The sequence below is a fragment of the Microlunatus sagamiharensis genome (assembly GCF_900105785.1).
GTDB classification, from domain to species: Bacteria; Actinomycetota; Actinomycetes; order Propionibacteriales; family Propionibacteriaceae; genus Microlunatus; species Microlunatus sagamiharensis.
On sequence record NZ_LT629799.1, the window covers coordinates 113,616 to 228,958 of the forward strand.

General features: G+C 74.4%; 105 protein-coding genes (2 of these 105 cut by a window edge). 66 read left to right on the forward strand and 39 right to left on the reverse strand.

Translation table 11 applies throughout. The features are described from left to right. The 4 genes in view from BLU42_RS00515 to BLU42_RS00530 are tightly spaced (at most 1 nt apart) and all read left to right on the forward strand, a layout consistent with a single transcriptional unit that may run on beyond the window. Positions 1-208, forward strand: the final stretch of a protein-coding gene (locus BLU42_RS00515) for a carbohydrate ABC transporter permease (protein ID WP_091072202.1). Its footprint begins 683 nt before the window's first position; the window shows 208 of its 891 coding nt (coding positions 684-891); the start codon falls outside the window, past its left edge; its stop codon occupies positions 206-208. Further along, a complete protein-coding gene (locus BLU42_RS00520) occupies positions 205-1,659 on the forward strand; it encodes a family 4 glycosyl hydrolase (protein ID WP_091072206.1) in 1,455 nt (484 codons plus the stop codon). The genes BLU42_RS00515 and BLU42_RS00520 overlap by 4 nt, the downstream gene beginning before the upstream one ends. After that, complete coding sequence (locus tag BLU42_RS00525) at positions 1,656-2,834, forward strand: SIS domain-containing protein (protein WP_091072210.1); 1,179 nt, start codon at positions 1,656-1,658, stop codon at positions 2,832-2,834. Before BLU42_RS00520 ends, BLU42_RS00525 begins: the two co-directional genes overlap by 4 nt. A gap of 1 nt (position 2,835) precedes the next feature. Then, positions 2,836-3,846, forward strand: coding sequence for an N-acetylglucosamine kinase (locus tag BLU42_RS00530; RefSeq protein ID WP_091072215.1), 1,011 nt, complete (start codon positions 2,836-2,838; stop codon positions 3,844-3,846). A gap of 4 nt (positions 3,847-3,850) precedes the next feature. On the opposite strand, the gene BLU42_RS00535 is transcribed toward BLU42_RS00530, so the two are convergent. Further along, positions 3,851-5,188 carry a hypothetical protein gene (locus BLU42_RS00535; RefSeq protein ID WP_091072217.1) on the reverse strand — a complete coding sequence of 446 codons (1,338 nt, stop codon included), beginning with the start codon at positions 5,186-5,188 and terminating at the stop codon, positions 3,851-3,853. 113 nt (positions 5,189-5,301) lie between these two features. Here BLU42_RS00535 and BLU42_RS00540 point away from each other — a divergent pair, with 113 nt between their 5' ends. From BLU42_RS00540 to BLU42_RS00570, 7 genes are all read left to right on the forward strand, one after another. Continuing rightward, positions 5,302-6,447, forward strand: coding sequence for a dipeptidase (locus tag BLU42_RS00540; RefSeq protein ID WP_231918368.1), 1,146 nt, complete (start codon positions 5,302-5,304; stop codon positions 6,445-6,447). Next, positions 6,444-7,163, forward strand: coding sequence for a copper homeostasis protein CutC (locus BLU42_RS00545; RefSeq protein ID WP_091072226.1), 720 nt, complete (start codon positions 6,444-6,446; stop codon positions 7,161-7,163). The genes BLU42_RS00540 and BLU42_RS00545 overlap by 4 nt, the downstream gene beginning before the upstream one ends. A gap of 2 nt (positions 7,164-7,165) precedes the next feature. Beyond that, a complete protein-coding gene (locus BLU42_RS00550; RefSeq protein WP_091078955.1) occupies positions 7,166-7,429 on the forward strand; it encodes a DUF4031 domain-containing protein in 264 nt (87 codons plus the stop codon). Positions 7,430-7,550: 121 nt separating this feature from the next. Continuing rightward, positions 7,551-7,826 carry a UBP-type zinc finger domain-containing protein gene (locus BLU42_RS00555; RefSeq protein WP_091072229.1) on the forward strand — a complete coding sequence of 92 codons (276 nt, stop codon included), beginning with the start codon at positions 7,551-7,553 and terminating at the stop codon, positions 7,824-7,826. Between the two features lie 13 nt (positions 7,827-7,839). Continuing rightward, on the forward strand, positions 7,840-9,609 hold the full coding sequence (locus BLU42_RS00560) for an FAD-dependent oxidoreductase (RefSeq protein ID WP_231918369.1): 1,770 nt from the start codon (positions 7,840-7,842) through the stop codon (positions 9,607-9,609). 61 nt (positions 9,610-9,670) lie between these two features. Further along, on the forward strand, positions 9,671-11,167 hold the full coding sequence (locus tag BLU42_RS00565; protein ID WP_091072233.1) for an ATP-binding protein: 1,497 nt from the start codon (positions 9,671-9,673) through the stop codon (positions 11,165-11,167). A gap of 129 nt (positions 11,168-11,296) precedes the next feature. Further along, positions 11,297-11,761, forward strand: coding sequence for a MarR family winged helix-turn-helix transcriptional regulator (locus tag BLU42_RS00570; RefSeq protein WP_231918370.1), 465 nt, complete (start codon positions 11,297-11,299; stop codon positions 11,759-11,761). Between the two features lie 193 nt (positions 11,762-11,954). Here BLU42_RS00570 and BLU42_RS00575 read toward each other — a convergent pair whose 3' ends face one another. Further along, a complete protein-coding gene (locus BLU42_RS00575; RefSeq protein ID WP_091072240.1) occupies positions 11,955-14,027 on the reverse strand; it encodes a HelD family protein in 2,073 nt (690 codons plus the stop codon). Positions 14,028-14,329: 302 nt separating this feature from the next. Here BLU42_RS00575 and BLU42_RS00580 point away from each other — a divergent pair, with 302 nt between their 5' ends. The 3 genes from BLU42_RS00580 to BLU42_RS00590 are packed head-to-tail and all read left to right on the forward strand — an operon-like array spanning position 14,330 to position 17,023. Continuing rightward, the gene (locus tag BLU42_RS00580) at positions 14,330-14,905 is read left to right on the forward strand and encodes an NUDIX hydrolase (RefSeq protein WP_269458006.1); all 576 of its coding nucleotides are present in this window, start codon (positions 14,330-14,332) and stop codon (positions 14,903-14,905) included. Positions 14,906-14,963: 58 nt separating this feature from the next. Further along, a complete protein-coding gene (locus BLU42_RS00585) occupies positions 14,964-16,361 on the forward strand; it encodes an alcohol acetyltransferase (protein ID WP_091072248.1) in 1,398 nt (465 codons plus the stop codon). Then, on the forward strand, positions 16,358-17,023 hold the full coding sequence (locus BLU42_RS00590) for a DUF6320 domain-containing protein (protein ID WP_091072250.1): 666 nt from the start codon (positions 16,358-16,360) through the stop codon (positions 17,021-17,023). The genes BLU42_RS00585 and BLU42_RS00590 overlap by 4 nt, the downstream gene beginning before the upstream one ends. A gap of 12 nt (positions 17,024-17,035) precedes the next feature. Here BLU42_RS00590 and BLU42_RS00595 read toward each other — a convergent pair whose 3' ends face one another. Genes BLU42_RS00595 through BLU42_RS00605 form a run of 3 tightly spaced genes read right to left on the reverse strand, consistent with a single transcriptional unit; the run spans position 17,036 to position 21,797 of the window. After that, positions 17,036-18,691, reverse strand: a complete 1,656-nt coding sequence (locus BLU42_RS00595; protein WP_091072251.1) for a DNA repair helicase XPB — start codon at positions 18,689-18,691, stop codon at positions 17,036-17,038. Positions 18,692-18,751: 60 nt separating this feature from the next. Then, complete coding sequence (locus BLU42_RS00600) at positions 18,752-20,941, reverse strand: helicase-associated domain-containing protein (protein ID WP_091072254.1); 2,190 nt, start codon at positions 20,939-20,941, stop codon at positions 18,752-18,754. A gap of 4 nt (positions 20,942-20,945) precedes the next feature. After that, a complete protein-coding gene (locus tag BLU42_RS00605) occupies positions 20,946-21,797 on the reverse strand; it encodes a hypothetical protein (protein WP_091072257.1) in 852 nt (283 codons plus the stop codon). Between the two features lie 331 nt (positions 21,798-22,128). Between BLU42_RS00605 and BLU42_RS00610 the strand changes: the two genes are divergently transcribed. From BLU42_RS00610 to BLU42_RS00620, 3 genes are all read left to right on the forward strand, one after another. Then, positions 22,129-22,512, forward strand: coding sequence for a cold-shock protein (locus tag BLU42_RS00610; protein ID WP_091072259.1), 384 nt, complete (start codon positions 22,129-22,131; stop codon positions 22,510-22,512). Continuing rightward, on the forward strand, positions 22,512-23,315 hold the full coding sequence (locus BLU42_RS00615) for a DUF3027 domain-containing protein (RefSeq protein WP_091072261.1): 804 nt from the start codon (positions 22,512-22,514) through the stop codon (positions 23,313-23,315). Before BLU42_RS00610 ends, BLU42_RS00615 begins: the two co-directional genes overlap by 1 nt. A 125-nt stretch (positions 23,316-23,440) precedes the next feature. After that, positions 23,441-23,968 (forward strand): MarR family winged helix-turn-helix transcriptional regulator, encoded by a 528-nt coding sequence (locus BLU42_RS00620; protein ID WP_091072264.1) that lies wholly within the window; start codon positions 23,441-23,443, stop codon positions 23,966-23,968. A gap of 18 nt (positions 23,969-23,986) precedes the next feature. On the opposite strand, the gene BLU42_RS00625 is transcribed toward BLU42_RS00620, so the two are convergent. Continuing rightward, entirely contained in the window at positions 23,987-24,469 is a 483-nt protein-coding gene (locus tag BLU42_RS00625) for a hypothetical protein (RefSeq protein ID WP_091072266.1), read from the reverse strand. 70 nt (positions 24,470-24,539) lie between these two features. Continuing rightward, complete coding sequence (locus tag BLU42_RS00630) at positions 24,540-25,673, reverse strand: DUF3048 domain-containing protein (protein ID WP_157719703.1); 1,134 nt, start codon at positions 25,671-25,673, stop codon at positions 24,540-24,542. 197 nt (positions 25,674-25,870) lie between these two features. On the opposite strand from BLU42_RS00630, the gene BLU42_RS00635 reads away from it, so the two are divergent. The 5 genes from BLU42_RS00635 to BLU42_RS00655 all read left to right on the forward strand — a co-directional run bounded on the left by BLU42_RS00635 (position 25,871) and on the right by BLU42_RS00655 (position 32,735). After that, positions 25,871-26,335 carry a MarR family winged helix-turn-helix transcriptional regulator gene (locus tag BLU42_RS00635; protein WP_091072271.1) on the forward strand — a complete coding sequence of 155 codons (465 nt, stop codon included), beginning with the start codon at positions 25,871-25,873 and terminating at the stop codon, positions 26,333-26,335. Then, positions 26,332-27,690, forward strand: coding sequence for an MFS transporter (locus tag BLU42_RS00640; RefSeq protein ID WP_231918371.1), 1,359 nt, complete (start codon positions 26,332-26,334; stop codon positions 27,688-27,690). Before BLU42_RS00635 ends, BLU42_RS00640 begins: the two co-directional genes overlap by 4 nt. A 181-nt stretch (positions 27,691-27,871) precedes the next feature. Next, on the forward strand, positions 27,872-28,525 hold the full coding sequence (locus tag BLU42_RS00645; protein ID WP_091072274.1) for an SIMPL domain-containing protein: 654 nt from the start codon (positions 27,872-27,874) through the stop codon (positions 28,523-28,525). 219 nt (positions 28,526-28,744) lie between these two features. Next, the gene (locus tag BLU42_RS00650) at positions 28,745-32,152 is read left to right on the forward strand and encodes a pyruvate carboxylase (RefSeq protein ID WP_091072277.1); all 3,408 of its coding nucleotides are present in this window, start codon (positions 28,745-28,747) and stop codon (positions 32,150-32,152) included. A 16-nt stretch (positions 32,153-32,168) separates the two neighbouring features. After that, entirely contained in the window at positions 32,169-32,735 is a 567-nt protein-coding gene (locus BLU42_RS00655) for a manganese efflux pump MntP (protein WP_091072281.1), read from the forward strand. A gap of 242 nt (positions 32,736-32,977) precedes the next feature. On the opposite strand, the gene BLU42_RS00660 is transcribed toward BLU42_RS00655, so the two are convergent. Both BLU42_RS00660 and BLU42_RS00665 read right to left on the reverse strand, forming a co-directional pair. Then, positions 32,978-33,166 carry a hypothetical protein gene (locus tag BLU42_RS00660; protein ID WP_091072285.1) on the reverse strand — a complete coding sequence of 63 codons (189 nt, stop codon included), beginning with the start codon at positions 33,164-33,166 and terminating at the stop codon, positions 32,978-32,980. Positions 33,167-33,258: 92 nt separating this feature from the next. After that, a complete protein-coding gene (locus BLU42_RS00665) occupies positions 33,259-34,026 on the reverse strand; it encodes a GAF domain-containing protein (protein WP_157719704.1) in 768 nt (255 codons plus the stop codon). Positions 34,027-34,178: 152 nt separating this feature from the next. Between BLU42_RS00665 and BLU42_RS00670 the strand changes: the two genes are divergently transcribed. After that, positions 34,179-36,215, forward strand: a complete 2,037-nt coding sequence (locus BLU42_RS00670) for a PhoX family protein (RefSeq protein ID WP_091072292.1) — start codon at positions 34,179-34,181, stop codon at positions 36,213-36,215. A gap of 24 nt (positions 36,216-36,239) precedes the next feature. On the opposite strand, the gene BLU42_RS00675 is transcribed toward BLU42_RS00670, so the two are convergent. Further along, positions 36,240-36,737: a hypothetical protein gene (locus BLU42_RS00675; protein WP_157719705.1), complete on the reverse strand. Its 498-nt coding sequence runs from the start codon at positions 36,735-36,737 to the stop codon at positions 36,240-36,242. Between the two features lie 278 nt (positions 36,738-37,015). Between BLU42_RS00675 and BLU42_RS00680 the strand changes: the two genes are divergently transcribed. Continuing rightward, positions 37,016-37,990 (forward strand): hypothetical protein, encoded by a 975-nt coding sequence (locus BLU42_RS00680; protein WP_091072299.1) that lies wholly within the window; start codon positions 37,016-37,018, stop codon positions 37,988-37,990. A 13-nt stretch (positions 37,991-38,003) separates the two neighbouring features. Here BLU42_RS00680 and serC read toward each other — a convergent pair whose 3' ends face one another. After that, positions 38,004-39,125, reverse strand: a complete 1,122-nt coding sequence (gene serC / locus BLU42_RS00685) for a phosphoserine transaminase (RefSeq protein WP_091072302.1) — start codon at positions 39,123-39,125, stop codon at positions 38,004-38,006. A gap of 68 nt (positions 39,126-39,193) precedes the next feature. On the opposite strand from serC, the gene pdxH reads away from it, so the two are divergent. Continuing rightward, a complete protein-coding gene (gene pdxH, locus BLU42_RS00690) occupies positions 39,194-39,841 on the forward strand; it encodes a pyridoxamine 5'-phosphate oxidase (RefSeq protein ID WP_231918372.1) in 648 nt (215 codons plus the stop codon). A 38-nt stretch (positions 39,842-39,879) separates the two neighbouring features. Here the strand turns inward: pdxH and BLU42_RS00695 are convergent, their stop codons facing one another. The 10 genes from BLU42_RS00695 to BLU42_RS00740 all read right to left on the reverse strand — a co-directional run bounded on the left by BLU42_RS00695 (position 39,880) and on the right by BLU42_RS00740 (position 47,863). Further along, positions 39,880-40,845, reverse strand: a complete 966-nt coding sequence (locus BLU42_RS00695; protein WP_091072307.1) for a type IV toxin-antitoxin system AbiEi family antitoxin domain-containing protein — start codon at positions 40,843-40,845, stop codon at positions 39,880-39,882. 117 nt (positions 40,846-40,962) lie between these two features. Next, positions 40,963-41,577: a superoxide dismutase gene (locus tag BLU42_RS00700; RefSeq protein WP_091072310.1), complete on the reverse strand. Its 615-nt coding sequence runs from the start codon at positions 41,575-41,577 to the stop codon at positions 40,963-40,965. 53 nt (positions 41,578-41,630) lie between these two features. Beyond that, positions 41,631-42,239, reverse strand: a complete 609-nt coding sequence (locus tag BLU42_RS00705; RefSeq protein ID WP_091072313.1) for a class I SAM-dependent methyltransferase — start codon at positions 42,237-42,239, stop codon at positions 41,631-41,633. Beyond that, the gene (gene truA, locus BLU42_RS00710; RefSeq protein WP_091072317.1) at positions 42,236-43,090 is read right to left on the reverse strand and encodes a tRNA pseudouridine(38-40) synthase TruA; all 855 of its coding nucleotides are present in this window, start codon (positions 43,088-43,090) and stop codon (positions 42,236-42,238) included. Before truA ends, BLU42_RS00705 begins: the two co-directional genes overlap by 4 nt. Further along, entirely contained in the window at positions 43,083-43,769 is a 687-nt protein-coding gene (gene trmB, locus BLU42_RS00715) for a tRNA (guanosine(46)-N7)-methyltransferase TrmB (protein ID WP_231918373.1), read from the reverse strand. The genes truA and trmB overlap by 8 nt, the downstream gene beginning before the upstream one ends. Before the next feature lie 246 nt (positions 43,770-44,015). Continuing rightward, the gene (locus BLU42_RS00720; RefSeq protein ID WP_157719706.1) at positions 44,016-44,819 is read right to left on the reverse strand and encodes a hypothetical protein; all 804 of its coding nucleotides are present in this window, start codon (positions 44,817-44,819) and stop codon (positions 44,016-44,018) included. A gap of 39 nt (positions 44,820-44,858) precedes the next feature. Next, positions 44,859-45,758, reverse strand: coding sequence for an ABC transporter permease (locus BLU42_RS00725; protein ID WP_091072325.1), 900 nt, complete (start codon positions 45,756-45,758; stop codon positions 44,859-44,861). Then, positions 45,745-46,719: an ABC transporter ATP-binding protein gene (locus BLU42_RS00730; RefSeq protein ID WP_091072328.1), complete on the reverse strand. Its 975-nt coding sequence runs from the start codon at positions 46,717-46,719 to the stop codon at positions 45,745-45,747. Before BLU42_RS00730 ends, BLU42_RS00725 begins: the two co-directional genes overlap by 14 nt. Positions 46,720-46,760: 41 nt before the next feature. Next, positions 46,761-47,312, reverse strand: a complete 552-nt coding sequence (locus BLU42_RS00735; RefSeq protein ID WP_091072330.1) for a LolA family protein — start codon at positions 47,310-47,312, stop codon at positions 46,761-46,763. A gap of 38 nt (positions 47,313-47,350) precedes the next feature. Continuing rightward, on the reverse strand, positions 47,351-47,863 hold the full coding sequence (locus BLU42_RS00740) for a LolA family protein (RefSeq protein WP_091072333.1): 513 nt from the start codon (positions 47,861-47,863) through the stop codon (positions 47,351-47,353). Between the two features lie 96 nt (positions 47,864-47,959). Between BLU42_RS00740 and BLU42_RS00745 the strand changes: the two genes are divergently transcribed. The 3 genes from BLU42_RS00745 to BLU42_RS00755 all read left to right on the forward strand — a co-directional run bounded on the left by BLU42_RS00745 (position 47,960) and on the right by BLU42_RS00755 (position 50,773). Next, on the forward strand, positions 47,960-48,616 hold the full coding sequence (locus tag BLU42_RS00745; protein ID WP_091072335.1) for a response regulator transcription factor: 657 nt from the start codon (positions 47,960-47,962) through the stop codon (positions 48,614-48,616). A 4-nt stretch (positions 48,617-48,620) separates the two neighbouring features. Beyond that, positions 48,621-50,018: a sensor histidine kinase gene (locus BLU42_RS00750; RefSeq protein ID WP_231918374.1), complete on the forward strand. Its 1,398-nt coding sequence runs from the start codon at positions 48,621-48,623 to the stop codon at positions 50,016-50,018. A 215-nt stretch (positions 50,019-50,233) separates the two neighbouring features. After that, on the forward strand, positions 50,234-50,773 hold the full coding sequence (locus BLU42_RS00755) for a peptidase (RefSeq protein ID WP_091072337.1): 540 nt from the start codon (positions 50,234-50,236) through the stop codon (positions 50,771-50,773). A gap of 4 nt (positions 50,774-50,777) precedes the next feature. On the opposite strand, the gene BLU42_RS00760 is transcribed toward BLU42_RS00755, so the two are convergent. Continuing rightward, entirely contained in the window at positions 50,778-51,497 is a 720-nt protein-coding gene (locus BLU42_RS00760) for a hypothetical protein (RefSeq protein WP_091072340.1), read from the reverse strand. Between the two features lie 83 nt (positions 51,498-51,580). On the opposite strand from BLU42_RS00760, the gene BLU42_RS00765 reads away from it, so the two are divergent. Further along, positions 51,581-53,263 (forward strand): ABC-F family ATP-binding cassette domain-containing protein, encoded by a 1,683-nt coding sequence (locus tag BLU42_RS00765; RefSeq protein ID WP_091072344.1) that lies wholly within the window; start codon positions 51,581-51,583, stop codon positions 53,261-53,263. A gap of 19 nt (positions 53,264-53,282) precedes the next feature. On the opposite strand, the gene BLU42_RS00770 is transcribed toward BLU42_RS00765, so the two are convergent. The 7 genes from BLU42_RS00770 to BLU42_RS00795 form a co-directional block, all read right to left on the reverse strand. Continuing rightward, a complete protein-coding gene (locus BLU42_RS00770; RefSeq protein WP_091072348.1) occupies positions 53,283-55,238 on the reverse strand; it encodes an HlyD family efflux transporter periplasmic adaptor subunit in 1,956 nt (651 codons plus the stop codon). Beyond that, positions 55,231-56,151: a DUF5666 domain-containing protein gene (locus BLU42_RS00775; RefSeq protein ID WP_091072351.1), complete on the reverse strand. Its 921-nt coding sequence runs from the start codon at positions 56,149-56,151 to the stop codon at positions 55,231-55,233. Before BLU42_RS00775 ends, BLU42_RS00770 begins: the two co-directional genes overlap by 8 nt. Before the next feature lie 49 nt (positions 56,152-56,200). Next, on the reverse strand, positions 56,201-56,578 hold the full coding sequence (locus tag BLU42_RS21225) for an ABC transporter permease (RefSeq protein ID WP_231918375.1): 378 nt from the start codon (positions 56,576-56,578) through the stop codon (positions 56,201-56,203). After that, positions 56,521-57,477, reverse strand: a complete 957-nt coding sequence (locus tag BLU42_RS00780; protein WP_231918376.1) for an ABC transporter permease — start codon at positions 57,475-57,477, stop codon at positions 56,521-56,523. Before BLU42_RS00780 ends, BLU42_RS21225 begins: the two co-directional genes overlap by 58 nt. Then, positions 57,474-58,202 carry an ABC transporter ATP-binding protein gene (locus tag BLU42_RS00785; RefSeq protein ID WP_269458024.1) on the reverse strand — a complete coding sequence of 243 codons (729 nt, stop codon included), beginning with the start codon at positions 58,200-58,202 and terminating at the stop codon, positions 57,474-57,476. The genes BLU42_RS00780 and BLU42_RS00785 overlap by 4 nt, the downstream gene beginning before the upstream one ends. A gap of 77 nt (positions 58,203-58,279) precedes the next feature. Beyond that, positions 58,280-59,614 carry an efflux RND transporter periplasmic adaptor subunit gene (locus tag BLU42_RS00790; RefSeq protein WP_091072357.1) on the reverse strand — a complete coding sequence of 445 codons (1,335 nt, stop codon included), beginning with the start codon at positions 59,612-59,614 and terminating at the stop codon, positions 58,280-58,282. Between the two features lie 224 nt (positions 59,615-59,838). Beyond that, a complete protein-coding gene (locus BLU42_RS00795) occupies positions 59,839-61,194 on the reverse strand; it encodes a citrate synthase (RefSeq protein ID WP_091072359.1) in 1,356 nt (451 codons plus the stop codon). A gap of 262 nt (positions 61,195-61,456) precedes the next feature. Here BLU42_RS00795 and rplM point away from each other — a divergent pair, with 262 nt between their 5' ends. Genes rplM through BLU42_RS00815 form a run of 4 tightly spaced genes read left to right on the forward strand, consistent with a single transcriptional unit; the run spans position 61,457 to position 65,308 of the window. Then, positions 61,457-61,918 carry a 50S ribosomal protein L13 gene (gene rplM, locus BLU42_RS00800; protein WP_091072362.1) on the forward strand — a complete coding sequence of 154 codons (462 nt, stop codon included), beginning with the start codon at positions 61,457-61,459 and terminating at the stop codon, positions 61,916-61,918. A gap of 41 nt (positions 61,919-61,959) precedes the next feature. Further along, entirely contained in the window at positions 61,960-62,457 is a 498-nt protein-coding gene (rpsI, locus tag BLU42_RS00805; RefSeq protein WP_091072365.1) for a 30S ribosomal protein S9, read from the forward strand. A 45-nt stretch (positions 62,458-62,502) separates the two neighbouring features. Continuing rightward, positions 62,503-63,855, forward strand: coding sequence for a phosphoglucosamine mutase (gene glmM / locus BLU42_RS00810; RefSeq protein WP_091072369.1), 1,353 nt, complete (start codon positions 62,503-62,505; stop codon positions 63,853-63,855). 28 nt (positions 63,856-63,883) lie between these two features. Then, positions 63,884-65,308 carry a sensor histidine kinase gene (locus BLU42_RS00815; RefSeq protein ID WP_091072372.1) on the forward strand — a complete coding sequence of 475 codons (1,425 nt, stop codon included), beginning with the start codon at positions 63,884-63,886 and terminating at the stop codon, positions 65,306-65,308. 187 nt (positions 65,309-65,495) lie between these two features. Here BLU42_RS00815 and BLU42_RS00820 read toward each other — a convergent pair whose 3' ends face one another. Together BLU42_RS00820 and coaA are read right to left on the reverse strand one after the other, a co-directional pair. Then, positions 65,496-65,699 carry a hypothetical protein gene (locus BLU42_RS00820; RefSeq protein ID WP_091072377.1) on the reverse strand — a complete coding sequence of 68 codons (204 nt, stop codon included), beginning with the start codon at positions 65,697-65,699 and terminating at the stop codon, positions 65,496-65,498. Between the two features lie 114 nt (positions 65,700-65,813). Beyond that, positions 65,814-66,788, reverse strand: a complete 975-nt coding sequence (coaA, locus tag BLU42_RS00825; protein ID WP_231918377.1) for a type I pantothenate kinase — start codon at positions 66,786-66,788, stop codon at positions 65,814-65,816. 118 nt (positions 66,789-66,906) lie between these two features. On the opposite strand from coaA, the gene glmS reads away from it, so the two are divergent. The 19 genes from glmS to BLU42_RS00920 all read left to right on the forward strand — a co-directional run bounded on the left by glmS (position 66,907) and on the right by BLU42_RS00920 (position 89,531). Then, positions 66,907-68,799 carry a glutamine--fructose-6-phosphate transaminase (isomerizing) gene (gene glmS / locus BLU42_RS00830; RefSeq protein ID WP_091072384.1) on the forward strand — a complete coding sequence of 631 codons (1,893 nt, stop codon included), beginning with the start codon at positions 66,907-66,909 and terminating at the stop codon, positions 68,797-68,799. Further along, positions 68,796-69,146 carry a holo-ACP synthase gene (locus BLU42_RS00835; protein WP_091072388.1) on the forward strand — a complete coding sequence of 117 codons (351 nt, stop codon included), beginning with the start codon at positions 68,796-68,798 and terminating at the stop codon, positions 69,144-69,146. The genes glmS and BLU42_RS00835 overlap by 4 nt, the downstream gene beginning before the upstream one ends. A gap of 40 nt (positions 69,147-69,186) precedes the next feature. Continuing rightward, on the forward strand, positions 69,187-70,614 hold the full coding sequence (locus BLU42_RS00840; RefSeq protein WP_231918378.1) for an NAD(P)H-hydrate epimerase: 1,428 nt from the start codon (positions 69,187-69,189) through the stop codon (positions 70,612-70,614). Beyond that, positions 70,611-71,825, forward strand: a complete 1,215-nt coding sequence (alr, locus tag BLU42_RS00845; RefSeq protein ID WP_231918379.1) for an alanine racemase — start codon at positions 70,611-70,613, stop codon at positions 71,823-71,825. Before BLU42_RS00840 ends, alr begins: the two co-directional genes overlap by 4 nt. Continuing rightward, positions 71,825-73,066 (forward strand): alpha/beta fold hydrolase, encoded by a 1,242-nt coding sequence (locus BLU42_RS00850; RefSeq protein WP_091072391.1) that lies wholly within the window; start codon positions 71,825-71,827, stop codon positions 73,064-73,066. Before alr ends, BLU42_RS00850 begins: the two co-directional genes overlap by 1 nt. Continuing rightward, entirely contained in the window at positions 73,059-73,697 is a 639-nt protein-coding gene (locus BLU42_RS00855; protein ID WP_091072394.1) for a nucleoside/nucleotide kinase family protein, read from the forward strand. Before BLU42_RS00850 ends, BLU42_RS00855 begins: the two co-directional genes overlap by 8 nt. A 257-nt stretch (positions 73,698-73,954) precedes the next feature. Then, entirely contained in the window at positions 73,955-76,315 is a 2,361-nt protein-coding gene (locus BLU42_RS00860) for a DEAD/DEAH box helicase (RefSeq protein WP_231918380.1), read from the forward strand. Positions 76,316-76,429: 114 nt separating this feature from the next. After that, positions 76,430-77,386 carry a tRNA (adenosine(37)-N6)-threonylcarbamoyltransferase complex ATPase subunit type 1 TsaE gene (gene tsaE, locus BLU42_RS00865; RefSeq protein ID WP_231918381.1) on the forward strand — a complete coding sequence of 319 codons (957 nt, stop codon included), beginning with the start codon at positions 76,430-76,432 and terminating at the stop codon, positions 77,384-77,386. Continuing rightward, the gene (gene tsaB, locus BLU42_RS00870) at positions 77,379-78,053 is read left to right on the forward strand and encodes a tRNA (adenosine(37)-N6)-threonylcarbamoyltransferase complex dimerization subunit type 1 TsaB (RefSeq protein WP_231918382.1); all 675 of its coding nucleotides are present in this window, start codon (positions 77,379-77,381) and stop codon (positions 78,051-78,053) included. Before tsaE ends, tsaB begins: the two co-directional genes overlap by 8 nt. After that, the gene (locus tag BLU42_RS00875; protein WP_091072396.1) at positions 78,050-78,658 is read left to right on the forward strand and encodes a GNAT family N-acetyltransferase; all 609 of its coding nucleotides are present in this window, start codon (positions 78,050-78,052) and stop codon (positions 78,656-78,658) included. The genes tsaB and BLU42_RS00875 overlap by 4 nt, the downstream gene beginning before the upstream one ends. Beyond that, positions 78,655-79,722: a tRNA (adenosine(37)-N6)-threonylcarbamoyltransferase complex transferase subunit TsaD gene (gene tsaD, locus BLU42_RS00880; protein WP_091072399.1), complete on the forward strand. Its 1,068-nt coding sequence runs from the start codon at positions 78,655-78,657 to the stop codon at positions 79,720-79,722. The genes BLU42_RS00875 and tsaD overlap by 4 nt, the downstream gene beginning before the upstream one ends. Positions 79,723-79,729: 7 nt before the next feature. Next, a complete protein-coding gene (locus tag BLU42_RS00885) occupies positions 79,730-80,932 on the forward strand; it encodes a class I SAM-dependent methyltransferase (protein ID WP_091072404.1) in 1,203 nt (400 codons plus the stop codon). Positions 80,933-81,057: 125 nt separating this feature from the next. Next, positions 81,058-82,491: a metallophosphoesterase gene (locus tag BLU42_RS00890; protein WP_157719707.1), complete on the forward strand. Its 1,434-nt coding sequence runs from the start codon at positions 81,058-81,060 to the stop codon at positions 82,489-82,491. Between the two features lie 327 nt (positions 82,492-82,818). Further along, positions 82,819-83,115 (forward strand): co-chaperone GroES, encoded by a 297-nt coding sequence (gene groES / locus BLU42_RS00895; protein WP_091072411.1) that lies wholly within the window; start codon positions 82,819-82,821, stop codon positions 83,113-83,115. A 35-nt stretch (positions 83,116-83,150) separates the two neighbouring features. Further along, positions 83,151-84,767 (forward strand): chaperonin GroEL, encoded by a 1,617-nt coding sequence (groL, locus tag BLU42_RS00900; RefSeq protein WP_091072415.1) that lies wholly within the window; start codon positions 83,151-83,153, stop codon positions 84,765-84,767. Positions 84,768-85,173: 406 nt separating this feature from the next. Beyond that, positions 85,174-85,791, forward strand: a complete 618-nt coding sequence (locus BLU42_RS00905) for a sigma-70 family RNA polymerase sigma factor (protein WP_091072418.1) — start codon at positions 85,174-85,176, stop codon at positions 85,789-85,791. Between the two features lie 105 nt (positions 85,792-85,896). Further along, positions 85,897-87,477 carry an IMP dehydrogenase gene (guaB, locus tag BLU42_RS00910; protein ID WP_091078987.1) on the forward strand — a complete coding sequence of 527 codons (1,581 nt, stop codon included), beginning with the start codon at positions 85,897-85,899 and terminating at the stop codon, positions 87,475-87,477. Between the two features lie 22 nt (positions 87,478-87,499). Then, the gene (locus BLU42_RS00915) at positions 87,500-88,381 is read left to right on the forward strand and encodes a cytochrome c oxidase assembly protein (RefSeq protein WP_197680563.1); all 882 of its coding nucleotides are present in this window, start codon (positions 87,500-87,502) and stop codon (positions 88,379-88,381) included. A gap of 46 nt (positions 88,382-88,427) precedes the next feature. After that, positions 88,428-89,531: a GuaB3 family IMP dehydrogenase-related protein gene (locus BLU42_RS00920; protein ID WP_197680709.1), complete on the forward strand. Its 1,104-nt coding sequence runs from the start codon at positions 88,428-88,430 to the stop codon at positions 89,529-89,531. 30 nt (positions 89,532-89,561) lie between these two features. On the opposite strand, the gene BLU42_RS00925 is transcribed toward BLU42_RS00920, so the two are convergent. Continuing rightward, a complete protein-coding gene (locus tag BLU42_RS00925) occupies positions 89,562-90,011 on the reverse strand; it encodes an SSI family serine proteinase inhibitor (RefSeq protein ID WP_091072425.1) in 450 nt (149 codons plus the stop codon). Positions 90,012-90,138: 127 nt separating this feature from the next. On the opposite strand from BLU42_RS00925, the gene BLU42_RS00930 reads away from it, so the two are divergent. From BLU42_RS00930 to guaA, 4 genes are all read left to right on the forward strand, one after another. Beyond that, positions 90,139-93,138 carry a S8 family serine peptidase gene (locus BLU42_RS00930; RefSeq protein ID WP_197680564.1) on the forward strand — a complete coding sequence of 1,000 codons (3,000 nt, stop codon included), beginning with the start codon at positions 90,139-90,141 and terminating at the stop codon, positions 93,136-93,138. A gap of 94 nt (positions 93,139-93,232) precedes the next feature. Beyond that, a complete protein-coding gene (locus BLU42_RS00935) occupies positions 93,233-93,535 on the forward strand; it encodes a chorismate mutase (RefSeq protein ID WP_197680565.1) in 303 nt (100 codons plus the stop codon). Further along, positions 93,532-95,055 carry an ArnT family glycosyltransferase gene (locus BLU42_RS00940; RefSeq protein WP_091072431.1) on the forward strand — a complete coding sequence of 508 codons (1,524 nt, stop codon included), beginning with the start codon at positions 93,532-93,534 and terminating at the stop codon, positions 95,053-95,055. Before BLU42_RS00935 ends, BLU42_RS00940 begins: the two co-directional genes overlap by 4 nt. Before the next feature lie 55 nt (positions 95,056-95,110). Continuing rightward, positions 95,111-96,736, forward strand: coding sequence for a glutamine-hydrolyzing GMP synthase (guaA, locus tag BLU42_RS00945; protein ID WP_091072433.1), 1,626 nt, complete (start codon positions 95,111-95,113; stop codon positions 96,734-96,736). A 25-nt stretch (positions 96,737-96,761) separates the two neighbouring features. On the opposite strand, the gene BLU42_RS00950 is transcribed toward guaA, so the two are convergent. Continuing rightward, positions 96,762-97,472, reverse strand: coding sequence for a YoaK family protein (locus BLU42_RS00950; protein ID WP_091072437.1), 711 nt, complete (start codon positions 97,470-97,472; stop codon positions 96,762-96,764). Positions 97,473-97,605: 133 nt separating this feature from the next. Between BLU42_RS00950 and BLU42_RS00955 the strand changes: the two genes are divergently transcribed. Genes BLU42_RS00955 through BLU42_RS00975 form a run of 5 tightly spaced genes read left to right on the forward strand, consistent with a single transcriptional unit; the run spans position 97,606 to position 104,763 of the window. After that, positions 97,606-99,354: an ABC transporter substrate-binding protein gene (locus tag BLU42_RS00955; RefSeq protein WP_197680566.1), complete on the forward strand. Its 1,749-nt coding sequence runs from the start codon at positions 97,606-97,608 to the stop codon at positions 99,352-99,354. A 10-nt stretch (positions 99,355-99,364) separates the two neighbouring features. Further along, entirely contained in the window at positions 99,365-100,318 is a 954-nt protein-coding gene (locus BLU42_RS00960; RefSeq protein ID WP_091072440.1) for an ABC transporter permease, read from the forward strand. Then, positions 100,318-101,232, forward strand: coding sequence for an ABC transporter permease (locus BLU42_RS00965; RefSeq protein ID WP_231918383.1), 915 nt, complete (start codon positions 100,318-100,320; stop codon positions 101,230-101,232). The genes BLU42_RS00960 and BLU42_RS00965 overlap by 1 nt, the downstream gene beginning before the upstream one ends. A 13-nt stretch (positions 101,233-101,245) precedes the next feature. After that, positions 101,246-103,063: a gamma-glutamyltransferase family protein gene (locus BLU42_RS00970; RefSeq protein ID WP_091072443.1), complete on the forward strand. Its 1,818-nt coding sequence runs from the start codon at positions 101,246-101,248 to the stop codon at positions 103,061-103,063. After that, the gene (locus tag BLU42_RS00975; protein ID WP_091072445.1) at positions 103,060-104,763 is read left to right on the forward strand and encodes a dipeptide ABC transporter ATP-binding protein; all 1,704 of its coding nucleotides are present in this window, start codon (positions 103,060-103,062) and stop codon (positions 104,761-104,763) included. Before BLU42_RS00970 ends, BLU42_RS00975 begins: the two co-directional genes overlap by 4 nt. Before the next feature lie 128 nt (positions 104,764-104,891). Here BLU42_RS00975 and BLU42_RS00980 read toward each other — a convergent pair whose 3' ends face one another. From BLU42_RS00980 to BLU42_RS00985, 3 genes are read right to left on the reverse strand one after another with little or no spacing between them, the layout of a single operon-like run. Further along, a complete protein-coding gene (locus tag BLU42_RS00980; protein ID WP_091072448.1) occupies positions 104,892-105,251 on the reverse strand; it encodes a PspC domain-containing protein in 360 nt (119 codons plus the stop codon). Positions 105,252-105,264: 13 nt separating this feature from the next. Further along, positions 105,265-105,441, reverse strand: a complete 177-nt coding sequence (locus tag BLU42_RS20420) for a hypothetical protein (protein WP_157719708.1) — start codon at positions 105,439-105,441, stop codon at positions 105,265-105,267. Beyond that, a complete protein-coding gene (locus BLU42_RS00985; protein ID WP_172825723.1) occupies positions 105,438-106,847 on the reverse strand; it encodes a PspC domain-containing protein in 1,410 nt (469 codons plus the stop codon). The genes BLU42_RS20420 and BLU42_RS00985 overlap by 4 nt, the downstream gene beginning before the upstream one ends. A gap of 161 nt (positions 106,848-107,008) precedes the next feature. Between BLU42_RS00985 and BLU42_RS00990 the strand changes: the two genes are divergently transcribed. Further along, a complete protein-coding gene (locus tag BLU42_RS00990; RefSeq protein ID WP_091072455.1) occupies positions 107,009-108,394 on the forward strand; it encodes a PspC domain-containing protein in 1,386 nt (461 codons plus the stop codon). Beyond that, entirely contained in the window at positions 108,391-109,107 is a 717-nt protein-coding gene (locus BLU42_RS00995) for a response regulator (RefSeq protein ID WP_091072459.1), read from the forward strand. Before BLU42_RS00990 ends, BLU42_RS00995 begins: the two co-directional genes overlap by 4 nt. Positions 109,108-109,206: 99 nt before the next feature. On the opposite strand, the gene BLU42_RS01000 is transcribed toward BLU42_RS00995, so the two are convergent. Beyond that, positions 109,207-109,476 carry a GlsB/YeaQ/YmgE family stress response membrane protein gene (locus BLU42_RS01000; RefSeq protein ID WP_091072463.1) on the reverse strand — a complete coding sequence of 90 codons (270 nt, stop codon included), beginning with the start codon at positions 109,474-109,476 and terminating at the stop codon, positions 109,207-109,209. A gap of 155 nt (positions 109,477-109,631) precedes the next feature. Between BLU42_RS01000 and BLU42_RS01005 the strand changes: the two genes are divergently transcribed. Both BLU42_RS01005 and BLU42_RS01010 read left to right on the forward strand, forming a co-directional pair. After that, positions 109,632-109,973, forward strand: coding sequence for a hypothetical protein (locus BLU42_RS01005; protein ID WP_091072467.1), 342 nt, complete (start codon positions 109,632-109,634; stop codon positions 109,971-109,973). A gap of 118 nt (positions 109,974-110,091) precedes the next feature. Continuing rightward, complete coding sequence (locus tag BLU42_RS01010; protein ID WP_091072471.1) at positions 110,092-110,538, forward strand: RrF2 family transcriptional regulator; 447 nt, start codon at positions 110,092-110,094, stop codon at positions 110,536-110,538. Positions 110,539-110,566: 28 nt separating this feature from the next. Here BLU42_RS01010 and BLU42_RS01015 read toward each other — a convergent pair whose 3' ends face one another. Both BLU42_RS01015 and BLU42_RS01020 read right to left on the reverse strand, forming a co-directional pair. Then, positions 110,567-111,472, reverse strand: a complete 906-nt coding sequence (locus BLU42_RS01015) for a sulfite exporter TauE/SafE family protein (RefSeq protein WP_091072474.1) — start codon at positions 111,470-111,472, stop codon at positions 110,567-110,569. 333 nt (positions 111,473-111,805) lie between these two features. After that, positions 111,806-113,038, reverse strand: a complete 1,233-nt coding sequence (locus BLU42_RS01020) for a phospholipase D-like domain-containing protein (RefSeq protein WP_091079004.1) — start codon at positions 113,036-113,038, stop codon at positions 111,806-111,808. 60 nt (positions 113,039-113,098) lie between these two features. On the opposite strand from BLU42_RS01020, the gene BLU42_RS01025 reads away from it, so the two are divergent. Next, positions 113,099-115,343, forward strand: the 5' portion of a protein-coding gene (locus BLU42_RS01025) for a UvrD-helicase domain-containing protein (protein ID WP_091072477.1). It continues 299 nt past the right edge of the window; only the first 2,245 of its 2,544 coding nucleotides appear in the window; it begins with the start codon at positions 113,099-113,101; its stop codon lies beyond the right edge, outside the window.

The window sequence follows — 115,343 nt, forward strand, 5'->3', positions numbered from 1 at the left end:
GGGCCAGTTCCTCTTCCCGCTGGTGCTGTCGAGCGACCTGTCGACGCAGCCGCTGACCGTGGTCATCGCCGCGCTGCAGGGCCGCCACGTCGTGCCCTCGACGCTGCTCAACGCGGCCGGCGTGCTGGCGATCATCGTCCCGGCGGCGCTCGCGCTGGTCTTCAACCGCTACATCGTCAACGGGCTGCTGGCCGGGAGCGCCAAGTGAGCGCCGACGCCGGGAGCAGCCGGTCGATCGTCCTGATCGGGGCCGGGAGCACCGTCTTCACCCCAGGCCTGATGGCCGACCTCGTCAGCAACCGCACCTTCGACGGCTGGACGGTGCACCTGGTCGACCTCAACGCCGAGGCGGCCGAGGTGATGGCCCGCGTGGGGCGGCGCCTGGCCGAGGCCCGCGGCGCGGACGTCACGTTCGTCCCGCACACCGACCGGCGCGAGGCGCTGCCCGGCGCGCGCATCGTCACCACGACGATCGCGGTCGGCGCGGCGGAGGGCTGGGGGCTCGACCTGGAGGTCCCCGGCGCGTACGGGGTCGTCCAGACGGTGGGGGACAGCGTCGGCCCGGGCGGGGTGCTGCGCGCGCTGCGGCACGTGCCCGAGCTGGTCGCCATCGCCCGCGACGTGGCCGACCTCGCGCCGCGGGCGCAGCTGGTCAACTACTCCAACCCGCTCACGGCCAACGTGCGCGGGGTGACCGCGGAGACCGGCGTGCCGACGATCGGGCTCTGCCACGGGACGATGCACACCCTGGCCAAGCTCAACGCCGACCTCGGGCTGGCCGACCGCGCGGACGAGGTGCACGCGACCTTCGCGGGGCTCAACCACCTGTGCTGGCTGCTGGACTACCGCCTCGGCACCGAGGACCTCTACCCGCGCCTCGCCGCGCTGGTCCAGGAGCGCGCAGGCGGCCACGACACGCCGACCTCGGGCGAGGAGGGCGTCCACCTGCCCGTGTCGGCCGACCTCTACCGCACGTTCGGCCGCTACCCGGCGCCGGGCGACCGGCACGTGGCCGAGTTCTTCGGCTGGTACCTGCGCTCCAGCGACGGCAGCGCCGTCGAGGAGGACCACCTGCCCTGGGGCCTGCAGCAGGGCCGCGACGACACGATCCGCTACATCGGGCAGAAGGCCGACCTCTGGGAGCGGCTGCACGACCAGGCCGACGGCCGCGTCCCCGTCGACGGGGCCCGACGCGACCAGGAGGCCGAGCGGCTCGTGTCGATCGCCGAGGCCCTGGTCACCGGCCGGGAGCACGTCGAGCTCGCCGTGAACGTGCCCAACCGCGGCGCGATCGCGAACCTGCCCGACGACGCCGTCGTCGAGGTCCCCGCCGTGGTGGGCGCCGCCGGCGTCGTGCCGCTGCGCGTCGGCCCGCTGCCGCCGGCGATCGCCGCGGTGCTGACCGCCCGGGCCCAGCAGCAGGAGCTCACCGTGCAGGCGGCGCTGCGCGGGGACCGGGAGCTCGCCCTGCAGGCGCTCGCCCTCGACCCCCTGGTGCCGGGCCCCGACGTCGCCCGCAGGATCCTGGACGACGCGGTCGGCGCCCACGGCCCGACGCTCGCCGCCTTCTCCAGCCCTGACGACGCCGCCAGGCCTGACACCGCCGCCGGGTCCCCGGCGCGACCCCACGCAAGCCCCGCACGGACGGAGAACGCATGACCAGCTCGACGACCGAGGCCGACCAGGTGGCCCTGCCCGGGATCGACCCCGGCGGTTCGGCGACCTCGGCCGAGATCGCCCAGCAGCCCCGGGTCTGGCGCGAGCTCGGCGACCTGCTCGCCGGCGCGTCGGAGGAGATCGACGCCTTCCTGCGCCCGCTGCTCGCCCGGCCCGAGCTGCGGGTCGTGCTGACCGGCGCGGGGTCGTCGGCGTTCGCCGGCGAGCTGCTCGCGCCGTCGCTGTCGCTGGCCCTGGGGCGCCGGGTCGACCCGGTGGCGACCACGACGATCGTCAGCAGCCCGGCGGCGGTGTTCGTGGGGGACGCCCCGACGCTGCTGGTCTCCTTCGCCCGCTCCGGCGACAGCCCCGAGAGCGTCGCCGCGGTCCGCCTCGCCGACGCGCAGCTGGGCGAGGTCTGGCACCTCCTGGTCAGCTGCAACAGCGAGGGCGAGCTGGCGCGCACCTTCGCCGACGACGACCGCGCCCTGGTGCTGCCGCTGCCCGCGGCGACGCACGACGCCGGCTTCGCGATGACCTCGAGCTTCACCTCGATGGTCCTGGCCTGCTGGGCCGCGCTCACCGGGACCGCCGGCGCGCGCGACGCCCACGAGCGGCTGGCGAGCGCCGCGGAGGACCTGCTGTCCGCAGCGCCCGACGTCGCGGAGCTGGCCGATCGCCGGCCGCGGCGCGTGGTCTACCTCGGCAGCGGCTCGCTCACCGGGATGGCCCGCGAGTCGGCGCTCAAGCTGCTCGAGCTGACCGCCGGCGACGTCCTCGCCTACCACGAGAGCCCGCTCGGCTTCCGGCACGGGCCCAAGGCGCTGCTGAGCGACGACACGCTCGTCGTCGTGCTCCGCTCCGGCGACGCCTACACCGCGCAGTACGACGACGACATCGTCACCGAGCTCACCCGTGAGCTCGGCCGCGAGCAGGTCGTCGTGCTCGGCGCGCGCGAGCTGCCCTCCGCGCTGGCCGGCGCCGTCGGCTGGTCCTGGGTCGCGAAGGGCCTCGACGGGCTCGACGACGCGCAGGCAGCCGTCGTCCACGCGGTCTTCGCGCAGCTGCTCGCGCTGCGCAGCTCCGTCGTCCGCGGGCTGACGCCGGACAACCCGTTCCCCTCCGGCGAGGTCAACCGGGTCGTGCAGGGCGTGACCCTGCACCCCTTCCCCGCCTGAGGTGGCGACGAACGGGGCGAACGGGGCGACCGGGGCGACCGGGACCTTTCTCGGCGTCGACTCGGGCGGCACCAAGACCGCGCTCTGCGTGGTGTCGGCCGACGGCCGCGTGCTCGCGCAGCGCGAGGCGCCCAGCGCGTACTACCTCGGGGCCGGCCAGGCGAGCGGCCCCGAGCTGGTCCGGCGGGTGCTCGCCGAGGCCGTGCCCGGCGTGTGCGCGGACGCCGGTGTCGAGCCGTCGGCCCTGGGCGGCGCCTTCTTCGGCCTGCCCGCGTACGGGGAGGCGAGCGCGGACACCCCGGCGCTCGACGCGATCCCGCGCACGGTGCTCGGACACGACCGCTACGGCTGCGACAACGACATGGTGTGCGGCTGGGCGGGTTCGCTGGGGCTCGAGGCCGGCGTCAACGTGGTCAGCGGCACCGGCTCGATCGCGTACGGCGAGCACGAGGGCCGCCACGCCCGCGTCGGCGGCTGGGGCGAGCTCATGGGCGACGAGGGCTCGGCCTACTGGATCGGCCTGCGCGGGCTGCAGGCCTGGACGCGGATGACCGATGGCCGCGCCCCGGTCGGGCCGCTGCACGCGCTCCTCGGCGCCCGCCTCGACCTCGCCGAGCCGCTCGACCTCGTGAGCCTGGTGCACGACACCTGGGGCGGCGACCGCAGCACGATCGCGGGCCTCGCGCCCGTGGTCGTCGAGGCGGCCGAGGCCGGTGACGCGGTCGCCGGGGCGGTCGTCGAGGAGGGCGCGGCCGAGCTGGTCGCGCTGGTGCGGGCGACCACCGCGCGGCTGGGGTTCGGCGTCGACGAGGCGGTCCCGGTGTCGTGCTCGGGCGGGGTGTTCCGCTCGGCGACCGTGCGGGCGCGGTTCGCTGAGGGGCTCGCGGCCGCCGGCCGCTTCGACCTGCGGCCGGCCCGCTTCAGCCCCGTCGTCGGCGCCGCCCTCTACGCCGCGCGCGAGGCCGGCACCCCGCTCGGCCCCGACGCGCTCGCGCGCCTCGAGGCGGCCTAGCCGTTCAGGAGCGGGGGAGCGCGGCGACGACGCGGCCGGGCTCGCTGGCGAAGCCCCCGCCCTGCACCTCGGCCGGCAGCGGCGTCGGCCACGCGGAGGTCGTCCAGCCCGACGGCGGTGTGCTCGGGTCGTAGGTCCAGGTGGCGGCGGGCCCGTCGACGGTGGGCAGCACGGCCGCGTCCGCGACGCGCTCCACGGGGACGTCGGTGAACGGCTCCAGGTCGGGGAGGGCGACGTCCACCCGCTCCGTCCCCGCGGGCAGCGGGCCGACCTGCGTGGTCAGCCGCGCCGACCCGCCGGCCTCGCGCAGCCCGCGCGACCACAGGCCGAGCCCCGAGCACAGGCACTCGTACGCCGTCCGGCCCGCGACGCGCGTGGTGGTCCACAGCACCCCGGTGCTCGTCGGCGGACGTCCGCGGACCTCCAGACGGGGCCCGCTCGCCGGGATCGCCGTGGTCACCCGGACGCCGCCCGGCGTGGGGCGGGACAGCGGGGCGACCGCACGGGTGCGGGTGTCCTGGTCGTCGACGGAGGTGAGGGTCCACTCGACCGACGTCAGCCCGCCCGAGGCGACCACCCGGTCGACGACCACGCTCTGCAGGTCCCCGGTGGTGCCGGTCAGGGCGTGGAGACGGGCCCCGGTGGCGGCGGTGCGCTCGGGAGCGGGCCGGGTCAGGTCGGTCGGGGTCCGCGCGACCGGGGCCTGCCCCACGGGCGTGACGGGGACGCCGGGCACGACGGCAAGGTTCGGCAGGGCGACGTCGACCCGCGTCGTCGCCGCGGGCAGCACGGGGAAGGCCAACTGCAGCAGCCGGGTCTCGCCGAAGCGGAGCCGCGGCAGGACGGCGATCAGCGGCGTGCACAGGCAGCGGCTCGGCCGGTCCGGCGAGACGCCCGCGAGCGGCCGGTAGACCCGCTCGGCCCCCGGGTCGAGCAGCGCCAGGTCCTGCTGGCCGGGCAGGCTGCGGTCGAGCGCGAGGTCCGTGCCGCTCGGCAGCGGCTCGCCGGCCCGGGCCCCCGGCCCGACGAGCGGCGTGACCGACCAGTCGAGCACCGTCGCCGTGCCGGTGCGGCGCACGGCGTGCACGGCGAAGCGGACGGTCACGTCGAGGCCGTCCGCGGTCGTCCACACGGCCTCGCCGACCACGGGCAGCCGCGGGTCGGTGGCCTCGGGGGCGGCCACCGGCGTCGGGTCCACGGTCGGGCCGGTCGAGGGCGACGTCGGGGTGGGGACGGGGGTGGAGAACAGGCCCGGCTCCTCGGCGCCCCAGCTGCAGGCCGGGAGCGCCACGACCAGCGCCAGGCCGAGCGCGACGGCCGCCCTCCGCGCCCCGGTCGCCACGACGAGAGCGTAGGCGGGGTGTCGGGCCCGGCGGGTGGCGAGGCGGCGCCGTCCCGTGTCCTAGGGTCGTCGCAGCCGGCGGGTCCGACCCGGCCGGAGAGCCGGGAGGTCTGGTGCCGCAACCGCTGGTGGTCGACGGCCACAACGACCTGCCCTGGGCGCTGCGGGAGACCGGCTACGACTTCGACGCGGTCGACGTGGCCAAGTCCCAGCCGCAGCTGCACACCGACCTGCCGCGCCTGCGCGCCGGCGGGGTCGGCGCGCAGTTCTGGTCGGTCTTCGTGCCCTGCAGCCTGCGCGGCGGCGACGCCGTCACCGCGACGCTGGAGCAGGTCGACGCCGTCCGGACGATGGTCGCGCGCTACCCCGACGACCTGGTGCTCGTCACCGATGCCGACGGGCTCGAGGCCGCGCTGGCGTCCGGACGCATCGGCAGCCTGATGGGGGCCGAGGGCGGCCACAGCATCGACGGCTCGCTCGGGGCGCTGCGGGCGCTGCACGCGCTCGGTGTGCGCTACCTGACGCTGACCCACAACGAGAACACGGACTGGGCCGACTCAGCCACCGACGTGCCCCGCCACGGCGGGCTGACGCGCTTCGGGCGCGAGGTCGTCGCCGAGCTCAACCGGCTGGGCATGCTCGTCGACCTCTCCCACGTCGCCGCCACGACGATGCACGACGCACTCGACGTCACCGCCGCGCCGGTGGTCTTCAGCCACTCGAGCGCCCGGGCCGTCGCCGACCACCCGCGCAACGTGCCCGACGACGTCCTCGCCCGCCTGGCCGACAACGGCGGGGTCTGCATGGTCACCTTCGTGCCGCGCTTCGTCAGCCCGGCCGCCGCGGCGTGGTCGGCCGAGGTCCACGACGCCGCGCTCGCCGCGGGCGTCGACGCCCGGGACCTGGGCGCGCTCGACGCGTTCTCGGAGGCGTACGAGCCCGCCTGCCCGCCCGCCACGCTCGCCGACGTCGTCGCGCACGTCGAACACGTGCGCGAGGTCGCCGGCGTCGAGCACGTCGGGCTGGGCGGCGACTACGACGGCACGCCGACGACGCCGCAGGGGCTGGAGGACGTCTCGCGCTACCCGGCGCTGCTCGACGCCCTGCGGCAGCGCGGCTGGACCGAGCCCGAGCTCGTCGCCCTGGCCCACGGCAACGTCGTCCGCGTGCTGCGCGAGGCGGGTTCGGTGGCCGCCGGGCTGCAGGCGGTGCGCGGCCCGTCGACCGCCACTGTCGAGGCCCTGGACGGACCCGGGTGAGCGCGCTGCTCGAGGTCGTCGTCACCCACGCGGCCGACGCGCAGCGCGCCGAGGCGGGCGGGGCCGACCGGGTCAGCCTCATCGGTGAACCCCTGCCGGGCACCGAGCGCGAGGCCGGGGCGCTGTCACCCGCGCCCGACCTCGTCGAGCAGGTCCGCGCGGCGACGAGCCTGCCCGTCCGCCCGCTGCTGCGGCTGCGCGACGGCTACGGCACCGACGGCGGCGAGGTCGTCCGCCTGCGCGGGCTGCTGTCGGCATACGCGTCGGCCGGCGCGGACGGCGTCGTGCTCGGCTTCCTCAACGGCCTGACCGAGATCGACCTCGAGGTGCTCGCCGAGCTGATCGGCGACGGCGACCTCCGCTGGACCCACTCCCGCGCCGTCGACGCCTGCATCTCCACCGACCGCGCCTGGCGCGAGCTGCCGCACCTGCCCGGGCTCGACGCCGTCGCCACCGCCGGCTCCGCGCGCGGGGTCGCCGAGGGCCTCGACGAGCTCGTCGCCCGCGCCGAGGACGACCCGGCGACGCGCCGGCTGATCATGGCCGCGGGCGGGCTCGCGCCGGAGCACGTGCCGTGGCTCGTGCGGGCCGGGGTGTCGATGTTCCAGGTGTCGGGCCAGGTCCGCCCGCTCGGCTCCTGGAAGGCCTACGTCGACGCCGACCTCGTCGGCACCTGGCGCGCGCTGCTGGACAGCGAGGCGGGGACCCGCTCGTGATCATGGTCGACGACCCGACCTGGCCCGCGCACGGCCGGCTCTGGTCGCACCTGGCCAGCGACACCTCGTACGAGGAGCTGCACGCCTTCGCCGAGCGCCTCGGGCTGCCGCCCCGGGCGTTCGACGGCGACCACTACGACCTGGTGCAGGACCGCTACGCCGACGCCGTCGCCGCCGGTGCGGTCCCCTCGAGCTCGCGCGCCATCGTCGCCGCCCTCCACGCCGCGGGCCTGCGGCGCCGCAAGCGCTCCCGCCTCGCCCCCTGACTCGCCCCTCCCGAGCGCCGACGAGTCGTCGTCAGGCCCGGAGCGGGCGCGAGGAGGAGGAGTTGCGCCTGGTGCGAACGTGTCACCCTCCGTTCGCCGTCGGGGGGCAGGATGGTCCGCGATGAACCTGCACCCTTCCGTCTGCGCCCACCTCGAGGCGCAGCCGCTGACGCCCCGCCCGGCCGGCTTCGAGCCGTACTGCGCCGACTGCGCCTTCACCGGAGACCAGTGGACGCACCTGCGCCGCTGCCTGACCTGCGACCACGTCGCCTGCTGCGACGACTCGGTCAACCAGCACGCCAGCCGCCACCACGAGCAGACCGGGCACCCGGTGATGACCTCGGAGGAACCAGGCGAGAGCTGGCGCTGGTGCTTCGTCGACCAGCAGACGGCGTGAGGGACGAGCACCGATGAGCACCATGCAGAACCCGGCCGACCTGACCGCCGGCCCGACCCGCGGCGTCGGCGAGCCCGGCGACCGCCCGGCGACGCGGACCCGGCGCGACGGCGACGCCCCGCGCGAGGCCAAGCCGCTGATCCTCACCGTCGACGACGACCCGAGCGTCTCGCGGGCGGTCGCGCGCGACCTGCGCCGCCGCTACGCCGAGGACTACCGCATCGTGCGCGCCGAGGCCGGCTCCGTCGCCCTCGACGTGATCAAGGAGGTCGTGCTGCGCGGCGAGCAGGTGGCCGTGCTGCTGGCCGACTACCGGATGCCGCAGATGAACGGCGTCGAGTTCCTCGAGGCGGCCATGGACCTCGTGCCGCAGGCCCGCCGGGCGCTCCTGACCGCGTACGCCGACACCGACGCCGCCATCGCGGCGATCAACGTCGTCGACGTCGACCACTACCTGCTCAAGCCGTGGGAGCCGCCGGAGGAGAAGCTCTACCCGGTCGTCGACGAGATGCTGGCCAGCTGGCGGCGGGAGGGCCGCGCGCCGGAGCGCAAGATCAAGATCCTCGGCCACCCGTGGTCGCCGCCGTCGTACGAGGTCCGCGACTTCCTGGCGCGCAACCTCGTGCCCTACAAGTGGTACAACGTCGAGGAGCCCGACGGCTCGCGGCTGCTCGCTGCGGCCGGGCTCGGGCCGGGCGACGTGCCCGTGGTCGTCACGACCGGTGGCGAGGCGCTCTCCAAGCCGAGCCTGACCGCGCTGGCCGACGCGGTCGGTCTGGACACGACCCCGCGCGGCGACTTCTACGACGTCGTCATCGTCGGCGGCGGGCCGGCCGGTCTGGGCGCTGCGGTCTACGCGGCCTCGGAGGGGCTCAAGACCGTGGTCCTCGAGCGCTCCGCGGCGGGCGGCCAGGCGGGGCAGAGCTCGCGGATCGAGAACTACCTCGGCTTCCCCGACGGGGTGGCCGGCTCCCAGCTGACCGACCGGGCGCGGCGCCAGGCGCTCCGCCTCGGCGCGGAGCTGCTCACGGCGCGGACGGTCTCCGGGCTCAAGGCCAAGGGCCCGGCGCGCGAGATCACCTTCGACGACGGCCAGACGCTGCTGGCCCACACGGTGGTGCTCGCGACGGGCGTCTCCTACCGCCAGCTCGACGCGACCGGGGCCGACGAGCTGCTCGGCCGAGGCATCTACTACGGCTCCGCGTCGACCGAGGCGAGCGCGTGCGCCGGCGAGCACGTCGTGATTGTCGGCGGCGCCAACTCCGCGGGCCAGGCCGCGGTGTTCTTCTCCAACCACGCCGCCAAGGTGACCCTCGTCGTGCGCGGCGACTCCCTCGAGCGCTCGATGTCGGCCTACCTCGTCGAGCAGGTGCGCGCCCGCGACAACATCGAGGTGCGCACGGGCACCGTCGTGGAGGACTGCCAGGGCGGGGACCACCTGCGCTGCGTGACCCTGCACGACCGCACCACCGGCACCCGCGAGGTCGTCGACGTCGGGCACCTGTTCGTCTTCATTGGCGCGGCCCCGCTGACCGACTGGCTCGACGGCGAGGTCGTGCGCGACCGCGCCGGCTTCGTGCTCACCGGGCCCGAGCTGGTCGTCGAGGGCCGCCGGCCCGACGGCTGGGACCTCGACCGCGACCCGTACCTGCTCGAGTCGAGCCTGCCCGGCGTCTTCGTGGCCGGCGACGTCCGCTCGGCTTCGGTCAAGCGGGTCGCCTCCGCGGTCGGGGAGGGTGCGTTGGCGGTCACACTCGTGCACCGCTACCTCGCCGAGCAGTGAGCGGGCGCACCATGGGAAGAGAGCACGTCCCGGCCACGTTGGACGGGGTGGAGGAGACACGGTGACGCAGCAGGCGCAGGGCCACGACGAGCAGGTCCGGCACGAGGGTGCCGACCCGGGCGGGCGGCTCACACCCGACGAGCTGAGGACGCTGTTCCTCTTCGAGGCCCTCGACGCCGACCAGCTGGCCTGGCTGAGCGAGCAGGGGGCGGTCGAGACCCGTACGGCGGGCGAGACCGTCTACGCCGAGGGCGACCCGGCGACCTGCTTCTTCGTGCTCGTCGAGGGTTGCGTCGCCATGCGCCGCTGGGTCGAGGGCACCAACGTCGAGGTCAACCGCACCGACCAGCGCGGCGTCTACTCGGGCGCGACGACCGCCTTCGTCCGTGACAGCGACAAGCGCTACGCCAACAGCCTCGTGGCCGTGCACGACTCCCGCTTCTGGGTGATCGACGCGGCCGACTTCGGCGAGAAGATCCGGGCCTGGTTCCCGATGGCCATGCACATGCTCGAGGGCCTGGCGACGGGGATGCGCAACAGCCAGCTCGTCGTCGGCCAGCGCGAGCGCCTGCTCTCCCTCGGCCGGCTGGCCGCGGGCCTCACCCACGAGCTGAACAACCCGGCCTCGGCCGCCGTCCGCGCCACCGCGAGCCTGCGCGAGCGTGTCAGCAAGATGCGCGGCAAGCTCAGCCACCTGGCCTCGGCCGACATCGACGGCCACGAGTTCGCGGCCATGGTCGACCTGCAGGAGGCGGCGGTCGAGCGGATGGCCAAGATCACCCGCGAGCTCAGCCCGCTGGAGACCTCGCAGGCCGAGGACGAGCTGGGCGACTGGCTCGACGACCACGACGTGCAGGGCAGCTGGGACGTGGCACCGGTCTTCGTCGCCGCCGGCGCCGACGTCGAGTGGCTCGAGGAGCTCGCCGACAACGTCTCGGCCGAGGTCCTCTCCGACGCCGTGCACTGGATCGCGTACGCGCTCGACACCGAGCAGCTGATGAACGAGATCGAGGACGCGACCACGCGCATCTCGACGCTGGTCGGGGCGGCGAAGCAGTACTCCCAGCTCGACCGCGCGGCGCACGCCGACATCGACGTGCACGAGGGCCTCAAGAGCACGATCATGATGCTCAAGCACAAGATCATGGCGAGCGGCAAGATCACGCTGGTCAAGGACCTCGCCGACGACCTGCCGCGCGTCCCCGCCTTCCCCGCCGAGCTCAACCAGGTGTGGACCAACCTCATCGACAACGCCGTCCAGGCGATGCCGGACGGCGGCACGCTGACCGTCCGGACGCGGCTCGAGCGCGACGCCGTCCTCGTCGAGGTCGGCGACACCGGCACCGGGATCCCGCCGGAGATCCAGGAGCGCATCTTCGAGCCGTTCTTCACCACCAAGCCGGTGGGCGAGGGGACCGGGCTCGGGCTCGACATCTCCTACCGGGTCATCGCCCAGCGTCACGGCGGTGACCTGCGCGTGCAGTCGGTGCCCGGCGACACCCGTTTCCAGGTCCGCCTCCCGCTCGTGACGCCCGAGCGGCTGCGCACGAGCGAGTGAGCGAGCCGCCCGTGCGGCGCGAGCGGCACGGGTGTGGACCGATCAACGCTGTAAACGACGAGAGCGGTTAGCCTGCGGGACATGGATGCGGCGACGGGAGACGGTGGGCGCCCCGACCCAGCCCCCCTCGTGACGGCCGAGGAGGCCGACGCGCTGAGCCTGGACGACCGGCTCTGCCTCGCCCTCTACACCGCGTCGCGCTCGATGACCGCCCGCTACCGCGTCGCTCTCGAGGACCTCGGCCTGACCTACCCGCAGTACCTCGTCATGGTGCTGCTGTGGGAGGAGGGCTCCGTCCCGGTCGGACGGCTCGGCGAGCGCCTGTCGCTCGAGTCGAGCACGCTGTCGCCGCTGCTCAAGCGCCTCGAGTCGATGGGCCTGATCAGCCGTACGCGCGACCGCGCCGACGAGCGCCTCGTGATCATCAGCCTGACCAAGGCCGGGCTCCGCATGCAGGAGCAGGCCGGCGCGGTGACCCTCGAGGTCTGCCGCGCCTCGGGCCTGACCATGGGCGACGCCGCCGAGCTCGTCGGCGAGCTCCGCGCCCTCGACGGGCGGCTGCGGGAGTCGACGCGCCAGGCGCGCTCCGCGTGATCTGAGTCTTCTGTCCTCGCTCGGACGCGGACCGGGCTGAGTCGTCTGTCCTCGCTCCGCTCGGACGCGGATCAGGCTCTGGTCCGACGTCTTCCTCCCTGCCGAGCAGGACGAAGAGCGTGTCCTGCTCCTCCGGTCGTCCAGGCACCGGCGCCCGGTCCGGCGTCGGTCGGGTCTGGGCTGGCTCCCGCGTCTAGTCGAGGGCTCCCGGCAGGTCGTGGGTGTGGACGACGACCAGGCTCGTGACCGCCCTGGTGAGGCAGACGTAGAGGCGCCTGAGGCCGGTGACCTCGTCGGCCTCGGCGGCGACGAGCTCGGCGGGCTCGAGGAGGACGACGTGGTCGAACTCCAGGCCCTTGACCAGGGTCGCCGGGACCAGGTCGACCCGGGGCGCCGCGTCGGTGCCGAAGTCGCCGGCCTCGCCGAGCAGGTCGTACGCCACCCCTGACGTCCCGAGGGCCGCGGCGACCTCAGCGATGCGGGCGTCGGGGACGACGACGCCGACCGTCCCCTCCTGCGCCAGGTCGGCCTGCACGGCCGCCAGGAGCCCGGCGAGGGGGTCGTCGGTGCGGCGCAGGTCGAGCTCGCCGGCCGAGTGGCGCACCGAGCGCGGTGGCGTCAGCGTCGGGGCGATGACCGGCAGCAGCCGGGCGGCGTAGTCGATGACCAGCCCCGGCACCCGGAACCCCTCCACGAGCTCGGTGACGACCGCCTCCGGCTGGCCGAGGTGGGCGAGGGCGTCGTCCCACGCACCCACCGCCCAGGGCGTGGTCGCCTGCGCGAGGTCGCCCAGGACGGTCATCGAGCCGGTGCTCGCGCGCCGGCCGACGGCCCGCAGCATCATCGGCGAGAGGTCCTGCGCCTCGTCGAGGACGACGTGGCCGAGGCTCGGCGTCCGGCTCAGCACGTCGGTCACCTCGTCGACCAGCGCGAGGTCCGCCAGCGTCCAGCGGGCGGTCCGCGGCGTCTTCCCCGGGCGGCTCGCCAGCAGCTCCGCCTGCTCCTCGGCGCTCAGCAGGCCGTCGGCGGCCGCGGCCAGGAGGTCCGCGTCGGTCAGCAGCCGCAGCACCAGCTTCGCGGGGTCCAGCGCGGGCCAGAGGGAGGAGACGTACGCCTTCACCTCCCGGCTGCGGGCCACGGCGCCCTGGACGCGGTCGTCGGGGGAGTCGCCGGCGGCCTCCATGCGCAGCAGGACCTGGTGGGCGAGGCGCTGGGCGAGCATGGCGCGGCCGGCCTCGTAGCGCACCCCGCGGGCGCGCAGCTCGGCCACGACCTCGTCGGCGAGGTACGCCGGCACCCGCCACTGGTGGATGCCCCGGGGCAGGACGAGGGTCCCGCTCGCGGGCGCGAGGTGGCCCCAGGCCGCGCGGCGGACGACCTCGGCCAGCCGGGCGTCGCCCTTGAGCCGGGCGCGCGCCGCGGATTCGGTCGCCCGGACAACCAGCCCGGTCGCGTCGGCGAGCATGGACTCGACGGTGGCCTGGGCGGCGTCGATCTCGCCGAGGGCTGGCAGGACGTCGCCGATGTAGGACAGGAAGCTCGCGTTGGGCCCGACGACGAGCACTCCCGAGCGACCCAGCTGCTCGCGGTAGGCGTAGAGGAGGAAGGCCGCGCGGTGCAGCCCCACCGCCGTCTTGCCGGTGCCGGGCGCTCCCTGCACGCAGACCGAGGAGTCCAGCCCGGCGCGCACGATGACGTCCTGCTCGGGCTGGATGGTGGCGACGATGTCGCGCATGGGTCCGGTGCGCGGCCGCTCGATCTCGGCCTGGAGGATCGCCGAACCGGTGCCGCTCGCGCCGGCGCCGCCGGCGAGGTCCTCGTCCTCGTACGCGGTCAGCGCGCCGGTCGAGAAGCCGAAGCGCCGCCGGCGGCGCACGTGCATCGGGTCGGCCGGACGGGCGCGGTAGAAGGGCAGCGCCATGCCCGCGCGCCAGTCGATGACCAGTGGTTCGCCGCCGGCCTCGCCGGTGATGTGGCGCCGGCCGACGTAGAGCGTCTCGTCGTGCTCCGCACCGAGGTCGGCGGCGTAGTCGAGCCGGCCGAAGAACAGCGGCACCGCGGGGTCGTCCTGCAGCGAGAGCATCCGGCGGTGCAGGACCTGCTTGAGGTGCTCGGTGGCCAGCCGGTCGGCGCCCTGGGCGGTCAGCCCCGCGGTCGTCGTCCGCATCCGGCCGAGCGCGGCGCGCGACTCGAGGAGGTGGTCCTGCTCGGCGCGGAGCACCGGATCAGGAGGGTGGTCGGTGGGGGCGGTCTGGCCTGCGGGCATGCGTGGGCTCCGATCCTCGATCGGTGGGCGTGGAAGGGCCTGCCTCCCGATGTCGACGGGTGCTGACACGGCCCCGCATCCCGACCGGCGGCGTTGGAGTCGCTCGGCGCAGCCCGCTGCGCTCTCGCTCCTCCGCCTTGCCGGACCAGGCGCGGATGCCGCGCCATCACCGGCCGAGCACCGGGAGGCACGCCCTGGGGCGAGAGGACACCGTAGGCCCCGGCACCGCGCCCGTCCAGCGTTCTGCCTGCGGACCCGCCCCCGGCGACACCGGGCTGGGAGGCCTTCCTAGGGTGGGTCGCGTGACCGACGCAGCCCAGCCGCCCGCCCGGACCCGTTCCTACACGGTCGTCGAGAACCCGGCCGCACGCCCGCGCGTCTCGCGGAAGACCGTCCGCGTCCTGCTGCTCAACCCCGAGGGCGCGACGCTGCTGTTCGAGGACAGCGACCCCGGGCTGGTCGACGCCCGCTGGTGGGTCACCCCCGGCGGTGGCATCGACCCCGGCGAGTCCGAGACCGAGGCCGCCGTGCGCGAGGTGCGCGAGGAGACCGGCTTCGACCTCGACCCGTCGGCGCTCCTCGGTCCCGTCGCCCGGCGCCACGTGGTGCACGGCTACTCCGACCAGGTCATCGAGCAGGACGAGACCTTCTACGCGGCGCGGGTCGACACCTTCGACGTCGACGTCTCCGGCCACACGCTCGAGGAGCAGACGACCTTCAAGGGCCACCGCTGGTGGTCCACCGAGGACCTGCGCGCCAGCGACGACTGGGTCTGGCCGCGCGAGCTCGAGGAGATCCTGCTGCTCGTCGACCAGGCCGACCGCTGGCCCGTCGAGCTGGGGTTCCAGGAGGAGTCGACGGTCCCCGACGTGGGGTGACCATCGGAGCCGCGATGCTCACCAGACCCGGCGCCGTCCGGCACCGAGGCGGGAGGGCGTGACGCGCCGGACCTGGGTGCGGCTCGACAACACCTCGAACATCTTCCTCGCGGCCCGGACCGACACCGACCCCAAGGTGTTCCGGGTCGGGGCCGAGCTCGACCACGTGGTCGACCCGGCCACCCTGCAGCGTGCCCTCGACGCGACGTACGACCGCTACCCGCTCTACCACGCGGTGCTGCGCAGCGGCGTCTTCTGGTACTACCTCCAGGACAGCGACCTGCGTCCCCTCGTGAGCGCGGAGGACCAGCACACCTGCGCCCCGCTCTACGTCGCGGACCGGCGCACGCTGCTCTTCCGCGTGGTGCACCACGGCCCGCGGGTCTCGCTGGAGGTGTTCCACGCCCTCACCGACGGCACCGGAGCCCTGTGGTTCCTCGTCGACCTGCTGGCCGCGTACGTCGGCCTGCGGGCCGAGGGGCGCGTGGCCGGGCAGGACGCCGGCGAGGCGCCGGACGCCGCCCGCGGGCTGACCGGCGACAGCTTCGCGCACTACTTCCGCGGCCGGGACCCCGAGGACGGGGCCACCGAGGCGGACCCGGCCGGCGCCGCCTTCGTGCGCGCGGCCTCGACCGCCCCGGTCGCCGAGGCACCGCCGGTCCCGCGGGCGGAGAGGCACCGGGAGCGCCCCTCGCGGGTGCACCGCGTCCGCGGCACCCGGACGCCCGACCACCGCACCCGGGTCGTCGAGCTCACCGTCCCCGCCCCGGAGGTCATCGCCCTGGCCAAGGCCGAGGGGGTCGCGGTCACCGTCTACCTGACGGCGCTCCTCTTCGAGGCGGTCCGGCGCTCGGCGCCGCGGCTCGCCCCGACCCGCACCCTCGGGGCGTCCCTGCCCGTGAACCTGCGCCAGTTCTTCCCCTCGACCTCGGCCCGGAACTTCTTCGCCACCGTGCGCCTCGAGCACACGTACGGGAACGACGACCAGGAGGTCCTCGGCGAGGTCTGCCGCGACCTCGACGCGCAGTTCCGGCGGGCGGCCACCCCCGAGGCGCTGGAGGACAAGCTGCGGGGGTTCATCCGCCTCGAGCGGGCGCCGCTGCTGCGGGTCGTGCCGCGGCCGCTGAAGGACGTGCTGCTCGGCCTCGTCAACGCCTCCAGCAACCGCGGGCTGACCGTGGCCGTGTCGAACCTCGGCCGGGTGGCCCTGCCCGAGGAGGTGGCCGCGCACGTCGGGCGGATGCAGTTCCACGTCTCGGCCGCGCGCCCGCAGCTCAGCGTCCTCTCCCACGCCGGCCTGCTGACGCTGAGCTTCACCTCGCCCTTCGTCGAGACCGCGCACGTCGAGGAGGTGGCCCGCTTCCTCACCGCCCGCGGCGTCGAGGTCCGGGTCGCCGCGGGCCGGGTCACCGAGGCGGAGCTGGCCGAGGGCGAGCCGGTGGAGGTGGGGCGGTGACGCGCTGCCCGGCCTGCCGGGTGGAGGTCGAGGGCGCCTGGTCGCGGTGCCCGCTGTGCGGGACCCCCGTGTCGGGGACACCGGGCCCGAGCCCGCTGCCCGCCGTGCCGCTGCGCTTCTCGCGCCGACGCCTGCTGCGGGTCGTGTTCCTGGCCTCGCTGGCGGTGATCGCCGCGTCCTTCGGCGTGCAGCTGCTGCTCGGGGCCGGGCAGGCCGGGATCGGCGCCCTCCGCTCGGTGTGGCTGGGGCTCGTCACGATGTGGCTCGTCGTCCTGATGGCGGTCCGCAAGCGGCGCAACGTCGCCAAGGGCGCGCTCTACCTCGTCGTCGTGGTCGGCGGGGCCAGCGTCTACTGGGACTACCTCACCGGTTACCGCGGCTGGGCCCTCACCTACGCGGTCCCGCTCGTCGACGCCTGCTCGGTCGTCGCGCTGCTCATCTCCGTGCACGTGATGCGCACCGAGGTGGGGGACCACATCCTCTACAGCGCGGTCACCGTGGTGCTCGGGCTGGCGCCGCTCGTCTTCCTCGGCCTGGGCTGGGTCGGCAACCCGGTGCCCTCGACCGTCTGCGGCGCGCTGAGCCTCGCCGTGCTCCTCGTGCTGCAGGGGGAGCGGCGGGCCGACGTGCGCCACGAGCTGGCCAAGCGGCTCAACCTCTGAGGCGCGCCCGGCTCACTCGCCCGCGAGCGCGTCCTCGGCGTCCATGATCGTGTACGCGTAGCCCTGCTCGGCGAGGAAGCGCTGCCGGTGCGCGGCGAACTCCGCGTCGACGGTGTCGCGGCTGACGACGGCGTAGAAGCGCGCGGTGAGCCCGTCCGCCTTCGGCCGCAGCAGCCGGCCGAGGCGCTGGGCCTCCTCCTGCCGCGAGCCGAAGGCCCCCGAGACCTGGATCGCCACCTGGGCGCTCGGCAGGTCGATGGAGAAGTTCGCGACCTTGCTGACCACGAGCAGGTCGATCTCGCCGGACCGGAACGCCTCGTACAGGCGCTCGCGCTGGCGCACGGTCGTGTCGCCGGTGATCAGGTCGGCGCCGAGGCGGGAGGCGAGGTCCTCGAGCTGGTCGACGTACTGCCCGATCACCAGCGTCGGCTGCCCGGCGTGCTTGCGCACGAGGTCGACGACGACGTCGGTCTTGGAGTCGGCGGTCGAGGCGAGGCGGTAGCGCACGTCGGGCTCGGCGACGGCGTACGTCATCCGCTCGGGCTCGCTGAGGGTCACCCGGACCTCGACGCAGTCGGCCGGCGCGATGTAGCCCTGCGCCTCGATGTCCTTCCACGGCGCGTCGTAGCGCTTGGGCCCGATGAGGGAGAACACGTCGCCCTCGCGGCCGTCCTCGCGGACCAGCGTGGCGGTGAGCCCGAGGCGGCGCCGGGCCTGCAGGTCGGCGGTCATCCGGAAGACCGGTGCGGGCAGCAGGTGCACCTCGTCGTACATGACCAGGCCCCAGTCGCGGGCGCCGAAGAGCTCGAGGTGCGGGTGCACGCCGCCGCGCTTGGTGGTGATCACCTGGTACGTCGCGATGGTGACCGGCCGGATCTCCTTCTTGGAGCCCGAGTACTCGCCGATCTCCTCCGGCGTGAGGCTCGTCCGGCGCACGAGCTCGTCGCGCCACTGCCGCGCGGAGACGGTGTTGGTCACGAGGATCAGCGTGGTCGTCTTGGCCGTGGCCATGGCGGCCGCGCCGACGATGGTCTTGCCCGCGCCGCAGGGGAGCACGACGACGCCGGAGCCGCCGTGGAAGAACGACTCGGCGGCCTGCGCCTGGTAGGGCCGTAACTCCCACCCGTCCTGGTCGAGCTCGATCGCGTGCGCCTCGCCGTTCACGTAGCCGGCGAGGTCCTCGGCGGGCCAGCCGAGCTTGAGCAGCACCTGCTTGAGGTGGCCGCGCTCGGACGCGTGGACGACGACCGTGTCGTCGTCCACGCGGTTGCCCACGAGGCCCTTGACCTTGGCGCTCTTGAGCACCTCGGCCAGCACCGGGCGGTCGGTGGTGACGAGCACCAGGCCGTGCGTCGGGTGCTTCTCGATGCGCAGCCGGCCGTAGCGGTCCATGGTGTCGGCGACGTCGACCAGCAGGCCGTTCGGGACGGGGTAGCGGCTGTAGGTGAGCAGGGTGTCGACCACCTGCTCGGCGTCGTGGCCCGCCGCGCGCGCGTTCCACAGGCCCAGCGGCGTCAGCCGGTAGGTGTGGATGTGCTCGGGCGCGCGCTCGAGCTCGGCGAAGGGCGCGATCGCGATCCGGCAGGCCTCGGCCTGGGGATGGTCGACCTCGAGGAGGAGGGTCTTGTCGGACTGGACGACGAGGGGTCCAGGAGCGTCAGCAGACATCCCGGCAAGCGTAGGCGCGGGGGTGGAAGGGCGCGGGCGCCTCGGGGTGGAGGGAGACCGTCAGCTCAGCTCGACGGCGGCGATCCGGCTCAGGGCGATCGTGACGATCTCGGCGTTCGTCCGGTCGACGGCGCGGACGAGACCGGCGGAGAGGTCGAGCGGGGCGAGGTCGCGCGAGGTGGAGCGGCCGTCGTCCTTCACCCAGGTGACGCGGACCGGGAGGCCGTCGCGCGTCGCGGCGCGGAGGTCGTCGAGGGCCGCCGCGGCGGTGGAGGCGGTCGCGGCGCGCTGGTCGGCCGCGACGATCGCGGACGCCACGTCCGTGGTGCGCGGGGCGGCGGACGTGGGGGCCAGGCGTACGGCCGGCGCGCGGGGGACCGGCGGGGCGGGCAGCCCCCGCCCGTGGACGTCCTCGGCCACCGGGCTCAGGCCGACCTCGCGCAGCGCCTCGAGCAGCTCGTCCGGCTCGGCCGCGGCGATGACGACGCCGGCGCCCAGGCGGCGCAGCCCGAGGGCGGCGGCCTGCGGGTGGCGCAGCAGCACGCTGAGCTGGGCGTCGTCCTCGCTCGTCACGAAGCTGAGCGCCGGGCCGACGCGGACGGCGCCGTGGCGTCGCGCGACGTCGCCGAGCAGGTACTCCAGCGGCTGCGGGACCGGCGTGGTCGCGTGCGCGCGCAGCCACTCCAGCGACTGCTCGGTGGTCCACCCGGCGTCGAACGCCCGGCGTACGGAGTCGGCGCTGAAGCGGAAGACCGCGCCCGCGCCGCGCGACTCCTGCGCGGCGAGGAGCCGGAGGTCGGCGGCGACGTCGTGACGGAGCGGTCCCGGGGCCACCGCGGTCAGGTCGGCCTGGAGGACGAGGTGCGTGACCGGGTCGGGGAACAGCGCGGCGAGGTCGGCGGGCAGGCCCTCACCGGCCAGGAGCCCGGGGGCGAACCCCGACACCGCGTCCAGCGCGACGAACCCCAGCCAGGACGCCTCGCGCCACAGGTCGCGGCTCAGCTCGACCGCCGCCTCGGGGGTGCGGGCCAGGCGCGGGCGCTCCCAGGCGAGCGCGTCCCCCAGCGCGGCCGGGTCGAGCACGGTCCCCGGACCGGCGGCGACGGCCAGCCCCAGCGCGGTGCGGCGCAGCGCCGGCGCGGAGGGCGACTCGGCCTCGGGCCCGAGCGCGTGTCCGCCGTTGACCGCTGAGCGCGCGAACCAGCGCGTCGCCCCGAGCCAGGCCTGCGCGACGACCGTCCAGCGCTCGGCCGCCGGCCGGGGGACCCAGCGGTCGTACGCGGGCGTGGGCAGGACCCCGTGGCTGCTGCCCGGGGCGACGAGCCCCGCGGCGGCGGCCAGCTCCACGAGGAAGGTCGCGTGACCGACGTCGGTGCCCAGCGCCCGCACCAGGCCGGCCAGGTCGCGGGTGGCGAGCCCGCCCGTGCGCAGCGGTCGGAACGGCTGGTCCTCCAGCGCCCGGGCCACCAGGTCCAGGTCGTCGAGCAGGGCGAGGACGGCGCCGGCCGCGGCGCGGTCGACGAGGGTGGCCGAGCGGCTGCGGCCGGTCAGCTCCGGCCCCCGGGCGGGGACCGGGTCCGGGGTCAGGCGACCTCCGCGGAGGCGCAGCGCGACCTCGCGGGGCAGCACGACGGTGTCCCCGTCGAGCGTGCGCAGCAGGCGCAGGGCGAGCAGGGCGCCGACCGGCGAGCGGGCGGGGTCGGCCCCGGCCCGGTCGGCCTGGCGCGAGACGCCGGTCGGCGACCAGAGGAGACGCTCCAGCAGCGCGGTCATCGCCGGGGTGCAGGCGGCGAGGCCCGCCTCGACCTCGGCGTCGGCCAGGGGCTGGCGCGAGGGCGCGGCCAGCCCGAGCGGGTGCGGCTCGAACGCCTCGCGGACCGTGCGCACGAGGTGCAGGGCGTCGTCGTCGCCCCAGGCGAGGGCCCGGTGGCGCAGCACCTCGATCGTGGCCCGGACCTCGGCGTCGGCGCCGTCCGTCCCGTCGCCACGGACGAGCGCCTCGAGGTCGGTCATCGTCGTGGGGTCGGGCAGCGCGGCCAGGGCCTCGGCGACCAGCCGCTGCCAGGCGTCGAGGTCGTCGAGGGCGCGGGCCGTGGAGGCGGAGGTCGTCGCGCGGGAGGCGAGCTCGGAGAGGTCGCGCGGCATCGGCACCGTGAGGTCGGGCCGGGAGCGCAGGAGGGCCTCGACCGCGTCGACCGGCCAGCGGCGCAGGCTCTCGGTCAGGGTGCGGGGGCGGGCAGGGGCAGCCACCCGCTCAGCCCCAGGGGTTCGCCGGCGGCGGGGCGCTCGGCCGCTTGAGCGCCTGCCAGACCACGAGCAGCACGACGACGAGCGAGACCCAGCAGATGGCGACCGACCACGACGACACGAACCCCCACCAGGGGTCCCCGGTCGCGACCGAGCGGACCAGGCCGACCACGGCGAAGAAGGCCACCGCGCCGGCCGCGACCCGCAGGGTCATCCGGACGGCGGCCTGCGCCACCTGGACGCGCATCGACAGGAAGACGGCCACGACGACCATCACGGGCGCGAGCGGGTAGATGACCCCGCCGAGGGCGAGGCCGATGCACAGGCCGGGCGTCGCCGCGTCGACCACCGCCCGGGCGGAGAGCCGGCCGGGCTGACGCTGGTCGCCGTACGTGGTGGGCGGCGGCGAGAACCAGCCGGGCGTGCCGGGCTCGGGGTAGCCGTGCGTGCCCTGCTGCAGCGCCTGCGGCGGACCCTGCTGCGCGGCGTGCGGGAACGGCGCGACCTGGCTCTGCGGCGGCGTCTCGAGCAGCGGCCACGGCGCACCGGGCACGGGTGCGGCGAGGGGGGCGTGGCCGAGCGGCTGGGTGGGCGCGCCCCAGGCCGACTCCGACGTCAGCGTCGCCGTGACGACGTCGAAGGGCCGGTTCGGGTCGCGCTCGTCGCGCGGCGTGGGGACCAGCGTCGCCAGCGGGGCGACCGGGGCGGAGGGCTCGTCGAACCGCGGCCGTACGGCGGGCAGGCCCTCCGCGGGCCGCTCGGGCGGCGGCGCCTGCTCCAGCGGGGGCAGGGGCGCGTCGGCGAAGTACTGCGGCCGCTCGCGCGGTGCGTACTCCGGTCCGTCCTCCCACGTCGCCACCGCTTGAGTCTAGTGAGGGCCGGGAGCGCGGCGGGGCCGTCCGGGCCGCCCGACGCAGGCGTCGACCCGGCCGCTGGGCCCGCCGATCTCGGTTGGGGCGCTCAGGGCGTTCCGGCTAGTCTTGACGGGTTGCCCGGTGCGGCGACCTGCACGCGCCGCTGCGCTGCCCGTGGCGTCCTCGAGGACCTGCGCGGCCGGTCGCAGCAGCCGACGTGCACGGTCCGGCACCGGACGACGACGAGCCATGCACCACCCGCGGGCCGGGCGCCCGCGAACCCTGATCATCCCGACACCGTTCTGGCCGACAGAACACGAGCAAGCGAGGTCCGGCGTGCCGACTGGCAAGGTCCGTTTCTACGACGCCGACAAGGGCTTCGGCTTCCTGACCAAGGACGACGGCGGCGACGTCTACGTGCGCTCCAACGCGCTGCCCGCCGGCGTCACCAGCCTCAAGGCCGGGCAGAAGGTCGAGTTCGGCATCGTCGAGGGCCGCCGCGGGGAGCAGGCGCTCTCGCTGCGCGTCCTCGAGGCGCCGCCGTCGCTGTCCAAGGCCCAGCGCAAGCCCACGGAGCAGATGACCATGATCGTCGAGGACCTGATCAAGACCCTCGACGGCGTGGGCAACGGCTATCGCCGCGGCCGCTACCCCGACGCCCGCACCTCGCAGAAGCTCGCCTCCGTGCTGCGGGCCGTCGCCGACGAGCTGGAGCTCTAGTGCCGACCGCCCAGACCGCGACCCGTACGCCGCGCGCGCCCAAGGCCGACCAGGCCTGCCTCGACGCGGTGGACCTCGCCCGCGCCGCGGCCGAGGAGACCGCCGGCGTCGTGGGCGTCGGCGAGCACCTCGCCGCGGTGCCCGAGGCCGAGCGCGTCCTCACCCACGTCTTCGCCTGCACGCACCCGGGCTACGCGGGCTGGCACTGGTCGGTGACCGTCGTCCGCGCCTCGCGCGCCAAGGTCGTCACGGTCGACGAGGTCGTCCTGCTGCCGGGTGACGGTTCGCTGCTGGCGCCGCGGTGGATCCCCTGGGCCGAGCGCGTCGGCCCCGGCGACGTGACCGCCGGGCTGCTCCACGCCGCCCCGGCCGACGACGCCCGCCTCGAGCCCGGCTACACCGGCGGCGAGCACGCGGCCGACACGGACCCCGCCGAGGCCTCGGCCGCGCGGGTCGTCGTGGCCGAGCTCGGCCTCGGCCGCGAGCGCGTGCTCACCCGCACGGGACGCGACGAGGCGACGCAGCGCTGGCTCGCCGGCCCGCCCGGGCCCGACAACAACCTGACGCGCCAGGCGCCCGGCGTGTGCGAGACGTGCGGCTTCTTCACCCGGCTGCAGGGTGGCCTGGGCGTGCTGTTCGGCGCCTGCACCAACGCGTTCTCCGCCTCCGACGGCCAGGTCGTCAGCGTCGACCACGGCTGCGGCGCGCACTCCGGCGTCGTCGAGGAGGACCACTCCGAGGAGCTGCCCTCCCCGGTCTGGGAGACCATCGACTGGGAGCAGTCCGGCTCGCTGTTCGACTAGGGCTGCTGCGTCGCGCGCCCGACGCTCGCGCCTTCCTCCTCGTACGCGCCTCCTCGTACGCGCCACCTCGTGCGCGGGGAGCACACCCCGCGTCCACGTCGAGCCGGATCGGACAGACTGTGCCCATGACGAACGAGGCGACCGAGGCGGTCCTGAGACCGCAGAGCGACGCCGCCGAGCTGCGCCAGGCGGTGGCGACCTTCGTCGAGGCCGGCGCCGACGAGTCGGTCCAGCGCGTGACGACCGCGGTGCACCGGCTGTCGCGTCGGCTCAACCAGTGGTACGACCGGCAGCTGGTCGACCTCGACATCTCCACCAACGAGTACCTGGTGATCAGCGAGCTCGCGCGGAGCCCCGGCCACGCGCCGCTGACGCCCTCGCAGCTCGCCGCCGCGACGAACATCGCGCCGTCGTCGATGACGCACCGCCTCGACCGCCTCGTCGAGCGCGGACTCATCACCCGCGAGCAGGACCCGGACAACCGCACGCGCGTGCTGATCCGTCTGAGCGACGCGGGCTACGCGCTCTTCGTCGAGGTGATCCGGCAGTCGGACACGCTGGAGCAGGACGTGCTTGGCGGGCTCACCGACGACGAGATCGAGACGATGGCCTCGCTGCTCGAGAAGGTCATCGCCGGCCTCGAGGACATCTAGCCCGCGAGCAGCGCCCGGTCAGAGCGTGGCCGCCGCGACGCTCGCGTGCACCCGGGTGAGGCGGACGACCTGGTCGGCCGCCCGGCGGGCCAGGTCGTCGAGGTCGACCTCGGTAGGGGGCGTGCGGGCGGCGCGCAGCGCCTCCCACCCGGCGGCCTTCGCGTGCACGGCGTCGAGGCCGGCCTCGACCTCGAGCAGGTCGGACAGCGGGGAGCGGCGCAGGATGCGGCCGTTCGGCTTCAGCCGCCCGACCCGCTCGCCCAGCCGGACCGCGAGCGTCGTCCACGGGTCGGGCGCGACGTCCCAGTCGTGCATGAGGCGCCGCAGCGAGCGCAGGTCCTCCAGCACCTCCGCGTCGAGGCTCTCGAGCTCCCGACCCCACGGCCGTCGGCCCTGGGACCGGCGCATGCGCTGGAACAGGTCGGCCCCGCCCCGTGCGGCGGCCGCGTGGTCGCGCAGGTAGATCGCGAGCATCCGCGACTCGGTGGCCGAGCCGGTCATGGGCGTGCCCGGTGCGCTGGGTGCATGCCCGGGGACTACCCGCGGACGGCGGGCCCAGACCAGGGCGGGGTCAGCCGACGCGCAGCTTGGCCTTCGTGTCCGGCAGCTCGACGAACGTCCGCCCGGCGGCCATCTTCAACGGCTGGCCGTTGGTCAGCGTGAAGGTGAAGGGCTTGGCGATCCCGGCCTTGCGCCAGGTCCCCGTCACGTGCCGGCCGCCGTGGAAGTAGAGGAACGTCCCCTTCGCGTCGATGATGTCGTGGAAGGGCTCGTGGTGCTCGAAGTGCTGGTGCGCCTTGATCACGAGCACGTTGTCCGTCCAGACGCGCTGCCCGTCGGCCAGGACGTGCGGCCCCCACGGCATGCTGCGCAGGTAGCGCCCCGTCTTCTTGTCGTAGGTGTAGCCCATCAGGTAGCCGTTGCCCTTGTAGGGGACCCCGAGCGTGCGGCCCTTCTTGCCCTTGACGGTGCTCACCTCGCCCTTGCTCGAGGCGATCGGGAAGTAGAGCTGCGGCGGACCGTCGCGGAACCGCTTGGTCTGCTTCGCCAGCACCTTCGGGTGGCAGGTCGTCGCGCGGTCGTAGTAGGTCTGGCCCTGGTAGGTGTACACCCGCGACTGGTCGGTGCCGTAGGAGCCGGTGCCCCGGGTGGCGAGGTAGGACAGCATCGCCTCGAGGTGCTCGTCGTGCTTCTCGACGTACTTGATCGTCCACTTCGCCGCGCCGGTGTTGCCGATGATGGCGTCCATGGGGCTGAGCAGCGGCACGTCGACGGGCCGGATGGAGCGGACCGGCTCCACCGTCTCGGGCATCGTGGAGTGGAACACGGGGACGAGCCGGGTGGAGCTGTAGCCGTCGGCGTCGAGGTAGCCCTCGAGCTGGACGAAGACGACGTCGGCGTCGTTGATCCCGCGCTGCGGGTGCTCCTGGCGGTTGTCGGGCACCTTCACCGCGACGGCCGCGTGGCGGGCGTCCTTGCGGTCCTTGAGCAGCTCGCCGGTCAGCGGCCAGCGCGGGCGCGTGTCGACCGGGACGGTCGGCGTGGGCGACGGGGTCGGCGACGGCGCGGTGGTCGTCGCGGGGCCGGCCGGGGCGGGTGCCGGTGCCGGGTCGTCGGAGCACGCCGCGAGGGTGGCGGCGAGCGCGCCGACCACCAGCGTGCGGCGGGTGACCTGCGCCGCTCCGTACGCGTCCGTCCGCCCCATGCCCGGGTCCTCCCCGCTCGACGCCGGGATCCCGGCGCGCACATCGTACGGAGCCCGGGCGGCGCTGCGGTCCATCTCGCCGGCGACACCCGGCGGCGGTGCGGGGTGCATCGGCCGGTGGAGCGCGCGTCGCAACGCACGACACCCGAGACCCTTAGCCATTGTATTTAACAGTGCTAAAGAGTACGGTGGCTTGCATGAGTACCCCGACGATCGCCCGGAGCGTCCGCAGCGACCTGCGGAGCGTGGCCGGGCTGTCGGACGCGCTGCGTCCGGCGGTCATGCAGCTCGCCCGCCGGCTGCGCCAGGTGCGCGCCGACGCCGTCGAGCTGACGCCGACCCAGCTGTCGGCGATGGGCGTGCTCGCCCGCAACGACGACCAGCCGATCGGCGCGCTCGCCGCGGCCGAGAAGGTCGCGGCCCCGTCGATGACGCGGACCGTGAACGCGCTGGAGGAGCGCGGGCTCGTCGTCCGCGCCCCCGACCCGAACGACCGCCGCCAGTCGCGCGTCTCCCTGACGCCCGCGGGGCGCGAGCTGCTGCTGGCCAACCGTCGCCGGCGCAGCGAGTGGCTCGCCCAGCGCATCGCCGAGCTCGACCCCGAGGACAAGGAGGTGCTCCGCCGCGCGGTGGGCATCTTCGAGAGGATCACCGACAAGTGAGCGCCCCCGTGAAGGCGGACCCCGAGACCCCCCTGCCCGAGACCCCCCTGCCCGAGACGCCCGTGCGCGAGGCCCACGACCCGGCCGAGGCTGCGAGAGCCAACCGCATGTTCGCCGCGCTGGCCGAGCCGAACTACCGCATCTACTTCGCCGGCGCCTTCGTCTCCAACATCGGCACGTGGATGCAGCGCGTCGCCCAGGACTGGCTCGTGCTCGAGCTGTCGCACGGCTCGGCGCTCGCGGTCGGCGTGACGACCGGGCTGCAGTTCCTGCCGATGCTGCTCCTGTCGCCGTACGGCGGCCTGGTCGCCGACCGCTTCGACAAGCGCCGCATCCTGCGCGTCACGCAGGGCTGGCTGGCCGTCTGCGCCGCCGTCCTCGGCGTGCTCGCCGTCACCGGTGTCGCGCAGACCTGGCACGTCTTCGTGGTCGCGCTCGCCTTCGGCCTCGGCACCGCCTTCGACAACCCGGCCCGGCAGGCCTTCGTCTCCGAGGTCGCGGGTAAGGCGCACATCGCCAACGCGATCGGGCTCAACTCCGCGAACTTCAACGTCGGCCGCATCATCGGCCCGGCCATCGCCGGCCTGGTCATCGCCGCCTTCGGCTCCGGCTGGGCGATCCTGTCCAACGCCGTCACCTACGGCGCGATGATCCTCGCGCTCACGCTGATGAACGCCCGGCTGCTCAACCGCGCCGAGCGCCCGCCGCGGGCCAAGCACCAGATCCGCGAGGGCATGTCGTACGTCTGGCACCGCACCGACCTGCTGCTGATCCTCTGCGTCGCGTTCTTCGTCGGCACCTTCGGCATGAACTTCCAGATGACGTCCGCGCTGATGGCCCAGCAGGAGTTCCACAAGGGCGCGGCCGAGTACGGGATCCTCGGCACGTTCATGGCGGTGGGTTCGCTGACCGGCGCGCTGCTCGCCGCGAAGCGCCGCGTGCGGCCGCGGGGACGGTTCGTGGTGGTGATGGCGCTCGCCTTCGCCGCGGTCGAGATCGTGGCCGGGCTGATGCCGACGTACGCCACGTACGCCGCGATCCTCCCGCTGCTCGGCCTCGTCGCCCTCTCCACGCTGACCGCCGCGAACGCCTCGGTCCAGCTCGGGGCGGCCCCGCACCTGCGTGGTCGGGTGATGGCGCTCTACATGATGGTGCTGATGGGCGGCACCCCGATCGGCGCGCCGCTGCTCGGGTGGGTCGGCGAGGTCCTCGGCCCGCGCTGGACGCTGATCGGCGGTGGCGGCCTCACCGCCCTCGGCGTGATCGCCACGGTCGCGTTCGTGATGCACCGCGAGCACCTGCGCATCACCCCGCACCTGCAGCCGCGCCCGAACCTCGAGGTCCACGCCCTGTGATCTGCCTCCGCTCCGCTCCGGCGCTCCGAGCGCTCCGATCCGCTGCCTTCCTCCCTCCCCGCGACGCCGCCAGCTCGCCGTGATCCCTCGAGTGGTGCGCGGGGCGTCGTCGCGGTCCGGTCGTCCAGGCAGCGGCGCGCTCGTCGGCGGGGGTCGAGCGCGTGCTCGCTAGGGTCCGGTCATGAGCAAGAAGCCGACCGTCACCGTCCGGGGCGAGGGTCAGGTCGAGGGGCCGCCGGAGCTGGCGACCGTCGCGGCCGTCCTCCACACCTCGGGGCGTACGGCGGCTGACGTCACCCGTGCGCTCGCGGAGACGTCGAAGCGCGTCGACGCCGCCCTGCCCGACCTGGTCTACGACTCGGTGCGCACGGACCCGCTCTCGGTGACGCCCGTCTTCGACCGGCGCTCCGGCGTGAGGATCACCGGCTACTCCGGCCGCTACTCCACCCGTCTCACCCTCGCCGACTTCAGCGGCCTGTCCGACCTCGTCGTCGCCCTCACCGGTCTGCCGGGTGCGCAGGTCGACGGGTCCTGGTGGTCGCTGCGCCCGGGCTCCCCGCTCGAGCGCGACGCCCGCCGCGCCGCCGTGGCGGCCGCGATCGCCCGCGCCCGCGACTACGCCGACGCCCTGGGCGCCACCCTCGGCGACCTCCTCGAGCTCTCCGACACCGACGGAGGGTTCGGTGGGGCGATGCCCCGCGTGCTCGCCCTGGCCGCCGCCGGCGGCGAGCCCCCCGAGCTCGACCTGGAGCCGCAGCCCCAGACCGTGTCCGCCTCGGTGACCGCCCGCTTCGCGCTCGCGGACGTGCCGTCGTCCAGCGCGCTGCCGACGTAGGGAGAGGTGCTCCGCACGAGGCCCCGAACGTGGATGGGTCTGGCGGGAGCCCGGCCGCAGCCGGCCCAAGCTGACCGCTCGACGGGACGGCGGCCGGGCGGATGGTTGTGAGCGGCCTCGTGCGGAGCACCTCTCCCGGGCGTCGCGCAGAGCCGCGTGCACGACCACGCAGCGAACGACGTAGCGGACCGGTAACAGAAGGCCCGGTAAGTTGCGGCCATGTTCAGCAAGGTGCTCGTCGCCAACCGGGGTGAGATCGCAGTCCGCGCGTTCCGGGCCGCGTACGAGCTCGGTGCCCAGACGGTCGCGGTGTACCCGCACGAGGACCGCAACGCCGTCCACCGCATCAAGGCCGACGAGGCGTACGAGATCGGCGAGCGCGGGCACCCGGTGCGGGCCTACCTCGACATCGACGAGATCATCCGCGCCGCGCAGGAGTCCGGTGCGGACGCGATCTACCCCGGCTACGGGTTCCTGTCGGAGAACCCGGACCTCGCGCGGGCCTGCGAGGCGAACGGCATCACCTTCATCGGCCCGCCCGCCGACGTGCTCGAGCTGGCCGGCAACAAGGTCCGCGCCCTCGCCGCGGCCAAGGCCGCCGGCGTCCCGACGCTGCGCTCCACGCCGCCGTCGGCCGACGTCGACGAGCTGGTCGCGGGGGCTCAGGAGATCGGCTTCCCGGTCTTCGTCAAGGCCGTGGCCGGAGGCGGCGGCCGCGGCATGCGGCGCGTCGACGACCCGGCCCGGCTGCGCGAGTCGGTCGAGGCCGCGATGCGCGAGGCGGAGGGGGCCTTCGGCGACCCGACCGCGTTCATCGAGCAGGCCGTGGGCCGGCCCCGCCACATCGAGGTCCAGATCCTCGCCGACGGCTCCGGCCACATCATGCACCTGTTCGAGCGCGACTGCTCGCTGCAGCGGCGCCACCAGAAGGTCATCGAGATCGCGCCGGCGCCGCACCTCGACCCGGCGCTCCGCGAGGCCCTGTGCGCCGACGCCGTGAAGTTCGCGACCTCCATCGGCTACTCCTGCGCCGGCACCGTCGAGTTCCTCGTCGAGACCGAGGGCGAGCGGGCCGGGGAGCACGTGTTCATCGAGATGAACCCGCGCATCCAGGTCGAGCACACGGTGACCGAGGAGATCACCGATGTCGACCTCGTCCAGTCGCAGATGCGCATCGCCAGCGGCGAGTCGCTGGCCGACCTCGGGCTGTCGCAGGACACCGTCCGCATCAACGGCGCGGCCCTGCAGTGCCGTATCACGACCGAGGACCCGGCGAACGGGTTCCGCCCGGACACCGGCACCATCACCGCCTACCGCAGCGCCGGTGGCGCCGGGGTCCGCCTCGACGGCGGCACCGTCGACGTCGGCGTCGAGATCAGCGCCCACTTCGACTCGATGCTGGTCAAGCTCATCTGCCGCGGGCGGAACTACGAGCTGGCCGTGGCCCGGGCGCGGCGTGCGCTGGCCGAGTTCCGGATCCGCGGCGTGGCGACGAACATCCCGTTCCTCCAGGCCGTGCTCGAGGACCCCGAGTTCAACGCGGGCGACATCTCGACCGCGTTCATCGAGGAGCGACCCGAGCTCCTGACGACCCACACGCCGGCCGACCGCGGCACGAAGCTGCTGCGCTGGCTGGCCGAGGTCACGGTCAACAAGCCCTGGGGTGCTGCGCCGACGCACCTCGACCCGGGGGTCAAGCGCCCGACCGGGGTCGACCTGAGCAAGCCCTCGCCGCAGGGCTCGCGCCAGCGGCTCCTGGAGCTGGGGCCGGAGGGCTTCGCCGCCGACCTGCGCTCCCGGACGCGCACCGAGGTCACGGACACGACGTTCCGTGACGCGCACCAGTCGCTGCTCGCCACCCGCGTCCGGACCAAGGACCTGCTGCGCATCGCGCCGTACGTCGGGCGGATGACGCCGGAGCTGTTCAGCGTCGAGTGCTGGGGAGGGGCGACGTACGACGTCGCGCTCCGCTTCCTGGCCGAGGACCCGTGGGAGCGGCTCGCCGCGCTGCGCTACAACATGCCCGGCGTCGCCCTGCAGATGCTGCTGCGCGGGCGGAACACGGTCGGCTACACGCCCTACCCGACCAAGGTCACGACCTCGTTCGTGGCCGAGGCCGCGGCCACCGGCATCGACATCTTCCGCATCTTCGACGCCCTCAACGACATCGAGCAGATGCGCCCGGCGATCGAGGCCGTGCGCGAGACCGGGACGACGGTCGCGGAGGTCGCGCTCTGCTACACCGCCGACCTGACGAACCCGCGCGAGACGCTCTACACCCTCGACTACTACCTCGGCCTCGCCGAGCAGGCCGTCGAGGCCGGCGCGCACATCCTGGCGATCAAGGACATGGCCGGGCTGCTGCGCCCGCCGGCCGCGAAGACCCTGGTCACCGCGCTGCGCGAGCGCTTCGACCTGCCGGTCCACCTGCACACCCACGACACCGCGGGCGGCCAGCTCGCGACGCTGATGGCCGCCGTGGACGCGGGCGTCGACGCCGTCGACGTGGCCAGCGCGCCGATGGCGGGCACGACGTCGCAGGTGCCCGCGTCCGCGCTCGTCGCCGCGCTGGAGAACACCGAGCGTGCGACGAACCTCGACCTGCGTGCCGTCATGGACCTCGAGCCGTACTGGGAGGCCGTGCGCCGCGTCTACGCGCCCTTCGAGTCCGGGCTCGACAGCCCGACCGGGCGCGTCTACGACCACGAGATCCCCGGTGGGCAGCTCTCCAACCTGCGCCAGCAGGCCGTCGCGCTCGGCCTGGGGGAGAAGTTCGAGCAGATCGAGGCCATGTACACCGCGGCCAACCGGATCCTCGGGCGGCCGACCAAGGTCACGCCGAGCTCCAAGGTCGTCGGCGACCTGGCCCTGCACCTCGTGGCCGTCGGGGCCGACCCGGCGGAGTTCGAGGACAACCCGCAGGCGTACGACATCCCCGACTCCGTGATCGGCTTCCTCGGCGGCGAGCTGGGTGACCCGCCCGGCGGCTGGCCCGAGCCGTTCCGGACGAAGGCGCTCGCCGGTCGCGCGGTGCCGCTGCGCGAGACCGAGCTGGCCGACGAGGACTCCGCGGCGCTCGACGTGCCCGGCGCGACGCGGCAGGCCACGCTCAACCGGCTGCTCTTCCCGGCGCCCACGCGCGAGTACACCTCCTACCGGGAGACGTACGGCAACGTCAGCCGGCTCGACACCCTCGACTACCTCTACGGGCTGCAGCCGGGTGAGGAGCACACGGCGCGCATCGGCCGCGGCGTGAGCCTGATCCTCGGGCTGCAGGCGATCGGCGACCCCGACGAGCGCGGCATGCGGACCGTCATGTGCACCATCAACGGCCAGCTGCGCCCGATCCGCGTGCGGGACAAGTCGGTCAAGGTCGACGTCAAGACCGCGGAGAAGGCCGACACCACGCGGCCGGGTCACGTGGCGGCGCCGTTCGCCGGCGTGGTCACCGTGACGGTCGCCGAGGGCGACGAGGTCGAGGCCGGCGGCACGGTGGCCACGATCGAGGCCATGAAGATGGAGGCCGCGATCACCTCGCCGGTGGCCGGACGGGTCGAGCGCCTCGCGCTCAGCGCCATCCAGCAGGTCGAGGGCGGTGACCTCGTGCTGGTGGTCTCGCCGGCGTGAGCCGGGGGACCTCCTGATGTCGTTCCTCGGCCTGCTGGCCATCGCCCTCGGGGTGTCCGCGGACGCCTTCGCCGTGGCCCTCGGCAAGGGCCTGCACATGTCGCGCTTCGACCTGCGGCACGCCGTCGCGATCGCGCTGACCTTCGGCGGGTTCCAGGCGCTGATGCCCCTGGTCGGCTGGGTGCTGGCGAGCCAGTTCGCCCGCTACATCACCGGCGTCGACCACTGGATCGCCTTCGGCCTGCTGCTGCTCATCGGCCTCAAGATGATCTGGGAGGCCGTCCGCGGGGGCGAGGACACCGACGAGGACAGCGACGCGCTGCCCGTCCGCGAGCTGCTCGTGCTGGCCGTCGCGACGAGCATCGACGCGCTGGCCGTCGGCATCTCGTTCGCGTTCCTGGACGTCGCCGTCGGCTGGGCCGTGCTGCTGATCGGGGTGTGCACCGCGGTGCTCAGCTTCGTCGGGGTGCTGCTGGGGCGTCGCGTCGGGCGCAGGTTCGGCGGGCCGGCCGAGATCGCCGGCGGCGTGATCCTGATCCTCATCGGCACGCGGGTGCTGCTGCAGCACACCGGGGTGCTGTGACACCGGCCGCTCGCGGCGGGCGCCCCTGACGTCCCGCCTTCCTCCTCTCGGATCACGACGGGAAGGCGTGTCGTGATCCGCTCGTCGTCCAGGCGGGACGGGCGCCCGGTCTTCGACGCTCGCGGCGATGCGGCCCGGACAGCACGAACCCGTCCCGCGAGCACGAGGCGAGCGCCTCGTCGAGGGACGGGTGGAAGAACGGGTGGGTCCGGGCGGGGGAGCCTGGCGGCAGCCCGGGTGGGTCAGGCCGTACGCGTGTCGGGCTTGGAGCTGCGCTCCTGCTCCATCTCGCGGCGCACCTTGGCCTCCGCGCGGCGTCGGGCGCGCTCGAAGTACCCCTTGGGGTCGGTCAGGATCGCCTCGATCCGCCGGTCGTGGTGGTCACCGTCGATCGTCATCGCCACGTGCGTCACCTCCTCGGTCGCCTCCATTCTCGCACCTGTGTCCAACGCCGACCAGCACCCGGCGGCTCGTCGCGCCAGGTGCTGCACCAGGAGGGGACCGGCCCTCCCCGGAGGGCCGGTCACCGGATGCTCAACGCCGTGCCGAGCAGCCCGGCCATCAGCCAGAGCAGGGCCATGTCGTCGTCGTCGAACGCCCCCGGCTCGAGCGCGTCGAGGGTGATGACCCCGAAGGCCACGTTGGCCACGGTCACGGGGACCACGAGCAGGCTCTGGTAGCCCATCGCCTCGTCCAGGCGCCACAGCCCCTGGTCGGCCTCGGCGAGGTCGTCGAGGCGCAGCGGCACGTTGGACGTCACCAGCGCGAGGGCCGCGTCGCCCTCCGGGGTGCCCGCCGTGAAGACCGTGGTGACGGGCCCGGCCCGTCCGAGCGACTCCTGCGGCTCGAGGCGCTGCGGCGGGCCCGGCTCGAGCGCGAACCAGCACGCACGTACGCGGTCCTCGCCCGTCAGCTGCGCGGCCGTGGTGAGCACCAGCGGCACCGCCTGGGCCCGGAGCTGGTCGCGCGGGCCCCGCTTGGGCTCCTGCGCCACCTCGCCGAGGAGCCGGACGATCGGCTCGAGGGCGTCGTTGAGGGCGAGCTTGACCTCCACGCGGGTGTCGAACTCGCGCTCCTCGGCCTTGGACTGCCGCTGCTCCGAGCGGATCTGGCGCAGCTGCGGGATGAGGAAGGCCGCCGCGGTGGCCAGCGCCTGGACGACCGCCCAGCCGACGACGGTGCGTCCGGTGGAGTCGCGGGTGAGCATCGAGGCGACCGGCGAGAGCACGACGAAGACCAGCGCGACGGCCACCCACGGCCACGCCCTCACCTCGTCCGTCGTTCTCACCACGTCCTCGACACTAGGGCCCGGCACTGACAGTTCGGCCCCCGCTCCGGGCGCGGGCCGGGCCCGAGTTCACCGGTGGTTCACCCGCCTGGAGGTGACGGTTCACCCTCGCCCTGAACCCTCCCGCGTACGCCCCCCACGACCTCGGAGGACCAATGCCCGACCTGCTGCCCATGCTCGGCCGGACCCACGGCAACCGGAGCGCCGTCACCTGCGCGCTCAAGTGCGACAGCGCCTGCGCGCGTCCCGTGCCCAACCTCAGCACCGAACCGACCTTCGCCGCCGTGGCGAGCCAGGCCCTCGTGAGCCGGCGCGCCGTGCTCGTCGGCGGTGCCGTCGCGGCGGCCGCCGTCGCCGGTCCGCAGCTCCTCGGGCTGCCCGAGGCCGCCGCCGTCGAGGGCCGCCCGGCCCCGGGCGAGCGCGCCGTCCGCGGCGGCTTCTCCTTCACGCCCATCGCGGCCGTCTCCGACGACGTCGACGCGATGACGGTCCCGCGGGGCTTCTCCTGGCACCCGATCATCCGCTGGGGCGACCCGCTGTTCCACGACTCGCCGCGCTTCGACCCGACCCAGCCCGACGCGGACGCGGCCGAGCGGCAGTTCGGCTACAACAACGACTACACCGACGTCATCGTGACCGACCGTCGCGGCCGCAAGGCCCTGCTGTGCTGCAACCACGAGTACACCAACCGGCAGATCATGTTCCCGCCCACCACGACCCCCGAGGCCGAGGCCGACGTGCTGCGCGCGCTCATGGCCGCCCACGGCTTCAGCGTGGTCGAGCTCGAGCGCCGCGGGACCCGGCGGCCGTGGCGCTACGTCCAGGGCGCCCGGCTCAACCGCCGCATCACCGCCACGACCCCCTTCCTCCTGGACGGGCCCGCCGCCGGCTCCGCCCTGGTGCAGACCGCCGCCGACCCGACCGGCACCCGCGTCCACGGCACCTTAGGCAACTGCTCGGGCGGGACGACCCCGTGGGGCACGGTGCTGTCGGGCGAGGAGAACTTCAACGGCTACTTCGTGGCCGACCCGGCCGCACCGGGCAGCGCCCGCTACGGCCTCACGGACAAGCCGAGCTCGTACGGCTGGGAGCAGGTCGACGACCGCTTCGACGCCACCAAGGCCGGCTACGCCAACGAGCCGCACCGCTTCGGCTGGATCGTCGAGATCGATCCGACCGACCCACGCTCCACGCCGCGCAAGCACACGGCGATGGGCCGCTTCAAGCACGAGGGCGCCAACGTCCGCGTGGACGACGAGGGCACCGTGGTCGCGTACATGGGCGACGACGAGCGCTTCGACTACCTCTACAAGTTCGTGGCCAGCAAGAAGTTCCGGTCCGGGAAGTCGGCCGCCGCGCGCCGTCACAACCTCGGCCTGCTGAGCGAGGGCGACCTGTACGTCGCGAGGTTCACCGGCGAGCAGCGCCCCGACAACGCCAACCTCGGCACCGGGCGGTGGCTGCCGCTGGTGCGCGACGGCCGCTCGCAGGTCGAGGGCATGAGCGTGGAGGAGGTGCTCGTCCTCACCCGGCTCGCCGCCGACAAGGTCGGTGCGACCCCGATGGACCGCTGCGAGGACGTCGAGCCGAGCCTGAAGACCGGCAAGGTCTACGTCGTCTGCACCAACAACACCGACCGCGGCGTCAAGGCGGGCAAGCCGGGCCCCGACGCGGCCAACCCGCGTGCGGCCAACAAGAACGGCCACATCATCGAGCTCACCGAGGCCGGCGGGCGCGGCGACGCCGAGACCTTCGAGTGGGACCTCTTCATGGTGTGCGGCGACGAGGGCCAGGCGGGCACCTACTTCGCCGGCTGGGAGGGTCCGGTCGCCCCGATCTCGTGCCCCGACAACATCGCCTTCGACAGCCGGGACAACCTCTGGATCTCCACCGACGGCCAGCCCGGCTCGATCGCCAAGAACGACGGCCTCTTCCGGGTGCCGCTCGCCGGGCGTGAGCGCGGCCACCTGGTGCAGTTCCTCGCGGTGCCGGTCGAGGCCGAGACCTGCGGGCCGGTGATCCACGACCAGGACGGCTCGGTCTTCGTCGCGGTGCAGCACCCCGGCGAGGACGGCACCTGGGCGGAGCAGAACTCGTTCTTCCCCGACTACGTCAGCGCGGGCGAGCGTCCGCGGCGCGGGGAGTGGCGCGGACCGCGGCCGTCGGTCGTGCAGGTCGTCGCCGACCGCTGAGGTCGCGGGCAGCGGCCCGGCGGCTCACCCCGTCGGGCCGCGGCCCTCGTCGGCCGTCCAGAACACGACCAGCCCGTCCGGGACGGCCTGCTCGGCGATCGCGGCCAGCCCGGGCACGTCCGACGTCCGGGCCGAGGTCCAGGTGCCGGCCGTCACGGCGTCGGTGACGGGCAGCGGCAGCCCCAGGGGCCGGAGGTCCGTCGGCCGTGCGGAGGGCACCCGGGCTGCCGCCGTCGCGAGCCCGGCCGCCACCGCCTCCACGAGCCGCCAGGTCGCCGGCAGCCGACCGGCCGGGACCGGCTCACCCCCGAGGAGCCGGTCCAGGTCGGCCGGTGTCGGTTCGTCGTGGGGCACGGGACGGGTGCCGGGCACGCGGGCGAAGAGCGGGCCGAGCGGGGCCGGCGCCGAGGCGGGCGGCAGCACGCGGCGCACCAGTCCGAGGACCCGCTCGCGCCGCTCGGTGCCGGTCAGGAGGTACCGCAGCGTCGCGACGGGCACGACGTACGCGCGCAGCTCGCCCACGGCGTCCACGGTAGGGGGAGGGTGACCGGGCCGCTCCTATCCTTCCCCTCGTGAACCCCCGGACGCGCCGCACGATCGTCTCCGGCGTGCTCGTCGGGCTCCTCGTCCTCGTCCTGGTGGCCGCGCTGCTGCGCACCTACGGCTGACCAGGGTCTTTCCCGGGTCCCCGCGCGTGGCGTGCGGGGCGAGCACGACTCGTCGCCGGACACTGGTCGGACGTACGCTGCCGCCTGGTCGCATGATCAGGTGCGGCCCAGACCTCAGAGCGGGAGCACGGGATGCGAAGGCGCGCGGCGCTGCGAGGGACGGCCGCGGCAGCGGTCGCGCTGGGCCTGGCCGTGGTGTTCCCGGTCACCGCGGGGGCGGCGGGCAAGGTCGCGTTCACGATCAAGGACAGCCGGATCACCGAGAACTCCGGCATGGCCCGCGACACGACGAACAAGGTCTACTGGACCGTCAACGACTCGGGCGCGCCCGGTGTCGTCTACGGCGTCGACTCCTCCGGCAAGGTCAAGGGGACGCTGCGGTTCAACGCCTTCCCTGTCGACGCCGAGGCGGTCGCCTGGCGCAAGGACCGGCTCTACGTCGGTGACATCGGCGACAACGACGAGAAGCGCAAGACGATCCGCGTCTACTACTTCGACGACCCCAAGCCGGACAACCAGGTCCGGACCTATCGGGCGTACGACTTCCGCTACCCCGACGGGGCGCACGACGCGGAGACGCTGCTCGTCACCCCGGCCGGCGTCCTCTACGTCGCGACCAAGGAGGCGCAGGGCGGGCTCTACCGCGCGCCGGAGAAGCCGAGCCGCGACGGCGTCAACAAGCTCACGCGGATCAAGGACGTCCCCGCCACGCTCACCGACGGCGTGATCCTGCCCGGCGGCAAGGAGATCGCCTACCTCACCTACGGCAAGCTCCTGGTCGTCAACGGGACGTCGGGGCAGGTCGTGGCGTCGGAGGACATCACCGACGTCGCGCAGGCCGAGGCCCTCACCCTGTCGCTCGACGGCAGGTCGCTGCTCGTCGGGGGCGAGGGCAAGAACACCAAGGTCGTCTCCATGGCCGTCCCCGGCGCGGCCGCGTCGCCGAGCCCGTCGGCCTCGTCCGACCCCGGGTCCGACGAGGACCCCGAGGACACCGCCGCGGTCCCCGTGGCCCGGCAGCGCGGGACCTACCTCGCGGTCGGCCTCGCCGGCGTCGTGGCCGTGGTCGCCGGCGTCGTCGTCGCGGTGGTGCGCCGACCGGGCTGAGCCCGGTTCGTGCTCAGCCCTCGAGGTGCGCCACCAGCCAGTCGACGCAGGCGCAGAGCGCGCTGACGTCGTCGGGGTCGACGTTCGGGAACATGCCGACGCGCAGCTGGTTGCGGCCGAGCTTGCGGTAGGGCTCGGTGTCGACCACGCCGTTGGCGCGCAGCGCCGCGGCCAGCCGAGGAGCGTCCACGCCCTCGAAGTCGATCGTGGCGACCACCGGCGAGCGGTGCGCCGGGTCGGCGACGAACGGGACGGCGTACGGGCTCTCGGCGGCCCAGCCGTAGATCCGGCGCGCGGAGTCCGCGGTGCGGGCGGCCGCGGCGGGCAGTCCGCCGCGGTCGAGGAGCCAGCGCACCTGCTCGCGCATCAGGAACAGCGTGGCGATGGCCGGGGTGTTCAGGGTCTGGTCGAGCCGTGAGTTCGTGAGCGCCACCGCCAGGCTGAGGCTCTCGGGGACCCAGCGGCCGCTCGCGGCGATGCGCCCCACGCGCTCGACCGCGGCGGGGGACAGCAGCGCGAACCACAGCCCTCCCTCGGAGCCGAACCCCTTCTGCGGCGCGAAGTAGTAGACGTCGGTCTGGCTGACGTCGAGCTCCACACCGCCCGCGGCCGAGGTCCCGTCGACGACGACGAGGGCGCCCTCGTCGGCGCCCGGCACGCGGCGCACGGGCGCGAGGGCGCCGGTCGAGGTCTCGTTGTGCGCCCAGGCGTAGGTGTCGACGCCGGGCACGGCGCTCGGCACGGCGACGGAACCGACCGGCGCGGTCACGACCTCCGGCGCCTCGAGGTGCGGCGCGGCGGCGGCCGCGGCGGCGAACTTGGCCGAGAACTCCCCGAAGCTCGCGTGGGCGCTGCGGCGCTCGACCAGCGAGCTGACGGCGACGTCCCAGAAGGTGGTGGAGCCGCCGTTGCCGAGCACGACCTCGTAGCCGTCGGGCAGGGCGAAGAGCTCTGCGAGGCCGGCGCGGACGTCGCCGACCAGGCTCTTGACCGGCTTCTGGCGGTGCGAGGTGCCGAGCAGCCGGGCACCCTCGTCGGCCAGGGCGGCGACCGCCTCCGGCCTGATCTTGGCGGGACCGCAGCCGAAGCGGCCGTCGGCGGGCAGCAGGTCGGCGGGGATCCGGAGGTCCGTCACGGTCGCTCATCCTCCCACCCGGCCGACCGAGCGGTCCGGACGTCCCGCGTTCCTGCCAGGATGGGAACGTGCCCGACCTCGCCTCAGAACGGATGGACTACGACTCCGGGACCCTGCGGGAGGAGTCGGCGCCGACCGAGCCGTACGCCCTCTTCGACGCCTGGCTCGCCGATGCGTTCGAGGCCAAGGCGCAGGGCCGGCTCCCCGAGCCGACGGCGATGGTCGTCGCCACCTCGCTGGGGGACCGGCCGAGCTCGCGCACGGTGCTGCTCAAGGCCGTCGAGGACGGCACGTTCGTGTTCTTCAGCAACTACGACTCGGCCAAGGGCCACGACCTCGTCGTCAACCCGTACGTGGCGCTGCACTTCGGCTGGTACCCGCTGCAGCGCCAGGTCCGGGTCGAGGGGCTCGTCCGGCGGGTACCGCGCGAGGAGTCGGAGGCGTACTTCGCCACGCGCCCGCGCGGCTCGCAGCTCGGGGCCTGGGCCTCGGCGCAGTCGAGCGAGGTGAGCGGGGTTGAGGAGCTCGAGGCGGCGTACGCGCGGGTCGAGCGGCGCTTCGATGGCGTCGAGGTCCCGTGCCCGCCGCACTGGGGCGGGTTCCGGGTGGTGCCCTCGATGATCGAGTTCTGGCAGGGCCAGCCGAGCCGCATGCACGACCGCCTGCGCTACGACCGCGTCGAGGACGCCTGGAGACGCACGCGCCTCGCTCCCTGACGGGAACGGGGATGATTCGACACCTGTCAGGTGCGCGATCATCCCCAGTGGGTAGCGGGGAGAGAACGGCAGCGGTGGCACCGGGTCGGAAGCCCGCTCCACCCGCGCTGCCTGAGTGCCAGCGCGACCTTCGCGGCCACTGCGCACGGCCTCCCGTGGAGGTCCGTGGCCCCGAAACGAAGGGTGAGCAAGCCGTCGAGGCTGGCGTCGTTGTCGCGGTCCATGTCGCGGAACCGCCCGAGCTCGGTGTGCCCGAGCCGCCCGTCCAGCTCGACCACGACCCCGAACTCGACGTAGCAGACGTCGCGGACCGCCTTGTGCAGGCGCGAGGGGACCTGACGGCTGACCAGCGCGTCCAGCCCGTGCGCGCGCTCGACGTCGCGGAGGTAGGTCATCTCGAGCGGGGAGCGGACGCCCACGGCGACGTCGGCGAGAAGCCCCTCCAGAAGATCGCGGCGAGGATGTCGACCTCGACCCTCGAGTGCCCTGAGGAGACGGCGCGACGTCGTCCTGCGCCGCTCCACGGCCAGGGTGACCCAGCCGACGACGTCCTCCGGCCGAGCCGTGGCTGACAGGTCGAGCACGGTGTCCTCGACGGTCGTCCGCGGCGGAGCCCCCACGGACCGCCCACGGACTCCCGGTCGCTCCCGGACGAACTCGTAGCCGCTTCGCGCGGCGGGCCGCCGGCCGTGGGGCACCAGGACGGTGATCCGAGGGGGATCCTCGTCGGCCAAGCCGTGGAGCCGGGCGGCGGCGAGGTCTGCGGCGCGGGCGACGTCACCGCCCAGCAGCGTTCCCGCCCACACCCGCGCCACGAAGGAGGGCTCCACGTCGGCCGTGAGGAAGACGCCGCGCTCCAAGCGACGCCACAGGCCCTCGTCGATGAGTCGTGAGACGACCCTCGGCGAGACCCCGTGCGCCTGCGCCTGCTCGCGCGTCACGACGCCGGCCTGCAGGTTGGCCAGCGGCTTGAGGGCGCGCAGCACCTCGGCCGACCCGGTCACCCCAAGATCCTGCTGCGCGTCCGGCCCCGCTCACCCCCTCATCCACAGGGGAGAAGCAGAACGGGGATGATTCGACACCTCCACGGTGTCGAACCATCCCCGTTCTTCGGACTCAGGTCAGATGAGGCCGGGCGTCTGCGCCTTCGCCTTGAGGAAGCGCTCCTGGGCGTCGGCCCAGTTGACGACGTTCCACCACGCCTTGGCGTAGTCGGCCTTCACGTTGCGGTACTGCAGGTAGAACGCGTGCTCCCACATGTCGAGGAGCAGCACGGGGATCTGCGCGAGCGGCAGGTTGCCCTGCTGGTCGTAGAGCTGGACGACGTTCAGCCGCTGGCCGAGCGCGTCCCAGACCAGCATCGACCAGCCGGAGCCCTGGATCGCGTTGGCGTTGGCCTCGAACTGCGCCCGGAAGCCGTCGAAGCTCCCGAAGAACTCGTCGATGGCCGCGGCCAGCTCGCCGGTCGGCTTGTCGCCGCCGTCCGGGGACATGTTCGGCCAGAAGACCGAGTGGTTGATGTGTCCACCGAGGTGGAAGGCGAGCGTCTTCTCCAGGCCGTTGATGGGGCCGAAGGCGTTCTTGTCACGGGCCTCCGCCAGCTGGTCGATGACCGTGTTGATGCCGGCGACGTAGGTCGCGTGGTGCTTGTCGTGGTGAAGCTGCATGATCTCGCCCGAGATGTGCGGCTCGAGAGCGCTGTAGTCGTACGGGAGATCAGGGAGTGTGTACGCCATGCCCACCACCTTACGAAGGGGTGGTGGGCCGCGGTGGTGGGGGTCGGCCCGGCTCAGGCGGCGACGCGAGGCGTCACGACGAGCACCCGGAACCCCTTGCTGCTCGCGGCGCGCGTGCAGCCGTACCCCTGCTCGACGAGCCAGCGCTGCAGCGTGTCGGCGCCGAGGTTCTTTGACACCACGAGCCGCGCCGTGCCGCCCGGCGCGAGCCGCGGCAGCCACGTCAGCAGCAGCGCGTGCAGCGCCTCCTTGCCGATGCGGATCGGCGGGTTGGACCAGATCTCGTCGTACGTCCGGCCGGGCTCGACCTGCTCGGGGCGCAGGGCCCGGACCCGCTTGCGCACGCCCAGCGCGACCGCGTTGTCACGGCACAGCGCGAGGGCCCGCTCGTTGACGTCGACGGCGTCGACCCGCGCGTCCGGGCAGGCCAGCGCGATGCCCAGCGCGACCGGGCCGTAGCCGCACCCGAGGTCGAGCACGGTCGGGTTGCCCGTGGGCGGCGCCGACTCGCGCAGCAGCACCTCGGTGCCACGGTCGAGCCCGTCGCCGGCGAAGACGCCGTTCGCCGTGGTCAGGGTGAAGGGCCGCCCCCACACCTCCACCTCGACCTGCTTGCGGTGCTCCGGGCCGGTCGGGGTCTCGGAGAAGTAGTGCGTCGTCACGCGAGCACCCGCACGGAGCGCGCCTCGGTGGCCCGGGCCGCGAGCTCGCTGTCGGCGGGGTAGCCGACCTCCTCCAGCGTCAGCCCGCGCGCCGGCAGCACCGGCACCGACGAGACCCGCGCGGGTGCGTCGAGCAGCCCGACGAGCCAGCCGGTGTCGCGGCGGCCGTCCATGACGGCCACGAGGGCGCCGACCAGCGAGCGCACCATCGAGTGGCAGAACGCGTCCGCCCGCACCGTCACCTCCACCACGCCCTCCAGCGGTCCCGACCCGACCCGTTCGAGCCCGAGGTCCAGCAGCGTACGGATGGTCGTCGCGCCCTCGCGGCGCTTGCAGAAGGCGGCGAAGTCGTGCAGCCCGAGCAGGGCGGGCAGCGCGGGGGACAGCCGGTCGAGGTCGAGGGTGCCGGGTACGTCCTGCACGAAGCCGCGCAGCAGCGGGTCGCGCACGGTCCGCTCGTCGGCGAGCCGGTAGACGTAGCGCCGCCACACCGCGGCGAACCGCGCGTCGAAGCCCTCCGGCGCGACGTGAGCCGAGCGGACCACCAGGTCGGGCGGCAGGACCCGCGCCAGGCGGCGGGCGAGCTCCTCCGGCGTGGAGCCGAGGTCGGCGGGCACGTCGACGTGGACGACCTGGCCGCGCGCGTGCACGCCGGCGTCGGTGCGGCCGGCGCAGACCAGGGTCGGCGCGGGGTCGAGGCGCAGCACGGTCCCGGTCCAGCGCTCGAGCTCGCCGGCGACGGTGCGCAGCCCCGGCTGGGTGGCCCAGCCTGCGAACCCGGCCCCGTCGTACGCGACGTCGAGGCGCCAGCGCTCAGTCGCCCCCGCGTCGTCCTCGTGCGGCTCAGGCACGGCGGAACACCAGGTCGGTGATCGCGCGGCCCTCGGCGAGGCCACGGCGCTCGAAGCGGGTGACCGGGCGGTCGCCGCGGTCCTCGGGCTCGGCGACGAGGAGGGGCTGCGCGGCGAGCACCTCGCGCATCTGCTCGGCGTAGCCGTCCCAGTCCGTCGCCAGGCGCCACCGCCCGCCCGGAGTGAGCCGCGAGGCGACGAGGTCGGCGAAGGCCCGGTCGACGAGCCGGCGCTTGTGGTGCTTGGCCTTGGGCCACGGGTCGGGGAAGAAGGTCCAGACCTCGCTGAGCGAACCCTCGCCCAGCAGCCGGTCGAGGCCGGCGACCGCGTCGACCGGCGCCACCCGGACGTTGCCGACGTCCTCGCGGACGAGCCGGGCGACGAGGGCCGCGACCGCGGGTTCGTAGACCTCGAAGGCGAGCACGTCGACCTCGGGCCGAGCCGCGGCCATCGGCACCAGGGAGTCGCCGGGCCCGCAGCCGATCTCGACCACGACGGGGGCCTCCCGACCGAACAGCGCGGGCAGGTCGAGCGGGGTAGCGTCGGCCGCGACCGAGGTCCGGAGCTCGCCCTGCGGCACGTCCACGACGAGCCCGCCGAGCTGGGCGTCGTACGTCCGCCGCAGGGACTCGCGCATGCGCGCGGAGCGGCGCACGAACGACGTCACCTCGCGGTGCACGCGCGCTCTCGTGTCGGTGGGCAAGGTTCGGTCTTCCGGGTCGGTGGTCGGGATCGCCGGAGGAGTCCGGGCCCGGTCCGGCGAACCTGCCCCTCGCCGCGCTGCCTTGGTGCGGTCGTCGGGGTGGTCAGGACTCAAGCATCTTAGGTTCGCCGAACCGGGCCCGGACCCCTCCGGCTCGTGCCCACCGGACGTCGTCCCTCGCGTTCCCGCTGGGGAGCGCTCCGCACCGACTCGTCTCTCGCTTCAACCGAGGTTGTCGAAGACGGCGCGGAGGTCCTCGGCCTCGGTGTCGGCGCGCCACGGGACGCCCTCCGCCGGACGGCCGGTCAGCAGGAACGCCTCCAGGGCGGCGAGGGCGGGGCCGAGCGTCGTGGTCGAGCGCGTCGGCAGAAAGGCGTCGATCCCGGCGACCCGGACGGACACCTCGGCGTCGGGCGGGTGGGCCGCCTCGGAGGCGACGACCGACCAGACGGGGCGCTTCACCGTCGTGTCCTCGCAGAGGGCCACGAGGAGGGGGCCGCGGGCGTCCCCGCCGACGTCCAGGCGGGCCGGTGGACGCAGGACGCTGACCCCGGTCCTTGACCGGCCGTCCAGCCGCTCGACCAGGCGCCCAGTCTCCGCGGCGGGAGGGTCGGCCCGTTCGACGAGCTCGCCTGCCTCGTCGTGGAAGGTCCGGAGCCGCGCGGTGTCCGCACCCGGCGGGCGGCGGGCCTCCTGGCGGCGCCAGAGCACCTCGGTCGCCAGCGTCGCTCCGAGGCCGACCGCGCCGGGCCAGACGAAGACGCCTCGGCCGTCCCCGGCGTTGGCGAGCAGGATCAGGCCACCGATCCCCACGAGGGCCATCGCGGAGCCGGAGAGGCGCGGCAGCAGCAGGGCGACGAAGGCGAGGACGAGGCCGCCGAGGGCCACCGCGGCCAGGAGGCCCACCCCGGCGCCCGCCCGGGTGCCCAGGGCAGCGCCACCACCCAGGACCACCAGGGCCCCGAGGTAGCCGAGGACCCCCGGCCTCCTGACGACCCGCCCGACCCGCGTCCGCGTTGCACCCACCCGGCCAGCATGACGGCTGCCCGGGCGGGGCCTCCGGACCTAGCTGGTGATGTCTTTGCTGCCGAACCGCGCCCAGGCCGCCGTCATGAACACGGCGGCGTACGCGAGCGCGACGAGCAGGCCCTGCCCGATGGCGTCGGTGGCCATGGGGTCGCGCAGCAGGTCGCCGAAGGCGGCCCAGTGGTCGACGAGCAGGAACGGGTGCAGCCAGGAGATCTGCGGGATCTGGTCGAGGATGAACATCAGCACGTTCACGCCGATGGTCGCGACGATCGCCGCGATCGGCTGCTCGGTCAGCGTCGAGACGAACATCCCGATCGCGCCCAGCGCGGCGAAGCACGCGCTCAGGTAGAGCACGCTCAGCGCCAGCCGACCGACCCCGTCGAGCAGGCTCGTCGTCGTCCCCGACAGCAGGACCACGTCCCCGCCGCCGAAGAGCGCGAGGCCCGCGACGACGCCGGCCAGCGCGACGAGGGCGGTGGCGACGAGCCCGAAGATCACGACGGCCGCGTACTTGGTCAGCAGCAGCCGCGTACGTCCCGCCGGGATGGTGAGCAGGTAGCGCAGCGTCCCCTGGTTGGCCTCGCCGGCGATCGCGTCGCCGGACGCGGCCGCGACGGCGAGCGGGAGGAAGAGGGGCAGCTCCGCGGCCAGCGCGGCGAAGGCGACGAACAGACCGTTGCTGGTGATCGCCTCGAAGAAGCCGGGCCCCCCGCCGCCCTGGTCGCCGTCCGAGGACAGCTTGATCGCGACGGCGAGCAGCACCGGGATCGCCGCCAGCACGGCGAGCAGCGCTACGTTGCGGCGCCGGCCGAAGATGATCGACAGCTCCGAGCGCAGGAACCGCAGCGGCAGCGCCCGGCCCGTGCGGGGGACGTCACGGTCGGGCCGACCGCCCACGAGCAGGTCGGTCCCGCCCGTCGTGCTAGCCGCTGACATCGAAGCCCTCCCCGGTCAGGGACACGAAGACGTCCTCCAGCGAGGGCCGGACGACGGTGAAGCCGAGCACGGGGACGTACGCGTCGACGAGCGCGGGGACGATCTTGGCCACCTCGACCTCGCCGAGCCGCGCGGACACGTGGCCGCCCGAGGGCCGCACGTCGGTGAGGCCGAGGCCGCGCAGGGCGGTCGCGGCGTCGTCGACGCGGTCGGTCTCGACGCGCACGGCCTGGTCGACGCTGCGAGCCTGGTCGTGCATCGCCTCGATGGTGCCCTGTGTGACCAGCCTGCCCTCGAACATCACGCCGATGTGGGTGCACATCTGGTCGACCTCGCTCAGCAGGTGGCTGGAGACGAGGACGGTGGTGCCGTCGGCCGCCAGCTCCTCGACGAGGTGACGCACCTCGCGGGTGCCCTGCGGGTCGAGGCCGTTGGTCGGCTCGTCGAGCACGAGCAGGTCGCGCGGCACGAGCAGCGCGTTCGCGATGGCCAGCCGCTGGCGCATGCCGAGGGAGTACGCGCGGAAGCGCTTCGTCGCCGCGGGCAGCAGGCCCACGCGGTCCAGCGCGGCGTCGATGCGCGCGGGCGCGGTCCGGGCGTCGCTGTGCGGGTCCGCGGCGTCGAGGCGCGCGAGGTTGGCGCGGCCGGAGAGGTACGGGTGGAAGGCCGGGCCCTCGACCAGCGCACCCACGCGGCGCAGGGTGCGGGAGGCACCGCCCGGCATCGGCTCGCCAAGCACCTCGATCTCGCCCGACGTGGCGCCGATCAGCCCGAGCAGCATCCGGATGGTCGTGGTCTTGCCGGACCCGTTCGGCCCGAGGAAGCCGTACACCGCCCCGGCGGGCACCTCGAGGTCGATCGCGTCCACCGCGGTCTGGTGGCGGAAGCGCTTGGTCAGGGCACGGGTCCGGACCGACGCGGGGGAGGAACCCCGCGCCGGTCCGGTCACGTCCGCGCTCATCCGCGGGTCCTGCTCGCCGTCTGGATGTCGTCGCTGCGCGCTCAGCGGGCGAGCGCCTGGGACAGGGTGTCGCCGTTCACGGCGCCGACCGCGAGGCGGCCGTCGTCGGTGAGGATCGCGGTGACGACCGTGCCGTCGAGCTCGCGCCCGGTGCCCCACGAGCCGGAGACCGGCTTGAGCTGGGACAGGAAGCCCTTGAGCGTCGGGTCGCTGCTCGAGGTCGCCCCGCTGGGGAGCTTCGTGACGACGACGGTGCTCCAGCCCTCGCCGACCGTGGTGGTGTCGCGCTCGGCCTGGGCCTTGCGGGACTCGAGCTCCTTCTTCTGCGCGGCGGTCGGCTCCTTGCGCTCGGGGACCGCCTTCTCGGTGACCTTGGTGCCCTCGGGCGGGTTGAAGGCGAACATCCGCGCGTCCGGCTGGCCGAAGGCGATGTCGGTGTACGACACGTCGAGCGCGGTCTTGTCGTCCGGCCCGAAGACCTGCACGCGCAGCGGCGTGTAGTTCTCGCCGTCCACGGCGACGCGGACCTGCTTGACCAGCGTGGCGCTGTCGCGCGGGGTCAGCACGAGGTCGTACGCGGCCCGCCCGGCCACGGTGACCTCGGGGTCGACGCGGACGTCGGTGGTGGGCGTCAGCTTGGCCAGGACCTCCGTCGCGGCCTCCTGCGGCGTCTGCGGCGCGCCCTCGGGGCCTTGCGCTCGCCCGCCCCGGCCTCGTCGCGGGCCGGCAGCGTGGTCTTGGTCGCGGTCTTCTTGCGGCTGTCGTAGGTCCAGACGTCGGTGCCGTTGGTGACGACGTCGGTCTCGGCGTACTGGTCGTTCACCGCGACCCGGGCCTGGTCGGGGGCGCCGTACCAGACGCGCATCGTGTGGCTGCCCGACAGCAGCGAGGTCAGCTTGCCGCCGGGGCTGTCGCTGCCGCCCGGGATCGCCGGGATGCCGAGGTCGGCGTTCTGCACGACGGTGCCGGAGAGCCCGTCGACCTTCGACTCCGACACCTTGACCAGCAGGTCCTGCGCGGAGATCTGGGGCAGCGGCGCCTTGGCGTTGGCGCGTGTGGTGGCGAGGAAGGTCGCGAGGACCACCAGCAGGACGGCGAGGGGGACCAGCCAGCGCAGGGCCGGTCGGGCGGTGAGCGTGCGCATGCTCAGAGTCTGCAAGCCCTCCGCTGTCAGGAGGCTGAGAAGTCGGGCGCCGCTCGCTGGGGCGCTCCGGTCGACGGCACCGGTGACACTGGTGCCATGCGGTTGCTGCTCGTCGACGACGAACCCGGGCTGCGCTCCGCCCTGCGCAAGGGGCTGGGGGCCGACGGGTTCGCGGTCGACGTGGCCGCCGACGGGGCCGAGGGGCTCGCGCTGGCGAGCAGCGAGACGTACGACGCCGTCGTGCTCGACGTGATGCTGCCGCGGCTCTCGGGCTACGAGGTCGTGCGGCGGCTGCGGGCGGCGGACAACTGGGTGCCGGTGCTGATGCTGTCGGCCAAGGACGGCGAGCACGACCAGGCCGACGCGCTCGACGACGGGGCGGACGACTACCTGACCAAGCCCTTCTCGTACGTGGTCCTGCTGGCCCGGCTGCGGGCGCTGCTGCGCCGCGGGGCGGCCGCGCGGCCGACCGTGCTCGAGGTCGGGCAGGTGCGCCTCGACCCGGCCAGCCACGAGGTGACGGTGGCCGGGGAGCCGGTCGAGCTGACGAGCCGGGAGTTCGCGCTGCTGGAGTACCTCGCGCGCCACGCGGGGCGCGTGCTGACCAAGACCGAGCTGCTGGACCACGTCTGGGAGGCCGCGGCGGAGACCGCGCCGAACGCCGTCGAGGTCTACGTCGGCTACGTCCGGCGCAAGATCGGCGCGGAGCGGCTGGTCACCGTGCGCGGCGCGGGCTACCGCCTGGTCGGCTGAGGTGGTGCGTCCCCTCGCGCCCGGCCGGCCGCGGCTGGGGCTGCGGACGCGGCTGCTGCTCATCGGCGTCACCGGCGTCGCCCTGGCGCTGCTGGTCGGGGGCGTCGGCTTCTACCAGGCGCTGCGCGTCTCGACCGACCGCACGCTCGACCGGGAGGCGCTGTCGAGCGCGCACGAGGTCGCCGCGCTCGTGGACGAGGGCCGGCTGCCCGACGCCCTGCCCAGCTCGGGCGCGCAGCTCGTGCAGGTCGTCGACGCGCGCCAGCGGGTGCTCGCCGCCTCGCTCGGCGCGGACCGCCTCGTCCCGGTGCTCGACCCGGCCCAGCTGCAGGGCGCGCTCGCCGGGGAGGCGGTGCTGGTCGACGGGGCGCGGTTCGGCTCGTCCGGGCCGCTCCGGATCAGGGCTGTCGCCGCCGGGGCGGCGGACGACCCCGTGTCGGTGATCGTCGCGGTGCAGGTGGGCGACGTGCTGGCCGCGCGCCGGGCGCTGCGGGCGGGCCTGCTGGTGGTGTTCCCGGCCGTGCTGCTCGTCATGGCCGCCGTGGCCTGGGTGGCCATGGGGCGGACGCTGCGCCCGGTCGAGGCCCTGCGGGCGGGTGCGGAGCGGATCGGGACGCCGCCGGTCGAGGCGGGCCCGGGTGCCGACCCCGACGCCCGGCTACCGGTGCCGCCCGCGGCCGACGAGATCCGGGCGCTGGCGCTGACCCTCAACGGCATGCTCGACCGGCTGGCGGCGGCCCGCGACCGGCAGCGCGCCTTCGTCGCCGACGCGGCCCACGAGCTGCGCAGCCCGCTGGCGAGCATGCGGGTGCAGCTCGAGGTCGCGGAGCGGCTGGGGGAGGGCGGCGACCTGCCGGCCGAGCTCGCGCCCGACCTCGAGCGGCTCTCGGCCCTGGTCGAGGACCTGCTGCTCCTGGCCCGCAGCGGCGCCGACAGCCCGGTGCCCGCGCACCCCGAGCGGGTCGCGGTGGGCGCCCTCCTCGCCGAGGTCGCGGCCGACGCGCCGGGGCGCGAGGGCGTCCTCGTCGAGCCCGCCGAGGTCACGGCTGACCTCGCGGTCCGCGCCGACCCGGCCGAGCTGCGCCGCGTCCTCCTGAACCTCACCACCAACGCCGTGCGCCACGCGAGCTCTCGGGTCCGTCTCGACGCGCTCGCCGGGCCGGAGGGGCAGGTGCTGCTGCGGGTCACCGACGACGGTCCCGGCATCCCCGCGGGGGAGCGCGAGCGTGTCTTCGAGCGCTTCGCTCGCCTCGACGACGCCCGCGACCGCGACGCCGGTGGCTCCGGGCTCGGGCTGCCCATCGCCCGCGAGCTCGTCGCCCGGGCGGGGGGCTCGATCGCGCTGACCGGCGCCCCCGGCGGTGGCCTGCGTGCCGAGGTGCGGCTGCCCGCAGCGCCGTGACCGCCGAATCAAGCGCCAGTCGGGCTGGCCAGGCCCTGGACACGAGTAGACGTCGAACTGGCGCTTGATTCTGCGGTGCAGCCGACCGTCGGCGGGTCGCGCGACGGGCGGGGCGCTTGTTACAACTCGGTCGTGGTGCGCGCCGCGTCTTGTGGCCGGGTCCGGCGCGATGCAGTCTGAGGTCTCGCACCACCGCCGCGTGGGAGGAGTCGTCCATGACCAGCTCCGAGGGTTCGCCCCGACCGTCGATCGAGGTCGCCCCGCTGCAGTCGCGCGGATCGCTCTACGGCTTCCTGCTCATGGGTCGCTGGCCCGACGACACCGTGGAGTGGGCGAAGTTCCTCGTGCTCGCCGTGCGGATGGCCGCCGTGCCCGGCCTGCTCGGGACGAGCACCGTCTTCCGCGTCCGCGAGGAGCTGCCGGAGGACCCGCAGCCCGGGGCCGTGGGCCTCGTGGTGGCCGAGGGCTCGCTGATCGGCAGCAACCCGCTGCGCCCCGGTCAGTTCGCCGAGAGCACGCCGCCCGGCCTGCTGGTCCTGCACCCGCCGGGCAGCACGCCGCGGGCGGTCCCCGAGTACGAGGTCGCCTCCGGCTGCGTCTTCCTCCCCGGCCTGCCGCACCTCGGGCTCGACCACCGCGCGGCCTGGGTGCAGGCCGACGTCGAGGGCACCGTCACCCGCCTCGACACGCGGACCGGCCTCGACCCCTCGGGCAACGCCGACACCGCGGCGCTGGCCCTGCTGCTCGCGGCCTGACGGCTCAGGCGGTGCCGGTCACCGCTTCCGCAGGCGCCGGCCGGCGCCTGCGTCCGGACAGGATTAGGACCGCGATCCCGGCCAGGGCGGTCGCGACCACCGTGGGTGTCCCGGTCCACGGCGGGGTGTCCCAGTCCGCCTCGCTGATCGTCACCATGAGTGAGTAGTCGGCCGCGAAGGCGACGAAGCCCACGGCCGCAGGCCCGCACAGGGCGAGGGCCGCCCGGGCCCGGTCGCGCGCGCTGCCGGCGTCCTGGACGAGGACCAGCACGAGCGTCAGCAGCACGCTGAGGCCGAGGACGAGCTGCACGGGCGTGAACACCCGGTCCATCGCCCCGCTGCGCGGCTGGAGGCCGAGGACGGCGACGAGGAGCACCAGGCCGAGGGTGAGCGCGCCGGCCGCGCGCGTCGAGCGCCGCCACGTCCTGCTCAGCAGGACGACGGCCCAGGACGCCGCGACCAGCAGGGCGAGGGCCAGGCCGAACAGCGCCTCCGGCCGGAACGGGCCCTTGCCGTCGGGGTAGAGGAACGAGAAGCCGTCGTCCATGGCCTGCAGGCAGGCGTCACCGAGGACGGGGCCGGGGTCCTCGGCGTAGACCCAGTCGGCCGTGCTGACCTGCGGGCCGGTGCACGCGCGCCAGTGCAGCCACACGGCGCCCGAGCTGGCGAGTGCGCCGAGCACCAGGAGGACCCCGACCACGACCCACCGCCACTGCCCGCGCACGCCCGGACGCTAGCCGAGCGCAACCGCGTACGGGCCAGGAACGCGGATGACGTGCGGCCCGGCGACGCCTACGCTTCCCGCCCGTGGGACACGTCGAGCTGTCGGGGATCGGGTACGACCTGCCGGACGGGCGGCCGTTGCTCCACGACGTGTCCTTCCGGGTCGGCGACGGGGCGGTGGTCGCGCTCGTCGGACCCAACGGCGCGGGCAAGACCACGCTGCTGCGCATCGTCTCCGGCGACCTCGAGCCCACGGAGGGCACCATCAGCCGCAGCGGCGGGCTCGGCGTCATGCGGCAGTTCATCGGCTCCCTCCGCGACGGGAGCACGGTCGCCGACCTGCTCTTCTCCGTCGCCCCCGAGCGGCTCCGCGACGCGCACGCGGCCGTGGAGGCGCTCGAGCTGGAGCTCATGGAGGACGACACCGAACCCGTGCAGATGCGCTACGCCACCGCGCTGTCGGAGTACGCCGACGCCGGCGGCTACGAGACCGAGGTGCGCTTCGACGCATGCTGCACGGCCGCGCTCGGGATGCCGTACGACCGGGCGCGCTGGCGCGAGGTCGGCACGCTGTCGGGCGGTGAGCAGAAGCGGCTGGCGCTGGAGGCGCTGCTGAGCGGGCCCGACCAGGTGCTGCTGCTCGACGAGCCGGACAACTACCTCGACGTGCCGGGCAAGCGCTGGCTCGAGGCGCAGCTGCGGGCGACGCCCAAGACGGTGCTGCTGGTCAGCCACGACCGCGAGCTGCTCGCCGAGTCCGCCACGGCGATCGCCGCGCTCGAGCTCGGCGCGGCGGGCAACACGGTCTGGGTGCACGGCGGCGGGTTCGCGACCTTCGCCGACGCGCGGGCCGAGCGCTTCGCCCGGCTCGAGGAGCTGCGCCGGCGCTGGGACGAGGAGCACCAGAAGATCCTCGACCTGGTGCAGATGTACAAGGTCAAGGCCGAGTTCAACGACGGGCTGGCCAGCCGGCTGCAGGCGGCGCGGACCCGGCTGGCCAAGTTCGAGGAGGCCGGTCCGCCCGAGGCGACCCCGCTCGAGCAGAAGGTCACGATGCGGCTGTCGGGCGGGCGTACGGGCAAGCGCGCGGTCGTCGTCTCCGACCTCGAGCTGACCGGGCTGATGCGGCCCTTCAGCACCGAGATCTGGTTCGGCGACCGGGTCGGCGTGCTCGGCTCGAACGGCTCGGGCAAGTCGCACTTCCTGCGCCTGCTGGCGCGGGGCGGTTCGCTGCCGGACCGCGAGCACGAGCCGGTCGGCTGGCTCGACATCCCCCCGGTGGCGCACACCGGCCAGGCGCGGCTCGGCGCGCGCGTCCGCCCGGGCTGGTTCGCCCAGACCCACGCGCACCCCGAGCTGACCGGCCGCACGCTGCTGGAGATCCTGCACCGCGGCGACGAGCACCGGCAGGGGATGGGCCGCGAGCTGGCCTCGCGCAAGCTCGACCGCTACGAGCTCGCGCACGCCGCGGAGCAGCGCTTCGAGTCGCTCTCGGGCGGCCAGCAGGCGCGGTTCCAGATCCTGCTGCTCGAGCTGTCCGGCGCGACGCTGCTGCTGCTCGACGAGCCGACCGACAACCTCGACCTGGCCTCGGCCGAGGCGCTGGAACAGGGCCTCGACGCGTTCGAGGGCACGGTGGTCGCGGTGACCCACGACCGGTGGTTCTCCCGCAGCCTGGACCGCTTCCTGGTCTTCGGCTCCGACGGCGGCGTGTACGCCTCCGACGAGCCGGTGTGGGACGAGGCGCGGGTCGCCCGAGCCCGCTGAACGTCCGCCCCGCCCTCGGTCAGCGGCCGGCCCGTGGGGCGCCTCCTGCTCCCGGGCCGAAGCCGCCCCCGCCGCCGAGGGCCCGCGCCCCCTGGCCGGCGCTGGTGGTGGGCAGTGCCGCCGTGGTGTCGGCGACGACGAGCACCTGGCCGGGGGTCAGGCCGTCGGTGACCTGGACGGTGCTCGTCCCGACGACACCGAGGGTGACCTGCGTCCGTGTCACGGCGCCGTGCGCGAGGACCTGGACGGTGCCGCTGCTCCCGTCCCGGGTGAGGGCCGAGACCGGCGCGACGGTCGCGTCAGCCGCGCTGGCCACGGTGACCACGGCCGTCGCGGTCGCCCCCGTCGGCAGGGTGCGGGCGGCGCGCCCGGAGGCGGTGACGGTGACCGGGTAGGTGGGCGTCGGCGTCGAGCTGTCGGGCAGCAGCCCGCGCTCGCTCACCCGGCCGGTGGCCGCGCCCCCGCCCGGCGTGGTGAGGGCGACAGCCTGCCCGACCTTCAGCAGTCGGTAGGACGCCTCCGGCACGGTCATCGCGACGGAGACCGACCCCGACCCGATGACCGTCACCGCGTCGCCGGTCGTCGCGGTGTCGCCCTTCGCGAACGGCACCGCGGCCACGGTGCCGCTGATGGGCGCGGTCATCGTCGCGCCGTCCCGTGCAGCCTCGGCGCTGTCGAGCGCCAGCTGCGCCTTGGTCACCGCGGCCCCGGCCTCGGCCACGGTCGTGGCCTGGCCGCCGCGGGCGGACGTCCCGCCCGCGCCGGAGCCTGCGCCCGCGCTGCTGCCGCCGGACGGCTGTCCACCGGACGAGCCGTGCGCCGCCGTGCTCCCGGCGCCGGCGCCCGAGGTGGAGCCGCCACCCGAGGTCGGGCCCCCCGAGCCGCCGGCCGACGCGCCCGAACCAGAACCCGAGCCGCCGGAGCCGCCCGCGCTGCTGCCCGTACGGGACGCGGCCGTGACCAAAGCGTTCACGGCGGTGTCGTAGGCCGTGCGCTGCGCGGCGTCCGCCTCCTGCGTCTCCTGGAGCCGGACCACGGCGGCGATGCACGCGGCGAGGGTGCGGGCGTCGACGGAGGGCACCGAGGACGGCGTGACCGTGCGGCCGGGCGTCGTGCTGGGTGTCGTGCCGGGTGTCGCCGACGGGCTCGGGGACGGCGTGGCCGTGCCGGTCGGGCTGGCCGATCCGCTCGGGCTGGCCGATGCGCTCGGGGAGGCCGTGGGGGAGGCGCTCGGCGTCACGGAGAGGGACGCGCAGGCCCGCCGCTCGGCCGCGAGCTGCTCGGCGGCCGTCCGCTCGAGGGCGTCGAGCCGGGCCTGGGCCTCGACGACCGTCCGGGCCAGGGTCGGCAACGACCCGGCGGGCAGGTCCCCTCCGGACCCGTGACCGGAGCCGGCGTGACCGGAGCCCCCGCCACCGGCGCCGGACCCGCTGCCACCACCGCTCCCGCCGGTCCCGGTCCCGCCCGCGCTCCGGGTCGGTGCGGGGCTGGGAGCCACGGTCGTGGCTCGGGCGCTGGCGACGGGGCTCGCCCGCGTCGCGCTCGCGGAGGGGCCGGCGGAGGCCGACGCGGACGCGGACGCCGACGCGCTGGCCGCGTCCTCGGCGTCGGCGAGCGTCACCCGGGCGTCCGCGAGGGTCTGCTCGGCCTGGAGCACGGCGGCCTCCAGCGCGGTGTCGTCGATCGAGGCGAGCGGGTCGCCGGCGTCGACCTCGTCGCCGACGGCGACGTCGACCTTCGTCACCCGTCCGGAGGCCGGGAAGCGCGCCGTCGCCTCCTTCACCTGCGCGACCGTGCCGCTGCCGTCGACCGTCTGGGTGACGGAGCCGGTGCCGACGGTGGTGGTCACGAAGCGGTCGGCCTCGGCGCCGGACGCGGTGCCCGCCCGGACCGCGAACCAGGCGACCACGGCCAGCACGAGGACCGCCGGCAGCCCCCAGGTCAGCCCGCGCCGCACGGCGGACCGGTCAGCCATGCGCGGTGGCGCCCTGGCCGGGCTGGGCGTCCTGGCCCGGCTGGCCGGTGCCGCCGCGCCGGCCCCCGAACGCCTGCGTGCAGGTCCCGTCAGACGCCGGCGCGCTCAGCCGGACCGTGGTCGCCGTGAGCGCGCCCGTGCCGCTGGTCCTCCCGGTCGCGGTGGCGCAGCGACCCACCGTCGCCGCCTTGGCGCTCGTCGTGGTGACCTGGGTCCAGGTGGTGCTCCCCGACGTCGTGACCGTGACGTCGGTGGTCGCGGTGCCGCCCGGCTCGCGTGCGGCCACGACGAACGTCGAGCCGTCGACCGAGGTGACCTTGCCGTCGGTGCCGCGGCCCGCGAAGCCGCTCGCGGTCCGGGCTCCCGAGGGAGCGCCGGACGGAGCCGCGCCGGAGGGCGCGCCGGAGGGACGACCACCGCCGTACGCCCCGCCGAACCCGCCGGTGCACGACCCGTCCACGGCGGGGCTGAGGGTGACCGAGGCGGCGGCGAGCGGACCGGTCGCGGGCGTCGCCGGCGCGGCGGGCGAGGCCGAGCCACCACCCGTGGTCCGTACGGCGGCGCACAGGCCGGTCTTGAGCGCGGACGGGCTCGCCTTCGTGGTCTCGGTGAACGTCGTGCTGCCGGTCCACGTCACCGCGGTCTGCTCCGAGGCGCTCTGCACCTGCAGGGTCTTGCCCGACACGGCCGCGACGAGCCCGGAGACACCCGGCGGGCGCTGGCCGTCGGCCCGTGACCCGCCCGTGCGCTGTCCGGCGGCGGCCGAGGGGTCGGACCCGGGCGTGCTGGCGTCCGGACCGCTGCAGCCCGCGAGGGTCAGCGTCAGGCCGGCGGTGGCCAGGGCGAGCAGCAGCACGGGGCGCCGGGCGCGGCCGGGACGCGGCCGGGTGCGGGACGTGGGGGAGGTGGGCACGGGATCTCCTGGAGAAGGTGGTGCGGAGGCAGCGGGAGGCGCGGCGACGTCAGTCGCTGCGCAGCGCGTCGATGGGGGCGAGCCGGGCTGCGCGCGAGGCGGGGTAGACGCCGGCGACGACGCCGACGACCAGGGCGACGCCGAGCGCGCCGAAGGACGCGGGCAGCGAGATGGCCACCGGCTGGTCGATCACGGACGGCAGCAGCACCGCGCCCAGGTAGCCGGTCCCGAGCCCGAGCACGCCGCCGGCGAGGCTGAGCAGGCAGGCCTCGGCGAGGAACTGGCGCCGGATCAGGGCGGGTGGCGCGCCGAGCGCCTTGCGCAGGCCGATCTCGCGGATCCGCTCCGAGACCGAGACCAGCATGATGTTCATGACGCCGATGCCGCCGACCAGCAGCGAGATCCCGGCGACGCCCGCGAGGAGCACCGTGAGCGTCCTCGACGTCGCCGTGGCGGCCTGCACGAGCGACTGCTGGCTGGTGATCGAGAAGTCCGCGGCCGCCGACCCGCCCGTGCCGCCGGTGGCCGTGGCCCCGGTGTCGTGCCGGGTCGCGAGGGCGGCGTACGCCTCCTGGTAGGCGCCGAGAGCCGGTCGCCCGAGGTGCCCTGCAGGTAGATCGACGACACCGAGCCCGTAGCCGTGGACCCCAGGACCTGGTCGGCGGTGCTCATCGGCAGCACGGCGAGGTCGTCCTCGTCGGTGCTGCCCGTGGAGCCGCTCGCGGCCAGCACGCCGACGACGGTGAACGCCGTGCCGCCGAGCGTGACCGTGCTGCCGACCCCGGGGCGCAGGCCGAGCTCGGAGACGGTGGTCTCGCCGAGCACGAGGACGTGGGCGGCGGTCGTCTCGTCCGCGGCGGTGAGGAAGCGCCCGCTGCCGAGCGTGCGGGCGCGGACGTCGAGCCAGTCCGGCGTGGTCGCGGTGACGCTGGTCGTCCAGGTCGTCGCGCCCTCGGTGAGCACGGCCGAGGTGGTCCGCACCGGTGCCACGTGCGCGACGTCGGGGGCGACGGCGGGGTCGGCGAGCGCCTGCGCGTCGGCGACCGTGAGCGTCGTCGCCGTGCCCCGCCCGCCGCGCACGCCGCCGGTCGTCGAGCTGCCGGGGGAGACGACGAGCAGGTTGCTGCCCAGGCTGTCGATCTGCTCGGCCACCTTCTGCTGCGCGCCCTGGCCCAGGCCGACGGTGAGCGTCACCGAGGCGATGCCGATCCAGATGCCGAGCACGGTCAGCAGCGACCGCGTCCGGTGGGTGCGGACCGACTCGAGCGCGATGCCGAGGGTCTCGCCGGGCCGTACGCGCGGAGCGCGCAGCGTCGTGGTGCTCACGTGCCGCTCGCCGCGGGCACCGGGGCGGCGTCGAGCAGGACGCCGTCGCGCACCGTCAGCGAGCGCCGCGCCGCGGCCGCGACGTCGAGGTCGTGGGTGATCAGCACGATCGTGCGGCCGGAGGTGTGGAGCTCCTCGAGCAGGCCCATGACGTCCTCGCTGGAGCGCGTGTCGAGGTTGCCGGTGGGCTCGTCGGCCAGGATCAGGGCGGGGTCGGTGACCAGCGCGCGGGCCACGGCGACGCGCTGCTGCTGGCCGCCGGAGAGCTCGCTCGGGCGGTGGTCCACGCGCTCCGCGAGCCCCACCCGGTCGAGCGCGGCGTGGGCGCGCTCGCGGCGCTCGGCCCGGGCGACGCCGGCGTACACCAGGGGCAGCTCGACGTTCCGCCAGGCCGACAGCGTCGGCAGCAGGTTGAACTGCTGGAAGACGAAGCCGATCCGGGTGTTCCGGACGGCGGCCAGCTCGGCCTCGGACAGGTCCTCGACGTCCACGCCGTCGAGCTCGTAGCGACCCGAGGTCGCCACGTCCAGGCAGCCCAGGATGTTCATCAGGGTCGACTTGCCGGAGCCCGAGGGCCCGATCACCGCCACGTACTCGCCGCGCCCGATGCGCAGGGTCACGTCGCGCAGGGCGTGCACCTCGGCGGCGCCGGTCGCGTACGTCTTGCTGATGCCCTCGAGCGCGACGACGACCTCGCTCGCGGGGGCGTCGTCGGCCTCGGGCAGCACCACGGGCGGTGGCGGCACCCGCGGTCCGGGCGCCGTGTCCTCCGTCCAGCCGAAGCCGCCGAGCACGTCCCCGCTCACCGGGTGCCCCCGTCCGTGCCGGCCCCGGTGCCGCCGGTCCGCCCGCTGGTGCCCGCGCCGCCCCCGCCGAAGCCGCCCCCGCCGAAGCCGCCCCCGCCGAACCCGCCGCCGCCGTAGCCCCCGCCCCCGGAGCCGCCGCCGCTCCCGGCGCGCCCCGACGGGTTGGACCCGGCGACGCGGCCGGGGACGGTGACGACGACCTGGTCGCCGTCGGCGAGGCCCTTCGTCACCTCGGTCGTGGCGCCGTAGCTGGTCCCGAGCGTGACGGGCGTCGCCACCCTCTGGCTGCCGACGAGCTTGGTGACGACCGTCTGGCCGTCGGCCGTGGAGACCGCGAGGGTCGGCACGGTGAGGACGTCGTCGCGCTGGCTGACGATGATCGAGACCGTCGCGGTCGCGCCGGCGTAGAGGTCCTTGCGCGTGCCGGTGACGTCGATCGTCACCGGGAAGGTCGCACTGCTGGCCGAGGTGCCGCCCTCTCCGGTGCCCGACCCAGCACCCGACCCGGTCGAGCCCGAGGTCCCGCTCGTGCCGGACGAGGCCATCACGGCCACCGAGGCGACCGTGCCGAAGACGGGCGTCGTGGACCCGTCGACCGTGACCTGGGCCTGCAGGCCCTTCGTGACCTTGGCCAGGTCCGCGCTGCCGACGCTCGCGTCGACGGTGTAGCGGTCGGTCGAGATGACGGTGACGGCGGTGCCCGACGCGCCGCTGCCGGACGACCCGCTGCCGCCGGCACCGGTCCCGGACGACCCCGACGAGCCCGAGGACCCGACGGTGTCGCCCTTCGCGACGTCGACCTCCGCGACCGTGCCCGCGAACGTCGCCCTGAGCTTCGCCGCGTCGACGGCGTCCTCGGCGCTGGAGACCGCGTTCTCGTCGACGGCGACCTCGGCCTTGGCGGCGTCCAGCTCCGCGGTCGTGGAGCTCGTGTCGTCCTGCGCCGTCGTGAGGGCGTCCTGCGCGGACCCCAGATCGGCGCGGGCGGCGTCGAGGTCGGCCTGCAGGTCGTCGTCGTCGAGGGTGGCGAGCACGTCGCCCTTCGCGACGTGGTCGCCGACCGCGACCTTCACCGAGGTCACCGTGCCGCCGGCGCCGAAGGCGAGGTCGGCGCGGCGGGCCGGCTCGACGGTGCCGGTGGCGCCGACCGTCTCCTTCACCGTCTGCCTGCTCACCGTGACGGTCCGCTCGGTCGCCGTCGGGGTCGAGGCGCCGCGGGTCATGCTCCAGGCCAGCGCGCCCCCGCCGCCGAGCAGGACGACCGCGGCCGCCAGGACCAGCCAGAGCCGACGCCGGCGGGGTCGGGCGCTCGTCGTTCGGCGTCGGGGCACGGGCACGTCCTCGCGGGCTCGGCGAGACGCGGACGGTCTCGGGGGTCGAGAGGATCGTGCTGAGCCTGGCTATGGGTCGACTGGTGCGGGGCTGTGCTGCCGCTGTGACCCGGGTGCCGCCGCCGACGGCACGCTCGCGTGCCGGCGACCGCCGGGCGCAGGCACGGAACCGCCCGGCAGGCACGAGGCCTGCCGGGCGGTCCCGGGCGTACGAGGGGTGCGGCTCAGCGCTCCGTCATGGGGACGAAGTCGCGGGTCCGGTAGCCGGTGTAGATCTGCTTCGGCCGCGCGATCTTCTGCTCCTTGTCCTGCACCAGCTCCGACCACTGCGCGAGCCAGCCCGGGGTGCGCCCGATGGCGAACAGCACGGTGAACATCTCCGGCGGGAACTGCAGGGCCTCGTAGATCAGGCCCGAGTAGAAGTCCACGTTGGGGTAGAGCTTGCGCTTGACGAAGTACTCGTCCTCGAGCGCGATCTTCTCCAGCTGCTGGGCGATCTCGAGCAGCGGGTTGACCCCGGTGACCTCGAAGACGTCGTCGCAGGCCTTCTTGATGATCGTCGCGCGCGGGTCGAAGTTCTTGTAGACCCGGTGCCCGAAGCCCATGAGCTTCTCCTTGCCCGCCTTCACCCCCTCGATGAAGCCGGGGATGTTGTCGACGGTGCCGATGCGGCGCAGCATCTTGAGCACCGACTCGTTCGCGCCGCCGTGCAGCGGGCCGTAGAGGGCGCCGATGCCGGCCGCGATCGCGGAGTACGGGTCGACCTGCGAGGAGCCGACCGAGCGGACCGCGTTGGTCGAGCAGTTCTGCTCGTGGTCGGCGTGCAGGATCAGCAGCACGTCGAGGGCCTTGACCAGGCGCGGGTCGGCCTCGTAGGTCGGCTCGCTCATCTTGAACAGCATCGCGAGGAAGTTCTCGACGTAGGAGAGCCGGTTGTCGGGGTAGACGTACGGCTTGCCCTGGTTGTGGCGGAAGGCCCAGGCCCCGAGCGTCGGCATCTTGGCGATCAGCCGGGTGATCTGCCGCTTGCGGTTCTCGGGGTCGGAGATCTGGTTGGCGTCGGGGTAGAACGTCGACAGCGCGCTCACCGAGGACATCAGCATGCCCATCGGGTGGGCGTCGTAGCGGAACCCCTGCATCAGCTGGCGCACGTTCTCGTGGAGGAACGTGTGGATCGTGACGTCGTGGGTGAAGGCGTCGAGCTCGGGCTGCGTCGGCAGCTCGCCGTTCAGCAGGAGGTAGGCCACCTCGAGGAAGGTCGAGTGCTCGGCGAGCTGCTCGATCGGGTAGCCGCGGTACTCGAGGATCCCGGCGTCGCCGTCGATATAGGTGACGGCGCTGCGCGTCGACGCGGTGTTCACGAACCCGGGGTCGTAGGTCGCCAGGCCCTGCCCGCCGACGCTGATCTGCTTGAGGTCGGCGGCGCGGATGGTGCCGTCGGTGATCTCCAGCTCGTACGTCTGGCCCGTGCGGTTGTCGGTCACGGTCAGGCTGTCGCGGCCGCTGCCCGCGGCGCCGGAGCCGTCGGCGGCGACCGGGTCCGTGCGGGGGGCCGGGGCGGCAGTCGTGGAGTCGGTCATGGTGACAATCTAGAAGGACGTCCACATAGTCTTGCGGGGTGGGCGGCGCACCGGCCGGGTGATCCCTGCCACGGCGACCGCCCGCCGGGCTCGTGGTTTTGACCACCCTTGCCGGGCGCGGGTATCTTGGACGGCTGTTGCGTCCGCGCACGTGTGAGTGCCGTGCCCGGCCTGCCGGCCAGGCGGATGCGCGAGCTCGACCGCACCGCACTGCACGAACGAACTTGATCCACCCACTGATCCGAGAGCTGGTCCACGACCCGTGTCCACGTACAGCCCCAAGCCCGGTGACCTCTCGAGGGACTGGCACGTCATCGACGCGTCCGACGTCGTCCTCGGACGGCTCGCCGTCCAGATCGCGACCCTCCTGCGCGGCAAGCACAAGCCGACCTTCGCGCCGCACGTCGACGGCGGCGACTTCGTCGTCGTGGTCAACGCGTCGAAGATCTCCCTCGGCGGCAGCAAGGGCACGGACAAGATCTACCACCGCCACTCCGGTCGCCCGGGTGGCCTGAAGTCGGTCCCCGCCGGCGAGCTGCTCGCCCGCGACCCGCGCAAGGTCGTCGAGCTCGCGGTCTGGGGCATGCTCCCCAAGAACCGCCTCTCGCGGCAGCTCATCAAGAAGCTCAAGGTCTACGCGGGCCCGGAGCACCCCCACACCGCCCAGCAGCCGCAGCCCTTCGCGATCACGCAGGTCGTGCAGCAGCAGCCCGCCGCGGTCTGACCAGACTCCCGACACCCAGATCTTCGACAGGAACTCCTGCAGTGACCGACACCACCACCGAGATCGCCCCCATCACCGAGGGTGACCGCGAGATCGCCTACCGCTCCGAGGCCAACCCCGGCGCCACCGCGGGCAACCGCCCGGCCGTCGTGGCCGCGGCCGGCGCCACCGGCCGCCGCAAGGAGGCGATCGCCCGCGTGCGCATCGTCCCGGGCAGCGGCCAGTGGACGATCAACGGCCGCGACCTCGAGAACTACTTCCCGAACAAGGTGCACCAGCAGATCGTCGAGGAGCCCTTCGGCACCGCCGCGGTGTCCGGCTCGTACGACGTCATCGCCCGCATCCACGGCGGCGGTGTCACCGGCCAGGCCGGTGCGCTGCGCCTCGGGATCGCCCGCTGCCTCAACGCCGTGGACGAGGAGGCGAGCCGCCCCGCGCTGAAGAAGGCCGGGATGCTCACCCGCGACGCCCGCATCAAGGAGCGCAAGAAGGCCGGTCTCAAGAAGGCCCGCAAGGCTCCTCAGTACTCCAAGCGCTGATCGCGCCTGCGGCGTCTCGTCCGTTTCGTCTGGTTGGGTGAGGGCGTGGGTCGTCTCTTCGGCACCGACGGGGTGCGCGGTCGTGCGAACGACGCGCTCACCGCCGAGCTCGCGCTCGACCTCGGTGTCGCGGCGGCCCACGTGCTCGCCGAGGCGGGCGAGTTCCGCGGCCACCGGCCCTTCGCGGTCGTCGGCCGCGACCCGCGCGCCTCGGGGGAGTTCCTCGAGGCGGCGGTCGTCGCCGGGCTCGCGAGCGCCGGCGTGGACGTCGTCCGGGTCGGCGTGGTGCCGACCCCGGGCGTCGCCTTCCTCACCGGCCGGCAGGGCGCCGACCTCGGCGTGATGCTGTCGGCGAGCCACAACCCGATGCCCGACAACGGCATCAAGTTCTTCGCCCGCGGCGGCGTCAAGCTCGACGACGCCGTGGAGGACATGATCGAGGCGCGGCTCCGCGAGCCCTGGGCCCGCCCCACCGGCGGCGGGGTCGGCCGGGTCCGCGACGAGCCGTCGCTCGTCGAGGCGTACGTCGCCCACCTGGTCTCCAGCGTGGGCACCCCGGTGAGCCTCGAGGGCATCAAGGTCGTCATCGACTGCGCGAACGGGGCCGCATTCGTCGCCGGCCCGGCCGCCTTCGAGGCCCAGGGCGCCGAGGTCGTCCGGATCCACGCCGAGCCCGACGGTCTGAATATCAACCGTGACTGCGGCTCGACCCACATGGACTCGCTGCGCGCGGCCGTCGTCGAGCACGGCGCCGACCTCGGCATCGCCCTCGACGGCGACGCCGACCGCTGCCTCGCGGTCGACGCCACGGGCCGCGTGGTCGACGGCGACCAGATCCTCGCCGTGCTGGCCCTCGCGCTGCGCGAGAGCGGCCGGCTCAAGAACGACACCGTCGTGGCGACGGTGATGAGCAACCTCGGGCTCCTGCAGGCGATGCGCCGCGCCGACGTCGCGGTCGAGCAGACCGCGGTCGGCGACCGCTACGTCCTCGAGGCGATGAAGGCCTCCGGGCACACCCTCGGCGGCGAGCAGTCGGGGCACGTGATCATGTCCGAGCACTCGACCACCGGCGACGGCGTCCTCACCGCCCTGCACCTCGCGAGCCGGATGGCGACCTCGGGCCGGAGCCTCGCCGAGCTAGCGGGCGTCATGCACCGCCTGCCGCAGGTGCTCGTCAACGTCTCCGGCGTCGACAAGGCCCGGGCCGGCACCGACGAGGGCCTCCTGGCCGCGGTCGCGCAGGCCCAGGCCGAGCTGGGCGACGCGGGCCGCGTGCTGCTGCGCCCGTCGGGCACCGAGGCCCTGGTCCGGGTGATGGTCGAGGCCGAGAGCTACGACGTCGCCGACTCGGTGGCGCAGGGCCTCTCCGAGGTGGTCCGCGATCGGCTGGCCCTGTGAGGCCACAGCCGCGCAGGACGCGGACGCGATGACCAGACCGGCGACCCCCGACGCCGGTCCTACCAAGTCGGGTCTCAGCCTGGAGCGCCGGGTCGGTCGCTTCACCCTGCTCATCGTCGCCCTGGCGGTCCTCGTCACCGGTCTCAGCGCTTACGCGGCCACCCGGGCGACCACGGTGAGGGCGATCGACGACGTCCTGGACGCGGCGGCCGCACAGGCGCTCCGCGGGCTCGGCCCCGATCCGTCGCCGGCGGCGGTCCGGCGCTACCTCTCCCGCAGCGCGGGCCTGGGCGTCGTCGTCACGACCGTCGTCTCGGCCGACGGGACGACCGTCGCCGGCCCCGGCGCCGGTGTGGTCCCGGTGGACGCCCAGGGGTTCCAGGTCGCCCGCACGGGGTCGGGCCTGCACCGGACGACGGTCCGGACGACGGCCGGGACCTTCCGCGTGCTCGTGCTCCCGATGGGGGACAGGCCTGGGCAGGCCCTGCTGGTGGCGCGCTCGCTCTCGACCATCCAGCAGATCCTGCAGGCGCTGGCCGCGTCCCTCCTCGTCTTCGGCCTCCTCAGCGTCCTCGCGGCGGGCGGGGTGGGCCGTCGGGTGGCCCGGGCCGGCGTGGCCCCGGTCAGGAGCCTCACGCGCGAGGTCGAGCAGCGGGCGGTGAAGGACGAGCTCTCGCCCGTGCGGGTCGAGCGGGACGACGAGCTCGGTCGCCTCGCGACGGCCTTCAACCACCTCCTCGAGACGATCGCCGTCTCCCGCGTGCGCCAGGCCCGCTTCGTCGCCGACGCGGGCCACGAGCTGCGCACGCCGTTGACCAGCATGCGCACCAACGTGGAGCTGCTGGTCGCCGACAGCCAGCGCGCGATGCTGCCCCCCGACGACCGGCTGACGATCATGCGTGACGTCCAGGCGCAGCTGGTGGAGTTCTCCACGCTGGTCAGCGACCTCGTCGGGTTGACCCGGGAGGACCGGACGGCGGCCGAGCTCGGCGACGTCGACCTCACGGCCGTGCTGGAGGAGGCGGTCGACCGGACGAGCATGCGGGCCACCGGGCTGCGCTGGCAGGTCGACCTCGACCCCGTGCACGTGAACGGTGACGCCGACCTGCTCGTCCGGGCGCTGGGCAACGTGCTGGACAACGCCGTGAAGTTCTCCCCGGTCGGGGGGACGATCACGGTCAGCCTGCATGGCGGGGAGATCCGCGTCGCGGACGAGGGCCGCGGGGTGGAGCCGGCGGAGCGCCCGTTCGTCTTCGACCGCTTCTACCGCGCTGAGGCGTCCCGGGCCACGCCCGGCACCGGGCTCGGCCTCGCGATCACCGAGTCCGTGGTGCACCAGCACGGCGGGACCGTGCTCGTGACCGACGCCCCGGGCGGCGGCGCGCTGTTCGTCGTGACCCTCCCGACCACGAAGCCGCGCACCGCTCTCGACGACGCGATGGGTGCCGTCTAGGTCGTGTTGATCAAGTCCCGGCAGGTGCTGACGGGGCATCCGCGCCCGGTCCGGCTAGCCGGAGGAGCGAGAGCGCAGCGGGCTGCGCCGAGCGAGGCCGGCGCAGCCGGTCGGGATGCGGGGCCTCGTCAGCGCCCGTCGGACTTGATCAACGCGACCTAGCTCACCTGGGCCCGGTCGCGTCGGGTCAGGGGGCCGTGACTGCCTGGAAGAGCTGGGCCACGCCGGGCAGGACGCCGAGCGCGGCGAGGACCAGGGCGACGACCACGACCACGAGGGTCAGCAGCAGCGAGAACGCGAGGACGCCGAAGGCGCCGAAGAACCCGGCCTTGAAGGCCGTGCCGGCGCTGAGCCGGGCGGGGGCCGGCTGCGGGACGTGCTCGTGGGCCATGGCCCCACCGTAGCCGCGGGGACCGGCACGGGTGCCCGGCGCGACGGTCCGTCGAGGGATTGTCCCTGAACTCGTACGAAGGCGGCGCGACCACCGACCCGCGGCCCCGGCGGCTCAGACCTTGCGGATCCGCACCCACTCGACGCGGTGGTCGGCGCCCTTGCGCAGGATCGCGGTGGCCCGCCCGCGCGTCGGCAGGATGTTCTCGTGCAGGTTCGGGCCGTTGATTGTGTCCCACAGGTGCTCGGCGCGCGCCACGGCCTGCTCCGACGTCAGCTCGGCGTAGCGGGTGAAGTACGAGCGCGGGTCGCGGAAGGCGGTCTCGCGCAGCGACAGGAAGCGCGAGACGTACCAGGAGCGGATCTCCGCCGCGTCGGCGTCGACGTAGACCGAGAAGTCGAAGAAGTCGCTGACGGCCAGCCCGTTCGTGCCGTCGGAGCGGGCGACGGCCGGCTGCAGCACGTTGAGGCCCTCGACGATGAGGATGTCGGGCGAGCTGATCGTCTGCCGCCGCCCGGGGACGATGTCGTAGACGAGGTGGCTGTAGACGGGCACCTCCACCTCGGGACGTCCTGACTTCACGTCCACCACGAACTGCAGCAGCGCGCGCCGGTCGTACGACTCCGGGAAGCCCTTGCGCTCCATCAGCCCCCGCCGCGCCAGCTCGGCGTTGGGGTGCAGGAAGCCGTCGGTCGTCACGAGCGCGACCTTGGGGTGGCCCGGCCAGGCGGCCAGCAGCTCGCGCAGCAGGCGGGCGGTCGTCGACTTGCCCACGGCCACCGAGCCGGCGATGCCGATCACGAACGGGGTGCGGCCCACCGAGAGGTGCAGGAAGTCGCCGGTGCTGCGGTGCAGCTCGCCGGTGAGGTCGACGTAGCGCGTGAGCAGCCCCGACAGCGGCAGGTAGACCTCGCGCACGTCCATCAGCGAGGTGGGGTCGTCGAGGCCGCGGAGCCGCTCGAGGGTCGCCGTGTCGAGGCTGAAGGCGTCGAGCGCGTCGCTCGCGGCGAGCGCCGCCCAGTCGGCCCGGCTGCGCTCCACGTACGGGCTGGAGGGGGCCTCGACGTCGAGCGCCTGCGACTGCGTCACGGTCGGCCAGAGTAGTGGCCGGTCGTGCGCGCGGAACCTCTCGCCACGGGGCGGGCGACGCGGCGGAGGATTCCTCCGGTTCCGGGCCGGGCCGCCGCGCTCCCGTAGGCTGCGCCGCATGTGCGGAATCGTCGGCTACGTGGGTCCGAGGCCGGCCCTCGGTGTCGTGGTCGAGGGGCTGCGCCGCCTCGAGTACCGCGGCTACGACTCTGCCGGCGTGGCCGTGGTCAGCGACGGGCGCGGTGCTGCCGAGGGGGGACGACCCCCCTCCGACCCCCCGACCAGGCGCATCCACGTGGCCAAGAAGGCCGGCAAGATCGCGAACCTCGACGCCGAGCTCGCGGCGCACGCGCTGCCCGCCGACGGGCTCGGTCTCGGCCACACCCGCTGGGCCACCCACGGCGGCCCGACCGACGTCAACGCGCACCCGCACGTGTCGGCCGACGGCCGGGTCGCCGTCGTGCACAACGGCATCATCGAGAACTTCGCGGCGCTGCGCACCGAGCTCGCCGAGGACGGCGTCACCTGCGTCTCCGAGACCGACACCGAGGTCGTCGCGCACCTGCTCGGCCAGCAGGTCTCGGCCGGGGTCGGGCTGCCCGAGGCGATGCGGCTCGTCTGCCACCGCCTCCAGGGCGCGTTCACCCTCGTCGCGGTCGACGCGCAGGGCCCTCGCCAGGTCGTGGCCGCACGACGGAACTCACCCCTCGTCGTCGGCGTGGGGGATGGTGAGAACTTCCTCGCCTCCGACGTCGCGGCCTTCATCGAGCACACCCGCGACGCGATCGAGCTGGGCCAGGACCAGGTCGTGGTGATCACCGACTCCGACGTCACGGTCACCGACTTCGACGGCGTGCCGGCCGACGTGCGCCCCTTCCACGTCGACTGGGACCTCTCGGCCGCGGAGAAGGGCGGCTTCGACTGGTTCATGCGCAAGGAGATCTACGAGCAGCCCAAGGCCGTCGCCGACACCCTTCTCGGGCGCCACGACGAGAACGGGCGCCTGACGCTGGACGAGGTGCGCATCTCCGAGGAGGAGCTGCGCCGCATCGACAAGATCATCATCATCGCCTGCGGCACCGCCTCGTACGCGGGCCTGGTCGCCAAGTACGCGATCGAGCACTGGACGCGCATCCCCTGCGAGGTCGAGCTCGCGAGCGAGTTCCGCTACCGCGACCCGATCGTGGGCCCGACGACCCTCGTCGTCGCCATCAGCCAGTCCGGCGAGACCGCGGACACGCTGATGGCCATCCGGCACGCCCGCGAGCAGCGCGCCCGCGTGCTGGCCGTGTGCAACACCAACGGCGCGACCATCCCGCGCGAGTCCGACGCGGTGATCTACACCCACGCCGGCCCGGAGATCAGCGTCGCCTCGACCAAGGGCTTCCTCACCCAGATCGTCGCCTGCTACCTGCTCGGGCTCTACCTCGCGCAGGTGCGCGGCACCAAGTTCGGCGACGAGATCGCCTCCACGATGGCCGAGCTCGCGGCGATGCCGGACGCGATCGCCTCGGTGCTGGAGGACATGGACCCGGTGCTCAAGCTCGCGGCCGACTTCGCCGAGGAGCGGGTGGTGCTCTTCCTCGGGCGCCACGTCGGCTACCCGGTGGCGCTCGAGGGCGCGCTCAAGCTCAAGGAGCTGGCCTACATCCACGCCGAGGGCTTCGCCGCCGGCGAGCTCAAGCACGGCCCGATCGCGCTCATCGAGGACGGGCTGCCGGTCTTCGTGGTGATCCCGCCGCGCGGGCGCGACATGCTGCACGACAAGGTCCTGTCCAACCTGCAGGAGGTCCGGGCGCGCGGTGCGCGCACGGTCGTGCTCGCCGAGGCCGACGACGACGAGGTGCTGCCGTACGCCGACGTGCTCGTCCCGCTGCCGAAGGTCTCGACCCTGCTGCAGCCGCTGCTCGCGACCGTGCCGCTGCAGATGTTCGCCTGCGAGCTCGCGACCCTCAAGGGCCACGACGTCGACCAGCCCCGCAACCTGGCCAAGTCCGTCACCGTCGAGTGATCGTCGGCGTCGGGATCGACGTCTGCGACGTCGAGCGGTTCGGCCAGACGCTGCAGCGGCGGCCCGGGCTCGTCGCGCGGCTGTTCACCCCCGCCGAGGCCGAGCGGCCGGTGGCGTCGCTGGCCGCCCGGTTCGCGGCCAAGGAGGCGCTGGCCAAGGCGCTCGGCGCCCCGCAGGGGATGTCGTGGCAGGACGCCGAGGTCGTGACCGACCCGACCGGACGGCCGACGTTCGTCGTGCGGGGGACCGTCGCCGCGCAGGCCGAGGCCGCCGGCATCACCTCGATCCACGTGAGCCTGTCCCACGACGCCGGCATCGCCTCCGCCGTCGTGGTCTGCGAGGGCTGACGTCGCGGAGCCTTCCGGACGACTCGATAGGGTCGCGGACGTGCAGGCCTTCACCGTCGAGCAGGTCCGTCGGCTGGAACGGGCCGCGATGGGCCCGCAGGACGACGGCACCCTGATGCAGCGCGCCGCGGCGGGGCTGGCGGCGGTGCTCGCCGACGAGCTGCGGACCCGTGCGGGCCACGTCTACGGCACCCACGTCCTCGTCCTGGTCGGTCCGGGCAACAACGGCGGCGACGCCCTGTGGGCCGCGGCCCGGCTGGCGCGCCGCGGGGTGCGGGTCGACGCGGTCGGCGTCCTCGGCACGCCGCACGCGGAGGGCCTGGCCGCCCTGCGCGCCGCGGGCGGCCGGGTGGTCGGGACCGAGGCCCTCGCCGCGCTCGACGCGTACGACCTCGCGGTGGACGGCGTCCTCGGCATCGGCGGCCGTCCGGGCCTGCCCGACGACGTCGCCGACCTAGTCGGGCGGCTGGCGGACGCCTGCGTCCCGGTCGTCGCGGTCGACCTGCCCTCGGGCGTCGCGGCCGACACCGGCGCCGTCCCCGGTGCGGCGGTCAGCGCGGCCGTGACCGTGACCTTCGGCGTGGCCAAGCCCTGCCACCTCCTCGAGCCCGCCCGCGCCCGTACGGGTCGGCTCGTGCTCGTCGACATCGGCCTCGACACCTCCGCCGAGGAGCCCGAGCTCGACGCCTGGGACGCCGCGCGCGTGGCGGACGCCTGGCCCTGGCCCGCCCGCTCGAGCGACAAGTACGCCAAGGGCGTCGTCGGGGTCGACTGCGGTTCCGAGACCTACCCCGGCGCCGGGATCATGGCCACCTACGGCGCCGTGCACGGCGGGGCCGGGATGGTGCGGTTCGTCGGGCCGGAGTCCGCCCGGGCGACCATCACCGCGAACCTGCCCGACGTCGTCTTCGCCCCGGGCCGTGTGCAGGCCCACCTGCTCGGCTCGGGCTGGGGCGAGCGCGCCGACGGAGACCGGGCCGTGGCCGACGCGGTGGCCTCCGAGGTGCCCGGCGTGCTCGACGCCGACGGCATCGGCCACCGCCCCGACCGGCTGCCCGACTCGTGGCTGCTGACGCCGCACGCCGGTGAGCTCGCCCGGCTGCTCGGTATCGAGCGCTCGGAGGTCGAGGACGACCCGCTCGCCGCGGTGCGGGCCGGGGCGGGGCGGACCGGGGCGACCGTGCTGCTCAAGGGGGCGACGCAGCTCGTCGCGCGACCCGGCGTCCGCACGGTCGAGGTCGCCGTGCCCGGCCCGTCCTGGACCGGACGCGCGGGCTCGGGCGACACGCTCGGCGGGCTGTGCGCCGCGGTGCTCGCCTCCGGCCGTCCCGCGCACGAGGCCGCGGTGCTCGGGGCCTCGCTCCAGGCGCAGACCGCCGCCGCGCACCCCGGGCCGCTGCCGCCTCACGTCCTCGCCGAGCGGTGCGCCGACCGGCTGGGCGCCTGGTGGCAGGAGCGGCACCCGTGAGCGGCGCGGCGGGCACCGACCCGCTGCCGGCGTACGGACCCGCGATCGACCCGGCGACCGCGAGCGCCGACGTGGACCTCGCCGCGCTCCGCGCCAACGTCGCCGTGCTCGCCGGGCACGTCGGCGCCGCCGCGCTGATGGTCGTGGTCAAGGCCGACGCGTACGGGCACGGGATGCTCGTGTGCGCCCGCGAGGCCCGGGCCGCCGGGGCCGGCTGGCTCGGTGTCGCGACCCCGGGCGAGGCGCTCGCGCTGCGGACCGCCGGCGACACCGGGCTGCTGATGTGCTGGCTCTACGGGCCCTCCGAGGACCTCAGCCCCCTCGTCGCGGCGGACGTCGACGTCTCCGCCTCCAGCGCCGAGGACGTCTCCCGGCTGGCCGCGGCCGCCGCGGTGGCCGAACGTCCGGCCCGCGTGCACCTCAAGGTGGACACCGGCCTGACCCGCAACGGCGCGCCCGAGGCCGGCTGGGACGAGCTCTTCGCCGCGGTCGCCGAGGCCGTCGGCGCTGGTGCGCTCCGCCTGGTCGGGCTCTGGTCGCACCTCGCCGCGGCCGACGAGCCGGGCCACCCCTCGGTCGCGGTGCAGCTCGCCGCCTTCGACCGCGCGTACCAGCAGGCGCGCCTGGCCGGGCTCGAGCCCGAGCTGCGCCACCTGGCCAACTCCGCCGGGGCGATGGTCCTGCCCGAGGCGCGCTTCGACCTCGTGCGGGTCGGCATCGCGGCGTACGGGGTCGAGCCCGCCCCCGGGCTCGCCGCGCTCGCCGGCGTGACGCTGACCCCCGTGATGCGCCTGCGGGCCCAGCTCGCCCTGGTCAAGCGCATCCCGGCCGGCGCCGGGGTGTCCTACGGCTGGACCTGGACCGCGCCCGAGGACACCGTCGTCGGGCTGGTCCCGCTGGGCTACGCCGACGGGGTGCCGCGGCACGCGGGCAACGTCGCCGAGGTGACCGTCCGCGGTCGCCGCGCTCCCGTGCGCGGCCGGATCTGCATGGACCAGCTCGTCGTCGAGCTGGGGTCGGGGAGCCGGGCCGAGCCCGGCGACGAGGTCACGCTGTTCGGCGCGGGGCCGGACGTCCCGACCGCCGCCGACTGGGCCGCGGTCTGCGGGACCATCGGCTACGAGGTCGTCACGCGCATCGGGGCACGCGTGCCGCGCCGCTACCTGAACCCGACCGCGACCCCCTCGGCCACGGTGGCGGAGGTCCGCTGATGGCCTCGCGCGACCTGGTCCGCAGCGGCACCCGCAGCGCCGGCCGGCTGCTCCGGGCGCGGCCGCGCCGTCCCTCGGCCCGTCCGAACCCCTCCCTGCCCTCGTGGGTGGGCGGCGGCCTGGGCCACCACCTCGGGGCCGGCGTCGGGCTGGTCGCGGGCGTGCTCGCCCTCGCGGCCGGCGGGGTCGCCGCGGGACTCGAGCTCGAGAAGCGCGTCGTCAGCAAGCGGATCGGCCGGGCGGACGTCGAGGACGCGAAGATCGTCCCGCCGCGCTCGAGCGGGCCCGCGCTGCGCACCCCGGACGGGGTGCCGCTCCACGTCGAGGTCGACGAGCGGGCGGAGGACCCGGCGGCCGCGTACGGCAACCCCCTGCCGCCGCTGCCCGAGGACGCGCCGACGCTCGTGCTGGTCCACGGCTACGCGCTGAGCATGGACTGCTGGCTCTACCAGCGCGAGCACTTCCGCGGCCGGGTGCGCGAGGTGCTCTACGACCAGCGCTCGCACGGCCGTTCGGGGCACTCCTCGGCGGAGTACTGCCGGGTGCCGCAGCTCGCGGAGGACCTCCGGCAGGTGCTCGCGGAGGTCACCGGCGACGGGCCCGTCGTGCTCGTCGGGCACTCGATGGGCGCGATGACGATCATGCACCTGGCGCTGTCCCACCCCGAGCTGTTCGGCCCGCAGGTCAAGGGGGTCGCGCTCTTCTCCACCTCGGCGGGCGAGATGGCCGACTACTCCCCGGTGCGCGCCATCCCGGGCCGGGTGTTCTCGCGCGTCGCGCCGCCGCTGCTCGCCGGGCTCAACCGCGTCCCGGACCTCGTGGAGCGGAGCCGGCGGGCCGGCACCGACCTCGGCTTCGTGGTGACGAAGCGGATGGCCTTCGGCTCCGACGTGCCCGCGAACCTCGTCGAGCTCACCAGCGAGATGCTCGGCGAGACCTCGCTGGAGGTCGTGGCCGACTTCTACCCGACCTTCTCCGAGCTCGACGAGTACGAGGCCTTCACGGTGATGAGCCAGGTGCCGTGCGCGGTGGTCGGCGGCCTCGACGACGTGATCACGCCCATCGAGCACACCGACAAGATCATCGAGCTGATGCCGCAGGCCACCGCGCTGCGGGTGCCGGACTGCGGGCACCTCGGCCTGATGGAGCACCCCGACGTCTTCGACGCCGTCCTCGACGACCTGTACGACCGGGTGCTGGAGCGCGCCGCTGGGACTGACCAGGGAGCTGACCGTGCCTGAGACCCTCCGCGTCGCCACCACCGAGCTCGTCGAGCGGGCCGCCGGGCTCGCCGCGTCCGGTCGCCGGGTGCTGCTCGGCATCACGGGTCCGCCCGGTGCGGGCAAGACCACGCTGGCGCGGACGCTCGTCGGCGCGCTCGGCCCGGAGCTGGCGGTGCTGGTGCCCATGGACGGCTTCCACCTCGCCGACACCACGCTCGTGGCCTGGGGGAGCCGGGCGCGCAAGGGCGCGCTCGACACCTTCGACGTCGGCGGATACGTGTCGCTGCTCCGGCGGCTGCGCGACCAGCGGGAGCCGTACGTGCACGCGCCCGAGTTCGACCGGGCGAGCGAGACCTCGCTGGGCTCGGCCCTGCCGGTGCCGCGCGAGGTGCCGCTCGTCGTCACCGAGGGCAACTACCTCCTCAGCACCACGGGGGAGTGGGCGGAGGTGGCCCGGCTGCTCGACCAGGTGTGGTTCATCGACGTGCCCGACGACGTCCGCGTCGGCCGTCTCGTGCGCCGGCGGGAGTCCTACGGGTCCGACCACGCGGAGGCGCTCGCCTGGGCGACCGGCAGCGACCAGGTCAACGCCGACGTCGTCGCCGCGACCCGCGGGCGGGCCGACCTCGCGGTGACGCTCGCGGGCTGAGCGGCGGAGGGCCGCTGACCGCCTGGCGGAGGACCGACGTGGGGTCGCAGGCCGCCGTTTCGACTCCGCGGGGCCAGGACTGTACACTGAGAGCAACCCGAGCGGCACATCCACCTTCGGGACGCAGCGCCCTCCACCGAGAGCGGCGCACCTGGGTTCGTCTTCCCTCTCCTGCGCACAGAGTCGTTGCAGTCGATCACGGTCGTTGACGTACCTGACCGAGATCCCCCGACCCCGGGGAGAGAAACGAGTGACGCATGTCCCCGAAGTCCAACGGTGCCGACGGCATCCCCAAGAAGCGCTGGTCCGCGGCTGAGCGCGCCTCCCGCGGTCACACCCCGCGCCGCAGCGGCGGCAAGCCCCGCGCACCCCTGCGCGGCGGTCCCGCCCGCGACGCTGGCACCTCCCGCGGCGGCGACACCGGCCGCGTCCGCGGCGAGTGGTCGACGCGCCCGCCGCGCGACGACCGCCCGCAGCGCAACGACCGTCCGTCGTACTCGCGCGACGACCGCCCCTCGTACAACCGGGACGACCGCCCCGCGTACAACCGGGACGACCGCCCCGCGTACAACCGGGACGACCGCCCCGCGTACGGGAGTGACGACCGCTCCCGCGGCGACCGTCCGGCCTTCAACCGTGACGACCGTCCCTCGTACAACCGCGACGACCGCTCGCGCGGCGACCGTCCGAGCTACAACCGCGACGACCGTCCGTCCTACGGGCGTGACGACCGCTCGCGCGGCGACCGTCCGTCGTACGGCCGGGACGAGCGTCCCTCGTACAACCGTGACGACCGTCCGCAGCGCAGCCGTGACGACCGCCCGTCGTACGGCCGCGACGAGCGTCCCTCGTACAACCGCGACGACCGTCCGCAGCGCAGCCGCGACGACCGCCCGTCGTACGGCCGCGACGACCGTCCCGCGTACAACCGGGACGACCGTGGCTCGTACAACCGGGACGACCGCCCGCAGCGCAGCCGCGACGACCGTTCCTCCTACGGTCGCGACGACCGTCCGCGCCGCGACGACCGACCCCAGCGCGACGACCGTCCGCAGCGCACCGCGTCGGGCCGTCCGTCGTTCTTCGACTCCTACGACGACAAGCGTCCGGCCAACCGGGCGTACGCCGAGCGCTCCGACCGCTCGCACCACGCGTCCGCGCCGCGGACGACCAAGGTCCGCCCGCCCCGCGAGCGTGACTCCGAGCGCGAGCCCGAGCTCGTCGAGGTCGAGGAGACCGCAGCCGTGACGCCCACCCCCGCCTTCGAGGGCACCTTCGCCGACCTCGGCCTGCCGGCGAACCTCGTGTCCACGCTCGAGGCCTCCGGCATCGCGACGCCCTTCCCGATCCAGGCCGCGACGATCCCGGACGCGCTGACCGGGCGCGACGTGCTCGGCCGCGGCCAGACGGGGTCGGGCAAGACGCTCGCCTTCGGCCTGCCGATGATCACCCGCCTCACCGGCGGCCAGGCGAGCAAGCCGCCGCGCGGCCTGGTCCTGGTGCCTACGCGCGAGCTGGCCATGCAGGTCAACGAGGCGCTCGAGCCCCTGGCCCGCGTGGCCGGGCTCTCCACCGTGCTCATCGCCGGGGGCATGTCCTACGTCCCGCAGCTGCGGGCCTTCTCGCGCGGCGTCGACATCGTCATCGCGACCCCGGGTCGCCTCATCGACCTCATGGAGCAGGGCGAGCTCGACCTCAGCCGCGTCGAGGTCACCGTGCTCGACGAGGCCGACCACATGGCCGACCTCGGCTTCCTGCCGGCGGTCACCACGATCCTCGACACCGTGCCGAGCGGCGGCCAGCGGCTGCTCTTCTCGGCGACGCTCGACTCGGGCATCGGCCGCATCGTGCGGCAGTACCTGGTCGACCCGGTCACCCACGAGGTCGACTCGGCCAAGGCCAGCGTCACGACGATGAGCCACCTCATGGTCCAGGTCGCGCCGCACGACAAGGCCCCGCTGACCGCTGAGATCGCCTCCCGCGAGGGCCGCACGATCGTCTTCGTGCGCACCCAGCGCGGTGCCGACCGCGTCGCCGAGCAGCTGCGCGAGGCCGGCGTCATGGCCGGTGCGCTGCACGGCGGCCTGACCCAGGGCGCCCGCACCCGCATCCTCGAGGCGTTCAAGGAGGGGTCCGTCCCCGCCCTCGTCGCCACCGACGTCGCGGCCCGCGGCATCCACGTCGACGACGTCGGCCTGGTGCTCCAGGTCGACCCGCCGGCCGGCTCCAAGGACTACCTGCACCGCGCCGGCCGCACGGCCCGCGCCGGCGGCACGGGCGTCGTCGTCAGCCTCGTGCTGCCGCACCAGCGCCGCGAGGTCACCCGCCTCCTCGGCCAGGCGGCCGTGACCGCCGACCAGATGGTCGGCACCCCCGGCGACGAGGAGCTCGACACCCTCACCGGCGGCCGCCGTCCGTCGTACGACGCGGTGTCCGAGGCCGACTTCCGCGCGATCATCGACCCGCCGGTCCGCAAGGCCGGTCGTGGGCGTCGTCCGGGTGGCCCCGGCGGCCCCCGTGGTGGCGGCCAGGGCGGCCCGCGGGGGGCCCGTCCCCCGCGTCGCGGCCCGCGGACCGACCGTCAGCCGCGCTCCGAGACCTGGGGCGCCCAGGCCTGACCTCGAGGCTGCAGCACCGAGCGGCACCCACCTCCACGGGGGCGGGTGCCGCTCGTGCGTTCACCCCCTGTTCGCCGGACGGGCGTGCTGGAGGCTGCCAGTAACCTCGCTGCCGTGAATCCGCCGCAGTCCGAGCCCGTCGTGGTCGTGGCCTCGGCGGAGCACGCGGCGGCGATGGTCGAGGTCGTGCACGCCGCGTTCGGCGCCCGGCCGCCGATCGACCCGCCCTCCACGGCGGACCGGGAGACGGCCGAGAGCCTCGCCGAGGCGCTGCGCCGCGGGGGCGGCATCTACGCCTCCGTCGACGGCCGGCCCGCCGGCGCGATCCTCGTGGGCAGCACGAGGGAGGACGTGGCGACCTTCGCCCGCGTCTCCGTGCACCCCGACTTCCAGCGCCACGGCATCGCGAGCGCCATGGTCGCGGCCGCCGAGGACCTCGCCGCGCTGCAGGGCCACCGCCGCGTCGACCTCTTCGCCCGCGAGGAGTTCGCCGAGCTGATCACGTTCTGGGGGCGACGCGGGTACGCCGTCGCCCGCCTCGCGCCCCACGGCGTCGTGCTCACCAAGGCGCTGCCCCAGGTGCTGACGCTGCCCGACGCCGATGCCACCGAGGAGCTCGGACGCCGTCTCGGCGAGGTCGTGCGCGCCGGCGACCTGCTTGTCCTCTCCGGCGAGCTCGGCGCGGGCAAGACCACGCTGACCCAGGGCCTCGGGCGCGCGCTCGGCGTGACGGGCGCGGTCATCTCCCCGACGTTCGTGCTGTCGCGCGTGCACGCCACCGCGGAGGACCGGCCGACGCTGGTGCACGTGGACGCCTACCGGCTCGGCAGCGCCGCCGAGCTCGACGACCTCGACCTCGACGCGAGCGCGCCCGAGAGCGTGACGGTCGTCGAGTGGGGCCGCGGCCTGGTCGAGCAGAGCTGGGACCACCGCCTGGAGGTCGACCTCGTGCACGACCCCGAGGGCGGCCGGCTCGCCCTCCTGCGACCCTTCGGCGAGCGCTGGTCCGGCGTCGACCTCGGCGCGCTCGACCCGCGCCGTCCTGCGTACGCGGAGGTGGATCGTGGCTGAGCCCGGAACGGGCCTGACGCTCGCTCTCGACACGTCGACCGACGTCACGGTCGGGGTGGCCCGGGGGAGCGAGGTCCTCGCCTCGGAGCGCGTGACCGACCGGATGGCGCACGTGGAGCAGCTCGTGCCCCTCGTGCACCGCACCCTCGGTGCGGTGGGGGCCACGCTCGGCGACGTCGACCGGGTCGTCGTCGGCCTCGGGCCGGGCCCCTTCACCGGCCTGCGGGTCGGGATCGTCAGCGCCCAGGTGCTGGCCCACGTCCGCGGCGCCACCCTGCACGGGGTGTGCAGCCTGGACGTGATCGCGCTCGCGCACGCAGGGGGGTCCGGCCACCCCGAGTTCGTGGTGGCCACGGACGCGAGGCGGCGCGAGGTCTACTGGGCGCGCTACGCCGGCGACGGCACCCGGCTGCAAGGGCCTGAGGTGAGCAGCCCCGACGACGTCCCGCGGCTGCCGACGGTGGGTCCGGGGGCCGACCTCTACGCCGACCGGCTCGACGTCGTCGACGGCCCGCGCACGCTCGACGCCGGTCTGCTCGCCGCGCGCGGCCCCGCGCTGCCGGACGCCGGCAGCGAACCGCTGTACCTGCGCCGCCCGGACGCCGCCGAGCCCAGCCGCCGCAAGTCGGTGCTGCGGCTCCCGCCGGACCAGGCGGTGCGCCGGTGAGCGCCGAGGGCGCGGCGGCCGGGCTCGAGCCCTCCGTGGCCTCGCTGCAGCTCAGCCTCCTCCCCGCGCGGCGCGACGACCTGCCCGCGATCCTGCGCCTCGAGGAGGAGGGCTTCGCCCCCGACGAGCGCTGGAGCGAGCGGAGCTGGGCGGGCGAGCTGCTCGGGCAGGGCCGGACGGTCCTGCTCGCGCGCGGCGCGCAGCCTGCGGGCGTCGTCGCGCTGTCGACGGTCGGCGAGCTGGCCGACCTGCACCGGGTCGTCGTCGCGCCGACCCACCGCCGGCAGGGCGTCGGGCTCCGGCTGGTGCGCGCCGGGCTCCTCGCGGTGCGGCACGCGGGCGCCCGGGCCGTCATGCTCGAGGTCGAGTGGACCAACGAGGCGGCGACCGCCCTCTACGCGCGGCTCGGCTTCGAGCAGCTGCACGTGCGCCGCGACTACTACGGCCCCGGCCGCCACGCGCTGATCATGAAGCTCTACGACCTCGAGACCTGGCCGGGCCGCTTCGCCGAGGCCGTCCGCGACACCGAGACCGACCTCGCGGCCGAGCGCACCGGGTTCGAGCCGTCGGCGGAGCCCGCACCCGAGCCCGAGGAGGCACCGTGACCGGCCCGCTCGTCCTGGGCATCGAGAGCTCCTGCGACGAGACCGGCGTGGGGATCGTGCGGGGCCACGAGCTGCTCGCCAACGAGGTCGCCTCGAGCGTCGAGCTGCACGCGCGCTTCGGCGGCGTGGTGCCCGAGATCGCCAGCCGCGCCCACCTCGAGGCGATGCTGCCGACGCTGGAACGTGCCTGCGCCGAGGCCGACGTCGACCTCACCGAGATCGACGCGGTCGCCGTGACCGCCGGTCCCGGGCTGATGGGCGCCCTGGTCGTCGGCGTCGCGGCGGCGAAGGCGCTCGCGTACGCGCTGGGCAAGCCGCTCTACGGGGTCAACCACCTCGCCGGCCACGTGGCGGTGGACCTGCTGGAGCACGGTCCGCTGCCGACGCCCAGCGTCGCCCTGCTCGTCTCGGGCGGCCACACCTCGCTGCTGCTCGTCGACGACATCGCGGGGAACGCCAGCCGCAAGGAGGGCGGGCGCGGGATCGTCGAGCTCGGCGCGACGATCGACGACGCGGCGGGGGAGGCGTACGACAAGGTCGCCCGACTGCTCGGCCTGCCCTACCCCGGCGGGCCCGTGATCGACCGGGCGGCGACGGGCGACCCCCGCGCGATCGCCTTCCCGCGCGGGCTCACCTCCGCCCGCGACCTCGAGCGGCACCGCTTCGACTTCTCCTTCTCCGGCCTCAAGACCGCCGTGGCGCGCTGGGTCGAGACCCGCGAGCGCGACGGCCTCGACGTCCCGCTGGCCGACGTCGCGGCGAGCTTCCAGGAGGCGGTCTGCGACGTGCTGAGCGCCAAGGCCCTCGACGCCTGCGCCGCGACCGACGCACGGGACCTGCTGATCGGCGGCGGGGTCGCCGCCAACGGCCGGCTGCGCGCCCTGCTCGCGGAGCGGGCTGCCGAGGCCGGGGTCGCGCTGCGCACGCCCCGCCCGGGGCTGTGCACCGACAACGGCGCGATGATCGCCGTCCTCGGCACCGAGGTGATCCTCGCCGGGGGCCGCCCCTCCGGCCCCGAGCTCGGGGCGGACTCGTCGCTGCCCGTCAGCCGCGTCCTGGTCTGAGCGGCTCGTGACCGCGCTCCCGCTCGGGCTCACGGTCGAGGCGCTGGCCGCGGCCGAGGCCGAGGCGGACCCGGGCTCCCTGGGTGCAGGCACCCGCCTGCGGAACCGCTTCGGTCCCGACCTCGCCGCCGCGGCCCTCACCCAGGTGGTCCTGCGCCGGCGGGCGCGGTCCAAGTTCGGGGACGCGGCGCTGGGGCTCTGGCTCACCCGGGACGGGCTGGAGCAGGCCACCCGTCCCGACGTCGCGGCGCTGCACGCCCGGCGCTTCGTCGACGCGGGCGTACGGCGGGTGGTCGACCTGGGCTGCGGGATCGGCGCCGACGCCGTCGCCTTCGTCCGGGCCGGGCTGGACGTCGTGGCCGTCGAGCGCGACCCCGCGACGGCCGACGTCGCCCGGGCGAACCTCGCCGGTGCGGTCGAGGCGGCCCGGGCGGGCGGGGGCCACGCGAAGGCCGAGGTCGTCGTCGCCGACGTCGCCGACGTGCTGGGCGCCGGGCTCGAGCCCGGGGACGGCGTGTTCGCCGACCCGGCCCGCCGGGACGCCCGCGGCCGGGTCTGGCGCGCGCAGGACTTCAGCCCGGACCTCTCGACGCTGCTGGCGCTCGCGTCGCCCGAGCGCGTGCTCGGTGTCAAGCTCGGCCCGGCGCTGCCGCACGCCCTGGTGCCACGGGAGTCCGAGGCGGAGTGGGTCAGCCACGGCGGCGACGTCGTCGAGGTCGGGGTGTGGAGCGGCCCGGGGAGCGTCGCCGGCCGCCGGAGCGCGCTGCTGTGGCCGGCGGAGCGTCTCGTCGCCACCGACGCGCGGCTCGAGGTGCGTCCCGTCGGGACCTACGTCCACGAGCCGGACGGCGCGGTCATCCGCGCCGGCGCCGTCGCGGCGCTGGGGGAGCGGCTCGGCGCGGGCCTGCTCGACGCCCAGATCGCCTACCTCACGTCGGACACGCTGGTGAGCGTCCCGGGAGCGACCGCGTTCGAGGTGGAGGAGGTGCTCCCGTACGACCTCAAGCGGCTCCGTCGCTGGGTCCGGGAGCGGGGGATCGGCACTCTCGAGATCAAGCGGAGGGGTCTCGACGTCGACCCCGTCGACCTGCGCCGATCCCTGCGTCCGCAGGGATCCGCCTCCGCGACCCTGATCCTGAGCCGCACCCCCGACGGCGCGGTGGCCCTGGTCGTGCACCGCTGCCACAGTCCGGGTGATCGTGTTACATGATCATTATCTCGTTACCGAAAGTTTATAATTGAATGGGAACTCGGCTATGGTCGGCCGCGACGTCCGGGGGACGAACACGAGGAGACCTGAGAATGCCTACTGCCCGCGCACGACGACTGTGGACGGTGGCGCTCGCCACCGCCGTGGCGAGCGCCGCGTTCGCGCCCAGCGCATCCGCTGCACCCGCCGCCTCCGCGACCGGGGCCTGCGCCCCGCTCGACGACTCGATCTACCAGACGGTCAAGCCCAAGAACGGCGCCTCGCTGCTGACCAACTGGACCACCGAGGTCCTGAGCGCGGTGCTGCTCGGCTTCACCGACGACGAGGGCGAGCTGTTCACTGCCTCGCGCAGCAACGAGGACGGCCTGGTCGGCGTGCACCGCATGTACGACAAGTCCGCCAACGACTTCCTCTTCACGGCGAAGTCGGGCGAGGTCTCCTCCTTCGTCGACGAGGGCTACGAGGACCAGGGCGTCCGCTTCTACGTCCTCCCCGAGGCCGACGACTGCGCCGTGCCGGTCTACCGCTACGCCAAGGGCGACAAGCACCGCATGGCGGTGTCGTCGAGCGACCGCAGCGCGCTGGCCGACGACGGCTGGAGCTCCCAGGGCGTCTCGTTCTACGCCGCCGGCGACGCGGGTGACCCCGCGCCCACCGAGCCGACGCCGACGCCGGAGCCGGACGGCAGCGCGTTCAGCTTCGCCGTCATCCCCGACAGCCAGATGGAGGTCGTCAGCCCGACCGACCCGCGGATGAAGAACCGGACCACCTGGCTCGCCAAGCAGCCCGGGCTGGCCTTCGTCGACCACACCGGTGACGTCGTCAACTGGGACACCGACGACCACGGCCAGATGAAGGTCGCCAAGGCGGCCATGGACGTGCTCCACGACGCGGACATCCCGTACTCGCTGAGCATCGGCAACCACGACACCGAGGCGACCGGTGTCGGCGGCAGCGCCCGTGACCCCAAGAACACCTACAAGCTCCAGCGCGACACGTCGACCTTCAACAGCTTCTTCGACGCCGCCGACTACGGCGACGTGGGCGGGGCGTACGAGGCCGGCAAGATCGACAACACCTACTCGCTCTACACCGCGGGCGGGCTCAAGTGGATGGTCCTCAACCTCGAGTTCTGCGCGCGGCCGGGCGTGGTGACCTGGGCCAAGCAGGTCGTCGCCTCGCACCCCGACTACAACGTCATCGTCTCGACGCACAGCTACCTCAACGGCGGCGGCGACATCGACTCGTCCAACCAGGGCTACGGCGACACGAGCGGGCAGAAGCTCTTCGACCAGCTCGTCAGCCAGTACCCGAACATCAAGATGGTCTTCTCCGGCCACGTCGGCTACGCGGAGAAGGCCCGGGTCGACACCGGCAAGAACGGCAACAAGATCTACTCGTTCCTGACCACCATGCACGACGCCAAGACGAACCCGGTCCGCATGCTGAAGGTCGACCCGACCAACGACAGCCTGTCGACGTACATCTACGCGCCGTACACGAACCAGACCTGGGGCGAGTACTCGCAGACGATCTCGGGACTAGACTTCGTCCGCTGACGCGAGCAGCACCAGACGCGGCGTGCGGCCCTCCCCCCCCTTGGGCCGGGCGCCGGCGGCACGGCCCCGGACCCTCAGGTCCGGGGCCGTGTGCCGTTCCGGGGCTCGCTGAGCCCCGGACGGTGCCCCTCCTCCTCGGGGCCCGGGGCCTTCTGGCACTCGGTCAGGGCGAGTGCTAATGTCGAGTTAGCACTCCGACGAGGAGTGTGCCAGCGCGGACCCCGGTCCGCGTCGGCGGACGGGACGGCACCCGCGACGACGCCCCGGCCACCCAGACATCACAGACACCGCGGAACGATCCGCACACACCCGTGAAAGGGGCCTGACGTGGCGAGCACGATCAAGCCGCTCGAGGACCGCATCCTCGTCCAGCCGCTCGAAGCCGAGACCACCACCTCCTTCGGTCTGGTCATCCCGGACACCGCCAAGGAGAAGCCGCAGGAGGGCAAGGTCATCGCGACCGGCCCCGGCCGCATCGACGACAACGGCCAGCGCGTCCCGCTCGACGTAGCCGAGGGCGACGTCGTCATCTTCAGCAAGTACGGCGGCACCGAGGTGCGCTACGACGGCAACGACCTGCTGCTGCTGAACGCCCGCGACATCCTCGCGGTCGTCACCAAGTAAGTCCGCAGCACCGAAGCAGAGGAACCAGCACACACATGGCCAAGATCCTCCAGTTCGACGAGGAGGCGCGCCGCTCGCTCGAGCGCGGCGTCGACGTCCTCGCCAACACCGTGAAGGTGACGCTCGGCCCCAAGGGCCGCTACGTCGTCCTCGACAAGAAGTGGGGCGCCCCGACCATCACGAACGACGGCGTGACCGTCGCCCGTGAGGTCGAGCTCGACGACCCGTACGAGAACCTCGGCGCGCAGCTCGCCAAGGAGGTCGCCACCAAGACGAACGACGTCGCCGGTGACGGCACGACGACCGCGACCGTCCTCGCCCAGGCCCTGGTCCACGAGGGTCTGCGCGCCGTCGCATCCGGCGCCAGCCCGATCGGGCTCAAGCGCGGCATCGACGCGGCGGTCGAGGCCGTCACGAAGCGCCTGCACGAGATCGCCCGCGAGGTCCAGACGACCTCCGACATGGCGTCGGTGGCCACCATCTCGGCGCGCGACGCCGAGATCGGCGGCCTGATCGCCGAGGCGTTCGACAAGGTCGGCAAGGACGGCGTGATCACCGTCGACGAGTCGAACACCATGGGCACCGAGCTCGAGTTCACCGAGGGCATGCAGTTCGACAAGGGCTACCTGTCGCCGTACTTCGTGACCGACCCGGAGCGGATGGAGGCGGTCCTCGACAACCCCTACATCCTGATCAACTCGGGCAAGGTCTCCTCGATGAGCGACCTCCTCCCGCTGCTGGAGAAGGTCATCGGCGCGTCGGGCACCCTCTTCGTGGTGGCCGAGGACGTCGACGGCGAGGCGCTGTCCACGCTCGTGGTCAACAAGATCCGCGGCACCTTCACCTCGGTGTCGGTCAAGGCACCGGCCTTCGGCGACCGCCGCAAGGCCATGCTCGAGGACATCGCGATCCTCACCGGCGGCACCGTGGTGGCGCCCGAGGTCGGGCTCAAGCTCGACCAGGTCGGCCTCGAGGTGCTGGGCCGCGCCCGTCGCGTCGTGGTGACCAAGGACAACACCACGATCGTCGACGGCGCGGGTGACGCGGAGGCCGTGAAGGCGCGCGTCGCTCAGCTCTCCTCCGAGATCGAGCGGACCGACTCCGACTGGGACCGCGAGAAGCTGCAGGAGCGGGTCGCCAAGCTCGCCGGCGGCGTCTGCGTGATCAAGGTCGGCGCGGCCACCGAGGTCGAGCTCAAGGAGAAGAAGCACCGCATCGAGGACGCCGTGTCCGCGACGCGTGCGGCCATCGAGGAGGGCATCGTCGCCGGCGGCGGCTCGGCCATCATCCACGCGTCGAAGGCGCTGGACGGTGACCTGGGTCTGACCGGTGACGAGCGGACCGGTGTCGGGATCGTGCGTCGCGCGGTCGTCGAGCCGCTGCGCTGGATCGCCGAGAACGGTGGCGTCCAGGGCTACGTCGTGACCTCGAAGGTCGCCGAGATGGAGCCCGGTTCCGGCTACAACGCGGGCACCGACGAGTACGGCGACCTGATCGCCGCGGGCGTCATCGACCCGGTCAAGGTCACGCGCTCCGCGCTGGCCAACGCCGCGTCGATCGCCGCGCTGCTGCTCACCACGGAGACCCTCGTGGTGGACAAGCCCGAGGAGGAGGAGCCCGCAGCCGCGGGTGGCCACGGCCACTCGCACTGAGGCTCCCGCCCCGGGCGCGAGCACCGAGGCGTAGCAGCACCAGCACCACCACGAGGCCGCCCCGCCACCCGGCGGGGCGGCCTCGTGCCGTCCGGGGACGGGACGGCGGTCGTGGGACCACGACGTGGCTCACGGGCTCGCCTGCTGCCCGATGAAGTAGCGCAACAGTCGAGCGATCACGATCCGGTAACGATGAACCGGCTTCAAGCGGTTGCAGGCAAGGGTCCGTGAGACTGGTGCCCGAGTCGTTCGGGGGATCGCTCACAGGGGATGCGAGGGCTTCGAGGTCGTCACCACGGCCTCGGCACCACCAGAGCAAGAGGTGGTCCCACCGCGGCGCCAGCCGCCGGCAGGGCCGCTCCAGATCGTGCTGTCCATCCGCTCGGGGAGTTGATGGAGTCCGCCGGTGACCAACACCGACCTCGGCCAGGCCTTGTCCGACCCCGAGCTCCTGGCGCGTGCCCGCGCCGGCGAGGTCGTGGCCGTGAACCTGCTGATCACGGCCGTGCGCAGCGCCGTGCAGCGCTACTGCCGGGCCCGCCTGGCCACCTACAGCGGTGGCTCCGAGGCGGCCGAGGACGCGACGCAGGAGATCTGCCTCGCCGTCGTCGACGTGCTGCCGCGCTACCAGGACCAGGGCGCGCCCTTCGCGGCCCTCGTCTACGCCATCGCCTCCAACAAGGTGGCCGACGCCCAGCGGCGCTACGCCCGCACCCCGTTCCAGCTCGTCGACGAGCTGCCCGAGCAGGTCGAGGACGCCCTCGGCCCCGAGCAGCAGGCCATCGCCCGCTCCGACGTGTCGGCGGCCCTCGCCCTGCTCGAGCGGCTCCCGCCGCGGATGGCGCAGGTCGTGCGGCTGCGCGCCGAGGGGCTGAGCGCCGAGGACGTCGGGGAGATCGTCGGGCTCACCGCCAACGCGGTCCGCGTCACACAGCACCGGGCGCTGGCCCGGCTGCGCCGGCTGGTCACCGAGTCCGCCGACCACCGGGAGCGCTTCGCCGAGCGCTGGCCCGCCGCGGCCTGAGCCTCCGCCCGCCGCCGCGTCCGGCGTCCCGCACGGGAATGCCGGACGCGGCGGCGGCGCTACAGTGGGCTCTCCGCCAGCGCCACGAAGGACCCTGCCGTGCCCATGCTCCCCGGGCAGCCGCCCGCCGCCGACCACCAGCGTCCTGAGGGCGAGGTGACGCCGTACGACCAGCAGGGCTGGGCCTCCGGGCCCGGCGTCCCCGGTCCCTTCGCAGCCCTCGGCCTGACCTTCGACGACGTGCTCCTGCAGCCGCACGAGAGCGACGTCATCCCCTCCCACGCCGACACCTCGACCCGGGTGTCGAAGCGGATCAGCGTGAAGGTCCCGCTGATCTCCTCGCCGATGGACACCGTGACCGAGTCGCGGATGGCCGTGGCGATCGCCCGCCAGGGCGGCCTCGGGATCATCCACCGCAACCTCTCCATCGAGGACCAGGCCCACCAGGTCGACGTGGTCAAGCGCTCCGAGGCCGGCATGGTCGACGAGCCGATCACCATCTCCCCGGAGGCCACGATCGGGGAGGCGGACGCGCTCTGCGCCCGCTTCCGCATCTCCGGCGTCCCGGTCGTCGACCGCGACCTGCGCCTGCTCGGCATCGTCACCAACCGCGACATGCGCTTCGAGACCGACCCGACCCGGCTGGTCGGCGCGGTCATGACCCCGATGCCCCTGGTCACCGGTCACGTCGGGATCAAGGGCGACGAGGCCATGGCCCTGCTCGCCGCGAACAAGATCGAGAAGCTCCCGCTCGTCGACGAGGGCGGGCGCCTGCGCGGGCTCATCACGCTCAAGGACTTCGTCAAGGCCGACCAGTACCCCGACGCCAGCAAGGACGACCAGGGCCGGCTCCGCGTCGGCGCGGCGGTCGGCTTCTTCGGCGACTCGTGGAAGCGCGCGATGGCGCTGGTGGAGGAGGGCGTGGACCTCCTCGTCGTCGACACCGCGCACGGCCACTCCCAGGGCGTGCTGGACATGGTCCGCCGCCTCAAGGCCGAGACCGCGGCCGCGCACGTCGACGTGGTCGGCGGCAACGTCGCGACGTACGCCGGGGCCAAGGCGCTCGTCGAGGCCGGCGTCGACGGGGTCAAGGTCGGCGTCGGGCCGGGCTCGATCTGCACCACCCGCGTCGTCGCCGGCGTCGGCGTGCCTCAGGTGACCGCCATCTACAACGCGTCGCTGGCCTGCCGCCCGGCCGGCGTCCCGCTGATCGGCGACGGCGGCCTGCAGTACTCCGGCGACATCGCCAAGGCGCTCGTCGCCGGGGCCGACACCGTGATGCTGGGCTCGCTGCTCGCCGGGTGCGAGGAGAGCCCCGGGCAGACGGTGTTCGTCAACGGCAAGCAGTTCAAGACCTACCGCGGGATGGGCTCGCTCGGCGCGATGGCCTCGCGCGGGCGCTCGGCGTCGTACTCCAAGGACCGCTACTTCCAGGGCGACGTCAGCTCCGACGCCAACCTCGTGCCCGAGGGCATCGAGGGCCAGGTGCCCTTCCGCGGGCCGCTGGCCGCGGTCGCCTATCAGCTCGTCGGTGGGCTGCGGCAGTCGATGTTCTACACCGGGGCGTCCACGGTCACCGAGCTCAAGGAGCGCGGCTCGTTCGTCCGGATCACCTCCGCCGGCCTGCGCGAGTCGCACCCCCACGACATCCAGATGACCGTCGAGGCGCCGAACTACAGCGGCTAGCCCGAGCCCGACGGTCCCGCCCGTGCCCGGCGTCCGCACCTTCCTCGAGACCTGGTCGTTCGACCCGGTGGCGGCCCTGCTCGTGGTGGCCGTCCTGGTCGCCTACCTGATCGGGGTGCGCCGGGCCGGCCGGGCCGGGACCCGCTGGCCGCCGGGCCGGACCGTGGCCTTCCTGCTCACGGGCGCGGGGTCGTACGCGGTAGTCTCGTTCGGCTTCCTCGGCGCGGAGAGCCGCGAGCTGCGCTGGGCGTTCGTCACCCGCGTGGCCGCGCTCCTGCTGGTGGTGCCGCTGCTGGGCCTGCTCGGGCGCCCGCTCGACCTCGCGCAGGCCGCGCTGCCGCCCGGTGGTGCCCGGGTCCTCCGGCGGGTCGTCGGGTCCCGGCCGGCGCAGCTGCTCGGCAACGCGGTGGTGGCGCCCCTGGTGGCCTGCGCGGTGTTCTGCGTGTTCCTGACCCCGCTGGCCGGGGCCTGGCGGACCAGCCCGGCGGGGGAGGAGGCCACCTCGCTCCTGCTGCCGCTGCTCGGGCTGCTGCTCGTCCTGCCCGCCGCGGCCCAGACGGGCCTGCGCAGCGAGGTCTTCGTGGTCGCGGAGTTCGGCTTCGCCTTCCTCGAGCTCGTCCTCGACGCGGTCCCCGGCCTGGTCCTGCGCCTCACCGGGCACGTCCTCGACGGCGTGGGCGCGGTGGTCGGCGCCGTGCCGCACTGGTTCCCGGGGCCGCTCACCGACCAGCACTGGGCGGGCGACCTGCTGTGGTCGGTCGCCGAGGTCGCCGACCTGCCCGTGCTGACGCTGCTCTTCGTGCGCTGGGTGCGCTCGGACCGCCACCGCGCCCGCCAGGTCGACGGGCTGAGCGAGGCGGAGCTGGACGCCCTCGTGCGGGACCACCTGGGCCGGGGTCGCTGAGCGCGGCGCGAGGCACGGGTGCGGATGCGGGAGGATGGCGCCCATGGTGGTCGAGATCGGGCGGAACAAGCGGGCCGAGCGGGCGTACGCGTTCGACGACGTGTCGATCGTGCCCTCGCGGCGCACGCGCGGCGACGACGAGGTCTCGCTGACCTGGCGCATCGACGCCGGGACCTTCGCCTTCCCGCTGCTCGCCGCGCCGATGGACTCGGTGATGTCGCCGCAGACCGCGATCCTGCTCGGGCGCCTCGGCGGCCTCGGCGTGCTCAACCTCGAGGGCCTGTGGACGCGCTACGAGGACCCCGAGCCGCTGCTGGAGACGATCGCCGCCGAGCCCGACGCGGCCGTGGCGACGCGCACCATGCAGGAGATCTACGCCGAGCCGATCAAGCCCGAGCTGATCGGCGCCCGGATCGCCGAGATCCGCGCGGCGGGCGTGGTCGCCGCGGGCGCGCTCTCGCCGCAGAACACCCAGGCGTACGCCAAGGCGGTCGTCGACTCCGGCGTGGACTTCTTCGTCATCCGCGGCACGACGGTCTCCGCCGAGCACGTCTCCCGGACGGCCGAGCCGCTGAACCTCAAGCAGTTCATCTACGACCTCGATGTGCCGGTCATCGTCGGCGGCTGCGCCACCTACCAGGCCGCGCTGCACCTGATGCGCACCGGCGCGGCTGGCGTGCTCGTCGGCTTCGGCGGGGGAGCGGCGGACACCACCCGCTCCGTCCTCGGCGTCGCCGTGCCGATGGCCTCGGCCACCTCCGACGTCGCCGCGGCGCGCCGCGACTACCTCGACGAGTCGGGTGGGCGCTACGTCCACGTGATCGCCGACGGTTCCGTGGGCCGCTCGGGCGACATCGCCAAGGCGATCGCCTGCGGCGCGGACGCCGTGATGGTCGGCTCGCCGCTGGCCAAGGCAGAGGAGGCCCCGGGTCGCGGGTTCCACTGGGGCCCCGAGGCGTGGCACGAGACGCTGCCGCGCGGCGAGCGGGCCCACTACGGCACGGTCGGCACGCTCGAGCAGATCCTGCTCGGCCCCTCGACCGTGGCCGACGGCACCATGAACCTCGTCGGCGGGCTCCGGAAGGCGATGGCGACGACCGGCTACTCCGACGTCAAGGAGTTCCAGCGCGTCGAGGTCGTCCTGGGCTGAGGCTCGAGCCCGCCCCGGCGCCGGCAGGGCTCAGGTGCCGGACGGCGGCAGGAGGGCCGCCAGCGCGTCCCAGCGCGCGATCTGGCAGCCGTCGGTGCGCGAGAAGGTCGCGAGCACGCTGCGTCCCCGCCAGGTCCCGCTGAGGGTCGCCACCTCGGGCCCGCCGTAGACCTGCGGGCACACGCGGCCCTTGTCGACCGGCGGCAGGGCGGTCGCCCCGCGCTCGTCCAGGGCCGCGCAGGCGGCGGCCGGGTCCGGGTGGTCGCCGCCGGGCGGGTCGCAGGTCAGGGTCCACGTCGTCCTCGCCCCGGTCGCGTCCGACCCGGTGACCGTGAGCCGCGTCCCGGCGGCGGGCGCGGTCGACGGTGCCTCCACGGGTGCCTCGTCCCCGCAACCCCAGCCGGCCGCGAGCAGCAGGCCCGCCACGAGGCCGAGGCGGACGGCGCGGACCGCGGGGAGGCCCGTCGTCGGCACGATCATCGCAGCGACCCTTCTCGAGGTGGCCCCCAGGAGGGGGTTGTGGCGGCCGGGCCTGGTCGTGCAGACTCCGCACCACCCCCGAGCCCCGCCGAATCTACGCGGTGCTCCGTCCCCCACGGAGTCCTTCTTGCCTCGTTCCCCCCTGTCCCGGCTCGCCGCCGGGGCGCTCGCCCTCACCACGTGCGCGGCGCTGTCGCTCACCGCCCTCCCGGCGCTCGCCGCGCCGGGCGGGCCCGGTACGCCCGCCCTGCCCACGCCCGCCGCCACCGGCCGCTACGTCGTCACGCTCAGCGACAAGCCGCTGGCGTCCTACCGCGGCGGCGTCGCCGGGTTCGCCGCGACCAGGCCGACGGCCGGCCGCAAGGTCGACGTCGGCAGCCGGGCGGCCGCGCGCTACGGCGACTACCTGCGCCGCTCGCAGGAGCGCGTCGCCGACGCCGTCGGCGCCTCGGTCGACCGCAGCTACTCCGTCGCCCTCAACGGCTTCGTCGCCGACCTGAACCCCTCCCAGGTCGCCCGCCTGCAGCGCACCCGCGGCGTGCTGGGCGTCAGCAAGGACACCCTGCGCAAGGCGCTCGACGACACCGACAACGTCGACTTCCTCGACCTGTCGGGGAGCAAGGGCGTGTGGAAGAAGCTCGGCGGCACGTCCAAGGCCGGCCGCGGCGTCGTCGTCGGCGTGGTCGACACCGGCGTCTGGCCGGAGTCGGCGTCCTTCGCCGGCGACGCGCTGGGCACCGCGGGCCCGCCGAGCAAGGACCCGTACCGCCCCTACCGGGCGGGCAACCAGGTGCGGATGGTGAAGTCCGACGGCAGCGTCTTCGTCGGGGCCTGCCAGACGGGCGAGAAGTTCACCGCGGACGCCTGCAACACCAAGCTGGTCAGCGCCCGCTACTTCGGCGACGCCTGGCTGGCCAGCAACACCCCCGGTACCGACGAGTACGTGTCGCCGCGCGACGGCGACGAGCACGGCACCCACACCGCCTCCACGGCCGCCGGCAACACCGGCGTCGAGGCCAGGATCGGCTCGCGCTCGTACGGCAAGATCTCCGGCGTCGCCCCCGCGGCCAAGGTCGCGGTCTACAAGGCGCTGTGGACCGCCGAGAAGGAGGAGGACGACGGCGGCTTCACCAGCGACCTCGTCGCCGCCATCGACCAGGCCGTCGAGGACGGCGTCGACGTCATCAACTACTCCGTGGGCTCGAGCAGCGAGAGCGAGCTCGTGGACCCGGTCCAGATCGCCTTCCTGCAGGCGGCCTCGGCCGGCATCTTCGTGGCCGCCTCGGCCGGCAACTCCGGGCCCGGCGCCTCGACCCTGGACAACACGTCCCCGTGGGTGACCACCGTCGCCGCGAGCTCGATCAAGCCCCGGTACGGGACCGTCGCCCTCGGCGCGGGCGGCAAGAGCCAGCGCTACCCGGGCGTGACCAACACGGTCGACGCCGCGGTCGGTCGGGCGCCGTTCGTCACCGCGGTCGCCGTCAAGGCGGCCGCCGCCACCGACGCCGACGCCACGCTGTGCCAGGCGGGATCGCTCGACCCCGCGAAGGTGGCGGGCAAGGTCGTCGCCTGCGACCGCGGGGGCAACGCCCGTGTCGACAAGTCGGCGGAGGTCAAGCGGGCCGGTGGCGTGGGGGTCGTGCTGCTCAACCTGACGCCCAACTCGCTCGACGGGGACCTGCACACGCTACCGACCGTCATCGTGAACCCGCCGTACTCGACCGCGATCAAGACCTACGCGGCGACCGCGGGGGCGACCGTCACGCTCACCAAGGGCAACTCCTCGACGAGGACGATCGACTACCCGCAGGTCGCGGGCTTCTCCTCCCGCGGCCCGTCCCTGGTCAACGGCGGCGACCTGCTCAAGCCGGACGTCGCGGCCCCCGGCGTCGACATCCTCGCCGCCTCGGCCCCGAACACGGCCAACCACCAGGTGCCCTTCAACTTCCTCTCCGGCACGTCGATGGCCGCCCCGCAGGTGGCCGGGCTGGCGGCGCTCTACCTCGGCCGTGAGCCGCGCTGGAGCCCGATGGCGGTCAAGTCCGCGCTGATGACCACCGCGGCCGCGACCCTCGACGAGGACGGCGACAAGAGCGACGACGCGTTCGCGCAGGGCGCGGGCAACGTCGTGCCGTCGAAGATGCTCTCGCCGGGCGTCGTCATCGACTCCTCCGACGAGGACTGGCTCGCCTACCTCGAGGGCCAGGGCATCGACACCGGGAGCGGGGTCCGCGAGATCGACCCGAGCGACTTCAACACCCCGTCGGTGGCCGTCGGGCAGCTCGTGGGCACCCAGACGGTGACCCGCGAGGTGACCGCGGTGAGGTCGGGCAGCTACAAGGTGTCGGCCAAGGTCGGCGGCTTCAGCGCCAAGGCCAGCCCCTCGACCCTGAAGTTCTCGAAGGCCGGCCAGACCAGGACGGTCGCCCTGACCTTCCGCCGCACCTCGGCCGCCCTCGGGAAGTATGCCTTCGGCGCCGTCACCATCAAGAGCTCGAAGGCCTCGGCCCGGCTGCCGGTCGCCCTCCAGCCGGCCCTCGTCGGCGCGCCCGACGAGGTCAGCGGCACCGGCACGTCGGGGTCGGCCACGATCCGCCTGACCGCCGGGGAGTCGGGGTCCTTCGCGACGACCACCGCCGGTCTGGTCCCCGCGACCACCCAGCGCGACGAGGTGGCGAAGGGCGGCCAGCCCGACCAGTTCGGCGTGACCGTCGCCGAGGGCACGACGCTCGCCCGGTTCGCCGTCGACGCCGACTCCGCGGAGTCCGACATCGACCTGTACGTGTTCCGGGTCGAGGACGGCGCAGCCACGTTGGTCGGTCAGTCGGCGACGGGCAGCGGGGACGAGGAGGTCACCCTCGTCGGGCCCGAGGCGGGCTCGTACGTCGTGCAGGTCCTGCCGTACGCCGACCCGGCGGGTGCGTCCAGCAGCCCGTACACCTTCAGCCGCTGGCTCGTGGCGGGCGCCGTCGGCAACCTCACGGTGGACCCGGCGAGCACCACGGTCACCGCGGCGGAGCCCTTCACGCTCACCGCGTCGTGGAAGGACCTGGCGGCGGACCAGCGCTTTCTCGGCTGGGTCGGCTACCCGGACGGTTCCGTCACGGTCGTCTCCGTGGACGCCTGAGCGCTGGACCGCCCTCGGGCGGTCCGCCCTGCGCCCCGTGGCGCCCGGTGATCGTGCCGGGTGCCACGGGGGCCGGGACCCGTACGATGCTGCCGTGGAACCGGACGTGGCGGCCCAGCTGGCGCGGTTGCGGCACAGCATCGACAACATGGACGCGGCGCTGGTGCACCTGCTCGCGGAGCGCTTCGCGATCACCCAGCAGGTCGGGGTCCTGAAGGCCGAGCACGGCCTCCCGCCCGCCGACCCGGACCGCGAGGCGCAGCAGATCGCCCGCCTCCGGGCCCTGGCCGTGGACGCCCGGCTCGACCCGGAGTTCGCGGAGAAGGTGCTCGGCTTCATCGTCGCCGAGGTGGTGCGGCACCACGAGGCGGTGCTGCGCGGCTCGACCCGACCGTGACGACGACCGCGGTCGCCCCGGCGCCGGCCGCGGCACCCCTGCCGGTGCCCGGCCGCCGCGCCTTCGCGCTCGTCCTCGTCGCGGTCGCGGCGGCGGCGTTCGCCTCGCGCCTGGTGCCCGTCCTGCACGGCGGCGGCCTCTTCGGGCTCATCGGCTACGACGGCGGCGTCTACTACGCCGCCGGCGCCGGCCTCGCGCACGGGCTGTGGCCCTACCTCGACTTCCTGCTGCTGCACCCGCCGGGCATCGTGCTCGCGCTGGCCCCCTTCGGCCTGCTCGGCCGCGTCGTCGGCCACCCGGAGGCGATGGCCGCGGCCCGGCTCGCCTGGATGCTGCTGGGCACCCTCAGCGCGCTGCTCGTCGCCGCGACCCTGCGCCGGCTGGGGCTGGTCGCCGCCCTGGTCGGCGGCCTCGTGTACGCGGTGTGGGTGCCGGCGATCTTCGTCGAGCGGACCACGACGCTCGAGGCGGTGACGGGCGTGCTCACGCTCGGCGCCGTGTGGCTCGTCTCCCGCGCCGCGCGCGGCGACCTCACGACCCGGGCGGCGGTGCTCGCCGGGCTGCTGCTGGGGGCGTCCTGCGCGACCAAGATCTGGGGCGTCGCGCCGCTGCTGGCCGTCGTGGCGTGGTGCGCCCTCGAGCACGGGCGTCGCCGGGCGGTCGCGCTCGCCCTCGGCGGGGCGGCGGCGACCGTCGCGATCTGCCTGCCGTTCTTCCTCCGCGCACCGCGCCTGATGTGGGACATGGTCGTCGGCGCGCAGCTGGGCCGCCCCCAGGTCGACGTCAGCTGGTACACCCGCGCGGTCGACACCGCCGGGCTCAGCCAGGTGGCCGGAGGGGTCACGCCGCTGCTCGTCCTCGTCACCGCCCTGGTCCTCGTCTCGGTCGTGGTCGCGCTCCGCAGCGCGGCCGGCCGGCTGGCGGTCGCCCTGCTGGTCGTCGGGCTGGTGCTGCTCGCGGTCAGCCCCGCCTGGACGGTCGACTACGCGAGCCTGGTCGCGGCCCCCGTGGCCCTGCTCGGCGGCCGTGCGGCCGGGGCCGTGAGCCGGGCCGTGTCGCAGCTCGCCCCGCTGCGTGTCGTCGTGGTCCTGGCCGTGGTGGGCGCGCTCGCCGCGTACACCGCGCTCTCCGCGCCCCGCACCGTCTTCGGCACGCCCTTCGCCGGACGGACCATGGCCCGCCTCGTCGCCGGGACCCCGGGGTGCGTGACCTCCGACGAGCCCACCGTGCTCGTCGAGTCGGGCGCCCTCACGCGCAACCTGGAGCGCGGCTGCCCGCTGGTGGTCGACCTGGGTGGCTACTCCTACTACCTCCGCCCGGGCGCCGACCTGCAGGTGGGCCGCGCCCGCAACGAGCAGTGGCAGGCCTTCGCGCTGGACTACCTGGCCAGCGGCGGCGCGGCCGTGGTCGTGCGGTTCGACACCCTCACCGGGCTCAGCCCGTCGACGAGGGCGACGATCGAGCGCTGGCCGGCGCTCGGGGACGCCGGGCGCTACGTCGTCCGCCGCCCCTCGCGCTGACCGGCCCGCCCGCCCGCCACTCCTAGACTGCCTCTCGCCCGAGGGAAGGACCCCCATGACGAGCACCGAGACGGCCGAGACGGCCGAGCCGACGCCGCTGCGCCCGGCCGCCGACCACGACCTGGTCGTGGTCATCGACTTCGGCGCGCAGTACGCGCAGCTGATCGCCCGCCGCGTCCGCGAGGCGCGCGTCTTCTCCGAGATCATGCCGCACACCGCGACGGTGGAGCAGGTCATGGCGAAGCGGCCGAAGGCGATCATCCTGTCCGGCGGCCCGCAGTCGGTGTACGCGCCCGGGGCCCCGCAGGTCGACGCCGGGCTGTTCGAGGCCGGGGTCCCCGCCTTCGGCATCTGCTACGGCTTCCAGGCGATGGCCTCCGCCCTCGGCGGCGACGTCGCGCGGACGGGGCTCAGCGAGTTCGGCCGGACCAAGGCGCGCGTCGAGGTCCCCGGGACCCTGCTGCAGGGCCTGCCCGACGAGCTCGCGGTGTGGATGAGCCACGGTGACTCCGTCGAGGCGGCACCGCCCGGGTTCGCCGCGCTGGCCGGCACCGCGGGGGCCCCCATCGCCGCGTTCGAGGACACCGACCGGGGCCTCGCCGGCGTGCAGTGGCACCCCGAGGTGCTGCACAGCCAGGCGGGCCAGAAGGTCCTCGAGCACTTCCTCTTCGACCTCGCGGGCTGCCGGCCCGACTGGACGCCGGCGAGCATCGTCGACGACTCCGTGGCGGCCATCCGCGCCCAGGTCGGCGACAAGCAGGTCGTCTGCGGGCTCTCCGGCGGCGTCGACTCCGCCGTCGCCGCCGCGCTCGTCCAGCGGGCCGTCGGCGACCAGCTCACCTGCGTCTTCGTCGACCACGGCCTGCTGCGGGCCGGCGAGGCCGAGCAGGTGGAGCGCGACTACGTCGAGGCGACCGGCGTCGACCTGGTGGTCGTCGACGTGGCCGACCAGTTCCTCGACGCGCTCGCCGGCGTGACCGACCCCGAGACCAAGCGCAAGATCATCGGGCGGGAGTTCATCCGGACGTTCGAGTCCGCGGCGCGCGGCATCGTCGAGCGGGCCGCGGCGCAGGGCGGCGACTCCGGCGAGGTCGAGTTCCTCGTGCAGGGCACGCTCTACCCCGACGTCGTGGAGTCCGGCGGCGGCGAGGGCGCGGCCAACATCAAGAGCCACCACAACGTCGGCGGCCTGCCCGACGACCTGCAGTTCGCGCTGGTCGAGCCGCTGCGGACGCTGTTCAAGGACGAGGTCCGCGCGGTCGGGCTCGAGCTTGGTCTGCCGCCGGAGATCGTCTGGCGCCAGCCCTTCCCCGGCCCGGGCCTGGGCATCCGGATCATCGGCGAGGTGACGCGCGACCGGCTGGAGATCCTGCGGGCCGCCGACGCCGTCGCGCGCGTCGAGCTCACCGCCGCCGGCCTCGACCGCGACGTCTGGCAGTTCCCGGTGGTGCTGCTCGCCGACGTCCGCTCGGTCGGCGTCCAGGGCGACGGCCGCACGTACGGCCACCCCGTCGTGCTGCGCCCGGTCAGCAGCGAGGACGCGATGACCGCGGACTGGAGCCGGTTGCCGTACGAGGTCCTCGAGACCATCAGCACCCGCATCACCAACGAGGTCCGCGAGGTCAACCGCGTCGTCCTCGACATCACGAGCAAGCCGCCGGGCACCATCGAGTGGGAGTAGCCGGCGACGCTCGGCGAGCATCGCGTCAGGCGGCGCCCGCGTAGCGGGCGTCGGAGCGGCGGGCGCGGAGCAGCAGGAGCGTGCCGACGGCCATCAGGAGGCCGGCGAGCAGCAGGGCGTAGGCGCCGCCGAGGTGGCGGATGACCAGCGCCGCGGCGAGCGCACCGAGACCCATCGTCACGATGGCGCCCACGCGACGGAACCACGCCGCGCCCGCGCCGCCGGCCAGCCGGCTGTCGGCGGCGAGGTTGACCATCGTCATCGTGACGACGACGGTCGAGAGGTCGCGGATCTGGGTGTGGCGCACCCCGGCGGCCTGGGCGCCGAGCAGCAGCGCGAGCACCCCGGTGATCACCACCATCTCGGTGGTGCCGAGCCGGCCCAGCCCGAGCCAGACGCCGGCCAGCGCGAACGTCCCGAGCACGACCACGAGCTGCACGACCATGGACGAGCGGGGCAGCCTCACCGGCCCGCCGGCCCCGCGGCGGGTCAGGCGCGAGCCGAGTGCCGCCCCCAGCACGAAGGTCAGCAGGGCGACGAGGTTGTTGAGCACCGGGATGTCGTCGACGCCCGCGAGGCCGAAGCCGACGAAGAGCACGTTGCCGGTCATGTTGCCGGTGAAGACCCGGTCGAGGGCCAGGTAGCTGACCCCGTCCACGGCTCCCGTCGCCGCGGTCAGCACGAGCAGGGCGAGGCCGTACTCACGCTCCGCCCAGGTCTGCGTGCTCGCTGCCATCGTCGTGCCTCCGAGGGTCGGGATGCCTACGGCGGCGGACGTTACCGGGCTCGCCGAGGCCTGCTCGGCGGGCGCAGGACGACGGACATTGCCCAAGGAAAGCGTGAGAACTCTTCCCACCGACGGGTAGGACGTGGTTGGTTTCGTTGAACGATCCGCCGAACGCCCCGCAGCACGTCGCACGAGGACGACCCGTCCGCACGCCACCCGAGGAGCCGTCCTGCCGAACCGTCGAGGCCCCGCCACCGCCACCCGCTCGCGCCGCGTCCGCGGCCCGCTGCTCGCGCTCGCCGCGGCCGTCCTGCTCCTGCCCGGCTGCTACGCCGTGCAGGTCCCCGGGCCCGCGCCCGAGCGACCCGACCAGCCCTCCGACGCGCTGGGGGACCGGGCGGTGCGCGAGGGCGGCGAGCTGGTGATGGGCCTGTCGGCGGAGCCGGACAAGCTCGACCCTACGACGTCGTCGTCGCTCTACACGCGCTACGTGATGAACACGATCTGCGAGAAGCTCTACGACATCGACGCCTCGGGCGAGGTCGTGCCGCAGCTCGCGAGCGCGCTGCCCACGATCTCCGACGGCGGGCGGACGGTGACCATCCCGGTGCGCGACGGCATCCGCTTCGCCGACGGCACCGACCTCGACGCCCAGGCCGTGCGGACGACCTTCGAGCGCAACCTGACTCTCAAGACCTCGGCGCGGCGCAGCGAGCTGGGCCCCATCAGCTCGGTCGAGGCGAAGGACGCCCGGACCGTGGTCGTGCGCTACGAGACCCCGTTCGCCCCGCTCACCGCGGCCCTGGCCGACCGCGCCGGCATGATCATGTCGCCGAAGGCCCTGGACGAGCTCGGCGACTCCTTCGCCACCCGGCCGACCTGCGTGGGGCCGTTCAGCTTCGTCTCCCGCGTCCCGCAGACCTCCATCACGGTCAAGCGCGACCCGCTCTACTACGCCGCCGACCAGGTGCACCTCGACTCGATCACCTACCGGATCATGGCCGACGCCAACATCCGCGCGGCCAACCTGCGCTCCGGCGACATCCAGGTCGCCGACACGATCTCGACCCAGGACGTCGACGCGCTGGCGAAGGAGCGCGACCTCGGCGTCCTGCAGACCAGCTCGCTCGGCTACCAGGCGATGACGATCAACCTCGGCAACGTGGACGGGGCGGGGGAGCCGCCCAAGCAGATCGACACCCCGCTGGCGAAGGACCCCCGCGTGCGCCTTGCCCTCGCGTACGCGGTCGACCGCGACGCGCTGGTCAACTCGGTCTTCAACAACTGGTACCAACCGGCCTGCTCGCCGATCCCGCCGACGTCGCCGTACGCGAGCCCGGCCGGCGAGGCGTGCGTGCCGCACGACCCGGCCAAGGCGCGCGAGCTGCTGCAGCAGGCGGGGGTCGAGATCCCCTTCCCGATCACGGTGAAGACCTCGAACACCGCGGAGTCGCTGCGCTTCGCCCAGGCCCTGCAGGCGTCGCTCGAGCCCGGCGGCTTCGCGCTGCAGATCGAGCCGGTGGAGTACTCGACGCTGCTCGACCAGCAGACGGCCGGGGACTTCGACGCCATCCTGCTGGGCTGGTCGGGTCGCATCGACCCGCACGGCAACATGAACGCCTTCCTCACCACCGGCGGCGGCAACAACTACGCCGGCTACAGCAACGAGGTCGTCGACGACGGGATGGCCGAGGCCGCCCGCTCGACCGACACCGCGGAGCGGGCCGAGATCTACGGCAAGGTGATGACGCAGGTGCGCGAGGACAACCCGATCATCTACCTCTACCGCGTGCGCAACATCGCCGCGTACACCCGTGACGTGGGCGGCGTCGAGATCTTCCCCGACGCCGTCGTCCGGCTCGGCCGGGCCGCGTTCCTGCAGGAGGGGTGAGGAGCCGCTGATGACCCGGTACCTGCTCAACAAGCTCTGGCAGGCGGCGATCACGCTGCTGCTCTCCGCGCTGGTCGTCTTCGTCGGCGTCCGGCTGCTGCCCGGCGACCCGGCGCTCGCGCTGGCCGGGGAGGAGGCCGACCCGGCGACGCTCGCCCAGGTGCGCAGCGACCTCGGCCTCGACCAGCCCGTGATCGTGCAGTTCTGGCGCTTCCTCACCAACCTGGCGCAGGGCGACCTCGGCACCTCCATCCGCACCGGCACGCCGGTCACCGACCTGATCGCGGCGACGCTGCCGGTCACGCTCTGGCTCGCCCTGTACGCGACCGTGCTCGCGGTGGTCATCGGCGTGGCCGGGGGCGCGCTCGCCGCCGTCTACCGCGGCCGGTGGCCCGAGTGGGTGGCCAACGGCTTCTCCCTCGCCGGGCTGAGCGTCCCGCACTTCTGGCTCGGGCTGCTCGCGATCCTCTACCTCTCGGTCTCGCTCGGGCTGTTCCCGGCGTCGGGCTACGTGCCCGTGACCGAGGACCCGCTCCGCGCGCTGTACTACCTGACGCTGCCCGCGATCATCCTCGGCACCGCCCTGGCCGCGGTGGTCATGCGTCAGACGCGCTCGTCGATGCTGGAGACGCTGTCCACCGACTACGTCCGCACGGCGCGGGCCAAGGGCCTGCCGCGCGCCAAGGTGCTGCGCGACTACGCGCTGCGCAACTCCTTGATCGTCGTGGTGACGATCATCGGCCTGCAGCTCGGCGGGCTGATCTCGGGCGCGGTCGTCACGGAGCGCATCTTCGGCTTGCCGGGTTTCGGCAAGCTGACGCTCGACTCGGTCTTCACCCGCGACTACCCGGTGATCCAGGCCGTCGTCATCGTGGTGACCGCGGCGTACATCGTGATCAACCTCGCGGTGGACGTCCTCTACTCGGTGATCAACCCACGCATCCGCGTGGGAGGGGAGGCGTAGTGGCGATCCAGGTGGTGCCGGCCGAGAGCATGGCGGCGTCGAGCACGCCCGGGGACGCGGGCGACGGTCTCGGCAGCGGGCGGGGCCGGGCGCTGCGCAGCCTGCTGCGCAACCCCCTCGGTCTCGTCGGCGCGGGCCTGCTGCTGCTCGTCGCGCTCGTGGCCGTGCTCGCGCCGGTCATCGCGCCCTACCCGCCGACGCAGGTGCACTTCGAGACCCCCTTCCAGCGCGTCGGGACGGAGGGCTTCTGGCTCGGCACCGACGACCTGGGCCGCGACATCATGTCGCGCGTCTTCTACGGCACCCGTGCCTCGCTCGAGGTCGGGATCCTCTCGGTCGCGCTGGCCGTCGTGATCGGGGTGCCGCTCGGGCTGGTCTCGGGCTGGTGGCGCCTGCTCGACGCGTTCGTGTCCCGGCTCACCGACCTGCTGCTGGCCTTCCCGTTCCTCATCCTGGCCGTCGGCCTGGCGGCGGTGCGCGGCCCGAGCCTGACCAACGCGGCCCTGGCCCTCGGCATCGCCCAGGTGCCGACCATGATCAGGGTCGTCCGCGCGGAGACGCTGCGCTGGCGTGGCGCAGACTTCGTCACGTCGGCGCGGGCGATGGACGCGGGCAGCGGCTGGATCCTCGGGCGCCACGTCCTGCCCAACGCGGCCTCGGCGGTCATCGTGCAGGCGACGGTGATCATGCCCGTGGCGATCATCGGCGAGGCGACGCTGTCGTTCCTGGGGCTCGGCATCCGCCCGCCCGCGCCCAGCCTGGGGATCATGCTCTCCGACGCGCAGCAGTACATCTTCCGTGCGCCCGCCGCCGCGGTCATCCCCGGCGTGACGATCGCGGTCATCTGCCTGGGCTTCAACTTCTTCGGCGACGCCCTGCGCGACGCCCTGGACCCGACGACCTCGAGCCGCTGAGGCCCGGGGACCCATGACCGAATCGAGCTCCGTGTTCCCGAACCCTCCCGCCCCGCTCACCCGGCCCGACCTGCGCGGGTCGTTCGGCATGTGCGCCACCACGCACTGGCTGGCCAGCTCCTGCGGCCAGGCCGTGCTCGAGCGCGGCGGCAACGCCTTCGACGCCGCGGTGGCCGCCGGCTTCGTCCTGCACCTGGTCGAGCCCCACCTCAACGGCCCGGGCGGCGACCTTTGCGGCCTCGTCGCCGTCGCCGGTGCCGGGTCGGCCGAGGTCCTCGTCGGCCAGGGACCGGCCCCGGCCGGGGCGAGCATCGCGCACTACCGCGGCGAGGGTCTGGACCTGGTGCCCGGCGCCGGAGGGCTCGCCGCCGCCGTGCCGGCCGCGGTCGACGCGTGGCTGCTGATGCTGCGCGACCACGGCACGCTCGAGCTCGCCGACGTGTGGGCGTACGTCCTCGACTACGCCGAGCACGGCTACCCGCTGGTCGATCGCGTCGGCGCGACGGTGGGCTCGGTGCGCGAGCTCTTCGAGCGGCACTGGACGACCTCGGCCGACTTCTGGCTCGTCGACGGCCGCCCGCGCACCGGCACCATGACCAACCCGGCGTACGCGGCCGTCCTGCGCGGGCTGCTGGAGGCCGGCGCTGGCGCGTCGAGCCGTGAGGAGCGCATCGACGCCGCGCGCGAGTCCTGGGCGACCGGGGTCGTACCCCGGGCCGCGTGCGCGCTGCTCGCCACCCCGCACCGCCACTCCGACGGCCGCGACCACGCGGGCGTGATCACCCCCGCCGACTTCGCGGCCAGCCGGGCGCGCTGGGAGCCGGCGACGACGGCGACGTTCCGCGGCTGGACCGTGGCCAAGACCGGCCCGTGGGGCTCGGGCCCGGTGCTGCTGCAGGCGCTGAAGGTCCTGGAGGGCTTCGACGACGACGAGCTCGACCCGCAGACCGAGCTCGGCGCCCACCACCTCGTGGAGGCGCTCAAGCTCGCGCTCGCCGACCGCGACGCCTGGTATGGCGACCCGGACCCCGACGGCGACGAGCCGGGGGTGCCGATGGAGCTGCTGCTCTCCGAGGCGTACGCGACGCAGCGCCGTGCCCTCGTCGGGGAGCGGGCCTCGGACGGGCCGCAGCCCGGCGAGGTCCCGGGCCGCGAGCCCTACCTCGCCCCGCTGCGCGAGGAGTCGCCCGACCCGGCCGCGGAGGGGGTGGGTGAGCCGACCGTCTCCACCGCCGGCGAGACGAAGGGCGACACCTGCCACGTCGACGTCGTCGACCGGTGGGGCAACCTCGTCTCGGTCACCCCCAGCGGCGGCTGGCTGCAGTCGTCGCCGCACGTCCCCGAGCTCGGCTTCTGCCTGGGCAGCCGCCTGCAGATGACCTGGCTCGACGAGGCGTCGCCGTCCGCGCTGCGTCCCGGGCGCCGCCCGCGGACGACGCTGAGCCCGACCCTGCTGCTGCGCGACGGCGTCGGGGTCTCCGCGCTCGGCACGCCCGGCGGCGACCAGCAGGACCAGTGGCAGCTGTCGTACCTGCTCCGCGTGCTCGTCGGCGGCTGGACCCCGCAGCAGGCGATCGACGCGCCGACCCTGCACACGACGGCCATGGCCGGCTCCTTCTGGCCGCGGACCTGGACGCCCCGCGGGGTCGTCGCCGAGGACCGCCTGCCGGCCGAAGTGCTCGACGGGCTCGCCGCCCGTGGACACGCGGTGAGCGTGGTCGGCGGCTGGACGCTCGGCCGGTTGTCCTCGGTGACGCGGGACCCGGGCAGCGGGGCGCTCTCGGCCGCCGCGAACCCCCGGGGCGAGCAGGGCTACGCGGTGGGCCGATGAGCACCGCGACGACCCCCGGGCCGCGCACCGCGCCGGAGCCGGAGGACGGCACCCCCGTCCTCGAGGTCCGCGACCTCGAGGTCGCCTACCGCACCGAGGGCAGCCTGAAGACCGTCCTGCACGGGATCTCGTTCTCGATAGCCCGCGGCGAGCGCGTGGCCGTCGTGGGGGAGTCGGGCTCGGGCAAGTCGACGACGGCCGCCGCGCTGCTGGGCCTGCTGCCCGGCTCGGGCCAGGTCACCGGCGGATCGATCTCGTTCCAGGGCGAGGACATCACCCGGGCCTCGCGCGACCGGCTGCTGCGGCTGCGCGGGCGCGAGGTCGGCCTCGTCCCGCAGGACCCCATGTCGAACCTCAACCCGGTGCTCCGCGTCGGCCGCCAGATCAGCGAGACCCTGGTCGCGCACGGGGTGGCCACCGGCCGGGACGCCACCCGGCGGGCCGTCGAGCTGATGGAGGAGGCCGGCATCCCCGACGCCGGTCGTCGCGCCAAGCAGTACCCGCACGAGTTCTCCGGCGGCATGCGCCAGCGCGTGCTCATCGCCATCGGGCTGGCCTGCGCGCCGGAGCTGCTGGTGGCCGACGAGCCCACGTCGGCGCTCGACGTCACCGTGCAGCGCCAGATCCTCGACCACCTGGAGTCGCTGCGCGCCGCGCGCGGCACCTCGCTGATGCTGATCACCCACGACCTCGGCCTCGCCGCGGACCGCGCCGACACCGTCGTGGTGATGTCCAAGGGCGAGATCGTCGAGGCCGGCCCGACGGCCGACATCCTGCGCCGGCCCCAGCACCCGTACACCCGTCGCCTCGTGGAGGCCGCACCCTCGGTGTCGAGCGCCCGGGCCCGGGTGAGCGCCCGGACCGACGGCCCCGAGGTCCCGGCGGCGGAGGGCGACAAGCCCTCGGACGTCCTCCTCGAGGCGGTCGGCCTGACGAAGCGCTACCGGCTGCGGGGCCAGCGCGGCCAGGAGGTCGTGGCCGTCGACGACGTCTCGTTCAGCGTGGGCCGCGGCCGCACGACGGCGGTGGTCGGGGAGTCCGGCTCGGGCAAGACGACGCTCTCGCAGCTGGTGCTCGGGCTGGTCGCCCCGACCGCCGGCGAGGTGCGCATCGAGGGCGAGGTCGTCGAGACGGCCCGTGGCGCCCGCCGCCGGGCGATGCGGCGCGCGATGCAGCCGGTCTTCCAGGACCCGTACGCCTCGCTCGACCCGACGTACTCGATCGAGCACATCGTCGACGAGCCGCTGCGGGTCGCGCGGGTCGGTGACCGCGCCTCCCGGCGTATGCGGGTGGCCGAGCTCCTCGACCAGGTCGCGCTGCCGGGTTCGCTGGCCCAGCGCCGGCCCAACGAGCTGTCCGGCGGTCAGCGCCAGCGCGTCGCGATCGCGCGCGCCCTGGCCCTGGAGCCCCGGCTGGTGGTCTGCGACGAGGCGGTGTCGGCGCTCGACGTGCTGGTGCAGGAGCAGACCCTCGACCTGCTCGCCGACCTGCAGGACCGGCTCGGGCTGACCTACCTCTTCATCACCCACGACCTCGCCGTGGTGCGCCAGCTCGCCGACGACGTGCTCGTCATGCAGGGCGGGAAGGTCGTGGAGGAGGGTTCCGTGGACGCGGTGTACGCGGCCCCTCAGACCGCGTACACCCGCGACCTGCTCGACGCGATCCCCGGCGCGGAGTTCTTCGCCGAGCAGGCCCGCTGAGCCACCCGCGCCCCCGAGGTCGCCCCACCCCTCAGACCGCCGAGCGGTAGCTTGCCGCGCCCTTCCGGACGAGAAAGGCGCCGCAACCTACCGCTCGGCGGGACGGGGAGGCGAGGAGGACGGGTCGGTCAGAAGGTGTCGCCCTCGCGACGGGGCGGGTCGGACGGGGCTGCGGTCGTGGTGGTGCGGTCCTGGGCCCACGGCGGGCCGGCCGGGCCCCAGACCGGGTCGCCCGCCTGCTCGACGCGTCCGTACGGCGCCGTCGGGGCGACGTCCTCCTCGGGCATGAGGAACAGGGCCACGAGGTAGAGGACCACCGGCACCCCGGTGAAGACCGTCGCGACCACGGTGAGGATCCGCACGAGCGTGGCGTCCATGTTCAGGTACGCGGCGACGCCCCCGCAGACCCCGCCGAGGTAGCGGTCGGTGCGGCTGCGGCGCAGCTGCTTGGGCCCGGAGGTGCCGGGGCCCGGGTGGTACTGGCTCATGAGGTTTCCTCTCCTAGGAACGGCGGGACAGAGCGAGGCCGACGACGCCGACCGCGACGAGCACGAGGGGGGCGACGACCTTGACGACCGCCCAGCTGAGCGGGGCGAGGAGGGCGTCGGACAGGACGGCGAGCGCCAGGCAGGCGAAGCAGACCCCGGCGATCAGGGCGACGACGTCGAAGCGCTTCACGCGCGCACCTCGATCGCGCCGGTGTCGACGGTGAGGTCGAGCGTGAGGGTGCGTTGACCGGTCGCCGTCGGGACGAGCACCCGGCGCCCGTCGCCGGGCGTCCCGTCGGCCACCCGCCCGCCGTAGGCGTCGACGCTGCCGGTGTCGACGGCGTAGTCGAGGACGACGCCGACGCCCGGCGGGGTGCGGACCACGACGCGTCCGGTGTCGACCACGGCGGTGTAGGTCGCGTCGCCGGTGAGGGTCAGGCCGGTCAGGTCGACGTCGAGGTCGCCGACGTCGAGCCGGTCGCCGGTCGCCGGGAAGTCGGCGACCGAGGTGTACGCGACCGGGTGGTCGATGAGGCGGCTCGCCTCCCGGGCGGGCTCGGCGAGCGTCGGGCCGAGCAGCCCGGAGGTGATCACGGCCGCGAGGGCGAGCAGCACGCCGATCGGCAGGAGGCCCCGGGCCCGGCCGAGGCGCGTCGCGGCCACCAGGCCGAGCGCCACGACGAGCAGGCCGGAGGCGGCGTACACCGCCGGGCCGACGGCCACGCCGAGGGCGTCGGCGACGCCGAGCCCCAGCCAGGTGAGCCCGAGGGCGGTCACGGTCGCGAGCCGGAGCCGGCGGGCGGCGAGGGTGGTGCCGGGACGCACGAGCGGGGCCGGCTCGGGCTCGGCGTAGAGGCCGACCGGGTCGGGCTGGGCGAGGAAGGCCGCGCGGGCGAGCTCCTCGGGGTCGGGCTGCGCGGAGGTCGGCACCGGGCCGGGCAGCGGGGCCGAGACGTGCACCGGTGTGGAGGCGGTGGGCGGCGCGGCGGGGATGGGGTTCCAGGTGCTGTCGTCCGGCGGCGCCTGACCGGGGCCGGGGGTCCAGGCCCCCTGCCGGACCTGGGTCACGCGGGCCTGCCACGCGGTGGCGGCCTGGGTGAACGGGGTGGGGGGACCGGTGAAGGGCAGCGGCGGCGGGGCGACGGGGTAGGGGGCGCCCGGACCCGCAGGGCCGGTGGAGGACGCCGACCGGGCGGCGTCCTGACGGGCGCGGCGGGCTCGGGGACGGTGGAAGCCGAACCACCACACGGCCGCGAGCGCGAGGGCCGGGGCGACGCCGAAGGGGCTGACCGCGCCGAAGGTGGCGAAGGCGAGGATCGAGGCCACCACCACGAGGGTGACCCACAGCTCGCGGGGCCAGCGGGCGGCGGCACCGCCGAACAGGTCGTCCACCGCCGCGCGGCCCGTGCCCTCGACCTGGAGGAGCAGCCAGCCCGCGAGGTAGAGCACGACACCGATCCCGCCGGTGAGCGCGAGGAGGACCGCGCCGACGCGGACCAGGACGGGGTCGACGCCCCAGCGGGCGGCGACGCCGCCGCAGACGCCGGCCAGCTTGGCGTCGGAGGCCGAGCGCTGGAAGCCCCAGGTGGATGACATGGGTCCATCGTGCCGAGTCGGCGGCGCGAGGGGCATCGGGGACGACCCCCGTCCGTCCCGCAGGGACGCACCCGGGGCGGGTGCCGCGGACCACTCTCCGGGGCCGCTCGGGGACGTCCCTGCTGGCTGCGTGACCGGACGGGTGGGACCCTGGAGAGGTCATGACGACTCTCGAGCCCGGTCGCGCGCCCGGGGTGACCCCTCCTGGGGCACCCGTCGGTCCGCGGGGCGGCGAGCCGGTCCGGGCGGGCCTGCCCGCCCTCCCGCCGGCGACCGCGCCGGGCGCGGGCGGACCCGTCGACCGCGCCGGCCCGCCCCGGCGTCGCGCGGTCCGGGTGAGCGAGGGCGCCGTCCTCGGGGGCGTGTGCACCGGGCTCGCGCAGTACTTCGGCTGGCCGGTCCTCGTCGTGCGGATCGTGTTCGTCGGCCTGGCCATCGCCCAGCTGTTCGGCGTCCTCGCGTACGGCGCGCTGTGGCTGCTGATGCCCGCGGCCAGCACGGTCGACGCCCCCGGCCTCGAGGCCGCGACCCGCACCGGGATGCGGACGGGCGGTCGACCGCGGCGTCGTTCGGTGGACTGGGGCGCGGTCCTCGCGCTCGCCGCGCTCGGCACCGGGATGCTCTGGCTGGTGCAGACCAGCGGCCTGGGGGTGTCGCAGCGCCTCTTCTGGCCCGTCGCCTTCGCCTGCGTCGGCGCCGCGCTCGTCTGGCGCCAGGCCGACTCGTCGGCCCAGCAGCGCTGGCGGGCCGAAGCCGGCGGCCGGGTCTGGCTCGCCCCGCTGGTCGCCCGCGGCGGCTGGCCCGCCCTCGTCCGGGTGATCGTCGGCCTCGGCCTGGTCGGCGCGTCGTTCGGCCTCGTCGTCGCCCAGTACAACCAGCTCGCCCAGCTGCCGCAGGTCCTGGCCATGACCCTGCTCGCGCTGGCCGGCATCGCGGTGGTCATCGCGCCCTGGCTGCACCGCTCGCGCGCCGCCCTCAACGAGGCCCGGGCCGAGAAGGTCCGCGCCGACGCCCGCGCCGACATGGCCGCGCACCTGCACGACTCGGTCCTGCAGACCCTCGCGATGATCCAGAAGCAGTCCGAGGACCCCCGGGCGGTGGCCCAGCTGGCGCGGCGCCAGGAGCGCGAGCTGCGCGGCTGGCTCTACGCCGACGACGTGCCCGAGGCCAGCCTGAAGGCCGCCCTCACTGCGGCGGCCGCCGAGGTGGAGGACGAGCGCGGCGTGCCCGTCGAGCTCGTGGTCGTCGGCGACTGCGACACCTCCGACGCCGTGCAGGCGCTCGTGAGGGCCGCGCGCGAGGCCATGGTCAACGCCGCCAAGCACTCCGGCGCCGACAAGATCGACGTCTACGCGGAGGTCACCGAGACCCTCGTCGAGGTCTTCGTCCGCGACCGGGGGGCGGGCTTCGACCTCGACGCCGTCGCCGACGACCGGCACGGCGTGCGTGGCAGCATCCTGAACCGCATGGCCCGGCACGGTGGCCGGGCGAGCGTCCGTTCCCAGCCCGGGGACGGCACCGAGGTACGACTGGAGGTCACCCGATGACGACGAGCCCGGAGCCGAGCGGACTGGGCGGGGGGAGCGCGGCCCAGCGCCCCGGGCCGGCCGACGGGACCCAGCGCCCGCTGCGCGTGGTCGTCGTCGACGACCACGCCATGTTCCGTACGGGCGTCAAGGCCGAGATCGGCCGCTCCCTGGCCGTCGTCGGCGAGGCCGAGGACGTCGAGCGTGCCGTGCGCGTCGTGCTCGAGCAGCGTCCCGACGTCGTCCTGCTCGACGTGCACCTGCCCGGTGGCGGCGGGGTCGAGGTGCTGCGCCGCGTCCACGAGCGCGAGCCCGAGCAGCGCTTCCTCGCCCTGTCGGTCTCCGACGCGGCGGAGGACGTCATCGGGGTCATCCGCGGCGGGGCCCGGGGCTACGTGACCAAGTCGATCAGCGGCCCCGAGCTGGTGGACGCGGTGCGCCGCGTGGCCGAGGGCGACGCGGTCTTCTCCCCGCGGCTGGCCGGCTTCGTGCTCGACGCCTTCTCCGGCGCGATCGACGTGGCCGCGGTCGACGAGGACCTCGACCGGCTCTCGGCGCGCGAGCGCGAGGTGATGCGGCTGATCGCGCGCGGCTACGCGTACAAGGAGGTGGCCAAGGAGCTGTTCATCTCGATCAAGACCGTCGAGACCCACGTCAGCAGCGTGCTGCGCAAGCTGCAGCTCTCGAACCGCCACCAGCTCACCCGCTGGGCCACCGACCGCCGCCTGGTCTGAGCCTCGCACGGGTCGTGCGCCCGGGGGCTCGAGGCCCCCGGACGCACGGAACCCCGGTGGTCCGAGGACCACCGGGGTTCTGCGTTCGTGCGTGGAGCGTCAGGCGCGGGCGCCCCGGGCGCGGACGCGGGTGTAGATGAGCAGCACGATGATCGCGCCGATGATCGAGCCGATGATGCCGGCGGGCTGGAAGAAGCCGTTGCCGCTGTGGAAGATCAGGTAGCCGATGAAGCCACCGACGAACGAGCCGATGATGCCGAGCAGGATGGTCATCGGGATCGACATGGACTGCTTGCCGGGGACGATGAGCCGAGCCAGCGCACCGGCGATGAGTCCGATGACGATGAGACTGATGATGAGTCCGAGCATGGGTGCCTCCTGGGGAAGTGGCGTCGGGGGGTGTGCAGCCCGGCGCCGGTTGACGGACCAACGCTAGCGGTCCCGACGCCTCCGGTACGGGATGCTCAGGGGTGGGTCCATGTCGCAGCCAGGGTCGAGCCGGTCTTTCCCGTAGGGTCCCGCCCATGGACGTGGCGCAGCACCTGCTGGTGCTGCTGCACCTCGTGGCCTTCGCCGCGCTCCTCGGCGGCTCGCTCGTGCAGCTGCGGACCCCCGAGCCCGAGGTCAACGCCGCGATGCTGCACGGCGCCTGGGCCTCCCTCGTCACCGGGGTGGCGCTCTGGGTGCTGGCGGGCGCGGCCGACCTCGACGTCTCGACCGGGGCCATGGTCGTCAAGACCGTCGTCGGGGTCGTGCTCACGGTGCTGGCGGTGCTCAACCGCCGCTTCTTCTCCATCCCGCGGGGGCTCCTGGTCCTGATCACGGTCCTCGCCCTCGCCGAGGCCGCGGTCGCGGTGCTGTGGTGAGTCGTGGGGTGATGCCCGGGCTGATCAGTGGGGTGGGTCGTGGGGTGGTCCCCGGGTTGACCGCGCAGGAGAGGATGGGGCCCGTGCTGGTGCTGGCGGGGGCGGAGGTGGACGGCCGGTGAGGCTCTCCGCCCGGGTGGACTACGCGCTGCGCGCCATGAGCGAGCTGGCCGCGGCCGAGGCGCCGCGCACGGTCGACCAGCTCTCAGCCGCCCAGCACATCCCGAACAAGTACCTCGAGAGCATCCTGGGCGAGCTGCGCCGCGGCGGCCTGCTGCGCAGCCAGCGCGGTCCGGAGGGCGGCTACCGGCTGGCGCGTCCGGCCGACGCCATCAGCATCGCCGACGTGATCCGCGCCCTCGACGGCGAGCTCGCCAACGTGCGGGGCAGCCGCCCGGAGAACCTCGAGTACACCGGCGCCGCCGAGTCGCTGCAGCAGGTCTGGATCGCGCTGCGCGCCTCCGAGCGCCAGATCCTCGAGGGCGTCTCGCTGGCCCACGTGGCCCGCAAGGACATGCCCTCGCTGGTCGGCGACCTGACCGCGGACCCCGCCGCCTGGAGCTGAGGCGTTCCTCCGGGGACGGCCGGACGCCTCAGACGGCGGCCGGGACCTCGGTCCGCGTGCTCTCCTCCTGCTGGGCGGCGGCCTTCGCCCGGCGGTGGCGCTGCGCGGCGACGTAGAGGCCGGCGAGGGTGAGCAGCAGGACCACGGCGTAGACGGCGAAGCGGCCCGGGGTCGCGACGTCGGCGCTCTTGAGCAGGGTGCGGCCGTTGCTCAGCAGGATCATCCCGCCGACAGCCACACCGAGCAGGTGGGTCGGGGCGACCCGCACCAGGTGCGCGGCGAGCGGCGCCGCCACGAGGCCCCCGGCGAGCAGGGCCAGCGCGAAGTACCAGTTGATGCCCGCGGCGCCGAGGCCGAAGAGGAAGCCGAGGCTGGCGGCGGCGCTGACCGCGAACTCGGAGGTGTCGACCGACCCGATGACCTTGCGCGGCTGCAGCCGGCCGTCGGTGAGCAGCGCCGGCGTGGCGACCGGCCCCCAGCCGCCGCCCCCGGTGGCGTCGACGAACCCGGCGACCAGCCCGAGCGGCGCGAGCAGCTTCATGCCCGGGCGCCCGGCGATCCGCGGGCGGATGCCCAGCACGAACCGCACCAGGATGTACGCCCCGAGCGCGGCGAGGATGGCGGCCATGACCGGCGCCGCGGCCTCGGTCGAGAGGCTCGACAGCACGGTGGCGCCGAGGAACGCCCCGACCGCGCCCGGCCCGGCGATCCGCCCGACCACGCGCCAGTCGACGTTCTTCAGCCGCCAGTGCGAGACGCCCGAGGCCAGGTTGGTCCCGAGCTCGGAGAAGTGCACCGAGGCCGACGCGGCCGCGGGCGTGAGCCCGGCCAGGACGAGCAGGGTCGAGGACGTGACGCCGTACCCCATGCCGAGGCTGCCGTCGACGAGCTGGGCGAGGAGGCCGACGACGGCCAGGACGATCAGCTTGCGCATGGGAGGCTTCCGCTCGGCAGCACCTAGTGGACTACTAGGGAATGCGGACGACCCTAAGCCAGAGGAAGGGCATCTGCCGAGCCGGCGTCTCAATCACTGGGAACGCGTCTCGCGGAGCGGAAGGACCGAGGAAGAGAACGGCCACCTGGCCGCCCAGCTCGAGGGGCAGGCGGCGGACCTGAGGGTCGGGCCGGAGCGCAGGTCGGGGAGCGGCCTGCCCTGGACGACGAGCGAGGACGACGACGCCAAGGTCCGGCAGGGGCCGGAGCCCCCGTCGTCCGGAGCGAGGAGGAAGGGCAGGTCCGAGCGAGCCGACCGGAGCGGCCCGACCCTCTAGAGGAGGGGCCGGAACGGGGACAGCACCGCCTCGCTCACCTTCGCGAGCGGGTGGCGGGCGCGCCAGCGCTCCCAGGTGAGCTCGACGGTGTTGCTGGAGTCGACCTCGAAGATCGTCTCCATCTGCCGCGCCACCGCCTCGTTGTAGATCTCGGCGTTGATCTCGTAGTTGCCGTGCAGGCTCAGCCGGTCGAGGTTGGCCGTGCCGATCGTGGACCACTGCCCGTCGACGGTCGCGGTCTTCGCGTGGACCATGGCGTTCTGGTAGAGGAAGAGCCGGACGCCGCCGCGCAGCAGCACGCCGTAGAAGCCGCGCGAGACCCAGTCGGCGACGACGTGGTTGGACTCGGCCGGGATGATGATCCGCACGTCGACCCCGCGCCGCGCCGCGCGGATGAGGGCGCGGAGCATGTCGGCGTCGGGGATCAGGTAGGCGTGGGTCAGGTAGATGTGGTGCGAGGCTCGGTCGATCGCCTCCAGGTACATCGCCCGGATGGGGTAGACGAGGTTGCGCGGGATGTTGCGGTGCACGCGCAGGTCGGCGTGCCAGCTGTGGCCGCCGAGGTCGGGCAGCGAGGCGCGGCGCGCGGAGGCGTACAGGTTCCAGTAGTCGGTGAAGGCGTTCTGCAGGTCCCAGACCGCGTCGCCGGTCAGCCTCGCGTGGGTGTCGCGCCAGTCGGTGGCGTAGAGGCTGCCGATGTTGTAGCCGCCGACGAAGCCGACCGCGTCGTCGACGACGAGGATCTTGCGGTGGTCGCGGCCGCTGTTGCGCAGCGGCCGGAACGGCGAGGCGATGAGCGGGTGCCGGCGCACGGCGACGTTGCGGGGCAGCCGGTAGAAGCTGGGCCGGACCACGAGGTTGGCGAAGTGGTCGTAGGTCACGTAGACCTTCACGCCGCGGTCGGCGGCCGCGACGAGCGCGTCCTTGAACGCCTGCCCGATGGCGTCGCCCTTCCAGATGAACGTCTCGAAGAAGACCCGCGAGCGCGCCTGGGAGATGGCGTCGAGCATGTCGCGGTAGAGGTCCTCGCCGTAGGTGTAGACCGTCACCTCCGAGCCGCCCGAGGTGATGGAGCGTGGCGGCACCCGGGGGAAGTGGACGGGCGGGCGGCCGCGCTTGCGGTACTGGTCCACGGCGACGAGCGTGAGCATCGTGGCGCCCTGCACGGCGGCCACGGCGAGGGCCGCGCGACGCACCACGGAACCGACCGTGGGACGTCTGAACCGCATGGGGTTCAGGGTACGCAGCACGCGGGTTCCGTCGGTCCTCACGTCTAGGGTGGAACCCTCATGAGCACTCCCTCCGCCGTCCGGTCCGCCCTCGTCAAGAAGGGGGCGCAGGCCTTCGCCGGCGGCGGCGAGGACGCGGCGCGACGTCACCGGAGGGCGGCGGACGAGCTGCTCCGGGGGCTCAACCCGCCCCAGCGCGAGGCCGTGCTGCACGAGGGCGGTCCCGTCCTCGTCGTCGCCGGTGCCGGGTCGGGCAAGACGCGGGTGCTGACCCGCCGCATCGCCTACCTGGTGGGGGAGCGGCACGCCCACCCGGCGTCGGTCCTGGCCATCACGTTCACCAACAAGGCGGCCGCCGAGATGCGCGGGCGGGTCATGGACCTGGTCGGCAACCGCGCCAAGCTGATGTGGGTCTCGACCTTCCACTCCGCGTGCGTCCGGATCTTGCGCTCGGAGATCTCGCGCTTCGGGCTGTCGCGGTCCTTCTCGATCTACGACGACGCCGACAGCAAGCGGCTGATGCAGCTGGTGGCCAACGACCTCGACCTGGACTCCAAGCAGTTCCCGGTCCGGGCGATCATGAGCTGGGTCTCCAACAACAAGAACGAGCTGGTCGACCACGAGACCGCCACGAGCCGGGCGGAGACGCCGCAGGACATCATCAACGCGAGCGCGTACGCGGAGTACCAGCGCCGCCTCACCGCGGCGAACGCGCTCGACTTCGACGACCTGATCATGACGACGGTGCACCTGATCCAGGCGTTCCCGGACCTGCGGGAGACGCTGCGGCGTCGGTTCCGTCACGTGCTCGTCGACGAGTACCAGGACACCAACCACGCGCAGTACGTCCTCGTGCGCGAGCTGTGCGGCGAGGACGACCCTGCCGAGTCTGACACCGACGCGGGCGGCGCCGACGGGATGGCGATCGAGGCCCCCGAGCTGATGGTCGTCGGCGACTCCGACCAGTCGATCTACGCCTTCCGCGGCGCGACGATCCGCAACATCAACGACTTCGAGACCGACTTCCCCGGCGCCCGGGTGATCATGCTCGAGCAGAACTACCGCTCGACGCAGACCATCCTCTCGGCGGCCAACGCCGTGATCCGGCTCAACTCCGGCCGCAAGCCCAAGAACCTGTGGTCCGACGCCGGCGACGGCGCGCTCATCGAGGGCTACGTCGCCGACACCGAGCACGACGAGGCGCAGTTCGTCGCCGGCGAGGTCGCGCGGCTGCGCGACGCGGGCGAGGCCCGCCTCGGCGACGCGGCGGTCTTCTACCGCACCAACGCCCAGTCGCGGACGTTCGAGGAGGTGTTCATCCGCTTGGGCCTGGCCTACAAGGTCGTCGGCGGCACGCGCTTCTACGAGCGCCGCGAGGTGCGCGACGCGATCGCGTACCTCCGTGCGGTGAGCAACCGCAGCGACGACGTCTCGGTGCGCCGCATCCTCAACGTGCCCAAGCGGGGCATCGGCGACCGGGCGGAGGGCGCGGTGTCGGAGCTGGCGGCGCGGGAGCGGATCAGCTTCGGCGAGGCCCTGCGCCGGGTGGACGACATCCCGGGGCTCGCGACGCGCTCGGCCAACCAGATCCGCACCTTCGCCGCGTTCCTCGACCAGCACGAGGCGATGGTCACCGAGGGCGCGGCGGCCGACGCCGTGCTGACCAGCGTGCTCGAGCACTCCGGCCTGCTCGCCTCGCTCCAGGACTCGTCCGACCCGCAGGACCAGAGCCGCCTGGAGAACCTCGTCGAGCTGGTCAACGTCGCGCGCGAGTTCGTCGACGGCGTCGCCGCCCTGGCGGCGGGCGAGCTCGACGAGCTCGAGGCGCTCGAGGCGGCAGAGCTCGCGGGTCTCCCCGGTGCCCCTGCGGGCGAGGGCGAGGGCGACCAGCCTCCGGCCCAGGCCAGCGCGGAGCTCGACCCCGAGGCCGACCTCGCCGCCGGCGCGGCCGAGCCCGACGCGTCGCTGGGCGCGTTCCTCGAGCGCGTGGCCCTCGTCGCGGACAGCGACCAGATCCCCTCCGACGAGGCCGGCCGCGGGCAGGGCGTCGTCACCCTCATGACCCTGCACACGGCCAAGGGCCTGGAGTTCGACCAGGTCTTCCTCACCGGGCTGGAGGAGGGCGTGTTCCCGCACCAGCGGGCGCTGCAGGACGCCTCCGAGCAGGCCGAGGAGCGCCGGCTCGCCTACGTCGGCATCACCCGCGCCCGCAAGCGGCTCTACGTCTCGCGCGCGATCGTGCGGGCGGCGTGGGGGAGCCCCCAGCACAACCCGCCGAGCCGCTTCCTCGACGAGATCCCCGCTC

Coding starts and splice junctions, on each gene's coding strand:
- BLU42_RS00525 (WP_091072210.1), top strand. CDS start 1,656: ATGACCAGCTCGACGACCGAGGCCGACCAGGTGGCCCTGCCCGGGATC.
- BLU42_RS00925 (WP_091072425.1), bottom strand. CDS start 90,011: ATGATCGTGCCGACGACGGGCCTCCCCGCGGTCCGCGCCGTCCGCCTC.
- BLU42_RS00990 (WP_091072455.1), top strand. CDS start 107,009: ATGACGACTCTCGAGCCCGGTCGCGCGCCCGGGGTGACCCCTCCTGGG.
- BLU42_RS00655 (WP_091072281.1), top strand. CDS start 32,169: ATGTCGTTCCTCGGCCTGCTGGCCATCGCCCTCGGGGTGTCCGCGGAC.
- BLU42_RS00820 (WP_091072377.1), bottom strand. CDS start 65,699: ATGGCCCACGAGCACGTCCCGCAGCCGGCCCCCGCCCGGCTCAGCGCC.
- BLU42_RS00645 (WP_091072274.1), top strand. CDS start 27,872: ATGAGCAAGAAGCCGACCGTCACCGTCCGGGGCGAGGGTCAGGTCGAG.
- groL (WP_091072415.1), top strand. CDS start 83,151: ATGGCCAAGATCCTCCAGTTCGACGAGGAGGCGCGCCGCTCGCTCGAG.
- guaA (WP_091072433.1), top strand. CDS start 95,111: ATGACGAGCACCGAGACGGCCGAGACGGCCGAGCCGACGCCGCTGCGC.
- BLU42_RS00635 (WP_091072271.1), top strand. CDS start 25,871: ATGAGTACCCCGACGATCGCCCGGAGCGTCCGCAGCGACCTGCGGAGC.
- BLU42_RS00980 (WP_091072448.1), bottom strand. CDS start 105,251: ATGAGCCAGTACCACCCGGGCCCCGGCACCTCCGGGCCCAAGCAGCTG.
- BLU42_RS00950 (WP_091072437.1), bottom strand. CDS start 97,472: ATGGCAGCGAGCACGCAGACCTGGGCGGAGCGTGAGTACGGCCTCGCC.
- BLU42_RS00975 (WP_091072445.1), top strand. CDS start 103,060: ATGAGCACCGCGACGACCCCCGGGCCGCGCACCGCGCCGGAGCCGGAG.
- BLU42_RS00680 (WP_091072299.1), top strand. CDS start 37,016: ATGCGAAGGCGCGCGGCGCTGCGAGGGACGGCCGCGGCAGCGGTCGCG.
- BLU42_RS01000 (WP_091072463.1), bottom strand. CDS start 109,476: ATGCTCGGACTCATCATCAGTCTCATCGTCATCGGACTCATCGCCGGT.
- BLU42_RS00985 (WP_172825723.1), bottom strand. CDS start 106,847: ATGTCATCCACCTGGGGCTTCCAGCGCTCGGCCTCCGACGCCAAGCTG.
- BLU42_RS00730 (WP_091072328.1), bottom strand. CDS start 46,719: ATGAGCGCGGACGTGACCGGACCGGCGCGGGGTTCCTCCCCCGCGTCG.
- BLU42_RS00620 (WP_091072264.1), top strand. CDS start 23,441: ATGACGAACGAGGCGACCGAGGCGGTCCTGAGACCGCAGAGCGACGCC.
- BLU42_RS00700 (WP_091072310.1), bottom strand. CDS start 41,577: ATGGCGTACACACTCCCTGATCTCCCGTACGACTACAGCGCTCTCGAG.
- BLU42_RS00555 (WP_091072229.1), top strand. CDS start 7,551: ATGAACCTGCACCCTTCCGTCTGCGCCCACCTCGAGGCGCAGCCGCTG.
- BLU42_RS00650 (WP_091072277.1), top strand. CDS start 28,745: ATGTTCAGCAAGGTGCTCGTCGCCAACCGGGGTGAGATCGCAGTCCGC.
- BLU42_RS00770 (WP_091072348.1), bottom strand. CDS start 55,238: ATGGCTGACCGGTCCGCCGTGCGGCGCGGGCTGACCTGGGGGCTGCCG.
- BLU42_RS01005 (WP_091072467.1), top strand. CDS start 109,632: ATGGACGTGGCGCAGCACCTGCTGGTGCTGCTGCACCTCGTGGCCTTC.
- BLU42_RS00850 (WP_091072391.1), top strand. CDS start 71,825: ATGGCCTCGCGCGACCTGGTCCGCAGCGGCACCCGCAGCGCCGGCCGG.
- BLU42_RS00815 (WP_091072372.1), top strand. CDS start 63,884: ATGACCAGACCGGCGACCCCCGACGCCGGTCCTACCAAGTCGGGTCTC.
- BLU42_RS01015 (WP_091072474.1), bottom strand. CDS start 111,472: ATGCGCAAGCTGATCGTCCTGGCCGTCGTCGGCCTCCTCGCCCAGCTC.
- guaB (WP_091078987.1), top strand. CDS start 85,897: ATGCTCCCCGGGCAGCCGCCCGCCGCCGACCACCAGCGTCCTGAGGGC.
- BLU42_RS00755 (WP_091072337.1), top strand. CDS start 50,234: ATGACCAGCTCCGAGGGTTCGCCCCGACCGTCGATCGAGGTCGCCCCG.
- BLU42_RS00575 (WP_091072240.1), bottom strand. CDS start 14,027: ATGCCCGCAGGCCAGACCGCCCCCACCGACCACCCTCCTGATCCGGTG.
- BLU42_RS00630 (WP_157719703.1), bottom strand. CDS start 25,673: ATGGGGCGGACGGACGCGTACGGAGCGGCGCAGGTCACCCGCCGCACG.
- BLU42_RS00560 (WP_231918369.1), top strand. CDS start 7,840: ATGAGCACCATGCAGAACCCGGCCGACCTGACCGCCGGCCCGACCCGC.
- BLU42_RS00745 (WP_091072335.1), top strand. CDS start 47,960: ATGCGGTTGCTGCTCGTCGACGACGAACCCGGGCTGCGCTCCGCCCTG.
- glmS (WP_091072384.1), top strand. CDS start 66,907: ATGTGCGGAATCGTCGGCTACGTGGGTCCGAGGCCGGCCCTCGGTGTC.
- BLU42_RS00740 (WP_091072333.1), bottom strand. CDS start 47,863: ATGCGCACGCTCACCGCCCGACCGGCCCTGCGCTGGCTGGTCCCCCTC.
- BLU42_RS00860 (WP_231918380.1), top strand. CDS start 73,955: ATGTCCCCGAAGTCCAACGGTGCCGACGGCATCCCCAAGAAGCGCTGG.
- BLU42_RS00960 (WP_091072440.1), top strand. CDS start 99,365: ATGACCCGGTACCTGCTCAACAAGCTCTGGCAGGCGGCGATCACGCTG.
- BLU42_RS00670 (WP_091072292.1), top strand. CDS start 34,179: ATGCCCGACCTGCTGCCCATGCTCGGCCGGACCCACGGCAACCGGAGC.
- BLU42_RS00795 (WP_091072359.1), bottom strand. CDS start 61,194: ATGACCGACTCCACGACTGCCGCCCCGGCCCCCCGCACGGACCCGGTC.
- BLU42_RS00725 (WP_091072325.1), bottom strand. CDS start 45,758: ATGTCAGCGGCTAGCACGACGGGCGGGACCGACCTGCTCGTGGGCGGT.
- BLU42_RS00550 (WP_091078955.1), top strand. CDS start 7,166: ATGGTCGACGACCCGACCTGGCCCGCGCACGGCCGGCTCTGGTCGCAC.
- BLU42_RS00995 (WP_091072459.1), top strand. CDS start 108,391: ATGACGACGAGCCCGGAGCCGAGCGGACTGGGCGGGGGGAGCGCGGCC.
- BLU42_RS01020 (WP_091079004.1), bottom strand. CDS start 113,038: ATGCGGTTCAGACGTCCCACGGTCGGTTCCGTGGTGCGTCGCGCGGCC.
- BLU42_RS00625 (WP_091072266.1), bottom strand. CDS start 24,469: ATGACCGGCTCGGCCACCGAGTCGCGGATGCTCGCGATCTACCTGCGC.
- BLU42_RS00970 (WP_091072443.1), top strand. CDS start 101,246: ATGACCGAATCGAGCTCCGTGTTCCCGAACCCTCCCGCCCCGCTCACC.
- BLU42_RS00595 (WP_091072251.1), bottom strand. CDS start 18,691: ATGTCTGCTGACGCTCCTGGACCCCTCGTCGTCCAGTCCGACAAGACC.
- BLU42_RS00660 (WP_091072285.1), bottom strand. CDS start 33,166: ATGGAGGCGACCGAGGAGGTGACGCACGTGGCGATGACGATCGACGGT.